This window comes from Phreatobacter aquaticus (genome assembly GCF_005160265.1).
In the GTDB taxonomy this organism is placed as follows: Bacteria; Pseudomonadota; Alphaproteobacteria; order Rhizobiales; family Phreatobacteraceae; genus Phreatobacter; species Phreatobacter aquaticus.
In genome coordinates, this window is the sequence record NZ_CP039865.1 from 2,433,499 (window position 1) to 2,547,300 (window position 113,802).

Below are 113,802 nucleotides of genomic sequence, written 5' to 3' on the forward strand. Positions count from 1 at the left end.
CCAAGATGGCGGCCCGTGCCAAGGGCGACATGGCGGAATTGGCGCGTCTCGAAGCCGAGCCGCTCGGCGAACTGCCCGAGGTCTATCGGCAGGTGCCGATCTATTACATCACCAATCGGTTCACCGTCGGCGCGCCCGGCTCGACGGTCAAATGGCCGAAATACAGCAAGGTGATGGACTACGAGCTGGAACTGGCCTGCATCACCAAGGGCCGGGGCGCCAACATCTCGGCTGCCAAGGCCAAGGATCACATTTTCGGCTTCACGATCTTCAACGACTTCTCGGCCCGCGACGCCCAGCGGATCGAGATGGCCGGCCGCCTCGGGCCCGCCAAGGGCAAGAGCTTCGACAATGGCAATGTGCTCGGCCCCTGGATCGTCACTCCCGACGAGATCGTCGATCCCTACAATCTGCGCATGCAGGCCCGCGTCAACGGCGAGACGCGTTGCGATTCCACCAGCTCCGGCATGCTCTATTCGTTCGAGGAGATCATCGCCCACATGTCGCAGGACGAGACGATTATGCCGGGCGAATTTATCGGCTCGGGAACGGTCGGCAACGGCTGCGGGCTGGAGATTGGTGTGTTCCTCAAAAGCGGCGACCGCATCGAGCTCGAAATCGAGAAGATCGGCATTCTCGCCAACACGGTGGTGAGCCAAGCCTGACAGGTTCGGCGGCTCCGCCGGTCAATCAAGAAAACACGAGGAAACATCCCATGGCGCGCAAGCTGATCGACATTTCGGTACCCCTGCAGAACGATGTCCCCGCCGATCCCCCGGGCGGGCATCCGACCATCGAATATGTCGACCACCAGGCCGGCATGAAGCGGATGCTGCCGCATTTTCCCGGTCTGAAGCCGGAGGATCTGCCGGACGGCCAGGCCTGGGCGGTCGAGCGCGTGACGCTCTCGACCCACAACGGCACCCATCTCGACGCGCCCTGGCACTTCCATCCCACCATGAACCGCGGAGAGCGGTCCTGGACCATCGACGAGGTTCCGCTGGAATGGTGCCTGCAGCCGGGCGTCAAGCTCGACTTCCGCCATTTCCCCGACGGTTACGTCGCAACCGCCGCCGATGTCGAAGCCGAGCTGAAGCGCATCGGCCACACGCTGCAGCCGCTTAACATCGTTGTCGTCAACACCAGCGCGGGCCTCAAATATGGCCAGCAGGACTATGTCACCTCGGGCTGCGGCATGGGCCACGAGGCAACCATGTATCTCCTGGAGCGCGGCGTCCGCGTCACCGGCATCGACGGCTGGAGCTGGGACGCGCCGTTCGTCCACACGGCCAAGAAGTACGCCGAGACCGGCGACGCGAGCCTCATCTGGGAGGGCCACAAGGCCGGCCGTCACATCGGCTATTCGCACATCGAGAAGCTGTACAATCTGGAGCTCTTGCCCTCCACCGGCTTCACGGTCTCCTGCTTCCCGGTGAAGATCGAGCGCGCCTCGGCAGGCTGGACCCGCGCCATCGCCATCATCGACTGAGCAGAACGCCGTTCAGTCGGTCCGCCGCGCGCGCCTGGGGCGGGCGGAGCGCCCGGCCGCTCCGCTGCCAGCCGGCATGTGACGGCTGATTTCGGTGTCGATCTGGCCGGCAATCGCAATGATTTCGGCGCGCAACACCGTCTCGCCGATCTCGGCGACCCGCCTTTCGGGCACGGCGAAGACGATGCTGCCAAGGATGCGCCGGTCCGGATCGAAGACCGGCGCACCGATCCCGACCAGTCCCTCCACCACTTCGCCGCGGGTGACGCAGCTGCCGTCCTTGCGGATCCGCGCCATGGCCTGGCGGAAAGCCTCCCAATCGTCGCCAAGGCCGGCCGCGCGGATCTCGTCAGCGTGCCAGAGCATCATGTTGCGCAGCTGATAGGCCGTCAGATGGGCGAGGATCAGCTTGGCCATGGCGCCGCGGAACATCGGCATCGTGCGGCCGCGCTCGTAGGCCGGCCGGACGCTGCGATCGGGCCAGACGATCTCCGCGCACATGACCTTGTCGCCATAGTAGCTGCACAGCAGCATGTTGAGCCCGAGCCGGGCGCTCACCGCCTCCATGATCGGCCGCGCGCTGGTCGAAAGCGGGTCGGTTCGCCGAACGAGACGGTCGAGCTCGATGATCTTCGACCCCAGCACGAAACTGCCGCCGGTGGCCGGCGCGATCAGTCCCGAGGCCGAGAGCGCCTGGAGATATCTGTAGACAGTTGCCCGCGAGGCGCCGGTTGCCGCGACCGCGTCATCCAGCTCGAAACTCGACCTATCGTCCTCGAAAAGCTCGAGAATCTTGAGCATCTTGGCGAGGCTGGTCATGGGCTTTCGGCTGGAGGCGTCGTGGAACAGGAGCGAGGCCTCTCTCTGTGGCAGAAAGCCGCCTGGAAGTCATGTTATGATTTTTCTTGCATTGTGAGAATTCTCAATCATCCTGAGCAAAATTTCGACTGATGCCTGACGAGGGTGGTGCCGGGACACGTCCCCGACCCCGACCCGAGCAAGGTGCGGCCGAGCCCGGTGCCGATGTCCTCGAGCGCCGGGAAAAAACCCCAGGGAGAGAAGCTGATGTCATCGGTCACGAGAAGGGTCTTCACTGCAGGCGCCGCCATGGCGATGACGGCCGGCCGCGCCGCCGCCGCCGAGAAAGTCAAATTCGGTGTGCTGGCTGACATGGCCGGGCCGTTCGCCGACATTTCCGGCAAGGGCTCCGTCGAGGCGGCCCGGCTCGCCATCGAGGATTTCGGCGGCGCCGTGCTCGGCTCGCCGATCGAGGTTGTCTTCGCCGATCATCAGCACAAGCCGGATATCGGGCTCAATCTGGCACGCCAGTGGTACGATCTCGATGGCGTGGACGTCATCCTCGACGTGCCCAATTCCGCGATCGCTCTCGCCGTCAACAATCTGACCAAGGAAAAGAAGAAGCTCGCCATCTACGCCAATGCGGCAACCGATCGCCTCACAGAGGATTCGTGCAGCCCCTACGGTCTGCACTGGACGTTCGATACCTATTCGCAGACCCGCGGCGCCACCGGCGCCCTGATCGGCCAGGGCTATGACTCATGGTTCCTGCTGGTCGCCGACTACGCCTATGGCCACAGCATGGAGCAGGCCATGCGCGAAGCGGTGATTGCCAATGGCGGCAAGATCGCCGGCAGCGTGCGTCATCCCCTCCAGACGCTCGATTTCTCGTCCTACCTGCTGCAGGCGCAAGGCTCCGGCGCCAAGATCGTCGCGCTCGCCTCGGGCGGCGACATCACCGTCAATCTGATCAAGCAGGGCCGCGAGTTTGGCCTGCACCAGACCGGTCAGAAGCTGGCGAGCCTGCTGACCTTCATCACCGATGTGCACTCGCTCGGCCTCGCCACGATGCAGGGCCTGCAATTCGTCGTGCCCTTCTATTGGGACATGGACGAGAAGACGCGCGCCTTCGCCACGCGCTTCCACGCCCGGCTCGGCAAGATGCCATCCGAATCCCAGGCCGGCGTCTATTCCGGCGTGCTCCACTATCTCAAGGCGGTCCAGGCGCTGGGCACCAAGGATACCGACAAGGTGGTGGCAAAGATGCGCGCCACGCCGGTGGAGGACATGTTCTCGCGCAACGGCAAGCTGATGCCGAACGGCCGCATGATCCACGACATGTATCTGGTTGAGGTGAAGAGCCCGGGCGAGTCGAAGAAGCCTTGGGACTATTACAAGATGATCACCACAATCCCGGCCGAAAAGGCCTTCCGGCCCCTGGCCGAAAGCGTCTGTCCGCTGGCCAAGACATGACGCTGCTGAAGGGGTGCCGGGCGATCGTCACCGGCGGCGGCCATCCCGCCGGGATCGGCCAGGCAACCGCCCGGCTGTTCGTTGACCAGGGCGCCGAGGTCGTGGTGTTCGATCGTGCCTTTCCGATCGGCACGCTCGGCCCCGGCCAGACCGCCCGCGTGCTCGATGTCAGCGACGCCGCCGCCTGCAGGCTGGCGGTCGACGAGGCCGCGCGCACGCTCGGTGGCATCGACATCGTCGTCAACAATGCGGGCATCGTCGCCCCCACCCGCATTCCCGACATGACGGCGGAGGACTTCGCGCGGATGCTGGAGGTGAACGTCGTGGGGACCTTCAATGTGACCCAGGCGGCCCTGCCGCATCTGAAGCAAAGCCGCTCCGGGCCGGCGATCGTCAATCTTGGATCGATCGCCGCCCAGCGCGGCGGCGGCCTGCTCGGCGGGTCGCATTATGCGGCGTCCAAGGGTGGTGTGATCAGCTTCACCAAGGCGACCGCGCGCGAATGCGGGCCGTTCGGCATCCGCGCCAATGCGGTGGCGCCTGGCATCATCGATACCGGCATGACCGAGGGCAAATATGACGACGACCGCCGTCGCGCCATCAGCGAGACGATCCCGCTCGGCCGGTTCGGCACGGCCGAGGACGTGGCGCGCGTGATCCTGTTCCTGGCGAGTCCGCTCGCCGGCTACCTCACCGGCACGGTCATCGACGTCAACGGCGGTTACCACATCCACTGACGGTCCTGCGCAAGGCAGCCGCGCAGGGTGGCAACGGCGATTGACACATGTTCGCGCGCAATCAATTATCTCGCATAATAAGAATTATACTCGAGGAAACACCGTGGCGGCTTCTGCAGCAGCGCTCTCGTCGCGCCCCTATGACCTCACCGGCAAGCGGATCCTGCTGACCGGGGCTGCCGGCGGCATCGGCCGGGCGACCGCGTCGCTGCTCGCCGACCTTGGCGCCGAACTCGTGCTGACCGACCGCGTTGCCGCGCCGGACCTGCTCGCCGGTCTTGCTGGCAATGGGCGCAGCCATCGGTTCATCGCCTGCGACGTGACCTTGCCCTCACAGATCGCTTCGCTCTGCGCTGATGCAGGCGCGATCGACGCCCTCGTTCTGAATGCCGGCATCTTCCCGACCAGCCAGTGGACCGATGACGCCTGGGACGACGATTTCGAGGCCGCCATGACGATCAATGTCCGGGCGCCCGCCCATTTCGCCCGGGCGCTGCTACCGGCGATGAAGGCGCGTGGCTCGGGCCGCATCGTGCTGCTGGGTTCGGTCGCCGCCCATACCGGCGGTACCTATGCACATTCGCCGCTGCACTACGCGGCTTCGAAGGGCGCGGTGCACACGATGGTGCGCTGGATGGCCCGCCGCGCCGCGCCGGAAGTGCTGGTCAACGGCATCGCGCCGGGCTCGACCGATACCGCCATGGTCGCGACCGCCGATCCCTCCGCGCTGAAAGCGATGCCGGTTCCCCGCTTCGGCCGCCCCGAAGAGATTGCCTGGCCGATCGCCTTCCTCTGCTCGCCCGGCGCGAGCTTCATCTGCGGCACCACCATCGACGTCAATGGCGGCGCCTACATGCGCTGACCGGCGCCGGGGACTGGGGAACGACATGGCCAGACTGAAGGACAAGATTGCCCTCATCACCGGTGCCGGCAGCGGCATCGGCCGCGCGTCGGCGGACCTGTTCGCCCGCGAGGGCGCAAGCGTGGTGATCGCCGAATTCGACCCCAGGACCGGCGCGGACGCCGCTGCGGCGATCAATGCGGCCGGCGGCAGGGCACTGTTCGTGCAGACTGATGTGACCGACGAGGCGAGCGTCAGCGCGGCTGTCGCCACCACCGTCGCCCATTTCGGCGGTCTCCACATCCTCTACAACAATGCCGGTGGCTCGACGCTGCAGGACGGTCCGCTGACCGAGGCGCCGATCGACGAATTCTGGCGCGCGATCAAGCTCGATCTGCTCGGCACCTGGCTGATGAGCCGACACGCCATTCCGGAGATCGTCCGCTCCGGCGGCGGTTCCGTGATCAATGCCTCCTCCATCGTCGCCCTGATGGGCTGGCCCGGCAAGGATGCCTACACGGCGTCGAAGGGCGCTATCTCCGCGCTCACCCGCTCGATGGCGGTGGAATTCGCGGCCGACAAGGTCAGGGTCAATGCGGTCGCGCCCTGCGTCACCCGCACGGCGCGCGTGATGGCCCAGTTCGCCGAGAACGAGACCACCCGGACAATCGCCGAGCGTCATCTGGTCGGCCTCGCCGAGCCCGACGATGTCGCGCAGGCCGCCCTGTTCCTCGCCTCCGACGAATCCGCCCGCACGACCGGCCATATCCTGGCGGTCGATAGCGGCCTGACCATCTCCTGACAGCGCCGGGACCAGAGCCGATGAGCACCGCCAGAACCCACGCCGATACCTTCTCGCTCGCCGGCCGCGTCGCGCTGGTCACCGGCTCCGCCCGCGGCATCGGCTGGGGCATAGCCTGCGGCCTGGCGGAAGCGGGTGCCCATGTCGTGCTGAACGATCTCGATCCGGCGGCGCTCGAGCCAAAGCTTGCGGAACTGAAGGCCGCGGGCCTCAAGGGCTCGGCCTGCGCCTTCGACGTGACCGACGAGCAGGCGGTGGCCGCCGGCATCAATGCCATCGCCGCCGATCAGGGCCGGCTCGACATCCTCATCAACAATGCCGGCATCCAGCGGCGCAAGCGCTTCGTCGATTTTAGCTATGACGAGTGGCGCGCGGTCATCGACACCCATCTCCACGGCGCCTTCCTGTGCACCCGCGCGGCGATCCCGCACATGGAGAAGGGCGGCTATGGCCGGGTCATCATGCTCGGCTCCATCGCCGTGCAGTCGCCCAAGGCACAGATCTCAGCCTATGCCGCCGCCAAGGGCGGTGTCACCTCGATGGTGAGGGCGCTGGCGATCGAGCTCGGCCCGCTTGGCATCACCTGCAACGCCATTGCGCCTGGCTATACCGCCACCGAGTTCACCAAGGTACTGCACACCGATCCGGTGTTCACCGCCAAGTTGATGGAGCGGGTGCCGAACGGCCGCTGGGGCCAGCCCGACGACATCGCGCCGGCCGCCGTCTATCTCGCCTCTCCCGGTGCAGCCTTCGTCAACGGAACCGTCCTCACCGTCGATGGCGGCTATCTCGCCTTCGGCTGATCCAGAAAGAGCGCCCCATGCTGCCCACGACCCCAAGTTTCCGCCTCGACGGCAGGCTGGCGCTGGTGACCGGAGCCGGCCGAGGCATTGGTGTCGCTCTGGCGGCTGCCCTCGCCCAGGCGGGCGCCATGGTGACGCTCGCCGCGCGGACCGGCTCCGAGATCGAGGCGGCCGCGGACGAGATCCGCAAGGCGGGCGGCAAGGCCGATACGCTGGTGATCGACGTCACCGACACCGCCGCCTTCCGGGCCGCGATGGATGCGCGGGCGGCCTTCGACATCTTCGTCAACAATGCCGGCACCAACCGGCCGAGCCCGTTCCTGGAGGTCACCGAGCCCGATTTCGACGCGGTGATCGATCTCAATGTGCGTGCCGCCTTCTTCGCGGCCCAGGCGGTGGCCCGCCGCATGGCGACGGCCGGCGTGAAGGGCTCGATCATCAACATCTCGTCGCAGGCCGGCCATATCGCGCTCGCGGCCCGCTCGACCTATTCGACCAGCAAGTTCGCCGTCGAAGGCATGACCAAATCGATGGCCACCGATCTCGCCGGCCTCGGCATCCGGGTCAACAGCCTGTGCCCGACCTTCATCGAGACGGCGATGACCCGGCCGGCGCTGAGCGATCCGGCGTTCCGCGCCTTCGTCACCACCAAGATCAAGCTCGGTCGCGTCGGTGCGGTCGAGGACCTGATGGGCGCTGTCGTGTTCCTGGCCTCCGACGCATCCGCGCTGATGACCGGCTCGGCGCTGATCGTCGATGGCGGCTGGACCACCGGCTGACCCCATTTCCCGAAGGACCCACGCCATGTTCCACCACATCGTCCTGATGAGCTTCACGCCCGGAACCGGGCCGGACTTCTTCGCCAAGGCGCAGCATTACGTCGAACGGGTGAAGGCCGAATGCGCCGATGTCATCGGCTATTTCCTGGCGGACAACATCGCCGCGCGCAGCGACGGCCTGACCCACGGCATCGTCGGCGTGTTCACCTCATCGGCCGCCCACGATGCCTACCAGGTCTCGCCCGTCCATCAGGAGATGAAGGCCTTCATGGCGACGCGGATGGACCGCATCGTCGTCCTCGATACCGATCAGGGAGCCTGAGCGATGACAGCCCCACCCTTCCAGCTGCAGCGCTTCATGGATCGCCACGGTTTCGCATCCTATGAGGACCTGATCGCGCGCGCGGACCGCGATCCCGAATGGTTCTGGCCGGCCGTCATGGATTTCCACGGCCTGACCTTCTTCAAGCCGTTCGACAAGGTGCTCGACACCTCCAAGGGCGTGCAATGGCCGGAATGGTGCATCGGCGGCACCACCAACATCGCTTACAACTGCATGGAGCGGACGCTCGCCCGCGGCCATGGCGGCAAGGCCGCGATCTTCTGGGAAGGCGAGGACGGCGAGAACAGGGTCTGGTCCTATTCGGAGCTTGCAGCCGAGGCGGAGCGCGCCGCAGCGGGCCTGAAGCGGCTCGGTCTCGGCAAGGGCGACGTGGTCGGCATCTACATGCCGTTCCTGCCGGAGACGATCGCGGCCTTCCTCGCCATCACCCGGATCGGCGCCATCGCGCTGCCGATGTTCTCGGGCTTCGGGCCGCAGGCGGTGATCGAGCGGCTCGCCGATGCCGAGGCGAAGGCCGTGGTGACCGTCGATGTCACCTACCGGCGCGGCAATCCGATCGCCATGGCCGACATCATCGACCAGGTCCGGCCGGACCTGCCGGCGCTGGCCCATGTGGTGGTCGTCGCGCGCCATGCCGACCGTCCCCAGGGCAATAACCGGCTCTGGTGGCATGACCTCACCAAGGGCGAGGCCTCGTGCCCGGCCGAGCCGATGCCGGCCGATGCCCCCTGCATGATCGTCTACACCTCCGGCACGACGGGCAAGCCGAAGGGCACGGTGCACAGCCATTGCGGCTTCATGACCAAGGTGGCGCTCGATTTCGGCATCATCCTCGACCTGACGCCCGAGGATCGCCTGCTCTGGATGAGCGACATGGGCTGGCTGACCGGCCCGATCCTTGCCGTCGCCGTGCCGCTGATCGGCGCCAGCATGGTGCTGGCCGAGGGCACGCCGGACTTCCCCGACCAAGGCCGGCTCTGGCGCCTCGCCCAGGACCACGACGTCACCTTCCTCGGCGTCGCGCCCACCATGGTGCGCAACTTCATCCAGCAGCCGCCGGAGGTCATCGCCAGCTTCGACTTCCCGAAGCTCAGGATCACCGCATCGACCGGCGAACCCTGGACGCCCGAGGCCTGGACCTGGTTCCTGAAGCATGTGTGCAAGGGCCGCGCACCGATCCTCAACTATTCCGGTGGCACCGAGATCGGCGGCGGCATCGTCTCCGGCACCATGCTGCATCAGAACCTGCCGCCTGGCGCCTTCGCAGGTCCGATCCCGGGCATGGGGGCCGCCGTCGTCGACGATGCGGGCAAGCCGCTGCCGCGCGGCCAGGTCGGCGAACTCGCACTGACAATCCCCTCGATCGGCCTGACGCGCGGCCTCTGGCGCTCGCCGGAGCGCTTCATCGAGGCCTATTGGGCCAAGGTGCCGGACATGTGGATCCACGGCGACTTTGCCTCCGTCGACCTCGACGGCAACTGGTTCGTCCATGGCCGGTCCGACGACACGATCAAGATTGCCGGCAAGCGCACCGGCCCCTCGGAGGTCGAGGCGCTGCTGCTCGGCACCGGCAAGGTCGGCGAGGCCGCGGTGATCGGCATTCCCGACCCACTCAAGGGCTCGGCGGTGATCTGCGTCTGCGTGCCCGCGCGCGGCGTTACCGGGACACCGGAACTCGCCGACGAACTGAAAAAGGCCGTGGTGGCCGGTCTTGGCGCCTCGTTCCGGCCGAAGGCGGTAACCTTCGTCGACGCGATCCCCAAGACACGCAGCATGAAGATCATGCGGCGCGTCGTGCGCTCGATCTGGCTCGGCGAGCCGGTCGGCGACCTGTCGGGCCTGGTCAATCCGGAGGCGGTGGACGGGCTGAAGGCGGTGGTGGCGAAGGCGTGAGCCTTTTGGAGGCCGGGTCTGTTACCGGCAGCCACAAGCGCATGACGTCGGAACTCTCTCGACGTCATCCCCGGCGACCGAGGCGAAGCCGAGGGAGGGAAGGGGATCCAGGGGCCACGAGGGTCACACTCGCGCTCACAGGCGAGCGCTTGCTGTGAGACCAGGACGAACAGCTCCTGGACCCCCTTTCCCTCGCCCTTCGGGCTCGCCGGGGGTGACGGATGCGCGGCTTGGCTGGTGGCACGGCCCGAACACTCAGAACCTCAGGCTCACTCTCACCACGTCATGCCCGCCCCTGAGGCGGGCATCCATGTCTTCGATCCGTCGCCCAGACGAACCCAAGGCGTGGATGGCCGGGACAAGCCCGGCCATGACGCATGGAAAGGCCTGGAAGGAGGAAGAAGCGGCAGGCTCGCACCTGCCTGTCCTCACCCGCCTGCCCAGCCGGTCCGCCGCGCGGCCTCGTCCAGCATGGGAAAGGCGCGCGATGCTGACGGCTCCCTGAGCCCCGGATCGATCGGCACCGGCAGGGCGGCCATCGCGCCGCCCACGCCCGAGACCTCACGCGCGAACAGGCCGCGCCCGACGAAGGCACGATCGTTGGCCGCTTCCTCCAGCGTCGCGACCACCGAGACGCAGACATCGGCATCTCCGAACGCCTCCTGCCATGCGGCAGCGCTGCGTCCGGCGATCAGGCCTGCAACCTTGGCGCGGGTCGCCTGCGGATCGGGACGGTCGTCGCGGTCTTCCGGGCCAAGTCCGATCCTGTCGCAGAACACCTGCCAGAACCGCTCCTCCAGCGGCGCTGCCGCGAGGAACCGGTCATCGGCGGTGCGATAGATCTGATAGCGGGGCGAGCCTCCGGTGATCAGCTCGCCGCCAGGCCTTGGCCAGGCGCCGGCATGGCCTGCAGCCAGTCCCCAATAGGCGAAGGTGAAGAGATTGTCGGCCATGGCGACATCGATCGAGCAACCCCGGCCGCTTAGCGCCCGCTGCTGCAGCGCCAGCAGGATGTTCAGCACCGCCGGATAGGCGCCCCCGCCGATATCGGCGGCCAGAACCTGCGGCAGGACCGGCGCGCCATCGGTGCCGCGCGTCAGGCCGAGCAGGCCGGCCTCGGCGAGATAGTTGAGATCGTGACCGGCCTTGGCGACCCGCTCACCCGACTGGCCGTAGCCGGAGATGGAACAATAGATCAGCCGCGGATTGTCCGTGGCGAGTGTTTCGTAACCGAGCCCCAGCCGCGCCATCACGCCCGGCCGGAACTGCTCGATCAGCACATCGGCCTCGGCGGCGAGCGCCTTGATGTGGGCGAGGTCGCCGGCATCCTTCAGATCCGCGACCAGGCTCGCCTTGCCGCGGTTGAGCAGGGCGAAATTGCCGCTCGCGCCGGCAAAGGGCGGTGCATAGGAGCGCATCTCGTCGCCGGTGCCGGGCCGCTCGACCTTGATCACCTCCGCACCCGCCTCTGCCAGAATCAGGCTCGCCAGCGGTCCGGGCAGGAGGTTGGAGAAGTCGAGGACCTTCAGGCCGCTGAGCGGCGGCAGCGGCGCGGCCATGGCTGTCCCCCGCTCAGGCGGCGTTGCGCTTCTGCATCTCACGCAGGATGACGAGGTGCTGGATGTCGTTGGTGCCCTCGTAGATGCGGGTGACGCGGGCATCGCGATAATGGCGCTCGACCGGGAAGTCGGCGAGATACCCGTAGCCGCCCATGGTCTGGATCGCTTCCGAACAGACCCATTCGGCCGCGTCGGACGCGACGAGCTTGGCCATGCAGGCCTCCATCAGGCAAGGCTGGCCGGCATCGGAGAGTGCGGCCGCATGCAGCACCATCTGACGGGCGCTCTCGATCCGCGTCGCCATGGCGGCAAGGCGGAAGCCGACCACCTGATGCTCGATGATCGGCTTGCCGAACACCACGCGGTCGCGGGCATAGTCGAGCGCCGCCTCATAGGCCGCGCGGCCGATGCCGACGGCCTGGGCGGCAATGCCGATGCGTCCGCCCTGCAGGTTGGAGAGTGCGATCCGGTAACCCTCGCCCTCGGCGCCGAGGCGGTTCGCCACCGGCACGCGCAGGTTCTCAAACGCGATCTGGCAGGTGTCGGAGGAGTGCTGGCCGAGTTTCTCCTCCTTGCGCACCACCACATAGCCCGGCGCCGGCAGCGGCACGATGAAGGCGGAAATGCCCTTGGTGCCGTCCTGTGGGCCGGTGCGGGCGAAGATCAGCGCGACATCGGCATTGCTGCCCGTGGTGATGAACTGCTTGGTGCCGTTCAGCACATAATGATCGCCGTCGCGCACCGCGCGGGTGGCCAGCGCGCCGGCATCCGAGCCTCCATGGGCTTCCGTCAGCAGGAAGGCGGAGATCATGCGCCCCTCGGCCATGGGCTTCAGGAACCGCTCCTTCTGCTCGTCGGTGCCGAACGTGACGAGCGGCATGCAGCCGACCGAATTGTGCCCGCTCATCACGGTGGATGTGCCGGCATCGCCGGCGGCGATCTCCTCCAGCGCCAGCGCGGTCGACACATAATCCGCACCAACACCGCCCCATTCCGCCGGCACATTCATGCCCATCAGGCCGAGGCTGCCCATTTCCCGGATTTCCGCCATCGGGAAATGGCTTTCGCGATCCCACCGGGCAGCGTTCGGTGCCAGCTTCTCGCGCGCGAACTGGCGCGCCATGTCGCGGATCATCGTCTGCTGCTCGGTGAGGATCATGGCGTTCGTCCCGGATGGTCTGTTCTAGTTCTGGAATTTGGCGAGATGGGCGCGGGCAATGACGATCTTCTGGACCTCGGTCGCGCCCTCGTAGATCCGCAGCGCGCGGATATCGCGATAGAGCTCCTCGACCTTCTCGCCCTTCTTCACGCCGAGGCCGCCGAAGATCTGGATCGCGCGGTCGATCACCTTCTGGGCGTTCTCGGTCGCCACCATCTTGGCGATCGCCGCCTCCTTGGTGATGCGCTCGCGGCCCTGATCCTTCTCCCAGGCTGCGCGGAAGATCAGCAGGGCGGAAGCTTCGAGCTCCGCGACGCTGTCGGCAAGCGAGGCCTGCGTGAGCTGGAGGTCGGCGAGCGGCGCGCCGAACATCTTGCGGCTGACCGCTCGCCGGCTCGCCTCATGCAGGGCGCGATTGCCCATGCCGAGAGCGGCCGCCGCAACGGTTGAGCGGAACACGTCGAGCGTCGCCATGGCGATGGCAAAGCCCTGGCCGGGGCGGCCCAGCAGGGCGTCCTCCGGCACGACACAATTGTCGAAGCCGAGGGTCGCCAGCGGATGCGGCGCGATGACCTCGATCCGCTCGATGACCGAGAGACCTGGCGTGTCGGCCGGCACGATGAAGGCCGAGATGCCGCGGGCGCCCGCGGCCTCGCCGGTGCGCGCGAACACCACGTAGCGGTCGGCAATGCCGCCATTGGAGATCCAGGTCTTGGTGCCATCCAGCCGCCAGCCACCGGCAACCTTCGTGGCCGTGGTGGAGAGGGCCGCGACATCCGACCCGGCATCGGGCTCGGACAGCGCGAAGCCTGAGATCGCCTTGCCGTCGCGCACCGAGGGGCAGGCGGCGGCCTTCTGCGCAGGTGTTCCGAACAGCGAGATCGGACCGGTGCCCAGCCCCTGCATGGCGAAGGCAAAGTCGGCGAGACCGTCGACATAGCCAAGCGTCGCGCGGGCGATGCAGAGCGTGCGCACGTCGAGGGCGGCGCGAAGGCCACCCTGATCGCCGGGCACGCAGGCCTTGAGGAAGCCAGCCTCGCCGAGCGCCGTCACCAGCCGGCGGCACGAGCCATCGACATCGTGATGGTCGACGAGGCCGGGGACCGTCGCCTCCGCCCATGTGCCAAGGCGGTCGGCGAAGGCGCGGTGGGCGTCATCGAAGAACGGCAGCGCAAGGAAATCAGCGGCAAGCATGGACGCTCTCCGCTGTTCGATGAGACGGGGCACGCATGATCAATTGCCCTCGAAGACCGGCTTCTGCTTGGCAACGAAGGCGTTGTAGGCGCGCCCGTAATCCTTGGTCTGCATGCAGATCGCCTGCGCCTGGGCCTCCGCCTCGATGGCGCTGTCGATGTCCATCGACCATTCCTGGTGGAGGCAAGTCTTGGTGATGCCGTGGGCGAAAGTCGGGCCGTCGGCCAGTTCCTTGGCGAGCGTCTGGGCCTCGGCCAGCACGTCGTCAGGCGAGACGACCTTGTTGAAGAAGCCCCACTTGTCGGCTTCCTCCGCCGACATCGAGCGTCCCGTGTAGAGCAGCTCGGAGGCCCGGCCCTGGCCGATGATGCGCGGCAGGATCGCGCAGGCGCCCATGTCGGCGCCGGCAAGGCCGACCCGCACGAACAGGAAGGCGGTCTTGGCGCGCGGCGTGCCGATGCGGAGATCAGAGGCCATGGCGACGATGGCGCCAGCGCCGGCGCAGATGCCGTCGACCGCCGCGATGATCGGCTGCGGGCAATGGCGCATCGCCTTGACGAGATCGCCGGTCATGCGGGTGAAGGCGAGCAGGCCCGGCATGTCGCCGGCTTCCTGCATGCGGACCAGCGGGCCGATGATCTCGTGGACGTCGCCGCCAGAGCAGAAATTGCCGCCAGCGCCGGTGACGACCACCGTCTTCACATCGGTCGCATAGACCAGCTTGAGGAACAGGTCGCGCAGTTCGGCATAGCTTTCGAAGGTCAGCGGATTCTTCCGCTCGGGCCGGTTCAGCGTGACGGTCCCGACCTTGCCGGCAACCTCCCACTTGAAATGGGTCGCCTTGTAATCAGCGGCTTTGAACGTCTGCACGGGGAAATCCTCTTGAACGATGATCGGGTCAGGCCATGGTCAGGCCGCCGGAGACGCTGAGCGTCTGTCCGGTGATGTAATCGGATTTATCGCTGGCGAAAAACAGGATCGCATTGGCGATATCCTCAGGTTTGCCGAAACGGCGGAACGGAATCGCACGTTTGAAGGCTTCGAGGTGGTTTTCCGGCAGCGCCATCAGCATCGGCGTTTCGGTCGGGCCGGGGCAGATGCAGTTCACATTGATCGAATAGCGCGCCATTTCGCGGGCAAGACCCTTCGAAAAGCTGATCAAACCGCCCTTGGCGCCGGAATAGACGGTCTCGCCGGACGAGCCGACGCGGCCGGCATCGCTGGCGACATTGACGATCTTGCCCGAGCGGCGGGCGATCATGGGATCGAGCAGGGCGCGGATCAGCTTGACCGGCCCCATCAGATTGACGTCGACGACCCGGTCCCAGAAGGCGCTGTCATTCTCGACGAAGGGCTGGCCCTTGCCGTAACCGGCGCCGTTGACCAGCACGTGAACCTCACCGCGGCCAAGCACGGCGGCGGCGAAAGCCGCAATCGACTCGTCGGAGGCGACGTCGAGGTGGAGGAAGGTCGCCTTCAGCCCTTCGGCGCGCATCTTGGCCGCCTGGGCCTCGCCCTTGTCGGCCGAGAGGTCGGCCAGCACAACGGCCGCGCCGGCACGCGCCAGAACTTCCGCGGTCGCGAGACCAATGCCCGATGCCGCTCCGGTGACGACGACGGTCTTGCCTTCGAGCCTCATGGGATCAGTCCTCTATCGGTCGAGAAATGCGGCGACCCGCCTGCGGGTGTCGCCGGTGTTGAGAAGCTTGTGGGTTTCGAGAAGCTCGATCTGCAGGCCTGAACCGAGTTCGGCATCGGCGGCCGAGAAGCAGCGCTTGCAGGCGGAAAGCGCCTTGGGCGACATGGTGGCCACTCGCTCGGCGAGCGCGAGCGTGAAGGCGGCGAGCTCTTCCGCCGGCACCGCCCACTGGACAAGGCCGAGACCGAGCGCCTCAGCGCCGGTGATCACCTCGGCGGTCAGGATCATCCGCCGCGCCACGCCCGGGCCGCAGAGCCTGGACATGCGCTGCGTGCCGCCGGCTCCCGGCAGCAGGCCGAGGCGGGTCTCGGGCAGGCCGAGCGGCGCGGTCTTCGCCGCCACCCGGAGATCGCAGGCGAGCGCCAGTTCGAAACCGCCGCCATGGGCCGCGCCGCCGATCTCGGCGATCACCACCTGGGATGCGCTTTCGATCCGGTCATAGAGCCGCTGGATGCGGCGGACAGTCTCGACCATCGCGTCGGGGCCATCGTCGGTCGCGAAGCACTCCCGCATCAGCTTGAGGTCGGCGCCGGCCGAGAAGGTGCGCTGCGACGAGCGCACCAGCAGCACGGTGATGTCCGGGCGCTGGTCGAGCTCGTCGAGCACGGCGTCGAAGCCGTCGATCCAGGCACGGTTGATGGCATTGACCGGCGCGCGCTCCATCGTGAGCACGAACACCGATCCCCTGGTCTCTGTTCTGAACATGGGTTCACCGAATGAATGATCATTCATTCTTCTGGAATATGGGACGCTGGTGCCTGCGTCAAGCGGCCGAATGGCGCATGGGTTGTCGTGGTCAGTGGCGGCGGGACGGGATGCCGCGCGCCCTGTGGCGAAGCGACGGGCGTGGCGGCCTCAGTGGCGGCGAGACGACCGGTTTGGGGCTCAGCGACCGGCGAGGTTGCGGCGCTGCCAGGCGGGGGCAGGGTGACGGGCGCTCTTGATCAGAGGGGCCAGCGACCAGGCTCATGGCAAGCGGACTGCCCAGCCTCGGCGAGCGGCCGATCCAGGTCTCAGTCCCGGGCCTTGGCCGGCGCTTTCGTCTTGCTGGCTCCCGCCTTGCCGGCCCTGGCCGCCGTCGCCCGGTGGGCGGCGAGGAACTGGCCGTACTGGATCAGGCCCTTCGGGGTCGCCATGGCATGGACGAAGAAATCGAAGCCCTGCTCGATATAGCCTTCGATCGTGGTGATCTGGCTGAGCCGCCAGTGCTTCAGCGCCCAGGTATGGGCATAGAGCACCAGCTGGTAGGTGACGAGATCGACATTGACCTCACGAAACACGCCGGCCGCCACGCAGTCGCGCAGGCGCTGCGCGATGAATTCGTTGGTCTCGAGCTCCAGCTGCTTGATCAGCTCGCGCTGCTCGCGCGGCAGCGATTTCGTCGAGCGATAGGCGAGAACGGCCGCGCTCCTGCGGTGATCGATGACCCGGCAGAAGGTTGCGAGCGACGACCACAAGGCTTCCAGCGGATCGCTGATCGTGGTGACCGAGAGCGGGATTTCCTGCTTGTACGATTCCAGCACGCTCATCAGCGAGAGCAGCAGGACGTCTTCCTTGGTCTGCGCATATTGGTAGATCAGGCCGATGCTAACGCCGGCCTTGCGCGCGATGTCCTGGATGGTCGTGCGATAATAGCCCTGATCGGAAAACAGCTCGACCGCCGCCGCGACGATCTGCTCACGCCTGCGCATGACCAGCTTCTCGTCGGTCACCTGGCTCTTGACGATCGTCTGATCAAAAGCCCTAGGGGGGGGTGTCAGAGGCTTCTTCATCGTCTTCCGATCTAGTTCGGCTCGATTGTCCCGTCGCCGGGACAGGCATCAACCTGTTGGATAAACCGGACGCAACCGTTTCCAAAGCCCGGTTGCGGTCAGAAGCAACCTTTTTCCGCAGCGCAATTCGCCCTGGACGAAAACGACCGAGCGCGTCACCCGCGTCACCGCGGCCGAGCACTCGATCAGATCGCCCGGCCTGGCGCCGTCGACGAAATCGCAAGTGAGGCTGATGGTGACCGCCATGCCACCGTCGATCGCCTCCATGACAGTCAGCCCCAGCGTCTGGTCCGCAAGGGCGGTGAGCACGCCGCCATGGATCGCGCCGCGGATATTGCTGTGCGCCTCGCCAGTCCTGAAGGCGAAGCCGGGGCCATTGGATCGCCTGTAGAGCGGCCCCAGGACCCGATCGAAATTGCCATCCAGCGCCGGTGTCGGCTCATAGCCTTCGGGAATGCCGGGTGGGACTGCGCTGGTCATCGGATCATGACGAAGGCTCGCGCCCACGCGCCGTGACCAGCACCACCTTGCCCAGCGCCTTGCGCGTGACGATCAGCTCCATGGCGTCTGCGATCTCCTCGATCGGCACCACCGCGCAGAGCGGCGGGTCGATACGGCCATCCGCCGCCATGGCGAACAGGTCCGCCTGCACCTCGCGCACCCGGTCCGGCATCCGCTCGAGATAGTCGCTCCAGTGAATACCGGTCACCGCGATATGCTTGACCAGAATGTAGTTCGCCCGCGCGCTCGGGATCTCGCCGCCCGCAAAGCCGACCACCACGAGCCGCCCATCCCAGGCAAGCGCCCTGAGGCAGGCCTCGAATCCGGGGCCGCCGACATTTTCGATCACCACGTCGGCGCCATGCCCGTCAGTTGCCGCCTGAACCTGCGCGCGCACGTTGTCGCGCAGGTTTGCGCCGCTCATGTCGATCACGGCATCGGCGCCCTGCGCCAGCACGAAGTCGCGCTTGTCGGGGCTGCCGATGCCGGCCAGCACCCGGCATCCCGCGGCCTTGGCGAGTTGCATGGCCGAGACGCCGATACCACCGCCGGCACCGGTTACCAGCACGGTCTCGCCGGGCTTCAGCCGGCCGCGATCAAAGAGTGCAAACCAGGACGTCTGATAGGTCAGTCCCAGGGCGGCGGCCCTGGTCATCGAAAGGCCGGCGGGCATCGGATAGCAATGCTCGGCGGACACCCGGACGGTCTCGGCGAAGGCACCGTTCTCCAGCTGGCCGACGACGCGGTCCCCCGCCTTGAAGCGCGTGACGCCTTCGCCAACGGCCGCGACGATCCCGGCGAATTCCTTGCCCGGTACGAAGGGAAGAGGCGGCAGGGTCTGATACTTGCCGGCGGCGACCAGCACGTCGGGGAAATTGAGGCCGACAGCATGGACGTCGACCGTCACCTCGCCCGGTGACGGCTCCGGCCTCGGCCAGTCGCGGAACACCAGGGCCTCCGGCGGGCCGAACCGCTCGACCACCACTGCTTTCACGGCGTGCTCCTTCCGGCTGCCGCCCTGCTCACTCGCCGGGCTTCATCGTCTTGGCCATCTCGCGCAGGCGGAATTTCTGGATCTTGCCGCTGGCGGTGCGCGGCAGCTCGCTCAGCACTTCCAGCCGTTCAGGCAGATAGTTCTTGGTGATGTGCTGGCTCGACAGGAAGGCCGTCACGTCGCCGAGCGTCACCTTTGTGCCGGGCCGGGTGGTGACAAAGGCGCAGGCGCGCTCGCCGAGGCGATCATCCGGCATGGCGACGATGGCGACATCGTTGATATCGGGGTGCTTGTAGACCAGGCCCTCGATCTCGACGACCGGGATGTTCTCGCCGCCGCGAATGATGATGTCCTTGGCCCGGCCGGTGATGCGGACATAGCCTTCGGCGTCGATGCGCGCGAGATCGCCCGTGTCGAACCAGCCTTCGGCATCCACCGCATTGAGATCCGGCCGCTTCAGATAGCCGACGAAATTGCTGCAGCCCTTGACCTGCAGGCGGCCCTCCTCGCCGGCGGCCAGCGGCTTGTCGGCTGGGTCGACGACGCGCACCGCCATGCCCGGCAGCGGGCAGCCATCGGTCTCGAAGGCCTTTTCCGGTGGATCTTCCGGTTTGGTGACGGTCACCGCGCCGTTCTCCGTCATGCCCCAACCGGACGCGATGGTGGCGCCCATATGGTCGGTGGCGCGCCGCACGAGCACGCGCGGGATCGGCGCGCCGGCCGCCAGGAACACCCGGAGCGAGCGGAAGGCCTCGGGCCTCGCCTCCGCCTCGTCGGTGAGGTCGGCGAGGAATGGCGTCGAGGCCATGGTGAAGGTCGGCCGCTCGGCTGCGAACAGGTCGGCGGCCACCTTGCGGTTCCAGATATCCTGCAGCACCACGTGGCAGCCGAGCACGATCGGCATCATCAGCCCGTACATGAAGCCGGTCTGGTGGGCGAGCGGGGAGGCCATGAACACGATGTCCTGGCCCGACAGGTGCAGCCGCTCGATATAGGGGCCGAGATTGCTGATCTGGGTGTTGGACGTGTGCATCACGCCCTTGGGCTCACCGGTCGTGCCGGAGGTGTAGAGCACCTGGATGATGTCGTCCGGCTTCGGCCGGCGCGCGGCGAACAGCGCTGTGGCCGCCGTCTGGTCGACCGGCTTGTCGTGGAGGCGCTCGAACGCTGCATCACCCTCGCCGCCGATCACCAGGGCATGAGCGAGATGGGGCAGCACATCGCGCATGCCGGCGATCATCGCGCCATGGTCGAAGTCGCGGAAGACCTGCGGCGTCACCACCACCTTGGAGCGGGCGTGGTTGAGCATGAATTCCAACTCGCGGCGCCGCAGGATCGGCATGATCGGATTGGTGATCGCGCCGATGCGCAGGCAGGCGAGATGCAGCGCGACGAACTGCCACCAGTTGGGCAACTGGTAGGAGACGACATCGCCGACCTCGACCCCAAGACCCGCGAGGTTGACCGCGATGCGCGTCACCCGCTCGTCGAGTTCGCCATAGGTGAGGCGCGTCTGGCTCGCCTGGGTCACGTCATGGGCGACGATCGCCAGGGCGCCCGGCTGCTCCTTCACCCGATGGTCGAAATCGTCGAGCAGGGTCCGGTTCTTCCAGAATCCAGCCTTCACCATGGCGTCGCGGCGCGCGGCAAACCCATCCATATGCATGGTCCACTCCCTCGGGCGGTCGTTTCCGGGCGACGCCCTTGAGGCGCCGCGCATTTTGATGTCCGGCGGTCGTGTCGCCGCCGGTTGTCAGGTCACGTCAGAGCGGTGAGCTTTCCGGGAACACCGGCTTGCGCTTCTCGACATGGGAGGCGAGGCCCTCCTTCACGTCGGGGCCGGTGAAGCCCATGAATTCCAGCGCCAGCGAGGCGTCGAAGGTCGGGCCCATCTGGCGCAGCCAGTTGTTCAGCGCATATTTGGTCCAGCGGATGGCGTTCGGCGCGCCCTCGGCGAGACGGGTCGCGATCTCGATCGACTTGGCGTCGAGGTCGGCATCGTCAACCGCCAGCGAGACCAGACCGATGCGCTCGGCCTCGGCGCCCGAGACCGGGTCGCACAGCAGCAGGTAATATTTGGCCTTGGCCATGCCGCAGAGCAGCGGCCAGATGATCGCCGCATGGTCGCCGGCTGCAACGCCGAGCCGGGTATGGCCGTCGATCAGCCGGGCGTCCTTGGTGACGATGGAGATGTCGGCAAGCAGGCCGCAGACGAGGCCTGCGCCGACCGCCGGTCCGCGAATGGCGCTGATGATCGGCTTGGAGCAATTGATCACGTTGTAGACGATGTCGCGCGCTTCCTTCCAGTTGCGGGCGCGCGTCTCGAAATCGTTGATGATCTTCTCGATCATCTTGAAGTCGCCGCCGGCCGAGAAGGCCTTGCCGTGACCGGTCAGGATCGCCGCCGAGACGGTCGGATCCTTGTCGATGTCCTGCCAGATAGTGGCGAGTTCGCCATGCATGATCTCGTCGGCGGAGTTCAGCCGTTCCGGATTGTACATGGTCACGCGCAGCACACGCGGGTGCGGCCGGTCGAACTTCAGGCGCTGGTACTTGGCATAGGGATCGGCAGGAGCTTGGGACATGGCTGGGCTTCCTCTCATTCCATTGGCATCGCCGCCGGATCAGACGGCGACGTGTTTCTTCAGGCTTTCCCTGGACAGGCCCTCGAGCCGGCCTTCCTCGACCACGGCGCCCTTGGACATGACGTAGTATCGCTCGGCCACACGGTGAACGAGGCTGAAGTTCTGCTCGATCAGCAGGATCGAGGTCTCGCCGGCGGCAAGGCCGACCAGCGTTTCGCCGAGCTCGTCGACGATGACCGGCGCCAGTCCCTCGCTCGGTTCGTCGAGCACCAGGAGATCGGGATTGGCCATCAGCGCCCGGCCGATGGCCAGCATCTGCTGCTGGCCGCCGCTCATCGCGGTGCCCGGCGTGTCGGCCCGCTCGCGCAGGATCGGGAAGAGCTCGCAGACCGTCTCGAACGACCAGCGCCCGCTGCGGCCGACAGCCGCGCCGAGCAGCAGGTTCTCGCGCACCGTCAGGCCCGGCACGATCCGCCGGCCCTGCGGCACGACCGCGATGCCGGCGCGCGCGGCGGTGAAATGGCGGATCGCCGACGCCGTTTGACCGGCAAAGGCAATGGTGCCCTTGCGCAGCCGGGCGATCCCGAGGCAGGCATTGACCACGGTGGTCTTGCCGACGCCGTTGCGGCCGAGGATCGCGACCCGCTCGCCGCGTGCGACGCTGATCGAGATATCGTGGAGCACCTGGGCCTCGCCGTAGGAGGCATGGACGCCGTCGAGCCGGAGCAGGGTCATGTGATGCTGGTCCCGAGATAGGCGCGCACCACCTCCTGGTTGGCGCGGATTTCCTCGCCCGGACCGTCGGCCAGGATCTTGCCGAGATGCAGCACGGTGATGCGATCCGAGATCGAGAAGATGACGTCCATGTCGTGCTCGACGATCAGCACGGTGACGCCCCAGCTGGTGGCGAGTTCACGCAGGAGCCGGGCCAACACCAGGGACTCGCTGATCGACAGGCCGGCGGCGGGCTCGTCGAGGAGCAGCACCGAGGGCTTGCCGACGAGGGCAAGGGCCAGGTCGAGACGGCGCTGGTCGCCATAGGAAATGTCGGCGGCGCGCCGGTCGGCGAGGGCTGACAGCCCAAGCGCCTTGATCACCTCCTCGGTATTGTCGGTCTCCGCCGCGCTGGCGGCGAGGCTGATCTGCTCGCGCACTTCGAGGTCGGCAAAGATATTGGTCTTCTGGAACGAGCGGGCGAGGCCGACACGGCGCCGTGCCCGGGCGGACAAGCCACTGATATCGCGCCCCTGGAAGCGCACGGTGCCGACCGTCGTGCCGCCGCCGCGACCGCAGAGCGCGTCCATCAGCGTCGACTTGCCGGCGCCATTGGGGCCGATCAGTCCGCGGATCTCGCCGGGGACCAGCGCGATGGAGACCTTGTCGACCGCGACAAAGCCGCCATAGCGGCGCGTCATGTCGATGCCTTCGAGAGCAAAGCCGCTCATCGGGCCTTCCCCTTCAGTTTGGCGACCATGCTGGACAGGAGGCCGCTGACGCCATGGGGCAGCAGGACCGTGACGACGATCAGCGTCACGCCGATGATCGCCGGCCAGTGCTCGGTGAGGTCGCCGGCCGCATCCTTGAACATGAAGAAGATCACCGAGCCGAGGGCAGGGCCCCAGATGGCCCGCGCGCCGCCGATCACCGCCATGACCAGCGCCTCGCCCGACAGCGACCAGTGCAGGACACCCGGCGTGACGAAGGCGTTGTAGAGCACGAACAACACGCCGCCGATGGCGCCGACGGCGGCCGACACGCCATAGATGATGGCGCGCGGCACCACGGTCTCGAAGCCGATATAGCGGGCCCGCTCCTCGTTCTCGCGAATGGCGATGGTCAGCAGCCCGAAGCGCGAGCGCGCGATCAGCCAGAGGCCGCCGATGATCAGCACCAGCACGATCCAGCAGACGACGAACATGGTGGCGGGCTGCTGGAACACGGCGATGTCCATCCCGAACAGCGTGGATGGCAGGCGCACCGCCATGCCGTCGTCGCCATTGGCGAGGTCGCGCCAGCGCAGGAAGATCTCGTGGAACGACTGGGCGACGGCCAGCGTCAGCATGGAGAAGGCGAGGGGCGGCAGCCGGACGATGCCGAGGCCGGCGACGAAGGCGAGGATCGACGGCAGGACGATCGCGAGGATGATGGCGAGTTCGGTCGGCATCAGGCCGAACTTGCCGTTGAGCGCGACCCCATAGGCCGCCAGTCCATAGAAGGCGGCATGGCCGAAGCTGGTCAGGCCGTTCTGGCGGATCATGAAACCGATGCCCGTGGCCAGCACCGCGCTGATCACCGCCTGGGTCATCAGGGTGAGCGCCAGCTGCGACGACACCAGGACCGGCACGAGCAGCCCGAGCCCGAGGGCGCAGGCGATGACAACGGCCGCCAGTGGCAGCGGTGACCGCGATGCCGGACGAGGCGAAGCCGCGTTGGTTTCGACGGAGGGCATGGTCATTTTCCGGCTCCGGCAAGGCCTTGCGGACGCAGGGTCAGCACGAGCGCCATGATGGCCAGCGGCAGCATCGAGGCGAGTTCGGGGACGAAGACGATGCCGAGATTGTGCACCTGGCCGATCAGCAGGGCTGCGATGAACACGCCGGTGAAGCTGGTGAGGCCTCCGGTGACCACGACCACGAAACAGTCGATGATGATGTAGCCGCCCATGGACGACGACAGCGCGAGCAGCGGCCCGGCGATCGTGCCGGAGAGGCCGGCAAGGCCAGTGCCGATGGCGACCACCAGAGCGCTGAGCCGGTCCGTATCGACGCCCTGCATGCCCGTGGTGACCGGATCGACGCTGGAGGCGCGGACATAGAGGCCGACCCGGCTGGAGCGCAGCCAGATCGCAAGGCCGGCGGCGACGGCCAGGGCGACAGCGATCACGAACAGCCGATAGACCGGGAAGGTCGCGCCGAACATCGGCACGACACCGGAGAGGATCTGCGGCGGCGCGACGGTGAGGAAGTCCTTGCCCCAGATGGTGCGAACGAGATCCTCGACGACGAACAACAGGCCGAATGTCACCAGAAGCGTGACGATCGCGTCCTCATGGGCCAATGGCCGGAACACGAAGCGGTCGAGCAGCACGCCAAGGGCTGCCAGCGCGACCACCGAGACGACCATGCCGGTCCAGAAGCCGAGATAGGCGGCGACCGCGTAGGAAATGTAGGCGCCCAGCATGAACAGGCCGCCATGGGCGAAATTGGTCACGCGGCGCAGGCCGAAGATCAGCACCAGTCCGACGGACAGCAGGTAGAGAAAGCTGCCATAGACCAAGCCATTGATGATCTGGATCATGCCAGTCGCATCCGGGTCAACGGGGCGCGGGGAGCGAACGTCGCGCCGTAGGCGATCTCGGTGCGGGCCGGGCCGCTCAATCCTGCCATGACGTCCTTCCCTTCTGCATGACGCGTTGCGATCGCGTCGTTGCTGAATGAATATTCATTCAGTTTGCGTCTGTCAATGACCGGGCCTCGTTCGCGGGTAGGGGAGCGAAGGGTAGGTCCAAGCCGCGCGGCGGGACAATCCGCCGATTGGGAGTGTTGCGGGATGCGGGGGCAACCGTGTGCCTTGCTCTCGCCAGACGGGTCCGGCCGCGCCCGAAGCGCGACCGGACAGCATGGTCGGGATCAGAGGCGGCAGGTGCCGTCGGGCTTCGGCGTGGCGACGTCCGCCGGAACGGTCATGTTGATGACCGGGCGGAGCGCCCCATTGGCCATCGCGACCTGGCCGAAATAGTTCGGCCCGATCAGCTGATGGTCTTCCTTGCGCATCATCTGCGAGCCGAGGATCGTGTCGAAGCTGGCGCCTTCCATGGCCTTGGCGATGTCGGCCGGCTTGACGCTGTTGGCCTTCTTCACTGCCTGGAAGATCACCTGCATGCCGATATAGGTCTCGCCTTCGAAATTGGTCGGCAAGCTGCCCGGATATTTGACCGCCCAGTCGGCGACGAACTTCTTGTTCGACGGCGTATCCAGCGTCGCGCTGTAGTTGATGATGGTGTGGATGCCCTTCACCGTCTCGCCCAGCACCTTCACCGTGCCGTCCGTGGTGAAGCTGGTGCCGCCGGTGACGACCTTCTCGAACAGGCCGAACTGCTTGGCCTGCGTGGCGAAATTGATGGCATCGCGGCCAGCGAGCGCCACCCAAAGGGCCTGGGCACCGGAATCGGCGACTTTCTGGATATGGGCGGCGTAGTCATTGCTGCCGAAGGCCGGATAGTTTTCCGAGACGATGGTCTTGCCGGTGGCTTCCGAGGCCTTCTTGAAGCTCGCGCCGGAATTGCGGCCCCAGGCGATATCGGCCGCGACGACGGCCCATTTGGTTTCCGGTCGCGTGGCAAGCCAGGGCTGCACCACGGCGGCATCGGAATAATCGGGGCGGTTCACGCGGAACATGCGGCCCTGGCACTGCTTGCCGGTGATGTCGTCCGCCTTGTTGATGGTCGCGACATAGATCGCGTTCCAGCGCGCCAGCATCGGGCCCATGGCAAGAGCCTCGCCGGACGCGATGGAGCCGGTCAGCACGTTGAAGCCGGCCAGCGCCAGCTTCTCGCCCTGCTGGCGGGCAAGCTCGGGCTTGGCCTCGGTATCGAGGAAGCGGACCTCGACCTTGTGGCCGTTGACGCCGCCGGCGGCATTGGCCTCGGCGACGGCGAATTCGATGGCGCGCTTGGCCTCGTCGCCGAGCTGGGCATAGGTGCCGGTCAGTGCCGTGGGCACGCCGATCTTCAGCGGCTCCTTGGTCTGGGCATGGGCCGTACCAGCTCCGGCGAGCACAACGCTCGACGCGCCGATCAGAAGCGTCCTTCTTGTCGTCTGCATGGGTCGTTCCTCCATTGGTCTTTTTAAGAATGAATGTTCATTCATTCATCCATCGGGTGACCGGCAATTGTCAAGCGAGCGAAGGATGGAGGGGACGGTTAAGATGGCCGGCCGGCGCGGCGAGCATCCGCCGGGAACGAACAGGTGTCGCGAGGACAGGTCCGCCCGCCCCCTGGCTTCGCTGGATTGTTGACAATCGACAATCTGCGCTTTTGACTGTCCGACGACAGAGCTTCAGCCGAGGCCGGACGGAGGGTCCCATGAGCATCGATCGACGGATATTTGCCGCATCCCTTGTTGTCTCGGCGGGAGCCACACTCGTCGCCCCAGCTATCGCGCAAGGCGCGGGCACCCTGGACGAGGTCAAGCGCCGCGGCTCGCTCAGGGTCGGCGTGACCCAGGCGCCCCCCTGGTATTCCAAGGATCCCCGCACCGGCGAATGGTCGTCCGGTGTCGGCGTCTCGGTCGGCAAGGCCATGGCAACAGCGCTCGGCGTCCGCTTCGAACCGGTCGAGGTCACCTGGGGCACGGCGATCGCGGCCCTCCAGGCCAACCGCATCGACATCATGTATGTGCTCGACGCGACGCCTGAACGCGCCCAGGCGGTCGACTTCCCGGCATCGCCTCTGCTCTACTATTCCCTCGCGGTGCTGGCCAAGGATGAGCTCGCCGTGCGCAACTGGGAGGACCTGAACAAGCCGGAGGTCCGGATCGCCGTGCCGCAGGCGACCAGCATGGACGCCTTCCTCACCGCCAATGTCGCGAAGGCCACCATCCAGCGCTTTCCCGGCAATACCGAGGCCATCGCCGCTTTCCAGTCGGGCCGGGTCGAAGCGGTCTGCCTGTTCCATCCCCCGCTGATCGCAGCCCGCCAGCGCCTCGGCGCAGGCAAGATCGTCGTGCCTCAGCCGACCCGGTCCAACCCGTCCAGCGCGGCCGTCCGCAAGGGCGACACCGCCTTCGTTGCCTGGGTGGACGAGCAGATCAGTGGCTATTACCGCAGCCGCCAGATCCAGACCTGGTACGAGGAATTCCTCACCAGCTTCGGCCTCGACCCCAAGGCGGCCCCACCGATCATCAAGGAAATGCTCGGCTGACGCGGCTCCCGTGTACCGCTGGGACTTCACGCCGATCTGGGCGCATGGTGACCTGCTGCTGGCAGGCCTTGGCAATACGCTTGTCCTGACAGGCGTGGCGCTGGCCGGCGGTCTGCCGGTCGGCCTCGCGCTGGCGCTGGCGCGCCTGTCCGGCAATCGCCTCATGGCGGCCCCGGCCGGGCTCGTCATCGAGGTGTTCCGCACGACGCCTCCGCTCGTCCAGCTGTTCTGGTTCTATTTCGGGCTGCCGATCATCCTGAAGGTCGAGATGACGCCCTATCTCGCCGCGGCTCTCACCTTCACGATCCAGTCCGGGGCCTTCTTCGCCGAAATTTTTCGCGCCGGCATCGTCTCGGTCGACAAGGGGCAGAGTGAGGCGGCCCGCGCCATCGGCATGAGCAAGGCGCAGGCGATGCGGCGCATCATCCTGCCCCAGGCGGTGAAGCGCATGTTCCCCGCCATGATGGAGCGCTCGATCGAGCTGATGAAGACGACCACTCTCGTCGCCACCGTCTCCTATGCCGACCTCCTCTATCAGGCGAACGAACTGGCCCAGAAGACCTTCCGTCCCCTCGAGGTCTTCACCGCGGCGGCGCTCCTCTATTTCGTCACCATCACGCTGGTGAGCGCACTGGGCGCGCTGGTCGAGCGGCGCATGGCGCAAAGCGGCGAGATGGCGCGATGACCTATCGCTGGGACTTCACGCCGCTCATCGACAATTGGCAGGCGCTGGCCATGGGCGCCATCGGCACTCTGCGGCTTTTCGCCATCTGCCTGGTGATCGGCCTCGGTTTCGGCCTGGTCGTGGCGCTGGCGCGGCGGTCCCGCTGGCGGATGGCGCGATGGGTGTCCATCGGCTTCATCGAGTTCTTCCGGAACACGCCGGTCCTCGTGCAGATCCTGTGGTTCTATTTCGCCCTGCCAATGCTGGTTCCGGTCGAGATCACGCCCTTCGCGGCGGCCATTCTTGGCATTTCGCTGAACTCGGCCGCCTATTCGGCAGAAATCTACCGCGCCGGCATCCAGTCGATCGAGCCGGGCCAATGGGAGGCGGCGCGCGCCATCGGCATGTCCGGCCTGCAGACGCTCCGGCGGATCGTCCTGCCGCAGGCGCTGAGGCGGGTGCTGCCGGCCCTGACCAACCGCGGCATCGAGATCTTCAAGATGACGACGCTGGCCTCGGTGGTCGCCTATATCGAGCTCCTGCACCAGGGCAAACTCATCGCCTCGCTGAACTTCAATCCGCTGGAGGTCTACACCGTCATCGGCGCCCTCTTCTTCCTCTTCCTCTACCCGCTGGTGCGCGCGACCTATGCGCTCGAGCGGCGGCTCGCACGGAGCGACTGAGCCATGGACACGCCTCTCCTCCGGCTCGCGGGCCTCGACAAGCGTTTCGGCGACAAGGCCGTCTTCTCCGGCGTCGATCTCGACGTGAAGCGTGGCGACCGCATCGCCCTCATCGGCGCATCGGGGTCGGGCAAGTCCACGCTGCTGCGTTGCATCAACTTTCTCGAACGACCCGACGCCGGCCGCGTGATCCTGAACGGCGAGCCGGTCGGTACGGAGCGCCAGCGCTCCGGCGGCACCGAGATCCGCTACGACGAGGCAAGCCTCAACCGGCTGCGTCAGCGCGTCGGCATGGTGTTCCAGCAATTCAACCTGTTCCCCCACATGACGGCGCTCGGCAATGTCATGGAAGGGCTCGTCACGGTGAAGCGCATGGCGAGCGGGCCGGCCGCCGAGCGCGCCCTCGCCGAACTCGCCCGCGTCGGTCTCGCCGACAAGGCCGAGGCCTATCCGGCGCATCTGTCCGGCGGGCAGAAGCAGCGCGTCGCGATTGCGCGGGCTCTGGCCATGGAGCCGGAGATCCTCTTGTTCGACGAGCCGACGTCTGCGCTCGACCCGGCGCTCGTCGGCGAGGTTCTGGACACGATCCAGGCGCTTGCCGCCGAAGGGCGCACCATGATCCTCGTCACCCACGAGATCGGCTTCGCCTATCACATGGCGACCCGCGTCCTCTTCCTCGCCGAGGGCGGCATCTACGAACAGGGAACGCCGGACGAGGTGCTGAAGGCGCCGCGCCGGCCTCTGACCCAGGACTTCATCGCCGGCCATCGCCGGTTCAGCTTCTGACGGAACAGTGCCATGACCAGCGCAGCGACTTCCACCGCGGGCAGTGCCCAGGGCTATCTCGACGATCCGCGCAACGAGGCGGTTCTCGTCTATGTCGACGGCGCCTTCGTTCCGCGCCATGAAGCCCGTGTCTCGGTCTTCGACAGCGGCTTCGTGCTGGGCGACGGCGTCTGGGAGGGCCTCCGGCTCAAGAACGGCCGGCTGATCCAGCTCGACGCCCATCTCGACCGGCTCTTCGAGGGCGCCAATTCCATCGCCCTCGACATCGGCCTCGACCGTGACGGGGTTGCCGCCGCGGTGAACGAGACCCTGGCGCGCAATGGCATGACCGATGGCGCCCATGTGCGTCTCATGGTGAGCCGTGGCATCAAGAAGACGGTCAACCAGGACCCGCGCTTCGTCATCGGCAAGGCGACCATCGTCATCGTCGCCGAATACAAGACGCCGCGCCCGGAATCGAAGGCCCGCGGCCTGTCCCTCTTCACCTCCGCCTTCCGGACAAGCACGCCGGATGTCTTCGACCTGCGCCTCAACTCGCACAGCCGCCTCAACCTGATCCAGGCGCTGATCCAGGCCATCAATGCTGGCGCCGACGAAGCCCTGATGCTCGACCCGCAGGGCTTCGTCGCCAGCTGCAACTCCACCAACTTCTTCATCGTGCGCCGCGGCACGCTGTGGACCTCCACCGGCGCCTTCTGCTTCAAGGGCCTCACCCGCCAGGCCGTGCTGGATGCATGGCGCGCCGCGGGACTGCCCGCCGAGGAACGTCCCTTCACGCTCGCCGAGGTCTATGCCGCGGACGAGGCCTTCATTACCGGAACGCTCGGCGGCGTCACGCCGGTGACGAAAATTGACGGACGGGTGATTGGCACCGGCACGCCCGGAGCGATGACCAAGCTCGCCTCCGAGCACTACCAGGCCTGGGTCGCCCGATGAGCCGCGCGGCGGGCCTCGCCATGGAAACGGGCGTCGCGCCGCTCCGGCGCGCGACCTTCCGCGACCTGGTCGCCGAGCGCTTGCGCCAGGCCATTATCGACGGCTCCATCGCGCCGGGCAGCACGGTGACGGAACAGCAGCTCGCGGCCGAGTTCGGGGTCAGCCGCGGCCCCTTGCGTGAGGCAATGGGCCAACTCGTCGAGGAGGGTCTCCTCGTCTCGGTGCCCTATACCGCCACCCGCGTCATGTCGCTGTCGCGCCACGACGTCGGTGAGATCTATTCCTTGCGCACCGCGATGGAGCGCCTTGCCTTCGCGCAGATCTGGGACCATCGGACCGAGGCCTTTGCCGCGACCCTCAGGGCACGGCACGAAGCCCTGCTGGCGGCGCTGCCCAGCGGCGACGGCTTCGCCACGTCGCAGGCCGAGGTGCGGCTCCACGCAACCGTCTACGAATTCTGCGGTCACAAGCTGCTTCTGGAGGCCTGGAACCGGATTGCGCCCCGTCTCCATCTCTACCTCGCGGTCCATCAGAAAGCCCATGGCCGCTCCGGTCCGCTCGACGATGCCCACCGCGCCTATGTCGATCTCGCGACCGGCGACCGGCTCGACCTGATGCTGGCGGAACTCGACCATCACATGCAGCGCGGCCTCGACCATCTGCAGGACTATGTGGCGCGCATCGTCGCCGCCGGAGACTGAACGGCATCGGCAGGTCGGACCCTGCCTGAGCATCGCCACCCGGGACGTCGGGTGCGCCCTCAGCTAACCCACGGACATGTCGCGACAAAACAAAAGCCCGGCTGAACGGCCGGGCTTTGTCAAGACGGGCTGGTGGAGCTGAGCGGAATCGAACCGCTGGCCTCTGCAGTGCGATTGCAGCGCTCTCCCATCTGAGCTACAGCCCCCGCCCGGAGCGGCCTTTTAGGGTCTGGGCCTCCGGCGTGTCAAGCGTGGCGGCAGCTGATCCACCGCGCAACCGGCGTGCCACCATGCGGTCACGTCGCGTGGTTCCTCAGGCGTTTGAGGCGACATGCGGGGCGCGGCGTCCGCCCCGCAAACCCTCACATGTTCTGCCCGTGGCAATGCTTGAACTTCTTGCCAGAGCCACAGGGGCAGAGTTCGTTGCGGCCGACCTTGCCCCAGGTGCGCGGATCGTTCGGATCGCGCTCCGGATTGGGTTCGGCAGCAGTCGCTGAAAAGCCCGGCGAGGCCGCGCCGAGAGCGGCGAATTCGTCCATCCCGGTCAGCGGGTCCACATGATGGGCGCTCATCGGCGGCAGGTCCGGCATCGGCGGCGGCTCCTGCAGTTCGACCAGGGCCAGCTGCTGGGTCGTCATCTCGCGCAGCCGGTCCATCAGGCTCTCGAACAGCTGGAACGCTTCCGACTTGAACTCGTTCAGCGGATCGCGCTGGGCATAGCCGCGCAGGCCCACCACCTGCCGGAGATGGTCGAGCTGCACGATATGTTCGCGCCACAGGTGGTCGAGCACCTGCATCACGATCGCCTTCTCGATCTGGCGCATGATGTCCGGGCCGAAGCGAGCGGCCTTCGAGGCCATCATCTCATTGGCCGCCCTGGAGACGCGCTCGATCACTTCCTCGTCGGCAATGCCCTCTTCCTTCGCCCACTCGGTCACCGGCAGGTCGAGGTTGAGGACGCGGTAAATCTCGTCCTTGAGCGTCTGGGTGTCCCACTGCTCGGCATAGGCATCCGGCGGGATATGGGCGTGCACCAGGGTCTCGACGACGCCATGGCGCATGTCGCCGACCATCTCGGAGAGGTCGGCCTGGCTCATCAGGTCGATGCGCTGCTCGAAGATCACCTTGCGCTGGTCATTGGCGACGTCGTCATATTTGAGGACGTTCTTGCGCATGTCGAAATTGCGCGCCTCGACCTTCTGCTGCGCCTTTTCCAGCGCCCGGTTGATCCAGGGATGGACGATCGCCTCGCCCTCCTTGAGGCCGAGCTTGGTCAGCATGCCCTCCATCCGGTCCGACCCGAAGATGCGCATCAGGTCGTCCTGCAGGGACAGGTAGAACTTGGATCGGCCAGGATCGCCCTGGCGGCCGGAACGGCCGCGCAGCTGGTTGTCGATGCGGCGGCTCTCGTGGCGTTCGGTGCCGATGATGTAGAGGCCGCCTGCGGCAAGCGCGCGCTGCTTCAGCTCGCCCACCTGCACGCGGATGGCCTCGGCCTTGGCCTCCTTCTCGGGGCCGTCCTCCATGTCGGCGAGCTCGACCGAGATGCGCATGTCGGCATTGCCGCCAAGCTGGATGTCGGTGCCGCGCCCCGCCATGTTGGTGGCAATCGTGATCGCGCCGGGAACGCCGGCCTGGGAGACGATGAACGCTTCCTGCTCGTGATAGCGGGCGTTCAGCACGGCGAAGACCTGCACGGCCTTGGCCTGGTCGGCGTCATAGAGCGGCGCGAAGGCTGCCGGGTCCTCCAGGTCGACCTGGATGAAGCCGTGGGCCTTGAGCATCTCGGCCAGCGTCTCGGACTTCTCGATTGAGGTCGTGCCGACCAGCACGGGCTGGCCCTTGGCGCGGGCGGCCTCAACCTCGGCGATGATCGCCTGATACTTGTCGGGAACCGACTTGTAGACCTCGTCGTCCTCGTCCAGACGCGCGATGCCGCGGTTGGTCGGGATCTCGACGACTTCGAGCTTGTAGATGTCCATGAACTCGTCGGCCTCGGTATTGGCCGTGCCGGTCATGCCGGCAAGCTTGCCGTACATGCGGAAATAGTTCTGGAACGTGATCGAGGCGAGCGTCTGGTTCTCCGGCTGGACCTGGACGCGCTCCTTGGCCTCCAGCGCCTGATGCAGGCCTTCCGAATAGCGGCGGCCCGGCATCATGCGGCCGGTGAACTCGTCGATGATGACGACCTCGCCGTTGCGGACGATATAGTCCTTGTCGCGCTGGAACAGCTTGTGGGCCTTCAGCGCCTGGTTGACGTGGTGGACGGTCGAGACGTTCTCCACGTCATAGAGCTCGCCCTTCAGGATGCCGGCTTCGCCCAGCACCTTCTCGAGCTTCTCGTTGCCGCTCTCGGTCAGCGAGCTTGTGCGCTGCTTCTCGTCGATCTCGTAATCTTCCTTGGCGAGCATCGGGATGAACCGGTCGATGGTCGCGTAGAAGTCGGAACGATCGTCGAGCGGGCCGGAAATGATCAGCGGCGTGCGCGCCTCGTCGATCAGGATGGAGTCCACCTCGTCGACGATGGCGTAGGCGTGCCCGCGCTGAACCATCTCCTCGACGGAGTACTTCATGTTGTCGCGCAGGTAGTCGAAGCCGTACTCGTTGTTGGTGCCGTAGGTGATGTCGCAGGCATAGGCCGCGTGCCGCTGGGCATCGTCCATGCCGTGCACGATCGTGCCGGTGGTCATGCCGAGGAAGCCGAAGACGCGGCCCATCCACTCGGCGTCGCGCTTGGCGAGATAGTCGTTGACGGTGACGACGTGGACGCCCTTGCCGGGCAATGCGTTGAGATAGCACGCAAGGGTTGCAACTAGCGTCTTGCCCTCGCCGGTCTTCATCTCGGCGATCGCGCCCTCGTGCAGCACGATGCCGCCGATCAGCTGGACGTCGTAATGGCGCTGCTTCAGCACGCGGCGGGCGGCCTCGCGCACGGTTGCGAAGGCCGGCACCAGCAGGTCGTCGACGGTCTTGCCGGCGGCGAGCTCGGCACGGAATGTATCGGTGCGGGCGCGCAACGCCTCGTCGGACAGCTTCTCCATGTCCGGCTCAAGCGCATTGATGGCGTCAATCCGGGGCCGGTAGCCCTTGATCCGGCGGTCATTGCCGTTGCCGAAGAGTTTGCGGGCGAGCGCACCGAGCATGATCGTTCCTTCGCTTGAGGCCGCGCCTGACAGGGGACCGGTTGAGCAGATGGGTCGCACCCAACTGCCGATCGGTTCATGTCACCGGCCTCACAAGGCAGGTTGAGGGGCCACCCAGGGCGGTCCCGTCTTCATTCCCGAGCAGGGAATCCCGGACGAGGGGCGATCCCACCCATTCACCAAGACGTGCGGTAGATATGGACGGTGGAAAGGGTTGTCAATTCAGCGCGAACCGGGCATTCCTGCCCCACCCGGCGCAGTGAACCCAAAGGCTGTCCCAGACGTTCTGCCGCATGGTCTGTTCATTCGTGCATTGCCCGACCAGCGGCACCGCGTAGCCGACCCTCGCCAACCGTGACAAAGGCCCGCTTCCGATGACCGTTCGCCTTCCTTTTGCCCTCGCAGCCCTTGTTCTCGGCCTGAGCGGCCCCCTGATGGCGCAGACGCCCCCTGCGGCCCCCGCCGCACCCGCGCCTGCCGCCCGGCTGGCGCCGGACGCCGTTCTTGCCAAGGTCTTCGGCGTCGAGATCCGCCAGGCCGATCTCGACGCGGCTGAAGAGGATATCGGCGGCCAGGCGACCGCCCAGATGAACCCCGACCAGAAGCGCGACTATCTCCTCGGCTTCGTCATCGACCTGACGATCGCCGCCCGCGCGGCGGAGGCTCGCAACATCCAGAACGGCCCGGATTTCGCCCGCAAGCTCTCCTATTACCGCAACAAGCTGCTGGTCGAGAGCCTGTTGAACGCGGAGACGGCCTCCCGGGTGACCGAAGCCGAGATGCGCAAGGTCTATGACGAGCAGCGCTCGCGGATCACGCCCGAGGAGGAAGTGCGCGCCAGCCACATCCTCGTCGAGACCGAGGAAGAGGCGAAGGCGATCATCGCCCAGCTGCGCGGCGGTGCCGATTTCGCGACCCTCGCCAAGGAAAAGTCGAAGGATCCGGGCGGTGCCAATGGCGGCGACCTCGGCTTCTTCTCCAAGGCCCAGATGGTGCCGGAATTCGCGACCGCCGCTTTCGCCATGCAGCCGGGCGCGCTGTCCGAGACGCCGGTCAAGACCCAGTTCGGCTGGCATGTGATCAAGGTTGTCGAGAAGCGCGAGCGCCCGATCCCGACCTTCGAGCAGGTTCGTGGCCAGATCGAGGACTTCCTGACCCGTCGCGCCCAGGCCGAGCTGGTGCAGAAGCTGCGCTCCGAGGCCCAGGTCGAGCGGCTGCTGCCGCCGGCCGCTCCGGCTCCTGCGCCGGGTGCCGCCCCGGCGACCCCGGCCCCTGCCAGGCCCTGACCAACAGCCCTGCCTTTCGAACCGTTTCTTAAGGCAGGGCAGGCTATTGAGGGCATCTTGGATCGGGCTCCGTCGCAGGACGGGGCCGGCCCGCCGGGGAAGCCGCTCGTGTCTGTCATGGGTTCCGACGAAGCCGAGATGGGGCGGGGCGCCAAGACGCTCCTGTCGCCATCGGCCGTCATTGACCGCCTGCGCTCGGTCCTGACCGGCAGCGGCGATCATTCCATCGCCCAGCGCATGGCGGGCGCGGCCTTCATCATTCGCGTCATGAGCGCGGCCATCGCCTATGTCAGCCAGGTGCTGATGGCCCGCTGGATGGGCGGCTCCGAATTCGGCATCTATGTCTCGGTCTGGGTCTGGGTTCTGCTGCTCGGACATTTTTCCAATCTGGGCCTGGCCTCCGCCGCCCAGCGCTTCATTCCCGAATATGCCGGCCGCGGCGACGAGGACGGCCTGCGCGGCTTCCTGAAGGGCGCGCGGCTGATCGGCATGGCCTCCGGCACCGTCATCGCGGCCCTTGGCCTCACCGGCCTCTGGCTCGCAGGCCCCTCGATCGGCACCGGCCTCGGCGTGCCTCTGGCGCTCGCGGCCATCTGTCTGCCGCTCTATGTGCTGACCGACATCCAGGATGGCATTGCCCGGTCGCAGAACTGGACCGACCTGGCGCTGGGCCCACCTTATCTGATCCGACCGGTCATCCTGCTCGCCGGCATGGCGGCGGGCCACATGCTCGGCCTTGCGGCCAATGCCACCACCGCCATGGCGGCCGCGGTCATCGCCACCTGGGCTGCTGGCATGATCCAGTTCTGGCTGCTCGGGCGCCGCCTGAAGGGCCGCGTTGCTGCCGGCCCGCGCCGCTATGAGGGCCGCTTCTGGCTCGCCACCTCGGTGCCGATCTTCCTGGTCGAGGCGTTCTATCTCGCCCTGACCTATACCGACATCATCCTCCTGAAGCAGTTCCGCCCAGCGGAAGAGGTCGCGATCTACTGGGCCGCGGTGAAGACGCTGGCGCTGGTCGCCTTCATCTATTTCTCGGTCGCCGCCGCGGCTGCCCACCGTTTCAGCGAATATCACACCGCCGGCGACCGCCAGAAGCTGTCGGAATTCCTGTCGGCCTCGATCCGCTGGACCTTCTATCCCTCGCTCGCAGCCACGATCGTGGTGCTGGCGCTGGGCAAGCCCTTCCTCATGCTGTTCGGCCCGGATTTCGTCGCGGGCTATCCCGCCATGTTCGTCGTCTCGATCGGCCTTCTCGCCCGCGCGGCGGTTGGCCCGGTCGAGCGGCTGCTCTCCATGTCCGGCCAGCAGCGACTCTGTGCGCTGATCTATGCCACCGCCTTCGCCACCGCCGTGATCCTCTGCGTCTTGCTCATCCCGCCCTTCGGCATGATGGGAGCCGCCAGCGCCACCGCCATTGCCCTGACCCTGGAATCGGTCCTGCTGTTCTGGGTGACCCGCACCAGGCTTGGCCTGACCGTCTCGCCCTTCGCGCGCCGTAGTCCGGCAGCCGCCGAATGAGCACCGATCTCACCCAAAGACCGCACCTGGCTCCCCTCGATCCGGTGGATGATCGGCTGGATCGCATGGCGTCGCCGCCGCTCCAGCCCTATGGCACCGCCGACCGGGATGCAGGCGCTCTGACCACACGCTGGGTCGAGGCTGAAGATTGGGCGCAGCTCGAGGCGGCCTGGCGCGCCCTTGCCGCCTGCGCCGAGCCCAATGTCTTCCTGTGCCCGGCCTTCGCGCTGGCCGCGAGGGCGATCGATCAGGAGCCCGACCTCGGCGCCGTGGTGATCGAGCGCGACGGCTTTCTCGTCGGCTTCGCGGCGGGACGCTTCCGCCGCCGCGGTCTGGTCTTTTCGCTCTGGACACACCCCTATGCGCCCTATGGCCTGCCGCTGATGGAGCGGGGCAGGGAGGCCGATATTCTCGACGCCCTGTTCCGGCATCTGGCCGATGCCGGCGTTGCGGCGCTCGATTGGCCCTTGGCTGACGAGGGGCCGGCGTCGCAGGCGCTCGAAGGGCTCATTTCAGCTGGCCATCGCCGGGTCGATCTTTTCGACCATCATCGGCGCGCGGTGATGACGGCTGCGCCGCCGAAACCGTCCAAGGAGATGCGGCGCCTCTCCCGCCGCCTCGGCGAGACCGGCGATCTGCGTCACTGCACGACGGCCCGCGACCTGCCGATGGACATTGCCGCCAATGCGTTCCTGAAGCTTGAGGCCGACGGCTGGAAAGGCCGGAAGGGCACCGCCTTGGCAGGCTCCGGCGAGACGCTCGCCTTCTTCCACGAGGTTGCCCTGGGCCTTGCCGAGGCAGGCGATGCCCGTATCGACCTGCTCACACTGGACGGCCGCCCGATCGCCGCTGGCGTCGTCCTCGCGGCGGGCAACCGCGCCTGGTACTGGAAGACGGCCTATGACGAGACCCTCGCGCGCTACTCCCCTGGCATCCTGCTGACCCAGGCGCTGGCAGCCGATCTCGCCGAGGACGGCCGCTTTGCTCTCGTGGATTCCTGCGCCATTCCCGGCCATTCGATGATCGACCGCATCTGGCCGGAACGCATGGCCATAGCCAGCCGCTATATCGCGGTGCCTCCGGGCCGGCCCAGCGTCGATTACCGGATCGTCGCCGGCACGGAGCGGCTGCGTCTCGGAGCGCGGCGCGCCGCCAAGGCCCTGCTCGCGCGGCTCAAGGGCGGTCGCGCAAAAGCCGGCGGATGACCTTGCCGGTCGTGGTCATCGGCAATTCGTCGATGAACTCCATCTCGCGCGGATAGGAATGGGTCGACATGCGCGTCTTCACGAAGTCGCGGATGTCCTCCTCCAGTTCCTTTGACGGCTCGACGCCGCGCTTCAGCACGACGAAAGCCTTGACGATCTCGGTGCGCAGCGGGTCCGGCTTGCCGACGGCCGCCGCGAGCGACACTGCAGGATGCTTGATCAGGCAGTCCTCGACCTCGCCGGGGCCGATGCGGTAGCCGGCCGAGGTGATGACATCGTCGTCGCGGCCGAAGAAATGCACATAGCCGTCGTAATCCACGATGCCCTGGTCGCCGGTGGTCATCCAGTCGCCGATGAACTTGGCCTCCGTCGCCTCCGGCTTGTTCCAGTAGCCGAGGAACATGACGGGGTCGGGCCGTTGCACCGCGATCTGCCCGCGCTCGCCGGGGTCGCACAGCGAGCCGTCATCGCGGATGACGCCGACCGTATGACCCGGCACCGGCTTGCCAATGGCGCCGGCACGGCTGACGCCAAGTGCGGCCGACGACGACAGCACGAGATTGCATTCGGTCTGGCCGTAGAATTCGTTGATGGTCAGCCCCAGCGCCTCGCGGCCCCAGTCATACGTCTGGGCGCCCAGCGCCTCACCGCCTGAGGCGAGCGTGCGGAGCACCAGCTTGTGGCGCGAGCGCGGGTCCTCCACCGAGCGCAGCATGCGCAGCGCGGTCGGCGGCACGAAGGAGTTCCTGACCTCCATCTCCGCCATCAGCGCAAAGGCCTCGTCGGCATCGAATTTCTCGAACTTCTTGGCCACCACCGGCACGCCGAAATGCAGCGACGGCAGCAGCACGTTGAGGAGGCCGCCCGCCCAGGCCCAGTCGGCCGGCGTCCACATCCGGTCGCCCGGCTGGGGGAAGAATTCGTGGGGCATCTCCACGCCCGGCAGATGGCCGAGCAGCACGCGATGGCCGTGCAGCGCGCCCTTGGGCTGGCCGGTGGTGCCGGACGTGTAGATCATCATGGCGGGATCGTCGGCGGCGGTGTCAACCGCCTCGAAGCGCGACGAAGCCTCTTCCAGGCTGTCGTAGAAGTCGGCCACGCCATGGTCGCCGGCGCCATCGACCGACAGGACGACAGAGAGCTCTCCCAACTGGTCGCGGATCTGGTCGAGCTTGGCGAGGCCCTCGCCATTGGTGATCAGCGCGCGCGCGCCGGAATCCGACAACCGGAAGGCCAAAGCATCGGTGCCGAACAACGCCGCCAGCGGCACGGCGATGGCGCCCATCTTGTAGATCGCGACATGGGCTATGGCCGCGGCCGCCCCTTGTGCCAGCACCAGCGCGACACGGTCGCCGCGCTTCACACCCTTGGCCACCAGCACATTGGCCAGCCGGTTGGAGGCTTCCTCCAGCCGCCCGTAGGTCACCGGCTCGATCGTGCCGTCGGGCTTCTTCCACAGGATCGCCGCGCGGTCCGGCACCAGCTTCGCCCAGCGCGTGCAGACATCGACGCCAATGTTGTAGCGCTCTGGGATCTGCCAGCGGAAGGCACGGACGAGAGCGTCATAGTCGCGAAGGGGAGGGAGCATGGCCGGAACTCACAGGGGCCGAGACCGGTACTCCAACGCGGCCATGCGGTCCAGTCGCTAGCCCGTTGCTACCATCAGGACGCTGCTGCCACCGGCGACCAGCCGCTCCTCTCCATCGGCGACCGCGAAGATCTCGGCATTGGCAAAGATCTGTCGTTTGCCGGCCTTCACGACATGGCCCCGGGCGATCATGAGCTGGCCAACCGCCGGCGCGTAGAATCCGACTTGATAGTGCGAGGCGAGCACACGCCCCGCAACGGTTGCAGCGGTAAAGCCGCAAACCGTGTCGATCAGCGCACCCGTGACGCCAGCGTGCAGAAAGCCGGAATATTGCGTGAGCTCATCGCGCATCGCGAGGCGGATCTCCGCACGGCCCTCGCCGGCCGCGGTGACGTCGAACCCCGCCCAGCGATTGAACGGCGCCGAGGCGTTGATGGCCCTGATCTGTTCCAGGATGGGGAGTGTCATGACAACGCCTCCCGGCTGGGTGATGCCGCCTCAGGTGCCAGCCGCCAAAAGAGCAGCGCGGCAAGGCCTAACCAGACGATATAGGCGGCGTGACGAAGCAGGATCGGGCCAGGCCCTGTCTGGCTGATGATCAGGCCCATATCGAAGAACGGCAGGAATGCGCCGATGGCGAGCATCCAGGCCAGGGCGCGCACATTGCGCAGCGACAGCAGCACCAGGGCGATCGCGCCGAGCAGCATGGTGCGGCTGCCATAGATGGGCCCCTGAACATTAAAGGGGCACAGATATACGTTAGGCGAGATCAAAGGGCATGCAACACTGGAATCGGCGCCCTTCCAACGGACTGACCGACCCTTTTGAAAGCCAAAGAAGATCGCCCACACATTCCACGACGCCATCTGTGATGACAATTCCATCTCCGTCCGGGCAGGCGATGATGGGTCTGGAATTGTGCGTGCTGTAGGTAATCAAGTCTGGCAGGTAGCTTTGCTTTTCATGAAGATGGGGGAAAAACTCAAATGGCACCAGATTGAGCGCCGCACCCTCTTCCACGTCTTCGGGGCGTCTCGCGCTGAACAGAGCATCCACCGCAATAGTCGGGGTCATCAAAATTGCACCGGCACTTGTTCCGATTAACAGACCTCCATTGTTGGCCCAGTCCTGCAATTTCTTGAGCATGCCGCTGCGGCGTACACGAGAAAGAAAAGCAGCGGTGTTGCCGCCCGACAGATGGATAGCATCGCATGCCAACAAGATATTTGTTTCGGCATTGCTGTGTTCTCGATCAAGGTCGTAAAAGACGTCGAGGTTTAGGTGTAGACGTCCATAATAGCTTTGTCTCTCTTTGTAGAACCTGAAGTCGGGCTCTGGACTAGAAGGGACATAACCAATCCGAGAACCGCGCCCTTTCATCAATTCCAATAGGCGAAGGTCAACTTTCTCGTTCGCTGGAATGATCTGATCGCTGTAGAGGACGGCATTAATCATGATTTGCTCCTGGAGCGACGGGTGAGCAATTTTTCACCATCGGCTCGCAACGCTCCCTGAGCGGGCTCACGCCGCCTGCTTGGCGCCTTCGCCGACGATCCTGACGATATCCGCCATGATGGCGTTGAGCTGGAAATCCTTCGGCGTATAGACCGCCGCGACGCCTGCCTTCTTCAGCACGGCCTCGTCCTCCGGCGGGATGATGCCGCCGACCACCACTGGCACATCCTCCAGCCCTTCCTCGCGCATCCGCTCCATCACCTCGGTGACGAGGGGAATATGGCTGCCGGACAGGATCGACAGGCCGACCACATGGACGCCCTCTTCCAGCGCCGCATTGACGATCTCGGCAGGCGTCAGGCGGATGCCCTCATAGACCACCTCCATGCCGCAATCGCGCGCGCGCACCGCGATCTGCTCGGCGCCGTTCGAATGGCCATCAAGGCCGGGCTTGCCGACCAGGAATTTGATGCGCCGGCCAAGTGCCCGCGACACCTGCTCCACCTCAAGGCGGATCGGCCCCAGATCGCCGGTCTCGGCGCGCGCAGCACGCCCGACACCCGTCGGTGCCCGATATTCGCCGAACACCTCGCGCAGCACCTGGCCCCATTCGCCGGTGGTGACACCGGCCTTCGCAGCCGCAATCGAGGGCTCCATGATGTTGCGCCCTTCGGTTGCGGCGGCGCGCAGATCGGCCAGCGCCTTGGTCGCGGCCCCGGCATCGCGCGCTTCGCGCCAGGCCTTGAGATTGGCGACCTGGGCCGCCTCGACGGCGGGATCCACCACCATGATGGAACCTTCGCCGGTGGTCAGCGGCGAGGGCTCGGTCTCGGTGAAGCGGTTGACGCCCACCACCACCTGTTCGCCGGCCTCGATCGCCTCGAGACGCTTGCTGTTGCTCTCGACAAGCTTGGACTTCATGTAGGAGACGGCGGCGATCGCCCCGCCCATCTCCTCGATCAGCTTCATCTCGGCCTGCGCCTCGGCCTTGAGGCTTTCGACCTTGGCTTCCACCACCGGATTGCCGTCGAACAGGTCGCCGAATTCCAGGAGGTCGGTCTCGAAGGCGAGGATCTGCTGCAGGCGCAGCGACCATTGCTGGTCCCAGGCGCGCGGCAGGCCGAGTGCCTCGTTCCACGCCGGTAGCTGCAGCGCGCGGCAGCGCGCCTTCTTGGAGATCGTCACCGCCAGGGCCTCGATGAGGATCCGGTAGACATTGTTCTCCGGCTGCTGCTCGGTCAGGCCCAGCGAGTTCACCTGAACGCCATAGCGGAACAGCTTCTGCTTGGGATCGGTGACGCCGTAGCGGGTCTCGACGAGCTCCTCCCAGAGGTCGACGAAGGCGCGCATCTTGCACATCTCGGTGACGAACCGCATGCCGGCATTGACGAAGAACGAGATGTGGCCGACGACCTCGCCGAAGCCGCCCGCCGGGACTTCGCCGGACGCCTTCACCGTGTCGAGAATGGCGATGGCATTGGCCAGCGCGAAGGCCAGTTCCTGCACCGGCGTCGCGCCGGCCTCCTGCAGGTGGTAGGAGCAGACATTCATCGGGTTCCACTTCGGCATCTCGGCCGTCGTGAACAGGATCGTGTCCTTGGTGAGCCGCAGCGACGGCTCGGGCGGGAACACATAGGTTCCACGCGACAGATATTCCTTCAGGATGTCGTTCTGGGTCGTGCCGGCAAGCGACGAGCGCGGCACGCCCTGCTCGTCGGCCACCGCCACATAGAGCGCCAGCATCCAGCCCGCGCAGGCATTGATCGTCATCGACGTGTTCATGGCATCCAGCGGAATGCCGTCGAACAGGGTGCGCATGTCGCCGAGATGGGAGACGGGCACGCCGACCTTGCCCACCTCGCCACGGGCGAGAACATGGTCGGCGTCGTAGCCGGTCTGGGTCGGCAGGTCGAAGGCGACCGACAGGCCGGTCTGGCCCTTGCCGAGATTGGCGCGATAGAGCGCGTTCGACTTCGCCGCGGTCGAATGGCCCGCATAGGTGCGGATCAACCAGGGTTTGTCGCGCGTGTCTTTGCTGCGCATCTTCGCCTCCCGAGCGGTTCTTTGAGCGACATTCTGTGCTCTGCCCGGGCATATTGCAATGCAGCGAAAGACGGACCGCGCCGCAGCGATGCGGCGCGGCGCCACCGGACTCGTGTCAGGCGCGCCGGACGATGCTCAGCAGGAACAGCAGGATCACCGCGCCAATGGTCGCGCTGAAGATTGCGGATGTGATGCCGCCACCAAGCCGCACGCCGAGCTTCGGCAACAGGAAGGTGGCAATCAGCGCGCCGACAATGCCCACGACGATATTGCCAATGAGGCCGAAGCCATAGCCCTTGACGATGACGCCAGCGAGCCAGCCAGCCACCGCGCCCACGATCAGCAGCACGAACAGACTTTCGATAGGCATGGTCAGGTCTCCCTTTGGCCGGAGCGGTCTGCCCGCCTGCCGGCAATTTCGCTGCACAGGCTGAATACCTGCGCGAATGCGGAACAAGTAACGCGCGAGGGCGCTCGTAGTTCCAGCGGGCCAGACATGTGCGGCAAAACGGCCCTTCACCTGTCGGCGGAGGACAATGCGCGCAATAAGACGAAAGATGGAGGGACTATCGCGACATATCCTGTCGGGAAACGGAATTTCGCACTTGCACATCCATGTTGCGGTGCACATAATTTCAGGATCAGGACCCGGTTCACAGAAGGTCCGCACTCCCATCGAGGTAACACCATGGCAGAGCCAGCCACCGCCCCCGCGGCCAAGCCGCTCAAGGATCTCTACGAATTCGGCGAGGTCCCGCCGCTCGGCCATGTGCCGGCCAACATGTATGCTTGGGCCATCCGCAGGGACCGCCACGGGCCGCCGGAACAGTCGTTCAAGGTCGAGGTCGTGCCCACCTGGACGCTCGGCGAAGAGGAAGTGCTGATCTACGTGATGGCCGGCGGCGTCAATTATAATGGCGTCTGGGCCGGCCTCGGACAGCCGATCTCGCCCTTCGACGTGCACAAGGCGCCGTTCCACGTCGCCGGCTCCGATGCCTCGGGCATCGTCTGGGCCGTCGGGTCCAAGGTGAAGCGCTGGAAGGTCGGCGACGAGGTCATCGTCCATTGCAACCAGGACGACGGCGACGACGAGGAGTGCAACGGCGGCGACCCGATGTTCTCTTCCTCCCAGCGGATCTGGGGCTATGAGACGCCGGACGGCTCCTTCGCGCAGTTCTGCCGGGTTCAGTCGCGCCAGCTGATGGTGAAGCCGAAGCACCTGCCATGGGAGGAGGCGGCCTGCTACACGCTGACGCTCGCCACCGCCTATCGCATGCTGTTCGGCCATCCGCCCCACACGCTGAAGCCCGGCGACAATGTGCTGGTCTGGGGCGCATCCGGCGGTCTCGGCGTGTTCGCCGTGCAGCTTGTCGCGGCCGCCGGCGCCAATGCCATCGGCGTCATCTCGGATGAGACCAAGCGCGACTATGTCATGCAGCTCGGCGCCAAGGGCGTCATCAACCGCAAGGACTTCAACTGCTGGGGCCAGATGCCCACGGTGAATTCCGACGAGTACACGGCCTGGACCAAGGAAGCCCGCAAGTTCGGCAAGGCGATCTGGGACATCACCGGCAAGAAGGATGTCGATATCGTCTTCGAACATCCGGGCGAAGCGACCTTCCCGGTCTCCTGCCTTGTCGCCAAGCGCGGCGGCATGATCGTCTTCTGCGCGGGAACCTCGGGCTTCAACATCACCTTCGACGCCCGCTATGTCTGGATGCGCCAGAAGCGCGTGCAGGGCTCGCATTTCGCCCATTTGAAACAGGCCGCCGCCGCCAACCAGTTCGTGCTCGACCGGCGTGTCGACCCCTGCATGAGCGAGCTGTTCCCCTGGGACAAGATCCCGGCGGCCCATGCGCTGATGCTCGCCAACAAGCATGCGCCGGGCAACATGGCCGTGCTGGTCAATTCGCCGAAGCCGGGTCTCAGGACGCTCGACGACGTGATCGAGGCGACAGGCGGCTGATAACGGCTGGCCTCTCGGCTTTCAGCACATCCTATCCAAAGTCATGCCCGGCCTTGTGCCGGGCATTTACGTTTTTGGGCCACGCCAGGGCACCCACGAGAAGTACCTCATTCTTCGAGGCTCGGCTTCGCCGCGCACCTCTGGATGAGGTGAGGAGAGGGCGCGCCAAGTGAAATTGCCGTCCGAACTGCTTGTCTCGCGCAGTCTCACGCTCAGTCCGTCACCCCCGGCGAGCCCGAAGGGCGAGGGAAGGGGGTCCAGGAATCGTTGTGGAGGGTCCAGCTAAAGAAATCTGGATCCCCTTCCCTCGGCTTCGCCTCGCCGGGGATGACGTCGGTGCTTGAAACGGCACATGATTGCAAAGGGCATGAACCGGGCGCTTGGCCCGGAACCCCCTGTGCCTGCCATCACCCCCGGAGCGTCGCCCCGGTCTTCTTCGCCACTTCCGCGACAACCTTGGCCGCCACAGCCTCGATCTCGACATCGGTCAGCGTCTTGTCGCGCGGCTGCAGCACCACGCTGAGAGCGACCGACTTCTTCGTCTCGTCGATGCCCTTGCCCTCGTAGATGTCGAACACCGAGACGCCGGTGATCAGCTGCTTGTCGACGCCCTGCGCCGCCTTGACGATATCACCGGCCTTGACCGCGCGATCGACCAGGAAGGCGAAGTCGCGTTCCACCGGCTGGAAGGCCGAAAGCGCCAGCTGCGGCTTGGCGCGCGAGGTCTTCGGCTTGGGGGCCGGGATCTTGTCGAGGATCAGCTCGAAGGCGACGATCGGCCCCTTGACGTCGAGCGCCTCCAGCACCGTCGGATGCAGTTCGCCGAACCAGCCGAACACGTTCTGCGGACCCATCTGGAACGTGCCGGAGCGGCCCGGGTGGAACCAGGCGGGACCGCCCGCCACCACCTGGATGCCGGCCATCGGCGCGCCTGCTGCCGCCAGCACGGCCAGCGCATCGGCCTTGGCATCGAACACGTCGGCTGCACCCGCACCCTGCCAGTGACGACCGGTGCCGGCCGGCCGGGCAAGCCCGCGCCGCACGCCCGAGGCCGCGATCTGCTGGTCTTCTGGACGGTCGCCGCGGAAGATCTGGCCGACCTCGAACAGGGCGACGTCGCCAAAGCCGCGATCGGCATTGCGCTGCGCGCTAGTGATCAGCCCTGCGAGCAGGGTCGGGCGCATGTCCGAGAGATCGGCGGCGATCGGATTGGCGAGCGCAAGCTCCGGCTGGCCACCGCCGAAGGCTTCGGCATTGGCCTTCGACACGAAGCTCCAGGTGACGGCTTCCACCATGCCGCGGGCGGCAAGCGTCCGCTTGGCAAGCCGCGTGCGCTTCTGCATCGGCGTCAGCACCGGCTTCGGGACCGTGCCGCCGCGATCGAGCGGGGTCGAGGGCACGCGGTCGACGCCGGCAATGCGCATGACCTCTTCGGCGAGATCGGCCTTGCCCTGCACGTCCGGGCGCCAGGAGGGCGGGGCCACTTTCACGCTGGGCCCGTTGCCCGACACCATGAAGCCGAGGCTTTCCAGGATGCGCCGCGATTCCCGGTCGGACACGTCGAGGCCGGTCAGCCGCTTCGTCTCGTGGAACGGGAAATGGATGATCAGGTTCTGCTCGGGGATCTCGCCGGTGAGCGACAGCTCCGAGGCCTCGCCGCCGCAGAACTCCATGACCATGCGGGTCGCGAGATCGCAGCCTTCCACCGTGTAGATCGGGTCGACGCCGCGCTCGAACCGGTAGCGCGCATCGGTGATGATGCCGAGATTGCGGCCGGTGCGGGCGATATCCATCGGATCCCACAGCGCCGATTCGATCAGCACGTCGGTCGTCGTCTCGTCGCAGCCGGAAGCTTCGCCGCCCATCACGCCGGCAATCGATTCCACGCCATTGTCGTCGGCGATCACCGTCTCTTGGCCGGTGAAGCCGTAGATGCGGCCGTCGAGACCCAGCACGGTCTCGCCCTTGGCGGAGCGGCGCACCACCAGCGTGCCATGCACCTTCTTGGCGTCGAACACGTGCAGCGGCCGGCCACGGTCGAAGGTAATGTAGTTGGTGATATCGACCAGCGCATTGATCGGACGGAGGCCGATGGCAGTGAGGCGGCGCTGCAGCCATTCCGGCGAGGGGCCGTTCTTGACGCCGCGCACCAGGCGCAGCGCGAAGGCCGGGCAGAACTTCTTGTCCGCGCCATCGAAGCGCAGCTCGACCTTCTGCGGGCAGGGGAACTTGGCCTCGATATGCGGCGCACGCTCGTGCTTCAGCTTGCCGAGACCGGCGGCCGCCAGATCGCGGGCAATGCCATGGATCGAGGTGCAGTCCGGGCGATTCGGCGTGAGATTGATCTCGATGACGGGATCGCCGAGCTTCGCCCAGTCAGCATAGCGCTCGCCCACCGGCGCATCCGCCGGCAGATCGATGATGCCGTCATGGTCTTCGGAGATCTCGAGCTCGGCGGCCGAGCACAGCATGCCTCGGCTCTCGACGCCGCGGATCGTGCCGACGCCCAGCGTGATCTTCTTGCCGGGAATGAACGTGCCGGGGGGCGAGAACACCGACTTCATGCCGGTGCGCGCATTCGGCGCGCCGCAGACCACCTGAACCGGATCGCCCGAGCCGGTGTCGACCATGCAGACCCGGAGCCGGTCGGCATTCGGATGCTGCTCGGCCGAGATCACATAGGCGATCGTGAAGTCCTTCAGCCGGGCGCCGGCATCGTCGACATGCTCGACCTCCAGGCCGATGCGGGTCAGCGCCTCGACGATGGAATCGAGCGTTTCGTCGGTCTCAAGGTGGTCCTTGAGCCAGGAGAGCGTGAACTTCATCGGACGGGTTCCGGTCTTTCGAAAATGTCGCGCAATGCAAAGCGCTCGCAAACAACGAGCATGTCGGCGTCAAAGGTACCCTGACGCCGGAAGTAGGCCTGATGTGCGTCGCGCCAAAAGGCCAACGAGCCGTCCCCTTCGCCTTCTTCCGCGGCAAAAGCCGCGTCGACGGCGTCGAACCGCATGATATCCACGGCTGTTGTCTCGATGCTGCAGGCCGGCTGGCCGGCGCCGTCGAGCACGATATTGATTTCGCCGAGCTTCGGCATCAGTCCGCGCGCCTTGGCATCGGCGAGCGAGTTGCAGGTCGCGCGCTTCTGTCCCGCCAGCACGAGCGCCAGCAGCTCGTCCGCCAGCTCCGGGCTGTCGCCAAAGGGCCAACGCGGTGCGTCCGGATACTGGGCGGGATCGAAGCGCATCGCAGCGTCAGCTCGACAGACCGCCCGCCAGCGACGGCGCGTCCAGCGGCTTGAAGCCGTAATGCGACAGCCAGCGGACATCCGCCTCGAAGAACTGGCGGAGGTCGCTGATGCCATATTTCAGCATGGCGATGCGATCGATGCCCATGCCCCAGGCGAAGCCCTGGTAGATGTCGGGGTCGAGCCCGCAATTGCGGATGACGTTCGGATGCACCATGCCGCAGCCGAGGATCTCTAGCCAGTCCGTGCCCTCGCCGAAGCGGATCTCGCCGCCCTGGCGGTTGCACTGGATGTCGACTTCCATCGACGGCTCGGTGAACGGGAAGAACGACGGTCGGAACCGCATCTTCACGCCGTCGACCTCGAAGAACGCCTTGCAGAATTCCTCCAGGATCCACTTCAGGTGGCCGATATGGCTGCCCTGGTCGATCACCAGCCCTTCCACCTGATGGAACATCGGCGTGTGGGTCTGGTCGGAATCGTTGCGATAGGTGCGGCCCGGGCAGATCACCCGGATCGGCGGCTTCTGGCCCAGCATGGTGCGCACCTGCACCGGCGAGGTATGGGTGCGCAGCAGCAGGCGCGAGCCGTCCGGCTTCGGATTGAAGAAGAACGTGTCGTGCATCTCGCGGGCCGGATGGCCCTCGGGGAAGTTCAGCTTGGTGAAGTTGAGATCGTCGGTCTCGATATCCGGACCCTCGGCAATCGCAAAGCCCATGTCGCCGAAGATGGCGGTGAGCTCGTCATAGACCTGGCTCAGCGGATGGATGCGGCCGGTCTCGGTCGGGCTCTCGCGGACGGGCAGCGTCACGTCGATCGTCTCGGAGGCAAGCCGCGCGGCGAGCGCGCCCTGCTTCAACGTTTCGCGACGGCTTCCCAGCGCCTCGGTCACCTTGTCCTTGACCGCATTGATGGCAGCGCCGGCCGCCTTGCGGTCGTCGGGAGCCATCTGGCCAAGGGTTGCCAGCAGCGCCGAGATCGAGCCCTTCTTGCCAAGGGCGCCCACGCGCACCGCTTCCAGCGCGGCCTCGTCGGAGGCCGCTGCCACGGCGGAGAGGAGTTCAGTTTCGAGCTGGACGAGATCGGTCATCGGGTCGCCTGGAATTCGGGAAGCTTCGTTTGGCGCGGGGTAGCGTGGCGGTCAAGCCGTCGGATCAGCTCCGCCAGCGCAAGGTCATCGGCTGGATCGGGTTTTCGAAGGGCTTGCCGTCGGCCTGCGCCTTCACGAACGTGTCCTTCACCCGCATCCACCAGCGGGCCTGCGTGTCGGCATCGTTGATCAGCATCAGGTTCGGCTTGTGGATCAGCCCCTCGCGCTGCTGGATCACCACCACGCGGTCCTGGTCAAGGAAGGTCCGCATGAGGTGCTCGAAGATCGGCTTGAACGCCGACATCCAGCCGGCCGAGACCCAGAAGAACTGGTGCACTTCGGTCTCGCCCTCGTTCACCGGCGTGATCGCGGTGAGACCGGTCGCCTGATATTTCGAGCCGCGGATATTCTCGATCCGAAGGCCCGGCAGCATGTAGCTGATCTCGGTGGTCACCGGCGTGCCGAGGATCTTGTAGGCGATGTTCTGCGGCGGCAGTTCATGGCGCACCATCGACCAGCCGAGCTCCGACGGCGCGAAATGCTTCTCCTTCGGACGCAGCTTCTTCGCGCCCTTCTTGAACCACCAGGACGTGTGCACATAGGCCGCGTGCGTCGGGTCCATCAGGCCGAAGGCCGCATGGTCCATCGAGCAGTGGAACGGCAGCATGATGTGGAAGCGCGGGCCGGTGGCGACGTCGAAGTCCGGCATCAGCGGCGGCTCGGGATAGCCGGCTTCCGCCGGTGTCTCGCCGGCGCGCGGGAAGAAGATCCAGATCATCCCCTGGCGCTCGACGCAGGGGTAGGAGCCGCAGCGGATCTTGCCGAGATCCATCTGCTGGCCCTCGCGCAGCGACGGGATCTCGACGCAGGTGCCGGTCTGGTCAAAGCGCCAGCCGTGATAGCAGCATTGCACCGTCTCTCCGTCGAACTGGCCGTAGCGCAGCGGGATGCCGCGATGCGGACAGACGTCGCGGATCGCGAAGACCTCGCCGGTCTTGGAGCGGCCCATCAGGACGGGTTCGCCGACCAGCGTCTTCGCCAGCGTCTTGCCGGGCTTCAGGTCGCGGCCGGGTGCTGCCACGTACCACAGGCCCTTGATCAGTTCGGCGGTCAGACCCTGCATGATGGCTCCGTGATCTCCTGGCAGCTTCTCGCGGCCGATCATGAAAGCAAAAAGCCCGCGCCACCCCGGTGAGGGTCGCGCGGGCCGAATGTGAAAGACCTCAGATCAGATGAGGTCAGGCAGCTGCCGGCAGCGATCCCTTGGCCTTTTCGACCAGGGCCGCAAAACCTTCAGGCGACGTGATCGCGAGGTCGGAGAGAACCTTGCGGTCCACTTCGATGCCGCAATTGATCAGGCCGGCGATGAAGCGCGAATAGGTCAGGCCCTGCTCACGGACAGCGGCGTTGATGCGCTGGATCCAGAGGGCGCGGAAATTGCGCTTCTTGATGCGACGATCGCGGGTCGCGTACTGCATCGACTTGTCGACGGCAGCCTTTGCGGCGCGGATGGTGTTCTTGCGGCGACCACGAAAACCGGTGGCGGCCTTGAGGGTCTTCTTGTGCTTGGCGTGGGCGGTAACGCCCCTTTTGACGCGAGCCATGGCTGATATCCTTCAATCGTACTTGGGTTTCTTGCGGAACGGATGCGATCAGCCGTTGGGCAGGAAGTACCGCTTGACGTTGTAGCCGTCGGTTTCGAACATGGCCGTGGTGCCGCGATGGTCACGGATCTGCTTGTTCGTCCGCTTGATCATGCCGTGGCGCTTGCCGGACTGGGCGTACATCACCTTGCCGGTCGCGGAGATCTTGAAGCGCTTTTTGGCGCCCGATTTGGTCTTCATCTTGGGCATTTGGCTCTCTCATTCGTTGGCGGGACCACCATCTATTCGCAGGCTTGCGCCCGGAACGGGTCGTCCCTGAGTTGCTCGGATGAGCATTCGGGATCGCCACGGCAGCCCTAATCAGCCGGTCGATCCGAAGGGGTGGGCCTATACAGGACAATCAGCTGAAGGACAAGCGCCCGCGCGAGGCTGGTCTGATCCTCAGCGGCGGCCGGCCTTGGCCTCGGCCGGCTGTAGCACCGGAACCGGTCCGACAAGCAGGGCCAGCAGCGACGTCACCCTGCTACGATTGCCGCCATTGCCGCCGTCGCCATCGGCCGGAAGGAGCATTATCGCCGCGCCCATCTGGACGCTGGCGAAGGTCAGCCCGAGGAAGAAGGCAAGGACCGGAAAGGCGACGAGGCCGGAATTGCTCTGGGCCGCCAGTGTGCGAAGGCCGGCAAAATCGAACCAGACCATGGCGCCCACCATGGCAATGGCGAGCGCGAAGCCGATCAGCGCATTGCGCAGCAGAAACCGGACATGGGCGGGCATCAGGGCCTCCTGAACTGTCTCTCGCCGCATAGGGACGAGAACGAGCGGGGGTGACCCCTTGTGCCGCTCTGGAGAGGCGAGATCAAGCGGCCCGGCGCAGGGCAGGTGCGGGGTGGCCGCGCGGCGGGGTGGCTTGCCCGAAGCGGGCCGGCCGATCCAGAGTGCCGCCGCCACAAGGGAGGACTTCATGGCCAAGGGCTACTGGATCGCACGCGTCGATGTGAACGACACCGAATCCTACAAGAATTACGTCGCCAAGAACGGCATCGCCTTCGCCAAGTTCGGCGGCCGCTTCGTCGTGCGCGGCGGCAAGTTCGAGACGCTGGCCGGCACCAGCCGCTCGCGCAACGTCGTCATCGAGTTCCCGAGCTATGAGCAGGCACTCGCCTGCTGGCACTCGCCCGAATACCAGGCCGCCAAGGCCGAGCAGAAGGGCGGCGCCATCATGGATGCGATCTGCATCGAGGGCTACGAGGGCGTCCAGCCGGGGGCGTGAGACGCGAGCCCTCGCCGGGATCATGGGTCCCGGCGGGTGGCAGGCCGCCGCCTGGTCAGGCCGCTGACAGGCGCACCTTGAGGAAGCGCATGCTACGCTGGGCCACGGCGACGTCGATGGCGTCGAACTCGTCCTGCAAGAGCGCTGTCATGGCATCCGCGCCATGGGCGGTCGGTGCGGACTTCTTCTTGCGCAGCGCGACAGCCGCGACGTAGCAGCCGTAGCTGATATCGAGCGCCCTGAACATGACCGCGATGCGGTCGGAAGCCCCCGTCGCCAGCGTATGGAACACGAAGTTGCGGCTGAGCCCGAGCAGGGGCGCCATCAAGCTCGCGACTTCCAGCAGCCGCTTCTTCTCCAGCACCGTGTGGACAGCGCGATCGACCGTGAGCGTGCCAGCCTCGATGGCGGCGAGCAGGCGCTCGGCGCCTTTGACGTCTTCGCGACGCTGCCGCATTTCCTCGCGAAAACGACCCGTTGCGGATCTCAGGGCCTTCGCCGCAACGCCGCCGTCGACATCGATGCCGCGCTCGGTGAGGCGCCGGGCAAAGTCGTCCGAGATGACGCCCTTGAGCATGACGATGGAATCCGGCTGCAGATCGCCGCGCTTGAACAGGGCTTCGAGAATGTCGATGTCGTTGCTTCCGCGCGTGGCAAGCCGCATCATGCCGCCGTTGGAAATCTCGGCGCCCTGATTGCCGGCGACCGTCTTCAGCACCTGAGCGCTGCCGCGTTCGATCAGCACGTCGGTGACCGCTGCCGGGATGACCCGGCGCAGCGCGACGGCCTGCAGGCGCGCATCGCTCCCCTGGGCGGCAAGCGACAGCAGATCCTGTACCGCCAGCACCGGCGAACGCGCGATGATCGGGTTTGAGACCGCCTCATTGTCGTCCCAGGCGAGCCGTTGGGCAATCGCATGCGGTGTCCGGACGCTGTCGGCGAGCTGGTCCGCCAGCGCGGCCCGCGCTTGCGGTGGACCGCTGTCGAGAACGCGCTCAAGAATGTCGACGAACAGCTCTTCCTCGATCTCGGACGGACCCTCGGGGTGCGAGAGGTACATGTCCGCGACACTTCTCAGAAGTTCCAGCCGGCGTTCGGATGTCGGACCCGATGATATCTCTTTGAGAAGAGCAAGTGGCATGAGGCGATCGACCGGATTTCGAGACTACTCAGGACTGTGGGTGCGAGCCACGGCAAGGGGCGAAGAAATTGTGATCGAACTCTAGGACACCACCCGATAAGGATCAGTGAATCGGACGGCGGAGGAGCGAGCGGGCATGGCTACTCTCTCTTCACCCGTCCCCGGCCGGGGGCTGACACAATGCAGGGTTGGACTTGAAAAACGGCCGTCAGGCCCGAGATTTCGTTGAAAATGCGCACTTGCGACCAGTCCCCGCTTGCCTTTTTGTCGCACAAGCGGTTCGAGGACGTTTGATCCGGAAAGTTAATAATGCTGCACTCGCTGCTTAGGCCCGCCGGCACCCAGGGTGCCACCCCGATATACCTCGTCTCCCAGGCCGGCCTCGGCGAATTCCTGGCCCTGCCCGAACACGCGCCGCACGAGGCTTTCCTCAGGGCGGCCCAGTTCGAAGCCAAGCCAGGACGCGCCGTCTATATTCCCGGCGGCGATGGCACGATCGAAGCGGTCTATTTCGGTACCGAGGATCCGGCCGCCCGTCACCACGATCCCCTGTTCCTCGGCAAGCTGCCAGCGCAGCTGCCCTCCGGCACCTATCGTCTGGCCAATCCGCCGGATGATGCCATGCGTGCGGCGCTGGCCTTCGTCACCGCGCAGTACCGCTTTGCCCGCTACAAGAAGGTCACGCCGAAGGACGCCTCCCTCGTCGTGCCGGATGGCGTTGACGGCGAAGCGCTGAGTCAGCAGATCCACGCGATTGTCCTGGCGCGCGACCTCGTCAACACGCCGGCCAACGATCTCGGCCCGGTCGAACTCGAGGCGGCTGTGTCCGATCTCGCCCGCAACCACGGCGCCGTCATGACGACGATCGTCGGTGACGACCTGCTGCTCCGCAATTTCCCCATGATCCACGCTGTCGGCATGGGATCGCCGCGCCTGCCGCGCCTCATCGACCTCACCTGGGGCAATCCAAGCCACCCGAAGGTGACGGTTGTCGGCAAGGGCGTCTGTTTCGACACCGGAGGCCTCAACCTGAAGCCTGACGCCTCCATGCTCCTGATGAAGAAGGACATGGGAGGCGCCGCCGCCGCCATTGGCCTTGCCCACATGATCATGGCATCGAAACTGCCCGTGCGGCTCCGCCTGCTGATCGCTGCGGTTGAGAATTCGGTATCCGGCCGCGCCTTCCGTCCGGGCGATGTCTATCCCACCCGCAAGGGCATCACCGTCGAGATCGGCAATACCGACGCCGAGGGCCGGCTCGTCCTCTGCGATGCGCTGACGCTCGCCGATGACGAGGCGCCGGACCTCATGGTCGATTTCGCGACCCTGACCGGCGCTGCGCGCGTGGCGCTCGGGGCCGATCTTGCGCCGATCTATACCCACGACGATGCCCTGGCTGCCGATCTCGTCCGGCAGGGTATCCGGGTTGCCGATCCGGTCTGGCGGCTGCCGCTGTGGGCGCCCTATGTCGCGGCCCTCGACAGCCGGGTTGCCGATTTCAACAATGTCGGCACCGGCGGCTTTGCGGGCTCGATCACGGCCGCCCTGTTCCTCGACCGCTTTGTCGAGAAGGCCAAGGCCTGGGTCCATGCCGACATCTACGCCTGGGTGCCGAACGAGAAGCCCGGCCGTCCGGTCGGCGGCGAGATGCACGGCGCGCGGGCAGTCTTCGAGGTCGTCAAGGAGCGGTTCGGCGGCTGACTTGCCGCCAGCCCTGATCGTGAGCGGCTGAGGCTGCGGGAAATTTCCGCAGTCTCTCTGTCTGATGTCCCGTTGCCGCGCTCGCAACCGGCCCCTATGGTCCTGTCCCTTCGAGGAACGCACCAAGAAAAGCTCATGTCGACAGACAAAGATCCCATTCGCCGCATTCGCATGACCATCACCGACCAGGAGGCGCTCGCCTTCCACCAGGTTGGCAAGCCCGGCAAGCTGGAGGTCGTTCCAACCAAGCCCATGGCGACGCAGCGCGACCTGTCGCTGGCCTATTCGCCGGGCGTGGCGGTTCCCGTCCTCGCCATCGCCGAGGATCCGAACAAGGCGTTCGATTACACGACGCGCGGCAACATGGTGGCGGTGATCACCAATGGCACGGCGATCCTCGGCCTCGGCAATCTTGGCGCGCTCGCCTCCAAGCCGGTCATGGAAGGCAAGGCGGTGCTGTTCAAGCGCTTCGCCGACGTCGATTCCATCGATCTTGAGGTCGATACCGAGGATGCCGACAAGTTCATCGACGCGGTGCGCTATCTCGGCCCCTCTTTCGGCGGCATCAATCTCGAGGACATCAAGGCGCCCGAGTGCTTCATCATCGAGCAGCGCCTGCAGGAGCTCATGGACATTCCGGTGTTCCATGACGACCAGCATGGCACCGCGATCATCGCGGCCGCCGGCCTGATCAACGCGCTCGACATCACCGGCCGCGACATCAAGACCACCCGTCTCGTGGTCAATGGCGCCGGCGCCGCCGGCATTGCCTGCGTCGAACTTTTGAAAGCCATGGGCTTCACGCCCGACAATGTCGTGCTCTGCGATACCAAGGGCGCGATCTATCGCGGCCGCACCGAAGGCATGAACCAGTGGAAGTCGGGCCATGCGGTGGCAACCGACGCCCGCTCGCTCGCCGACGCGGTGAAGGGTGCCGACGCCTTCTTCGGCCTGTCGGTGAAGGGCGCGCTGACCAAGGAAATGGTCATGTCGATGGCGCCGAAGCCGATCATCTTCGCCATGGCCAATCCGGATCCGGAAATCACGCCTGAGGAAGTCCATGCGGTGCGCAGCGACGCGATCGTCGCCACCGGGCGTTCTGACTATCCCAACCAGGTCAACAACGTCCTCGGCTTCCCCTTCCTGTTCCGTGGCGCACTCGACGTGCGCGCCACCCAGATCAACATGGACATGAAGATCGCGGCCGCCCGCGCGCTCGCCGAACTCGCCCGCGAGGATGTGCCGGACGATGTCGCGGCTGCCTATGGCGGTGGCCGGCCGAAATATGGCCCGGAATACATCATTCCCGTGCCGTTCGATCCGCGCCTCATCTATGCCGTGCCGGCTGCGGTCGCCAAGGCGGCCATGGAGACCGGCGTTGCCCGCCGGCCGATCGTCGATCTCGAAGGCTACAAGGCCGATCTGCGCGCCCGGCTCAATCCGGTCGCCGGCGTGCTCGCCCGCATCTTTGAGCGCGCCCGCCGCTCGCCCAAGCGCATCGTCTTCGCCGAGGGCGAGGAGGAGCAGGTGATCCGCGCCGCCCAGAGCTTCGTCAACCAGGGCCTCGGCACGGCCATCCTGGTTGGCCGCGAGGACCGCGTGCGGGCGACAGCATCGGCTGCCGGCATCGAGCTAAAGGACGGCATCGAGATCGCCAATGCGCGGCTGTCCAACCGCAATGCCGACTATGCCAACCAGCTCTACGAGCGCCTGCAGCGGCAGGGCTATCTGTTCCGCGACTGCCAGCGGCTGGTCAATCTCGACCGCAACGTCTTCGCCGCCGCCATGGTGGCGGCCGGCGATGCCGATGGCATGGTCACCGGCGTCACCCGCAACTATTCGTCGGCGCTCGACGATGTGCGTCGTGTCATCGATCCCAAGCCCGGCCATCGGCTGATCGGCGCCTCCATCGTGCTGTCGCGCGGCCGCACCGTGCTGGTTGCCGATACCGCCATCACCGAGATGCCCTCGGCCCAGGAACTGGCCGAGATCGCCATCGAAGCAGCCCATGTGGCCCGCCGGCTCGGCACCGAGCCGCGGGTTGCGCTGCTGGCGTATTCAACCTTCGGCCATCCGAAGGGCGAGCGGTCCGACAAGGTGATCGAGGCCGTCCGCATCCTCGACAGCAAGCGCGTCGATTTCGAGTATGACGGCGAAATGGCCGCCGATGTCGCGCTCAACCGCGACCTGATGCAGGCCTATCCGTTCTGCCGCCTGTCGGGTCCGGCCAATGTCCTGGTCATGCCGGCGTTCCACTCGGCCTCGATCTCGACCAAGATGATGCAGGAACTGGCGGGCGCGACCGTGATTGGCCCGTTGCTGGTCGGCCTCGACAAGCCGGTGCAGATCGTGCCGCTCGGCGCCAAGGATTCCGACATCGTCAACATGGCGGCACTGGCCGCCTACAACGTCGGCGGCTGATCTTAGACGCCGATCGGGGCGGCGGCGAAGGCCGCCTCGTCGTCAGGGGCAAGGCTCGGCGAGATGGTCTGGAACCGGCGCTCGATGGCGTCGGCAATCAGAGGCGCCGTCTCCGGCGGCACCGGCCGGGAGAACACGTAGCCCTGGACGCAGTCGCAGTCGAGGTCGGCCAGGACGTCGACCTCGGCCTGCAGTTCGGCGCCTTCCGCCACGACCGACATGCCGAGACCGCGCGACAAGGCGATGATGCCGCCGAGCAGCTTGCGCTTTTCCGGCCGCGTCGAGATGCCGTCGACGAAGGAGCGATCGACCTTCAGCCGGTCGAAGGGCAGGCGGGTCAGATAGCCGAGCGAGGAATAGCCGGAACCGAAATCGTCGAGGGCGAGGCGGACCCCCAGTGCTGACAGCGCGGTGAGCGTCCGGCTGATGCGGTGTTCGGTATGATCGACGAACAGGCTCTCGGTCAGTTCAAGGCAGAGCAGGTGCGGCGGCAGGCCGGTCTCGGCCAGAACCGCCGATACCGCCGTTTCGAAATCCATGTTCCAGAACTGCGCAGGCGACACATTCACCGCGACCGAGCGCGGCTTGAAACCCTGATCGATCCAGGCGCGGGCCTGGGTGCAGGCCTCGCGCAGGATCCACAGGCCGAGATCGACGATCAGGCCGGAACTCTCGGCGATCGGGATGAATTCGTTTGGCGGGATCGGTCCGCGCTCCGGGTGGTTCCAACGCAGCAGGGCCTCGAAGCCGGTGACCTTGTGCGAAGACAGGTCCACTTGCGGTTGATAATGGGCGTGCAGCGTTCCGGCTTCCACCGCATGGCGCAGGTGGCGGGCAAGATCGAGCCGCTGTTCGACGGCCTGCGCATAGGCCGGTTCGAACACCATGGCGCGGCCTCGGCCAGCTTCCTTGGCCATGTAGAGCGCGAGGTCGGCATTGCGCATCGCCTCATCGACGGTTGTGCCGTCGATCGGCAGATGGGCGATGCCGATGGTTGCGCCGATGAAGGCCTCGCCCTCGGAGAGCTGGATCGGGCCGCACAATCGGTCGACGATGCGGGCGGCCAGCATTTCGACATCGTCTGCGCCGGTCGTCGGATCGGGCAGCACAGCGAATTCGTCGCCGCCAAGCCGGGCGATGAAAGCGTTGCGCCCAAGCTCTGCCCGCAGCAGCACACCGACCTTGGACAAGAGTTCATCGCCTGCTGCGTGGCCGAGCGAGTCATTGACCTCCTTGAACCGGTCGAGGTCCAGCAACAGCAGGGCGCCAGACGTGCCTTTGCGAAAACAGGCGTCGAGCACGGTCGCCAGTTCGCGCTTGAACAGCGCGCGGTTGGCAAGTCCGGTGAGAGGGTCGTGATAGGCGAGCTTCTCGAGTTGGCGCTGGGCCTCCTTGCGCTCGGTGATGTCCTGGACCGTGCCGATGATCCCGATGGCCTCGCCGGCAGCATCCAGCTCCGGCTCGCAGGTGAGGGCAAGATCCGCCGAGCTGCCATCAGGCCGGACGACCTGGACGTCGATGGCCTGGGTTGTCCGCGACCGGATGGCCTCGCGCTGGAGCTTGATCACTTGTTCGGCTGCCGATGCGCCGAAACAGGCCAGCACATTGGCGTGGGTCGGGTCGAACGTCGCGGCCTCGAGCCCGAACAGGGTGATGCATTCGTCAGCCAGCGTCACACGCTCGGATCCGAGGCGATAGCTCCAGGTTCCGATCTTGCCCATGCGATGGGCTTCGCGCAGTGCCGCGGTGCGCTGGTTCAGAAGCTCCTCGGCCTGGCGCAACTGGGTGATGTCGCTGGCGGTGCCGCGATAGCCGAGAAAGGCGCCATTGGCATCGAAGATGGGCTTGCCGCTGGATCGAACCGAGACGCGGCCGCCTTCCTTGGATGGGTCGAGATAGGAATAGACGAAGTCCTTGAACGGGCGGCGGGCCTCCAGGTCCTGGAAATGCTCGTCCATCTTGGCCCGGTCCTCCGGGATGATGGGCATGTCGCGCCGCGTCCTGCTCGAGAAGTTGCGGCGACCCGGGCTCCGCGTCCAATGTTCCTTGAGCGACAGGTCGACGAAACGATGCTCGGTATCGGTCTCCCAGCACCAGTCGGACGCGGTGTCGACGAAATCGGTCAGACTGGCCTGGCTTGCGGCGAGCCGTGTCAGGGCGCGTCGCTCATCGGTCACGTCCTTGACGATGCCGGAGACGCCGGTGATCACGCCGGCCGCATCGCGTTCCGCCTCCCCATAGACCGCGAAGGTGAGCACACGGTCCTCGGCGCCGCGATAATCGCCCTCGACCACATAGGGCTCGCCGGTATCCCAGCAATGGTAGTAGGCGGCCTTCAGCCGGTCCGGGGCGTCGCCCAGATAGCGGCTGCGGATTCTGGTCATCGCGACATGCGCCGAGCCTGGCTCGAGGTCATAGATCGCCACCAGTTCGGGCGACAGCCAGAGGTCGGGAGAGGTGCGCTCGATCGAGCGCCAATAGCCCATGCGGGCAATCATCAGGGCCCGGTGCAGCATATCGGCGTCGCCCGGTCCGCGCGCGACCAGGGTCTGATTAGCCTGGCGTTTGCTCCGGGTCTTTGTCATTGCCCCAATTCACCGTTCCCGAACGCACTTTGTCGGCTGGCGATTATCAACTCGTTACATTCTTGAATTATTGGCTTTCTTTCCCGAAAGGAATTGCGCGGAATGACCATGATGACACCGACCAAGCCGACAGCTGTCTTCGATATCGGACAAGTCTTGCTGCGCTGGGACCCCGTGAACAGCTTTACCCGGCTGCTCGGCGACCCTGAGCGTGCAAGGGCCGTGATGGACGAGATCGACTTCCACGGCTGGCACGCGCACCAGGATGCCGGCCGGCTGGTGGCCGACGCCGTGGCCGATCATGTCAGTCGCTTTCCCCACCATGGCGAGGTCATCAGCGCCTATTACGACAATTGGCTGGACAGCGTGCCAGGCGAGGTCCCCGGCACCCGCGCGCTGTTCGAGACATTGGCGGATCAGGGGCCGGTCTTCGGCATTTCCAACTTCTCGCGGGAAATGTTCGACCGGACCGTGCCGGCCTATCCGTTCCTCAAGCGCTTCACGGACCTGGTGCTCTCGGCCGATGTCCGCATCAACAAGCCCGATCCCCGGATCTATCGGATCCTGGCGGAGCGCAACGGCCTGACGCCGTCCAGCCTGATCTTCATCGACGACAACCCCGCCAATGTCGCGGCCGCTCAGGCCGAGGGCTGGGACGGCATCGTGTTCACCGACGCCCCTTCGCTTTCCGCCGCACTGCGCGCACGGGGGCTTGAGGTCTGAAGCCGGCATAGCCGGCGAGTGTCTCGGCCAGCCTGTCGGCATCGAGGGGTTTTGTCAGAAACCCGTCCATGCCGGCGGCAACCGCAGCCGCCCGGTCCTCGGCGAAGGCATTGGCGGTCAGCGCAATGATCGGCAGGCGCTGGCCCTCTGGCTCCCCGGCGCGGATCATCTTGGCCGCCGACAGCCCGTCGCATTCGGGCATCTGCATGTCCATCAGCACGAGATCGATCCGCTCCGCAGGGTCGAGCGCGGCTGCTGCCGCCGCGCGGCCATCGGCCTTCCAGATTGGCTCATGGCCAAGCTTCTCGATCAGCCGGCGCGCCAGCAGCGCATTGATCTCGTTGTCCTCGGCAATCAGGATCCGCCGACGCTGGTCGCCAGTCGCCGGCACCCTTGCCTCGCGCCTGGCCGGCTCTGCATCGGTGAGCGGATCGGATGTGGCGATACCGGCCTCCGTCGGGCGCATCTGCATGACGAGGGAGGCTTCCCGCACCGGCGAGACGAGCCAGCCGGAAATGCCTTGGTCTCGCCAGCGGGCGACATCGCCGCGTGCCGAGGGCGTCACCACCAGCACGATGCGGCCGGCCCGCGCCTTGAGGGCGGCGACCGTTTCGCCGATGGCTGTCTCGCCGAGCCGGTGGTCGACCAGCACGGTGTCGAAGCGGGCATCGGTGGCAATCTCGGACGGGTCCTCGAACCGGGTGACTTCGGCGCCGCGCGCCGCCAGCCTGCGCGCCAGCACGGCCTTTTCCACGCCTCGGCCGGAGACGATCGCCACCGACAGGCCATCCAGCCGCTCGGGCGTCGCCACCGCGCTGCCGGCAGCCTTCAGCGGCAGGCGGATGCGAAAGGTCGAGCCCTTGCCGAGCACGGTGTCGACCGAGAGCTCGCCGCCCATATGGCTGATGATGCGCCGCGAAATGGCAAGACCGAGACCTGTTCCGGCATGGCGGCGGGCGAATGTCGTCTCGCCCTGCTCGAATTCACTGAAGATGCGCTCGACATCATCCGGGGCGATGCCCGGGCCGGTGTCGCGGACCGCCACCATCAGGCTGTCGGCGGAGCGGTCGACGGTCAGCGCCGCGCCGCCGGCCTCGGTGAATTTCACCGCATTGCCGGCGAGGTTGAGGATCACCTGCCGGAGCCGGGTTGCATCGCCGACGAGGCGGGCCGGCACGTCCGGCGCGATCGCGGTGGCGAGATCCAGCCCCTTGCCATGGGCGCGCGGCCCCAGAAGTTCGGCAACGCCCTCGATCAGCGGCACCAGCTCGAACGGCGCTTCCTCCAGGTCCAGGCGGCCGGCCTCGATCTTGGTGAAGTCGAGGATCTCCTCGATCAGGTTGAGCAGCGCCTCGCCGGAGGTCTTCACCGCGCTGGCATAGGTCTTCTGTTCCGGCGTCAGCCTGGTGTCGATCAACAGATCGGCCATGCCCATGATGCCGTTGAGCGGCGTGCGGATCTCGTGGCTGACGGTGGCCAGAAACCGCGACTTGGCGGAGCTTGCCGCCTCGGCGCGGGCGCGCGACAGCGCCAGCTCGGCCTCCGACCCCTTGCGGTCGGTAATGTCGCGGCCGACCGACTGGATCTCGTCGAGCCGGCCGTCGGCGCCGCGCACCGCATGGTGGCGCCAGGCGATCCACCGCTCTCCCGTTGGCGTGACGACCCGTTCGTCGGCGCCATGGGAGCCGTCGGCGTCATGACGCTCCGGCGTGGTCTCCGCAACCGTATGCATCAGTTCAGTGCCAACCAGCTTGCCGGGCTGAAGCCCCAGAAGATCGGCATAGGCCTGGTTGGCATAGGTGACGAAGCCGACGCGGTCGCGCCGGACCACCAGATCGCCCAGCGAGTCGATCAGCCCGCGATGGCGCTCCTCGCTCTCGGCGAGCTCGAACACCCGGTCGGTCAGCGTCTCGACCGTTTCCTCGAGCGCTGCTGTCTTGCGGGACAGGGCGCGCCGGACCAGGGCGAGGCGGAACAGGGCAGCGAGGCCGGCGACGGCGAAGGCGGTCGCAATGCCGGCGATCAGGGCAAACGGATCCACGAGACGGCCTCTCCACGCACAGGCAACGGCGCGGCCAGCGTAAACAGACAGGGTTGATGGCTGGTTACCGGCGGCTCTCGATCAGGCGGCGGCGCGGGCCCTGTCGGTGGCGCCGCGATAGCTCAGCGCCTCGGCAAGATGCAGCCGGCCGATGGTGCTGGCGCCATCAAGATCGGCGAGCGTGCGGGCGACCTTCAGCACCCGGTGATAGCCCCGTGCGGTGAGCCGCATCGTGTCGGCGGCGTCGTGCAGCAGCGCCAGGCCGCCCTTGTCCGGCGTTGCCACCGTGTCGAGCACCGAGGGCGGCGCATGGGCGTTCAACATGGCCTTCAGCCCGAGCCCGCGATAGCGCTCGGCCTGCAGCGCGCGCGCCATGGCCACGCGCTCGCCAACCTCCCGGCTGCCCTCGGCTGGCGGCGGCAGGATCAGATCGGCTGCCGAGACCGCCGGCACCTCGATGACCAGATCCATCCGGTCGATCAGCGGGCCGGAAATCTTGGCCTGGTAATCGGCCATGCAGCGCTCGTTCGGCATGCGCTTGCAGGCATAGCCCGGTTCGGTCGCATGACCGCAGCGGCAGGGGTTCATTGCCGCGACCAGCTGGAACCGCGCGGGGAAACTGACGCGCTGGTTCGCCCTGGCAATCACCGCCTCGCCGGTCTCGATTGGCTGGCGCAGGCCGTCCAGCACCTGCGGCTGGAACTCCGGCAATTCGTCGAGGAACAGCACGCCGTGGTGGGCCAGCGACACCTCGCCGGGTCTCACCCTCAGCCCGCCGCCGATCAGGGCTGCCATCGAGGCGGAGTGATGCGGATTGCGGAAGGGCCGGCGGGTCGTCAGCTCGCCGCCCTGCAATTCGCCGGCGACCGAATGGATCATCGAGACTTCCAGCAGTTCGGCCGGCGACAAGGGCGGCAGGATCGATGGCATGCGGCTCGCCAGCATCGACTTGCCCGAGCCCGGCGGCCCGTTCATCAACAGCGCATGGCCACCGGCGGCCGCGATCTCCAGCGCCCGTTTGGCGCTTTCCTGGCCCTTGATGTCGCGGAGATCGGCAAGTGGCGCTTCCACCGTCCGGATGCCCGGCTTGGGGCGCGATAGCACCTGCGTGCCTTTGAAATGATTGGCGAGCTGGACCAGGTTGTCGGGCGCGAGCACCTCGACATCCTCGCCGGCCCATGCCGCTTCCGGGCCGCAGGCAGCCGGACAGATGATGCCGAGCCCCATCCCGTTGGCGGCCATCGCGGCGGGCAGCACACCGGCGACCGGCGTGATGCGGCCATCGAGCGCCAGTTCGCCCAGCACCATGAACCCGCCCAGCGCATCCGCCGGAATGGCGCCGATCGCCGCCATCAGGCCAAGCGCGATCGGCAAGTCGAAATGCGAGCCTTCCTTGGGCAGATCGGCGGGCGCCAGATTGACGGTGATCCGCTTGCCCGGCAGCGCCAAGCCGGACGCCACCAGCGCCGAGCGCACCCGCTCGCGCGCTTCGCTCACCGCCTTGTCCGGCAGGCCGACAATATTGAACACGACCTGGCCGGTGAGCACGTGCACCTGCACGTCGACCGGCTTGGCCTCGATGCCCTCGAATGCGACCGTCGCGACCCGCTGCACCATGGCCAACCCCCACCCGCAGGAGGGGATAGTACATGCCATGAACATGAGAACAAGTAGGGAACGAAAAGAATCTGGCGGAGCGGCGAGGGTCGCCGGCGGCGCGCGCCGCCCGCGACCCTGGATGCGCCTTAAGCCCGCTTCGCCTCGATCGCGTCCCAGACGGTGACCGCGAGATCTGGCCCGCCCAGTCGCTTGATGGCGCGGATGCCGGTCGGTGCGGTGACGTTGATCTCGGTGAGATTGCCGCCGATCACGTCGATGCCGGTGAGCAGCAGGCCGCGCTTCTTGAGTTCCGGTCCGATCGTATCGCAGATTTCCCGCTCGCGCTCGGAGAGCTGGGTCGTCTCGGCGGCACCGCCGCGCACCATGTTGGACCGGAGATCGTCGGCGGCCGGCACCCGGTTGACCGCACCGGCGAACTTGCCGTCGACCAGGATGATCCGCTTGTCGCCGTCGCGCACCGCCGGCAGATAGCGCTGGATCACCCAGGGCTCGCGGCTGGTGGCGGAGAACATGTCGAGGAACGAGCCGAAATTCTCGTCCTCGGCGCGGATGCGGAACACGCCGGCGCCGCCATGGCCGTAGAGCGGCTTCATGACGATGTCGCCCATTTCCTTCCGGAACGCGCGAATGTCGTCCGCGTCGCGGCTGATCAGTGTCGTCGGCATCAACTGCGGGAACAGCGTGACGAAGATCTTTTCCGGCGCGTTGCGGACGTGGAAGGGGTCGTTGACCACCAGGGTCTTCGGCGTCACGCGCTCCAGGAAATGGGTGGCAGTGATATAGTGCAGGTCGAAGGGCGGGTCCTGGCGCATCAGCACCACATCGAACTCGTCCACCCGCACGCGGCTGCCCGCGCCCTTGGTGAAATGATCGCCCTCGACGTCGCGCACCTGCAGAGGTGAGGCGAAGGCCGTCACCACGCCGTCGCGCATCGACAATTGGTCGGGATGATAGACCGCGACCTCGTGGCCTCGGCTCTGTGCTTCGAGCAGCAGGGCAAAGCCGCTGTCACCCTTGATCTTGATGGTCTCGATGTGGTCCATCTGGACGGCGACCTTGAGCCGCATGGGGGCATACCTTTCAGAAGTTCGCGTCGAACGCGCCCTGGATATGGCGAGGCCAGGTGCCTTTCGAAACCAGGATCAGATCATAGCGCCTATCGCCCGTCGCATGGCGAGGGTTCCTGGCGCAATAGAGATCGGCGGCCTGCGTGATGCGCCGGACCTGCGCCGGACCCAGCGCGATCTCGGCTGCGTCGGCATTCGCACGGGCTTTGACCTCGACAAATACCAGAACATTGCCGCGCGACGCGATGATGTCGATCTCGGCGCCCGGTGCACGCCAGCGCTGCGCCAGGATCCGATAGCCCTTCAGCCGCAGCATCAGGACGGCGACCGTCTCGGCGATCCGGCCGCGTCCCCAGGCGCCGGAGCGCTTCGGGTCGGCCTCCCGCGCCATCAGCCGCGGGCCTTGGCCTGAAGGTCGAGGGCGCGCTGGTAGAGGTCGCGGCGGGCAAGCCCCGTCGCCTCCGCCACCAGGCCGGCGGCATCCTTCACCGAATGGCTACCAAGCGCCTGCACCAGCATGGCATCGACATCGGCGGCTTCAGGCGGCGGCGCCTCGCCCGGCGGGCCGATGACCAGCACGATCTCGCCCTTGGGATCGGCGGCGCCTGCATAATGGGCGGCGAGTTCGCCAAGCGTGCCGCGCCGCACCTCCTCGTGGCTCTTGGTCAGTTCCCGGCAGACGGCGGCCTGACGCTCGCCAAGCTCGGCGGCGAGATCGGCCAGCGATGCGGCGAGCCTCGGGCCGCTCTCGAAGAACACCAGCGAGCCCGGCACGGTTGACAAGGTCTTCGCCCGGCTGCGACGACCAGCGGTCTTTGGCGGCAGGAACCCGTCGAAGAAGAAGGCATCGGTCGGCAGTCCCGCCGCGACCAGAGCCGCCAGCACGGCGGAGGGGCCGGGCACCGGCACCACGGGAAGGCCTGCTGCGCGCACGGCTTCCACCAGCTTGAAGCCCGGATCGGAGACCAGCGGCGTGCCGGCATCGGAGATCAGGGCCACCGCCTGTCCCGCGGCAAGCCGGGCCATCAGCTTCGGGCGCATCTCGGCTGCATTGTGCTCGTGATAGGGCACCAGCGACACGGTCATGCCGAAATGATCGACCAGTCTGCGGGAAACACGGGTGTCCTCGCAGGCCACCACATCGGCGGCGGCCATCGTCTCGATGGCGCGGATCGTCATGTCGCGCAGATTGCCGATCGGGGTCGCCACGACATGGAGGCCGGGCTCCAGCACGCGCGCCGTGAACACGGTTCCGCCGATCTGGTAGCGGCGCGAGGCAGGGGCTGCGGCAGGCGTTTCGGCAGGGGGATCGGCAAACTTGGACATGGTGGCAAACGGCTCCGGAACGGCCTTCATACACCAGCGACGCTGCGCGTGGGCGGCTGTTTCAAGAGGATCGGTCGGCGGGTGCCGACCGGCCAGGTGTTGCGCTGGCGCAACGCCGTTAACCAACCGGCGGTTTGACCTTGGCCATCCGACACGGTTAATGCGACATTGGGTACGGGCGTTCGAGGCAGTTGGAGGCCTTTCGTGAAAATCAAATTGTCCGATGGGCAACGTTTCGGTCTGATGCGGCGGACCGTCCGGAGCTGGCCTTTCGCGGGCCTTGCGGCGACTTCCCTTGCGCTGGCGCTGGCCGGCTGTTCCGGGGCCAATGTCGGTGGACCGCCGACGCCGGTTCCCGTCGGCACCGCGCCCACAGCGCAGGCCGCGCCCGGTTCAGGCACCACAATTGGCACCGGATCGGTGAAAGTGGCGCTGATCCTGCCGCTGACGGCTGGCGGTGCCGCCGGCAACACCGCGACCGTTCTGCGCAATGCCGCCGAAATGGCGGTCGCCGAATTCCAGAACCCCGACATCACCATCCTGGTCAAGGATGATGGCGGCACTGCCGCGGGCGCCCAGGCGGCCGCCCAGGCAGCCCTGCAGGAAGGCGCCGAACTGATTCTCGGGCCCCTGCTCGCCGAATCGGTGCGCGGCGCGGCTGCGGTGGCGCGCCCGGCCGGCAAGCCGATCATGGCCTATTCGACCGATACCAGCGTCGCCACCCGCGGCGTCTATCTGATGAGCTTCACGCCGCAGAACACCGTCGACCGGATCGTTCAGCACGCCGCCCAGATGGGCAAGCGCTCCTATGCGGCCTTCGTGCCCGACTCGGCCTTCGGCCAGGTCGTGCAGGGGGCTTTCCAGGAGGCGGTGAGCCGCTCGGGCGGGCGTGTCGTCGCCATCGAGAAATTCCCGCTCGATCCCGCAGGTGTCACCGCTGCCGCCGCGCGCCTGAGCGGCATTGCCGGCCAGATCGACGCGATCTTCGTGCCCGATCCCTATGATGGCGCGGCGCTGCGTGCGCTGTCGGCGGCCAATGTCGACATTCGCCGCGTGCAGGTGCTGGGCGTCGGCCCGTGGGTCGGCAATCGCGCAGCTGCCCAGGCGGCGCCGTCGGCGCTCTATGCCGCGCCTGATGAGGCCGGCTTCCAGAACTTCGCTGGCCGCTATCGCGCCCGCTTCGGCCAGGATCCGGCCCGCATCGCGTCGCTGACCTATGATTCCGTGTCGCTGGTGGCGGCACTGGTGCGCACGCAGGGCACGCAGCGCTTCTCGGAGACTGTCCTGACCAATTCGTCGGGCTTCAACGGCGTCGATGGCCTGTTCCGGTTCCGTGCCGACGGCTCGCCGCAGCGCGGCCTGGCCGTCATCCAGGCCGGTGGCCGGGTCGTCAGTCCGGCGCCGCGGACCTTTGGCGGCGGGTCCTGATCTCGCGACGATCGGCACCCTCTGGGGTTCCGCAGTCTATCGGTGTGCGGGCGTGCGAGATCACCTCTGATCTCCCACGCCCGCATCGTCTGCATGATCGCTTGTGTGGCGAGAGCCACCCAGGCCTGGATGAGGCCGCCCAAGGTCCCTCGAAGCACCAACGGTGCTCCGCTCTGGTGCGACATCGGGTGCTGCTAGGCCCGCGAACTTCGCTCCTTGGCGACTGCCGATAGCCCGATCTTTTCCACCAGAGCGGGAAACAGGCGACCCAATCGCCACGCCAGCCGGGCGCGACCGGGAAGCACGATCACCGACTTGTTTTTGTCCAGGGCGGCAAGGATGTCGTCCGCGCACTTCTCGACCGGATAGGGTGGCCCTGCCATGGCGGTGAGGAAGCGTCTGGCATCGGGGGCCCAGCCAATGCCGAGGTCACCGGGGTTCTCTGCATCGAGCAACGGTGTTTCCACAGCCGCGGGGCACACCACGCTCACCCGCACACCACGTGAGGCCGCCTCGATGCGCAAACTGGTGCTCAAGCCCACGACCGCGTGCTTGGTCAAAGCATAGGGCGTGAACAGCGGGGCCGGCCCCAGTCCTGCCAGTGAAGCTGTGTTGACGATGTGCCCGAATCCTTGCTCGAGCATGATGGGGTAGGCCGCCAGGACGCCATGGAGGACACCATAAACATTGATGTCAACGATGCGGTGCCAGCCTGAAAGAGGGATGTCATCCACCTCTCCGGCAATGCCGATGCCGGCATTGTTGAACATGTAATCGAGGCGACCGTTCTGGGTGGCAAATTCTTCGATGCTTCTTTTCATCGCGGCGGCATCGCGAACATCAAGTGAAAGGCTGCTGGCGTCGTCGCCACATTCCTTGGCCACCGCTTCCGCTGCGGCCACGTTCGTGTCTGCGACACACACTGTCGTGCCGCGCGCAGCCAATGCTTTGGCCAAGGCACGTCCGATCCCAGAACCGCCGCCCGTGACGAATGCTGTGGGCCTTGTCGTTGTCGCCATAGACGATCTCCAGATTGTCGCGCCGGGGAACTGAGGGCGTCCAGAAAGTGTGGGGCGGTTCAAGGCACTCTGCAGGATGGGGTACAGTAGACTTCAACTTCTCCTAAAGTCTGCTCCATCGTCCGCGTCGTCGACACCAGCCCGCCATTGGTTGATTTTCAGATTCGCGGACGGCCCCGTCAATGCGCCAGTCCTTCGCAGGTCCTTGCGACTTAGCCGAGCGTCAGCTTCACCGCTACGCCCGCCACCGCCATGATGCCGACCAGCGCGATCATGCCGACCTTGAAACGGAAGGCGAGGACGAAGGCCGCGACCGACAGCACCGCCGCCCATATGTCGAAGCGCTTGAAATCGACGGTCGGCAGGTGGAACGGCCCGAAGCTCGCTTCGCCGACCTGACCAAACAGCACGTGCAGGCCGAACCAGACGGCGAGATAGGCGATGACGCCGATCACCGCCGCCGTGATGCCCTGCAGCGCGCCGGCGAGCCGCCGGTTCGAGCGCAGATCCTCGACATAGGGCGCGCCGGCGAAGATCCACAGGAAGGACGGCGCGAAGGTGACCCAGGTGGTCATCAGCGCGCCGAGAATGCCGGCGAGCATCGGGCTGAACGGCTGGGGCAGCCGATAGGCCGCGAGAAAGCCGACGAACTGGGTGACGAGAATGGTCGGCCCCGGTGTTGTCTCGGCTAGCCCCAGGCCATCGGCCATTTCGGGAGCGGTCAGCCAGTGCTTCTGCTCGACCGCCGCCTGGGCCAGCCAGACCAGCAGCGCATAGGCACCCCCGAAGGTGACCACCGCCAGCTTCGAGAAGAACAGGCCGATCTCGGTCAGCACGTGGCCTTGGCCGAGCGCCAGGGCGGCGATCACCACCGGCGCCCACCAGACCAGCGTCCAGACCGCGATGGTGACGAGCGTGCGGCCGAGCCACCCCGACGCCGCAGCCGGCGCGGTGAAGCTCTCTGTGGCCGGATGGACGAACAGCGCGCCCGCCAGCGCCGCACCGGCGACGATGGCGGGGTAGGGGAGCTTGAGCACCAGGATCGCCAGGAACGAGGCGACCATCAGTCCGTAGAGCAGGGGCGTATGGCCGACGCGCTTGGCCATCTTCAGGAGCGCCTGCACGACGATCACCAGCACCGCCGCCTTGATGCCGAAGAAGATGCCCTCGACCAGCGGCACGCCCTTGGCAGCCACATAGAGCATGGTGAGGCCGAGGACGACGAGCGCGCCGGGCACCACGAACAAGAGGCCCGCCACCAGCCCGCCGCGCACCCCGTGCAAGAGCCAGCCGATATAGGTCGCCAGCTGCTGCGCCTCCGGCCCCGGCAGCAGGGTGCAATAGTTCAGCGCGTGCAGGAACCGCTTCTCGTCGAGCCATTTCTTCTCGTCGACGATGATCGTGTGCAGCATGGCGATCTGGCCTGCCGCGCCGCCGAATGAAAACAGGCCGACCTTGATCCAGACCGCAAGGGCCTCGGAGAACGGGACCGCTGGAAAAGGAGTGGCGGTTTCGGAGGTGACGGTGGTCATGCGGGGGTGATCCTGCGCCGGCGCTCGTCGTGAGGCCGACCAAGGCCATAAAGCCCATCCCCATGCACAAATCCATGACGGGCGTGATCGCCATTGCCGGGCGAAGGCCGCATGCCAATGACAGCCCCGATCTCGGAAAGAGCCCTCAGCCCATAAGCCCAAGAGATAGCTGCCTCGCGCATGGGTTGCCGCCGCACGGCTCCCATGTCGAGGGCTCCCGCCGCTCACCGATCAAATCGGTTAGAATGCCGTCATGTCGCCCTCCGGACATCAACCTTGACCAGTCCCAGCCCATCCGCTCCCGCGCAGCCATCGGCGGAGGTGGCGCAGCGCATGCGCCTCAAGGGCATCGGGCTGATGTGCATCGCGCTCGCCTGCTTCGCCTGCCTCGACACGCTGGGCAAATGGCTCGGCACGTCCATGAACCCGATGCAGGTGGTCTGGACCCGCTACACTGCGGCTCTGGTCTTCGTGCTGATCATCTTCAACCCGCTGCGCGACCCGAAGGTGCTGGTCACCAAGCGGCCCTGGCTGCAGGCTGTGCGTTCGGCGCTGCTGTTCCTGTCGACGGCGCTGAATTTCTTCGCGCTTCAATATCTCCAGCTCGACCAGACCGTCTCGATCATGTTCGCCAATCCGTTCATCGTGGCGATCATATCCGGCCCGCTGCTCGGCGAATGGATTGGCCCGCGCCGCTGGATGGCGGTTGTCGTCGGCTTCATCGGCGTGCTGGTGGTCACCCAGCCCTGGAGCGGCAACATGCACTGGGCCATGGGCCTGACCCTTCTCGGCACCACCTGCTACGCGGTCTACAACATCCTCACCCGCATGCTCGCCGGTCACGATTCCGCCGGCACCACGTCCATCTATTCGGTCGCCTTCGGCGCCATCGTCGCAACCGCTCTCGTGCCCGGCTACTGGACCACGCCGGACAGCTGGTCCGTGGTGGCCGCCATGGTGGCGATCGGCGCGCTCGGCGCCTTCGGCCATTGGGTGCTGATCATCGCGCACGGCTATGCGCCGGCCGGCATTCTCGCGCCCTTCATCTATGGCCAGATCATCTGGATGATCGGTCTGGGCTGGGCGGTCTTCGGCCAGGTTCCTGCCGTCAACACGCTGGTCGGCGCCGGCATTGTCATCGCCTCCGGCCTCTATCTCCTGTTCCGCGAACGGACCATCCGCGGCGGCTGAGCCGGCCAGATTGTCGCATCCGTAAAGTGCCGCATGAACGCCCTTGACGCTGGGGCCCGCTATCCTCCAGCTTGTCGCAAGCTTGAGTTCATCCAGCGGGAGTACCTGTCATGCGGGCGGAACCGGGCCAGGGGGCCGATCTCTACCTCGTTGATGACGATCCATCCGTTCGTGACGCGCTGGGGCTTGTGTTCGAACAGGCCGGTTTCCGCGTCTCCGGCTTTGCTGACGGGCCGGGCCTGCTCCAGGCCCTGCAGCACCGTTCCGCAGACATCCTGCTGGTCGATGTCCAATTGCCGGGCCCGAGTGGCCTCGACGTGCTGCGCCATCTCCATGCCCGCAAGTTTCCGGGGCCCATCATCCTCATGTCCGGCCATGCCGACATCCCCATGGCTGTGGAGGCGATCAAGGCCGGAGCCACCGACATCATCGAGAAGCCGTTCAATCTCGACCGGCTGGTCGCCCAGATCACCAATGCGCTGGCCAATCATTCGCGCCGCCGCGCCGAGCGTGCCGACCCCGTGGCAGCCCTCGGGCCGGAAGGCGCGAGCCTGCTGACCCCGCGCGAGCGCGACGTGCTGCAGGAACTGGTGCGCGGCGCCTCCAACAAGGAGGCTGGCCGCAGCCTCGGCATCAGCCCACGCACCATCGAGGTCCACCGCGCCCGCATCATGGAAAAACTCGGCGCGCGCAATGCCGCCGATCTGGTGCGCGTCATCTACGACGAACAGCGCACCGGCTTCAGCTGAACGGCGCTGGGGAAAGGTCCGGTCCGTCCGGCCTTTCGGCTTGATAGACCGGCAGTCCCGGATCATCCTCAAGCATATGAACGAGCCAGCCGGATATCGGGTCCGCTCGTGGGCAAGGCATGCGCATTCCCGCGAACCGGAGGCTGGTCATGCCGGACGAACCGCAGCTCTATGCCCGCTATCGCGGCCATATTCTTGAGATCGTCACCGACCGCCTGACCTTGCGCCTGGATACCGGCGATCTCGTTGCCATCGAGGACTACCTGAAGGTCTTGCTTGCCGATGCGCGCGAACTCCGCATCATGACGCTGGATGAAGCGCCGTTCGTCCTGCAACGCTATCGGATCGCCCCGCCGCTCGCCTGCGCCGCCTGAGCGGAACGTTTGGCGCTCACCGGCCGTTCATCCTTGCCATGGCATGTCCTGTCGCGCCCGGCGATGCTATACCGCATCGCACCCTTATCCTTGTCGTCGCAAAGGTCAGAGTTCCTGATGTTCCCGAAACCTTCCGCCGAACTGACGCCGAACACCGCAGCCTATGAACTGCTGCCCATGGTGAAGCCCACCGGCTTTCGCGAATATGACGCGCGCTGGTTCTTCGGCAAGGAACTGAACCTGATGGGCGTCCAGGCCGTCGGCATGGGCCTCGGCACGCTGATCGGCCGCATGGGCGTCAAGCGCGAGATCGTCGTCGGCCACGACTACCGGTCCTATTCTCAGTCGATCAAGCTCGCCCTGATCACCGGCCTGATGGCCGCCGGCTGCAAGGTGCGCGACATCGGGCTCTGCATGTCGCCCATGGCCTATTTCGCCCAGTTCGAACTCGACGTGCCCTGCGTCGCCATGGTCACCGCCAGCCATAACGACAATGGCTGGACCGGCGTGAAGATGGGCGCCCAGCGTCCGGTTACCTTCGGCCCCGACGAGATGACCGCGCTGAAGAAGATCGTGCTGGAGGCCGATTTCGACCTCATCGGCGACGGCTCCTATCTCTACATTGAGGACTTCGCCGCCCGTTACATCCGCGATCTCACCGACAGGCCGAAGATCACCCGCAAGCTCAAGGTCATCGCGGCCTGCGGCAACGGCACGGCGGGCGCGTTTGCGCCGCAGATCCTGGAAAAGCTCGGCTGCGAAGTCATCCCGATGGATGTCGAGCTCGACTACACGTTCCCGCGCTACAATCCGAACCCCGAGGACATGAAGATGCTTCATGCCATGGCGGATGCGGTGAAGCATCACGGCGCCGATGTGGCGCTCGGCTTCGATGGCGACGGCGACCGTTGCGGCGTGGTCGACAATCACGGCGAGGAGATCTTCGCCGACAAGATCGGCGTGATGCTCGCCCGTGACCTCACCAAGGTCCACGGCCCCTCGCAATTCGTCGTCGATGTGAAGTCGACCGGCCTGTTCCACTCCGATCCGGAGCTGCAGCGCCTCGGCGCCAAGACCGACTATTGGAAGACCGGCCATTCCTACATCAAGCGGCGGGTGCGCGACCTGAACGCGCTGGCGGGTTTCGAGAAGTCGGGCCACTTCTTCTTCAACGCGCCCGTCGGCCGCGGCTATGACGACGGTGTCGTCACCGCCATCGCCGTCATCGACATGCTCGACCGCAATCCGGACAAGTCGATGGCCGATCTCTACGCGGCTGTGCCGAAGACCTGGGGCTCGCCCACCATGGCGCCGAAATGCGCCGACGAGATCAAGTACGAGGTGGTCGATCGCGTCATCAAGCGGTTCGAGGACATGAAGGCGAAGGGCGAGACCGTCGCCGGTCAGCCGATCGTCGATCTCGTCACCGTCAACGGCGTGCGCATCACCGCGCCTGACGGCACCTGGGGCCTGGTGCGCGCCTCCTCCAACAAGCCGGAACTGGTCGTCGTGGTGGAGAGCCCGGTGGCGGAAGCCCGCATGCGGGAGATGTTCCACGCGGTCGACGCGGTGATCCGCGAGAACCCGGAAGTCGGCGCCTACAACCAGACGATCTGACGTCGAGTCGGCAGGCGAGGCGTGGCCTCGCCTGCCGACCTCACCTTCCGTAAGATTTAGTCCCGTGCCGGTCCTCTAAATTTACCTGCCGTTAACCATGGCGATGCGAGCGTTGTCTCAATCGCCAACAGGGGGCAGGCGCCATGACCGACACGACATCCGACGACATGCCGAGGAAGGGTGTCCTCAAGGCTGCCGAACTCGAGACCCTGCGCACCATCACATCGGGCATCGCCTCGTTCGGCGCCGCCGTGCGCAACAGCACCCTCTCGAACGAAGAGAAGTCGCGGGTTCTCGCCCGCCTCGCCGAAGCCTCCGGCTCGATGATGGACGCCACCACCACCTATCTCGCCGGTGCGCGCGCCAGCCGGGTTCCCGAGCCGATGTCGCTCTCCATGGCCCATTGAGGCTGGTGGCCGCGTCGCCTTGGCGCGGCGCCTCCGTCACCGTTCCGTTGCATCATCGTCATTGCCGTGTCCGATCCGTGTAAGACCACGGTCGTCATGGACGGGGTCTGCCGAATCGGCAGCCCGGCACGGCGGAGAGAGCGACGATGAATGCGCCCCAGGCTCGAGGCGGCAACGCCTTCATCAAGCAATGGAACCCTGCCGCCTGGGCCGATCACGGCCGCAGGATCATCCCGATCGTGCGCGCCTATGGCGGCATCCGCCCGCGCGCCGCGCGGGTCGCCGAACCCCGCTCGCTTGGCCGCATCGGCTCGCTGGAAGTCCGCCTTGCCGCCAATGCAACGGAAGTCCGCCGCGCCCAGCGCTTGCGCTTCCACGTCTTCTACGAAGAGATGCGGGCGATCGCCGACGGCCCCTCCAGGCTTGCCCGCCGCGACATCGACGCCTTTGACGCGATCTGCGACCATCTCGTGGTCGTCGACCACGACCTGATCGAGCGGCCGCGCTTCGGTCCGCCGCGCCCGGCCATTGTCGGCACCTACCGCCTGCTGCGCCAGGAGATCGCCGATCGCCATGGCGGCTTCTACACCGCCTCCGAATTCGACATTTCCGGCCTGCTCGCCCGCCACAAGGGCCGCCGTTTCCTGGAGCTCGGGCGCTCCTGCGTGCTGCCGGCCTATCGCACCAAGCGCACCGTGGAACTGCTGTGGCAGGGCATCTGGAGCTATGTGCTCACCCACCGCATCGACGTGATGTTCGGCTGCGCCAGCCTGGAGGGCACCGATCCGAAGGCGCTCTCGATGGAACTGTCCTTCCTCAGCCACTGTGCCAAGGCGCCGGCCGAATGGGCCGCCGGTCCGCTGCCGGCCCGGCATGTGCCGATGGACCGCCTGTCAAAGGACGCCATCGACATGAAGCGGACGCTTCATGTCCTGCCGCCGCTGATCAAGGGCTATCTGCGCCTCGGCGCCTATATCGGCAACGGCGCGGTGGTCGACCACCAGTTCGGCACCACCGACGTGCTGGTGGTGCTGCCGGTCGAGGCGATCCACCCGCGCTATGTCGAGCATTTCGGCGGCGGCGCCGAACGCCAGGCGGCGTGAGGGGGTAGGGGCTCGCGCCTGTCACCCCACCCCAACCCTCCCCGCAAGCGGGGAGGGGGTTATGTGCCGCCTCTTGCAGAGTTCGCGCGCAATCGTGTCGGTGGCGCGATCTTCTCCCTCCCCTCGTGAGGGGAGATTTGGGGTGGGGTGCCGGGGACAGATGCGCCCGACCGCCCCTCACCCCTCCAGCATCTCCGTATCCTTGATCTCGATGCCGAAGCCGTTGAGCCCGACATAGTGCCGGCTCTTGGACGCGAGCAGCGTGATCTGGCTGACGCCGAGATCCCGGAGGATCTGTGCGCCGAGGCCGATCTCGCGCCACTGCTCGTCGCGCATCTTGGCCGAGCCATGGCTCTCGTGGATATCGGGGGCGGGCGCGCTGGCCGCCAGCGACTGCGCCGGCACGCCGGCCGAACCGTCGCGCAGATAGATCATGATGCCGCCGCGCTTCGACAATTGCGCCATGGCGCGCTCGGCGACGCGGTTCTTGCCGAACACGTCGCGCAGCACCGTCTCGCGATGCAGGCGCACCAGCGCCGGCTGGCCGGCCTCGATATCGCCGAACACCACGGCGAGATGCTCCACCTTGTCATAGGGCGTGCGATAGGCGATGCCGCGGGCCGGTCCGAACGGGGTGTCGACGGTGAACTCGCCAGCCCGCTCCACCAGACGGTCGCGCGCCTGGCGGTACTTGATGAGATCGGCAACCGAGACCAGCACGAGGCCATGCTTGGCGGCAAAATCGCGCACCTGCTGGCCGCGGGTCACCGTGCCATCGTCATTGACCAGTTCGCAGATGACGCCGATCGGCGGGAGCCCTGCGAGCTTGCAGAGATCGACGGCAGCCTCCGTATGGCCCGAGCGCATCAGCACGCCGCCATCCTTGGCGATCAGCGGGAAGATGTGGCCGGGCCGGACGAAATCGACGGCGCCAGCATTGGGATTGGCGAGGCCGCGCACGGTGGCGGTGCGGTCATCGGCCGAAATGCCGGTGGTTGTGCCGTGGCGATAGTCGACCGAGACGGTGAAGGCGGTGCCATGGGGTGAGTCATTCGACGACACCATGGGATCGAGGCGCAGGCGCCGTGCCTCGTCCAGCGTCAGCGGCGTGCAGACGATGCCCGACGTGTGGCGCACGATGAAGGCCATCTGCTCGGGCGTGCAGAGCGAGGCGGCGACGATCAGGTCGCCCTCGTTCTCGCGGTCATCGTCATCGGTCACGACCACGATCTGTCCCTTGGCGAAGGCGTCGAGGGCGGCCTTCACGCGTTCGGTTGATTCCAGCATGGCAAGCTCCAGATCCTGCGGCCCCTTCAGGCCGATGAAGTCGTTGGGGGTGACGGCGCCGCCGGTGATCTCGGCGATGCGGGCGGCCGTCTCGCGCGACATCCACGGCGCCTCGCCATTGCACAAAGCCGTCACGGTCGCCGGCGAGACGCCGAGCGTCTTCGCGAAGGCGAACCGGGTCAGGCCGGCACGGGTGAGCCAGATGTCGAGCTTCATGGGGAGAAGATGGGGCGAGTGAGAATTTCAGTCAAACTGAAATTGTGCAGATACAGCCGTGCATTTCAGCAAGGGTGAATGAAATCGGTCGAATGCCCCACCCCAACCCTCCTCGCAAGTGGGGAGGGCACACTTGCCGAACCGACCCTTCCAATTCGTCATGCCCGCCCTTGTGGCGGGCATCCACGTCTTGAGTCTAGGGCGCCGAGAAGACGTGGATGGCCGGGACAAGTCCGGCCATGACGTGGAGGGACTGACGCGTCAGTTGCAGGTGCCCCAAGACCAATCCTACCCGTTCTGCGCGCGGTTCCTCAGATAATGATCCGCGATCACACACGCCACCATGGCCTCGCCCACCGGCACGGCACGAATGCCGACGCAGGGGTCGTGGCGGCCCTTGGTGAGGATGTCGGCCTCGGCACCATGCTTGTCGATGGTGAGGCGCGGAGTGAGGATCGACGAGGTCGGCTTCACGGCAAAACGCGCGACCACCGGCTGGCCCGTCGAAATGCCGCCGAGAATGCCGCCGGCATGGTTGGACAGGAACAACGGCACGCCGTCATTGCCCATGCGCATCTCGTCGGCATTCTCCTCGCCTGACAGCGCCGCCGAGCCGAAGCCGTCGCCGATCTCGACGCCCTTCACCGCATTGATGCCCATGAGGGCCGAAGCGATATCGGCATCGAGCTTGGCATAGATCGGCGCTCCAAGCCCCGCTGGCACGCCTTCCGCCACGATCTCCAGCACGGCGCCGATCGACGAACCAGATTTGCGGATGCCGTCGAGATAGCTCTCATAAAACGTCGCCATCTCGGCATCCGGGCAGAAGAACGGGTTCTGGCCAATCTGGTCCCAGTCCCAGCGCGACCTGTCGATGGCATGCGGGCCCATCTGAACGAGGGCGCCGCGCACATCGAGGCCGGGCACGATCTTGCGCGCAATCGCGCCCGCCGCCACCCGCGAGGCCGTCTCGCGCGCCGAGGAGCGCCCGCCGCCGCGATAGTCGCGGATGCCATATTTCATTTCATAGGTGAAATCGGCATGTCCCGGACGGAACTTGTCCTTGATGTCGGAATAGTCCTTCGAACGCTGATCGGTGTTCTCGATCAGCAGCGCAATGGGCGTCCCCGTCGTCACCTGCACGCCATTGTCGTCCACCATCACGCCCGACAGGATCTTCACCTCGTCGGCCTCGCGGCGCTGGGTGGTGAAGCGCGATGTGCCGGGCTTGCGGCGGTCGAGATCGGCCTGGATGTCTTCGGCGGTCAGCGGAATGCGCGGTGGGCAGCCATCGACCACGCAGCCGATTGCGACCCCGTGGCTCTCGCCGAAGGTGGTGACGCGGAACAGGTGGCCGAAAGTGTTGTGCGACATGGCGTGCGGATTAGGGGGAAGGCGCGGATGGGTCAAGCGGCGGGAGGACGCGGTCTGTCTAATGTCCGCCTGTCACCCCACCCCAACCCTTCCCTCGATGAGGGGAGGGGGCTGGAGCCCGCTTCCGCGACGACCGCCGTGCCAGGGGACGATCGCCATGGTTCCGATGGCGCGATCGGCTCCCGCCCCGCTTGCGGGGAGGGTTGGGGTGGGGTGCCAGGCGGGCGCAAACGGTCCCCAATCGTCCCTCACTCCTCCAGATAGATCCCCGTATCGAACTTGATCCGCTGCAGGTTGAAGCTCGACCGGAAGCGCTTGATGTTGTGCTCGTTGGCCAGAACGCTGCGCACGAAGCTGTTGTAATGGTCCATGTCGCGGACCACCACGACCAGCAGGTAATCCGTCTCGCCGGAGACGAAATAGCATTGCTGCACCTCCGGCTGGTTGGCGATGTGCCGCTCGAACGAGCGCAGCACGTCCTCGCGCTGGCGGTCGAGTTCGACCCCGACAAAGGCCACCAGGGTGCTGCCGACGCGCGCCGGATCGACCAGCGCCACCTCGCGCGTGATGTAGCCGTCCTCCTTCAGCCGCTTCACCCGGCGCGACGTCGGAGCCGTCGATAAACCCACCTCGGCGGCGAGATCCTGGTTGGGCATCGCCGAATTGCGCTGCAGCCGGTTGAGGATCTTCCGGTCGATCCGGTCGAGCGGCTCGGGTTCCGCGACGGTGGGCGACTTCAGATTGCGCGGCGGTGATGGTTTCTTCATGCCGATTGCTCATTGGCTGAGAATTCTCGCAATCATCAGACAATTTCTTGCGCAACTTCGCAACCCGAAATGGGGCCGCCCATGGCAGGATTGTCCCATCAGATTGCCCGCAGGAGATCCGATGCCATCCCTCGCCGGATTGCCTGTCCTCGTGCGGCGAAGCGGAGGCATTGCGATGAAGACCACGACGGCCACCAAGCTCAAGCTCGACCAATATGACCGCCACAAACTGACCTTCGGCCCCTCGCCGCTGGAAAAGCTCGACCGGCTCTCCGCCCATCTCGGCGGCGACGTCGAGCTCTGGGCCAAGCGCGAGGACTGCAACAGCGGGCTCGCCTTCGGTGGCAACAAGCTGCGCAAGCTCGAATATCTGATCCCCGAGGCGATCAAGCAGAACTGCGACACGCTGGTCACCATTGGCGGCGTCCAGTCGAACCACACCCGCCAGGTGGCGGCCACCGCCGCCAAGCTCGGCATGAAGTGCCGCCTCGTCCAGGAGAGCTGGGTCAACTGGAACGACGCCGTCTATGACCGCGTCGGCAATATCCTGATGAGCCGCATCCTCGGCGCCCATGTCGAACTGGTCGACGAGGGCTTCGGCATCGAGTTCAAGCAGAGCTGGGAAAACGCGCTGGAAGACGTCAAGGCCAAGGGCGGCAAGCCCTATGCGATCCCGGCCGGCGCCTCCGACCATCAATATGGCGGCCTCGGCTTCGTCGGCTTTGCCGAGGAAGTGCGCGCGCAGGAAGCCGAGCTCGGCTTCGCCTTCGACTACATCATCGTCTGTTCGGTCACCGGCTCCACCCAGGCCGGCATGGTGGTGGGCTTTGCCGCCGATGGCCGCGCTGATCGCGTCATCGGCATCGACGCCTCGGCCACGCCGAAAGAGACCCGCGCGCAGATCAAGCGGATCGCCGAGCGTACCGCCGATCTCGTCGGCCTCGGCCGGGCCATCACCGATGCCGACATCGTGCTGAACGAGGACTATGCCTATCCCGAATACGGCCTGGCCTCGCCCGAGACCGTCGAGGCGATCCGCCTCTCGGCCCGCACCGAAGGCATGCTCACCGACCCCGTCTACGAGGGCAAGTCGATGCAGGGCATGATCGACCTGGTGAAGAAGGGCTTTTTCCCCAAGGGTTCGAAGGTGCTCTACGCCCATCTCGGCGGCGTGCCGGCGATCAACGGCTACAGCTACCTCTTCCGCAACGGCTGACGGAGATGGCGGTCATCCTGCTCTGCAGCTTTCCGGAAGCGGCCTCCGCAACGCGGGAGGCCCTTCTGGACCGGGTGGCCCTGATTGACGCGCGCGGCGAAGGCCATCTGGTCTTCGCCGGCATCGACAGCGCCGCCGGACTACGCACCGTCGCCGTGCGGGTTCATCGCGACGGCGAGGCGGGCCGGACGGCGGAGTTCCTGTCGCTGCCCGGTCATCCCGTGCCGGTCAGCGTCCGGCGCATCGACCTGGTCGAGGACGGCGCGCTGGCCTCGGCGAGCGCGCTGTTTCCCTGATCAGGCGGTCTGCGACAGCGCCCCACCAACGCGCAGCGGCGTCACCGCTGTCGCAAGTCCATTCGCGCCGATCTCGACGATGATGCCCGACAGCGTGGCGACACCGCTTGCCGGCTCGAACTTGCCGCCCGGCGTCTTCTCGCGCATGCGCCGCATCGGCTCGGCCTTGTCCATGCCGATCACGCCATCATAGTCGCCGCACATGCCGACATCGGTCTGATAGGCCGTGCCGCCCGGCAGCACGCGATGGTCGGCGGTCGGCACATGGGTGTGGGTGCCGACGACGAGCGACACGCGGCCGTCGAGAATGTGGCCCATGACCTGTTTCTCGCTGGTCGCCTCCGCATGGATGTCGACCACGATCGCATCGGCGACTCGGCCGAGCGGGGCTGCCTCGATCTCGCGCTCCACCGCCGCGAAGGGGTCATCCATGGCATCCATGAACACCCGGCCCATGACATTGACCACCAGCACCTGAGCGCCGTTGCGGGTGTGCACGAGGGCTGCGCCGCGCCCCGGCGTACCGCTGGGATAGTTCACCGGCCGCACCAGTCTCGGCGCGCGGTCGATGAACACCATGGCCTCGCGCTGGTCCCAGGAATGGTTGCCGAGCGTCACGCAATCGGCGCCGGCATCGAGCAGTTCCTGGTAGATCGCCTCGGTAATGCCGAAGCCATGGGCGGCATTCTCGCCATTGATCACGACGCAATCGAGCGCGTGGTCGCGCACCAGGCCCGGCAGTCGTTCGGTGACGGCGACCCGGCCGGACTTGCCGACCACATCGCCGAGGAAAAGGAGGCGCATCAGAAGGCCCTGAATCCGGTCTCGGTGAGAAGAAAATCGAGCCTGCGGTCATGGGGCTCCGATGGCACGGCGTCAACCTGCTGGCAGGAAAAGGCGAGGCCGACGGCGATCCGCGGGCTGATCTCATCAAGCCGGGCGATCGCCTGGTCGTAATGGCCCTTGCCATAGCCGATGCGGTTGCCACGAACGTCGAAGGCGGCAAGCGGCGTCAGCAGGATCTCGGGCTGGACCTCCGGCTGCTCCGGTCCCGGCCCATAGGTGCCGAACCCCATGGGGACGAGTTCCGCGCCGCGCTCCAGCATGCGGAAGATCATCGGACCCTTCCGGTCAGGGAAAGCCGGCAGCGCCAGCCGCGCGCCAGCCGCACGCAGGCGATCCATCAGCGGGCGGGCATCGATCTCCGACTGGATTGGCAGAAACCCTGAGACAATGCGTCCGGCGACCGGGATCCGCTCCAGCGGAAAGGCCTCGGCAATCGCCAGCGCCGCCTCGATGCGCAAGCCCGGATCGAGGGCATCGCGGCGGGCCAGGGCTGTGGCGCGGAGTTGGGCTTTGAGGGCAGCGGACATGGGGCCGGTGGAATCGGGAAGGGCGAAAGGAAGTGTAGCAGGGCCGACCGTCCGCCGCTCTCGCCGAACTCTCTCCACGCCTCATCCTGAGGTGCGAGCGTGAGCGAGCCTCGAAGGATCGCTCTCCGCTTGTCCGAATTGGTCCTTCGAGGCTCGGTCGCTGACGCTCCTTCGCACCTCAGGATGAGGTGTGGAGAGGGCCCATCATCAGAAGCGCGATCTCTCCTTCACCCTCCCCTGGAGGGGGAGGGTCGCGCCTTGAGCGAGATGCACCAGCATCTCGCGAGGCGCGGGGTGGGGTGACATTGCGGCTGGGGTTTTCACCCCACCCCGATCTCGCTTCGCTCGGTCGACCCTCCCCCTCCAGGGGAGGGTGAAGGGTACTGCCCGACCTCACCCCTTCAGCGGGCCAAACGTAGCGCCGGGCGGCGGGGGAATGTCGTCCGGCACGAAGAAGTCGGGCGCCAGCGCCTTGGTCGGGTCGGCGCGGTACTGGTCGAAGTCCGTCACGCCCTCGCCGTAGAGGAACGTGTCGTCGATCAGGAAATTGCCGGTGAAGCTCGACGGTTTGGTCAGGATCGCATGGGCCGCATCGGCCAGGATCTGCGGTGTCCGGCTCTGCGCCATCAGCGCCTCGCCGCCGAGAATGTTCTTGATCGCGGCGGTGGCAATGGCGGTGCGCGGCCAGATCGCGTTGACGCCTGCCACCCCCTTCAGCTCGCCGGAAAGGCCCAGCACCACCATGCTCATGCCGAACTTGGCCATGGAATAGCCGGTGCAGCCGGAAAACCAGCGGGTCTTCATGTCGAGCGGCGGCGAGAGCATCAGCACATGCGGATTGCGCCCGGCAGCGGCGCTTAAGCGCAGATGCGGAATGGCATGTTTCGACACCAGGAACGTGCCGCGCGCATTGACCTGATGCATCAGGTCGAAGCGCTTCATGTCGAGCTTTTCCACCGGCGCCAGCATGATGGCGGAAGCATTGTTGACGACGATGTCGATGCCGCCGAACCGCTCGGCGGCCTTCGCCATGGCATCGGCGACACTCTCCTCCTCGCGGACATCGACCACTAAGGGTAGAGCCTGGCCGCCGGCGGCCTCGATCTCGGCGGCCGCCGAATGGATCGTGCCCGGCAGTTTCGGATGCGCCGTGTCGGTCTTGGCGGCCACCACGATATTGGCGCCGTCAGCCGCCGCCTTCAGAGCGATGGCGAGGCCAATGCCACGCGAGGCCCCGGTGATGAACAGCGTCTTGCCCTTGAGGGTCATGTTTCTCTCCTCGTCGCGTGGCGTGGAAGGGTCCTTCGAGGCACCGTCGCTGGCGCTCCGGTGCACCTCAGGATGAGGTGCGGAGGGAGCCCGCCGAGCCGTCAGCACGACAATCCTCACCCTTGTCTCGCCGCCTTCACCCTCTCACCTCATCCTGAGGTGCGAGCCGCAGGCGAGCCTCGAAGGATCATGATGAGACTGGCGGGGTCGAAGGCCCGCCGTCTTGCGCCTACTGGCTTACTTCCGGCTCATGAAGGCCATGAACGCCTGCCGGGCCTCGTCGGTCTTCAGCTGGCTGGCAAACAGCGAGCCTTCCAGCTTGATCCGCTCGCGCAATGCTGCACCATTGCTGCGCAGCAAACGGCGGGTATGGGCCAGCGCCTGCGGCGGCTTGGACGCCAGCTTGAACGCCGCCTCCAGCGCCTTCGCTTCCAGCTCGGCCTCCGGCACGACGGCGTTGATCACGCCCATCTTCTCGGCTTCCGTCGCGCCGAAGGGCTCGGCCAGCATGATGTGCTCGGCCGCCTTCTTGAGGCCTGCCGTCTCGGGCATCAGGATGGAGGAGGCCGCCTCCGGCACCAGGCCGAGATCGACAAAGGGCATGCGGAACATGGCGCGCGGGCTCGCATAGGCGAGGTCCATGTGGAACACCATGGTCGTGCCGATGCCGATGGCGAGCCCATCCACCGCGGCGATCATCGGCACCTCGACGGTGGCGAGCGCCGTGATGAAATCGCCGGCCGGCGAGCCCTTCACGTCGCTGGTCGAGCGGGCCATGAAATCGGCGATGTCATTGCCCGAAGTGAAGCAGCCGGGCCCGCCGGCAAACACCACCACGCGGGTGCCCTCAGGCCCGGCATTCTCGATCACGCCGCGCATCGTGTCGTACATGGCGCCGGTCAGCGCGTTCTTCTTGTCGAGCCGGTTCATCCGGACGAGCACCACGCCCTTGTCGTGGCGGGTGATGGTGACGTGGTCGCTCATGGGGGCGTTTCCTGTGTTCGGCGTCAGCCGGCCAACTGCACGTTGATCTCATTGATTCCGTCGCCACCGCCGGTGACGGCAAGCTCGAGGCCCGAGGCGGCCGGTACGAGGTTCTCGGCAAAGAAGCGCGCCGCGGCGACATGCTGGTGCGGGTCGTCGCCGAGCACCGCGAGACCCTTCTCGGCGAGCGCCGTGCCGCCCAGCGCCAGGCCGAACAGCCGGCCATAGGGCGTGGCGCCCGCCAGTGCATCGGCGGGGTTGGACTTGAGCGCCGCCAGCAGATGGTCGGTCGCGCGCTCCAGGCTGTCGATCGCCGCGACAAGCCGCTCAGAGGTCCGGCCGAAGCCCGGCGCATTGACCTTGGCGACCTCGGCCGCCACCGCGCGCATGCGGGTGATCTCGGCCTTGGCGACCTCGCCGCCTTCCAGCGGCAGCTTGCGGGTGACGAGATCGATCGCCTGGATGCCGTTGGTGCCCTCGTAGATCGCGTAGATGCGGGCGTCGCGCATGTGCTGGGCAGCGCCCGTCTCCTCCACGAAGCCCATGCCGCCATGCACCTGCACGCCAAGCGATGCCACCTCATTGCCGATATCGGTGGAGAAGGCCTTGGCGATCGGGGTGAGCAGCGAAGCCCGGAGATTGCCGGCCTTCTTCTCCGCCTCGGTACGCCCGAGATGGGCGCGGTCGATTTCCGATGCGGTCATGTAGCAGATGGCGCGCGCAGCACTCGTATAGGTGCGCATGGTCATCAGCATGCGCTTGACGTCCGGATGCAGGATGATCGGCCCCATGCCCTCGCCGGTATAGCCCGGCGCGCGGCCCTGCCGGCGGTCGCTCGCATAGGCAAAGGCCTGCTGCGTCGCCCGCTCGGCGATCGACACGCCCTGCAGCGCCACCGCAAGGCGGGCATTGTTCATCATCGTGAACATGGCGGCGAGGCCGCGGTTTTCCTCGCCCACCAGCCAGCCGATGGCGCCGCCCGCATCGCCATAGACCATGGTGCAGGTGGGGGAGCCGTGGACGCCCAGCTTGTGCTCGATCGAATTGCAGCGGACATCGTTGCGCCCACCGATCGAACCGTCGTCGCCTACCAGGAACTTCGGCACGATGAACAGCGAGATGCCCTTGGTACCAGCGGGCGCATCGGGCAGGCGGGCCAGCACCAGGTGGATGATGTTGTCGGTCAGATCATGCTCACCGTAGGTGATGTAGATCTTCGAGCCGGTGATGCGATAGGTGCCGTCGCCCGCACGCTCCGCCTTGGTGCGCATGCCCGCAAGATCGGAACCGGCCGAGGGCTCGGTCAGGTTCATCGTGCCGGTCCATTCGCCTGACACCATCTTCGGCAGATATTTGGCGCGGAGCTCGGGGGCCGCATGGGCCGAGATCGCCTCGATCGCGCCTTGGGTCAGCAGGGGCCCCAGGCCGAAGGCGCCGGAGGCGGCGTTCCACATTTCGAGGCAGGCGGCGTTGATGAGGCAGGGCAGGGCCTGCCCGCCATAGTCGGCTTCCGCCATCAGTCCGTTCCAGCCGGCGGCGGCCCAGTCGGTATAGACCTCTTTCCAGCCCGGCGGCATGGTAACCACGCCGTCCTTGAACGGCGTGCCATGCTTGTCGCCGACCTTGTTCAGCGGCGCGATGCGGTCGCTCGCGAACTTGCCCGCCTCTTCCAGCACGGCGTCCACCACATCCATCGACAGGTCGCCATAGAGCCCGCCGGCAATCGCCTGTTCCAGGCCGACAACCGACTTCATGGTGGCGGCAATGTCGCCGACCGGCGCGCGATAGGTCATGAGAAGGCTCTCCCTTTGGCGTGATCTTTAGGTCGGGGGAGGGGGACGGGCAAGGTTGCCGGTAGGGGGAGTGGCAATTGGTGCTGCGGCAAAAAGGGGCCCTGGGTTCGGGCATGGCCGAGCGGAGCACCCCACCCCAACCCTCCCCGCAAGCGGGGAGGGAGTGCCAGTGCGCCAGCGACCCCATCGCGCTGTCAATGTCCGGGGATTGGCTGCCCATATCCCAGGATCGACAGCATGATCGAGCGCGACCGAACCCCCTCCCCTCGACGAGGGGAGGGTTGGGGTGGGGTGACCATCAGACCCTCACCACGCCCACGCCCTCCCATTCCCGACCCGTCCATGCTAATCGCCGGCCATGCACACCCGCATCACCCGCCACTTGATCGCCGACGCGGACGGCCTGGCCGAGGCCGCAGCGCTCCTGCGCGCTGGCGGGCTCGTGGCCTTCCCCACCGAGACGGTCTATGGCCTCGGCGCGGATGCGACCGACGGGCGCGCGGTTGCGGGCATCTACGAGGCCAAGGGCCGCCCGAGCTTCAACCCGCTGATCGCCCATGTCGCATCACCGGAGGCCGCCTTCGCCCTCGGCCCCTTCGACGCCCATGCCACCGCTCTCGCCAAAGCCTTCTGGCCGGGCCCGCTGACTCTGGTCGTGCCGGTCGGCGACGACAGCCCGGTCTCCGATCTCGCCCGTGCGGGGCTTTCGAGCGTCGGCCTGCGCGTGCCCTCCCATCCGGTCGCCCAGGCGCTGCTGGCGCTGGTCGACCGGCCGGTGGCTGGCCCCTCGGCCAACCGCTCCGGCCATGTCAGCCCGACCGATGCCGCCCATGTGCTCGCCGATCTCGATGGCCGGATCGATGCAGTGCTCGATGCCGGCCCGACCGCGGTCGGTGTCGAATCCACCATCGTCGGTTGCCTCGGCGGCGCGCCGGTGTTGCTTCGTCCGGGCGGCGTCACGCGCGCCGAGATGGAGGCGGTGCTGGGTGTCGCGCTCGGCGAGCCGGTGAGCGAGGCCACCATCGCGCCGGGCATGCTGGCCTCGCACTACGCGCCGAATGCGGCCGTCAGGCTGGATGCGACCGAGGTCCGTCCCGGCGAGGCGCTGCTGGCCTTCGGCCCGGCGCTTCCCTGTGATGGTCCCGTGCTCAATCTCTCTGTCTCAGGCGATCTCAGCGAGGCCGCGGCCAATCTGTTTGGCCATCTGCGCCGGCTCGACGCCGAGGGTGCCACCGCCATCGCGGTCATGCCGATCCCCGCCGAGGGCCTCGGCGAAGCGATCCGCGACCGGTTGAAACGGGCGGCGGCACCGCGGGTTTGACGACTTGCCGCCGAGGCCGACCTTTTCCGTGTCTCCCGGTCGTCATCCCCGGCGAGCGAAGCGAGGGAAGGGGATCCAGGGGCCCCGAAGGTCAGACCACCCGCGTGCTGTGAGAGCCGGGAAAACGACTCCTGGACCCCCTTCCCTCGGCCTCCGGCCTCGCCGGGGGTGACGTCATGAGAGCGGCAGGGTGCGGGATGTCAGATGGTTTCCTTGAACGCCGACCTCTACCGCTTGAACGTCGCCACCAGCTCCACATGCGCCGACCACTGGAACTGGTCGACCGGCGTCACGCTCTCGATCTTCCAGCCGCCCGCGATCAGCAGCGCCGCATCGCGCGCGAACGTGCCGGGATTGCACGACACCGCCACGATCCGCCCGATATCGGCCTTGGCGAGGATCTTGGCCTGCGCCTCCGCGCCGCCACGCGGCGGATCGAACACCACCGCGCCCATGCCCTTGAGGTCCAGCGCCATCATCGGACGGCGATAGAGGTCGCGTGTCTCGGCGATCACCGGCTTCAGGCCCGACACGGTGCGGAGCGCCGCGCCGAGAGCCGCCACCGCGCTCGCATCGGCATCCACCGCATGGACGCGCGCGCTCTCGGCGAGCCTGAGCGCGAAGGGGCCGACGCCGCAGAACAGATCCGCCACCGACTTCACCTTGCCGACGCCCTCGAGCACGAGGCGGGCGAGCACGTTCTCACCCTCTTCCGTCGCCTGCAGGAACGTGCCCGGCGGCAGCGTCACGCGCACGCGGCCGACCATGATCGACGGCGGCTCGCGCTGCATGACCAGTTCGCCATGGTTGGTGAGGCGCGCCAGGCCCTGCTTGTTGGCGGCGGAGATGAGGTCGAGCCGCATCCGCTCGGACAGCTTGCCCGCGCCGCGCACATCCATGTCGAGCCCGGCGATCGTCGCGGTCACCGAGAGGTCGAGTGGCTTGCCGACGCTGTCGAGGATACGGGCAATGCCGCGGGCGGCCTCCAGCGCGCCGTCGAGGCCGGGGGCGAGCAGCGGGCAGGCATTGATCGGGATGATCGCGTGGCTGCGCGCCGCGGCGAAGCCAACCAGCACCTTGGTTCCGGCACCCCGGCGGGCATGGAAGGTCACGCGCCGTCGTCCCGCGCCATGGGCCTCGATGGTCGGCAGCACATCGGCCGATATGCCCTGCTGGGCCAGCGCATGCAGCACCAGGTCGCGCTTCCACGCGAGATAGGGCTGAGGCGCCCAATGCTGCAGGTTGCAGCCGCCGCAGATGCCGAAATGCGGGCAGGGCGGCGTCACGCGGTCGGGGCTCGGCGTGACGATGGCCACCGGCATCAGCCGGTCTTCCGCGCCCTCGGCATCCACCACCTCGCCGGGCAGGGTGAACGGCACGAAACGGCCGTCGGCGACGCCGTCTCCGCGATGGCCGACATGGGAAATGGTGAGCCGCTCGGTCATGCGCAGATCCTTGCGGCTTGGGGGAGGGGGGAAAGAGAAGAGGTCCTTCGAGGCTCGCCTGCGGCTCGCACCTCAGGATGAGGAGTGGAGAGAGTGGCGCTGTGGCGTCTGGCACGGTCCTCTCCCTTCCTCATCCTGAGGTGCGAGGCGAAGCCGAGCCTCGAAGGATCCGGAACGGCCGGGCACGACATGATCCGAAACCTGCCTATCACGCGGGCCTGCTCGCATGGATCAGGAACTCGCGGTTACCGTCGCCGCCCTCGATCGGGCTGTCGATCAGCCCGCCCAAGGTCCAGCCGAGACCCTGCGCCACCGCCTGAACCTCGCTCACCGCGCGCTGCCGCTCGGCCGCATCGGTCACGATGCCGCCTTTGCCGACATGGCCGCGGCCCACCTCGAATTGCGGCTTCACCAGCGCGACGAGGTCGCAGGCGCGAGCCATCAGCGCCGTGACCGCCGGAAGGACCAGGCGCAGCGAGATGAAGCTGACATCGATCACGGCGATATCAGGCGCAAAGGGCAGGTCGGTGGACGTGAGATTGCGGATGTCGGTGCTTTCCAGAAGCGTGATGGCCGGATCGGCCCGAAGGGATGCATGAAACTGCTCGCGGCCAGTATCGACCGCCACGATGGCGCGTGCGCGCCTGCTCAGTAGCACATGGGAGAAGCCGCCGGTGGAAGAGCCGACATCGAGGCAGTTTCGGCCTGTGACATCGATGGCGAAGGCGTCGAGCGCCGCCACAAGCTTGAGGCCACCGCGCGACACCCAGGGATGCGGCGCTTCCGCCGTGATCACGGCATCGACAGCAATGTCCTCGGATGGCTTTTTCACCGGCCGGCCGTCGGCTGTCACCAGCCCCGCGGCAATGGCCGCCTGAGCGCGGGCGCGGCTTTCAAAGAAGCCGCGCTCCACGAGCACGACATCGGCCCGCCGTCTGGTGGTTTCAGAGTCTCGCATGGCCTTCACGCGAACCGGTGCCCACTTCGCTTGGCCATGCTTCGGCGTTCACGCCGTCAGCGCGCCCGGAACCGCCTCGCGCCCCAGCGCCTCGAACACCTTGGTCACGATGCCGCGGGCATCGAGCCCGGCCCTGGCATACATGGCCTCAGGCTTGTCGTGGTCGAGATAGACGTCCGGCAGCACCATGGAGCGCACGCGGCAGCGGCCGTCGAGCAGGCCATTGTCCGACAGGGCATGCAGCACGAACGAGCCGAAGCCGCCGACCGAGCCCTCCTCGATGGTGATCAGCACCTCGTGCTCTCGCACCAGCCGGCCGATCATGTCCATATCCAGCGGCTTGGCGAAGCGGGCATCGGCAACCGTGGTCGAAAGGCCAAGCGTGCCCAGTTCCTCGGCGGCCTTCAGGCATTCGCCAAGGCGCGTGCCGAAGGACATGAGCGCGATCCGCGTACCCTCCTTGACGATCCGGCCCCGGCCGATCTCCAGCGGAACGCCGAATTCCGGCATGTCGACGCCCATGCCCTCGCCGCGCGGATAGCGGAAGGCGATGGGGCCCTCGTCGAAGGCGGCAGCGGTCGCCACCATGTGGACGAGCTCAGCCTCGTCACCAGCCGCCATCACCACCATGCCCGGCAGGCAGCCGAGATAGGCGACGTCGAAGGAGCCGGCATGAGTTGCGCCATCGGCACCGACCAGGCCGGCGCGGTCGATGGGGAAGCGCACGGGCAGCTTCTGCAGTGCCACGTCGTGCACCACCTGGTCGTAGGCGCGCTGGAGGAAGGTGGAATAGATTGCGCAGAACGGCTTGAAGCCCTCGCTCGCGAGCCCCGCCGCAAAGGTCACGGCATGCTGCTCGGCAATGCCGACGTCGAAAGTGCGGGCAGGGTATGCCTTCTCGAACAGGTCGACGCCGGTGCCCGACGGCATGGCCGCAGTGATCGCAACGATACGGTCGTCCTTGGCGGCTTCCTTCACCAGGCTCTCGCCGAACACCTTGGTGTAGCTCGGCGCATTGGCCTTGGCCTTCACCTGGGCGCCGGTGATGACGTCGAATTTCGCCACCGCGTGCAGCTTGTCGGCGGTCTCTTCCGCCGGCGGATAGCCCTTCCCCTTCTGGGTCACGACATGGACCAGGATCGGGCCGAAATCGGCGTCGCGGACGTTCTTCAGAACGGGCAGCAGATGGTCGAGATTGTGCCCGTCGATCGGGCCGACATAGTAGAAGCCAAGCTCCTCGAACAAGGTGCCGCCGGTGACGAAGCCGCGGGCATGCTCCACCGCGCGGGTCACCGTGCGATCGATGGTCTTGCCCAGGCGCTTGGTCAGCTGCTTGCCGATGTCGCGCAGCTTCAGATAGGTGCGGCCGGAACCCAGACGGGCGAGATAGGCCGACATGGCGCCAACCGGCGGCGCGATCGACATGTCATTGTCGTTGAGAATGACGATCAGCCGCTCGTGGCGGGCACCCGCATTGTTCATGGCCTCATAGGCCATGCCCGCCGACATCGCGCCGTCGCCGATCACTGCGATGACATTGTTCTTCTCGCCCTTGAGGTCGCGGGCCACCGCCATGCCGAGGCCGGCCGAGATCGAGGTGGAGGAATGGGCCGCGCCGAACGGGTCGTATTCGCTCTCCGAGCGCTTGGTGAAGCCGGAGAGGCCGCCGGCCTGGCGCAGCGTGCGGATGCGCTCGCGCCGCCCCGTCAGGATCTTGTGCGGATAGGCCTGGTGGCCAACGTCCCAGATGATCCGGTCGCGCGGCGTGTCGAACACATAGTGCAGGGCGGCCGTCAGTTCGACGACGCCGAGGCCGGCGCCCAGATGGCCGCCGGTCACGGAGACCGCCGAAATGGTTTCGGCGCGCAACTCGTCAGCCACCTGGCGGACCTGGTGTTCGGCAAGGCGGCGAAGGTCGGCGGGGCTCCGGAGCGTGTCCAGGAGCGGGGTCACAGGGCGGTCGGTCAAAGATGTCACCGGCGATGAGCGCGGGTGTCGCTCGCGCGTGTAGGGTTAAGTCCGAGGGTTACACCACCGGCGATGGCGGTGCAACGCAGGCTGGCTGGGGCACGCTGTCCGGCAGGGCTTGCGGGAGCGGCAGGCAGTGTATATCTGTATTTGCGCAAATAAGAAGGCAAAGACACCATGACCAAGACCTATCCCGAGATCACCAAGGCGCTGTCCGCTGGCCTGCGCGAACTGCGCAAGGAAGCAGGCGATACGATGGCCGGCTTCTCGACCATGACCCAGGCCGCCATGAAGGATGGCGCGCTGCCGAAGAAGACCAAGGAACTGATCGCGCTGGCTTTGGGCGTGGCTGCGCGCTGTGATGGCTGCCTCGGCTACCACGCCGAAGCGCTGGTCAAGCTTGGTGCCACCCGCCAGGAAGTGGCCGAGGCGCTGGGTGTCGCCATCCAGATGGGCGGCGGACCCTCGCTCATGTATGCGGCCGACGCCTTCACTGCCTTCCAGCAGTTCGAGGAGAAGGCGGCCGAGACCGCCTGACTCACTCGGGCAGCGGAATGAACTCCTCTTCGTCGCCCGGCACGGTGTCGAAGCGCTTCTGCTTCCAGTCGGCCTTGGCCTGCTCGATGCGCTCCAGCGACGAGGAGACGAAGTTCCACCAGATGTGGCGCGGCCCGTCCATGGTCGCGCCGCCGCAGAGAATCAGGCGGGCGGCGGTGACGGCGGTCAGCGTCAGCCGGTCGCCGGGCTTCAGCACCAGCATCTGCCCCTCGCGGAAATGGTCGCCCTGCACGTCGATCTCGCCCATGGCAACATAGATCGCGCGCTCCTCGGCAACCGGATCGAGCGGCAGCTTGGCGCCGGGCTCCAGGATCGCATCGGCATAGAACGTGTCCCAGGGCACCGGCGTCGGCGCCTTCACCCCATACATCTCGCCGATCACCACGCGGATCGTCTTGCCGTCGCCCTTGACGATCGGCAGGTCGTCGGCCGCGATATGGTCGAAGCCGGGCGCCACTTCCTCATGGGTCTTGGGCAGCGCCAGCCAGCTCTGGATGCCGTGCAGCTTGTGCCCGCCGGTCGCCTTCTGGGTCGGATCGGTGCGTTCGGAATGGACGATGCCGCGCCCGGCGGTCATCAGGTTCACCTCGCCCGGCCTCACCGGCAGATAGGTGCCGAGCGAGTCACGGTGCTGGATCTCGCCGTCGAACAGATAGGTGACGGTGGAGAGCCCGATATGGGGGTGGGGGCGGACATCGATGCCCTGGCCGCCCTTGAACACGGCAGGGCCCATCTGGTCGAAGAACACGAAGGGACCGACCATCCGCCGCTTGGCGAAGGGCAGCGCCCGGCGCACCGTGAAGCCGCCGAGATCATGGGTGCGCGGCACGATCACCATCTCGATGGCGTCGCAGGAGAGCGCGTCTCCGGGGGTCGGATCGGGGGTGGGCGAGAACGACATGGCGGGGGCCTCCGTCTGGAGGCTTCAAGATGGGCGCGACCGCTCGCCCTGTCGACCCTCCCGGCGCTTGCGCCGGAAGGATCGGGGATTGCAGGGATGCAATCAGATCGAGCGCGTGGCGCCGCCGTCGACCCGGATCTTCGATCCCGTGATGTAGCTGGCGGCCTCCGAGCAGAGGAAGGCGCCGACGGCACCGAACTCGGCGGCCGTGCCGAGGCGGGCGGCCGGGATCGTCGCGATGGAAGCGGCCTCGACCTCTTCCATCGACTTGCCCGAGCGCTGGGCATTGGCCTGGTCGAGCTCCTTGATCCGGTCGGTCGCGATGCGGCCGGGCAGGATCATGTTGACCGTCACGCCGTCCTTGGCGACCTCGGTCGAGAGCGTCTTCGACCAGCCGACGATCGACGAGCGCAGCGCGTTCGACAGCGCCAGATTCGGGATCGGCTGCTCGACGCCCGAGGAGGCAACGGTGAGCACGCGGCCCCACTTGCGGGCGCGCATGCCCGGCAGAACCTTGGCGGTGATCGCGAAGACGGGCTCCACCATCTGCTTGAAGTACTTCGCCCATTCGTCGGCGCCGACTTCGGTCGCGGGCTTGGCCGGCGGGCCGCCCGTGTTGTTCACGAGAATGTCGATCTGGCCGAGCGTCTTCTCGGCGAGCGCGACGATCTCGTCCACGGCGCCAGGCGCGCCGAGATCGGCGGCCATGCCATAGGCCTTGCCCTTGCCCTTGGCGGTGATCGCCTCGGCATTGGCCTTGATGCGGTCGGCGGTGCGGCCGACCAGCATGACGGTGCAGCCCTCAGCGGCCAGCGCCTCGGCAATGCCGAGGCCGAGGCCGCGGCTGGAGGCGAGCACGAGCGCCTTCTTCGATGACAGTCCGAAATCCATGATGTCCTCCCAAATTCGGGGGCGAAGACAAGCCCGAAGCGCGGCCATGCGCAAGAGGCAATGCGGCGGGGCGTGCCCTGCAGGACCAGCCGACGATTCCGTGAAAAGCCCTGACGCGGACGTGAAATGCGCGCGGGGCCGGCCCCATGCTATCGCCGGACTGGCTTTTCCGAACAGGCAGGAGATGGGACAATGGTGGTGAATGCGGGGATGACGCGCCGTGCGCTGCTCGACATGGCGGGCGCCGCCAGCCTGTCGATGGCCGCGATCGCAGCGGCGAAGGCCGAGGGCGTCGAGACCGGTCCGCGCTCAGGACTGTCTCCCGTGCTGGTCGCCCACCAGACGCCGATGCGCGTCGGCCAGGTATCCCTTGTCGTCCGCGACCTTGACCTCGTCTCCGCCTTCTATCGCGACGCGATCGGCCTTTCGGTGATCGAGACCAGCCCCGGTCGCACCAGTCTCGGTGCCGGCGGCACCGTGCTGCTCGTCCTCGAACAGCGTCCGGCCGCGCCCTTCGAGCGCCAGGGCACGGCGGGCCTGTTCCACACCGCCTTCCTGATGCCGACCCGCAAGGATCTCGCCCGCTGGCTGGTCCATGTGGCGCGCAACCGCGTGCGGCTCACCGGCTTTGCCGACCATGCGGTGAGCGAGGCGGTCTATCTCGACGATCCCGAGGGCAATGGCATCGAGGTCTATTGCGACCGCGCGCCCGAGCTCTGGCGCTGGGACGGGGCGTCCGTCACCATGACCACCGACCAGCTGAACATCGACGACCTCGTCAGCCTCACCAATATCCAGGTCAGCGACTATGCCACCGCGCCCGAGGGGCTGCGCATCGGCCACATGCATCTGCGCGTCGGCGATGTCGCGCGCGGCCAGGCCTTCTACGGCGCGGCGGTGGGGCTCGACACGACGCGCCAGCGCGGCGGCGCAGCGTTCCTCTCCTCGGGCCGCTATCACCATCACCTCGGCATCAATGTCTGGCAGAGCAATGGAGCGGGCCTCCGCGACCCCAATGCCACCGGCATTGCCTGGTTCTCGCTGGAGATGAAGGACCGCGCTGATATCGACGCCCAGCGCGCCAGGCTCGCGGCTGCGGGCGCGGCGGTCACCGAGATGGCTGGCGGATTCCAGACGGCCGACCCCTGGGGCACGACGGTGAGGCTGGTCGGGGTCTGAGAGGAACTCGTTCTTCAAGAGCTGGCGGCAGGCGCCGCGACCTTCCCAGGCCGATCAGGACGTCATCCCCGGCGACCGAGGCAAGGCCGAGGGAGGGAAGGGGATCCAGGAGCCACAAGGTGCGTCGCATTGGCGACCCGCAGGGCGCGGCCAGCGACTCCTGGCCCCCCTTCCCTCGCCCTCATGGGCTCGCCGGGGGGACGTCTGTCTGGATGTGCCGAGGCAGGCGAGCCTTGGCCCGCTGGCTGAACCGCAGTCCTCGCTCGCTCTGCCTGCTCAGTTCCGCTCCCACCGCTCGCGCCACATGCGCTCGCCAATGGTGCAGTCCACCCGCTCGGACTGCGCGGGGATCGCCGATCCCGTCACCGGCGCCTGCCATGCCGGTGCGATGCCGGCCACTTCCAGGATCAGCTTGCGCCGCGTCGCCGGCACGAATTCCTCGGTGGTCTTGATCGGGATGACGAAATGGCCGGGACCGCCCACCACACAGTCCTGATAATAGGCGTCGAGATTGGCGACATCGGCATAGCGCGGATCGCGCTTCAGCATGATCGGCAGGCCATTGATCGTGATGCCCTTGGCCAGCGCCGCATCGCGGGCCACCTCCACCAGCGGGCCATTGTTGTTGGACCCGTCACCCGAGACATCGATCACCCGGCGTTGCGACCGCATGCCGGACGTGTCGAACAGGGCGGTCGAGGCGTTGAGCGCGCCTGAGATCGAGGTGCGGAAGGCCCGCCGGATCGGCTTCGCCTGCAGTTCGGCGGCAAAGGCCCGGGCGCTCTCCATCCCGTCGATGATGCGCCAGCCGACCACCACCTGCTGCTCGAAGGCGCCCGCCCATTCCAGATAGGTCACTGCGATCTTGCCGATCAGCCCGCGCCGGATCGCCTCGATCACGTCCGGCGAGGTGATCGCCTGGATATAGCCGTCGCGCTGGAGCTTCTGTTCCTCCGGGTCCATCGAATAGGAAATGTCGACGGCCAGCACCAGCTGGAGGTCGACTTCCATCGCCGCCGACCGGCCTTGCGGCGTCGATGGCGTCGCCAGTCCCGCCGTCAGCAAGAGTGCGAGAAACAGGCTGCGGATCATCACAAATCCCCCAGGCGTTCAGGCCCCGATGACCGAAGCGTGACACAGGGCCATGGGCTGCGAAACCAAGGGGAGACACCAATTCACCGCCATGCCGCACGCTTCAAGGGATCGTGATCGGCAAGACTTGATCCCGATCATCGCATCCGTCGATCGTTCGGTCCGAGATGGGATGTTCAGGCCCCGCCGCGAGCGCTAAGACTCGTGGCCGGCCGACAGGAAGGACGCCCCTCGTGACCACACTCGTCGTCTCGCATCCGCAGTGCCTGGAACATCTGACGCCCTTCGGCCATCCCGAGCGTCCCGATCGTCTGCGCATGATCACCCACGTGCTGGAGCACGAACGCTTTTCCGACCTCGCCCGTGACGAGGCGCCGCTTGTCTCCATCGACGCGATCGCCCGCGTCCACCCCACCGACTATATCGAGCGGCTGGACAATGCGACGCCGCTGCTCGGTCTCGTTCAGGTCGATGGCGACACCACGCTGTCGCCGGGATCCTTCGAGGCAGCGCGCCGCTCGGCGGGCGGCGGCGTCTTCGCGGTTGACGAGGTAATGACGGGGAAGGTCGCCAATGCCTTCGTGTCGACGAGGCCTCCCGGCCACCACGCCGAGACCTCGACGGCGATGGGCTTCTGCATGTTCAACAATGCGGCCATCGCCGCCCGCCATGCCCGCGCGGTTTACGGTGCCGAGCGCGTGGCGATCATGGATTTCGACGTCCATCATGGCAACGGCACGCAGGACATCTTCTGGTCCGACCCCTCGGTGATGTATCTCTCCACCCACGAGATGCCGCTCTATCCCGGTACGGGGGCGGCCAACGAGACCGGCGCCTATAACCAGATCGTCAACGCGCCGCTGGCCGCCGGCGATGGCGGTTCGGAATTCCGCGAGGCCTTTGACATCGTCATCCTGCCGCGCCTCCGGGCCTGGAAGCCGGACCTCCTGATCATCTCGGCCGGCTTCGATGCCCACCAGCGCGACCCGCTCGCCAATATCAATCTCACCGAAGTCGATTTCGCCTGGGCCACCAAGCGGCTGATGGAGATTGCCGACGAGGCCTGCGGCGGCCGTGTCGTCTCGCTTTTGGAAGGCGGTTACGACCTCGAAGGCCTCGGCCGTTCCGTCGCGGCCCATGTCATGGCATTGATGCGCGGCTGAGTTCGCTGATTCCCGGAGCCTTCGCCATGTCCGTCCCCCATGCCGACGTTGCGGCGCTGCCGTTCGAGAAGGCGCTGGCCGAGCTGGAATCGATCGTCCAGAAGCTGGAAGGCGGCAATGTCGCGCTGGAGGATTCGATTGCGATCTACGAGCGTGGCGAGGCCTTGAAGAAGCGCTGCGAGGCACTGCTCCGCGATGCCGAGGCGCGCGTCCAGAAGATCACGCTCGCGGCCGACGGCAAACCGTCGGGCACGACGCCGCTCGATCCGCAATAGAGGTGGGGCGGGGGACCCGCCTGTGACCTAATTCCAATCCCTGATCGCCACGGCAGACTTGGGGTCTGACGCGTCCGTTCCGTATTGGCGGCTCGATCCACCCCAAAGTTGCATGCCGGATTGCTGACGTCATCTCACAGCACCCGTCGATATCTGCGTGAGTTGGCAACCGGAGAAAAGCCCTCACGATTCGGTGAGTGTGCGAGCATTCCGACGCAAATGTGCTGTCGCTGCGACAACGGGAAATCTCAATCTTTACGAAACATTAACCACAAGAGACACACGTTTGGCGCGAGTTACCAAAGGACATCTCCCCCATGCCCTTCTTGCGCAATATTGGTGTTGGCCCGAAGCTCCTCGCGGCAGTTCTGTTCCTCATCACGACGATGGGCCTTGTCGCGATGGCGGGCCTTTCCTCCGTGTCATTGACGCTCGGCAGCGGCCGCAGTGTCCAGGAGGCAAGCCTGACACTTCAGCAGGCGGGGCGTGGCACCGCCAATCTCCTGTCTTATGCTCGCGCCGTGGAATTCATCCCGCTGGAGCTTCCGGCGGAGGAGCGGCGGCGCTTCCATGAAGCAGCGCTGGACGAGAGCCGCCGCTTCGAGCGCCGTCTCGACCAGATTGCCAAGGAAGACCAGGCCGGTCGCTTCGCCGCGCGGCTCGCAATCATCAGGACGAACCTGGACGCCTATCGCAAACAGCATGAGCTGGTTCTGGCCGCAGCCAATGCGGGCGATCTCCACAAATCCGGGCGGATCGCCTTTGAGGCGGCGCCGCTTGTCGCCACGATGCGGGCGGCCATCCGGGATGTCGAGGACAATGCCCAGAAACAGTTTGGCGACCAGTCCACGGCCATGGAAGCCGCTGGCAGCCGTGCCTTCTGGACCGTTGGCCTGGTTGGCTCGATCGGGGCGGCTTTCGGTCTCGCCTTCGCCGTCTGGCTGATCGTCTGGGGCGTCGTAAGGCCGCTGGTCGCCATGACGCGGGCCATGATGGCTGTGGCGGGCGGCGACCTCGACGCGAAGGTTCCAGCGGTTGGCCAGGGCGATGAGGTCGGCAAGCTCGCCAATGCCCTCGAGGTGTTCAAACAGTCCGGTCGCGACAATCTGGCCCTGCGCGCCGCGCAGGATGCCGAAAAGGCCCAGGCCGAAGCGGCGCAGAAGGCGATGATGCAGCGCGTGGCGAACGAATTCGAGGCCGCCGTCGGCGGGATCGTCGAGGGCGTCTCGACTTCCGCCGAGCGTCTCCGGCTGGCGGCGGAGACCCTGTCTGCCTCCGCCAACGAGGCGTCGGGCCAGACATCGACGATAGCCGCCGCCTCCGAACAGAGTTCAGGCAACATCCAGACGATTGCCGCAGCAACCGAAGAAATGGCCGCGTCGGTCAGCGAGATTGGCGGCCGGGTCGGCCTCTCTGCCACCATGGCCAGCGAAGCCGTTTCCACCGCGGACGGCACTGCCCTCAGCATCGAGGAATTGGCGGGCAAGGTGAAAGCCATCGGCGCCATTGTGGAATTGATCAGTGGCGTCGCGGCGCAGACCAATCTGCTGGCCCTCAACGCCACGATCGAGGCTGCTCGGGCGGGCGAAGCGGGCAAGGGCTTCGCCGTCGTGGCAGCCGAGGTGAAGGGCCTGGCCGATCAGACCGCCAAGGCGACGACCGAGATCGCCCGGCAGATCGGCGCAATCCAGGAGGCGACGACAGGTTCGGTGCGGTCGATTGCGGGCATTGCCGGCAGCATTCGCGAGATCAACAAGGTGGCAACCGACATCGCGGCGGCAGTCGAGCAGCAGACGGCGGCCACGTCCGAGATCGCGCGCAACGTCCAGCAGGCCTCGCTCGGCGCCAATGAGGTGGCCAGCAACATCATCGGGGTTTCGCGCGTGATCACCGCCACCGGTGGATCGGCGGGCGATCTGCTGGCTGCGGCCAACCAGTTGTCGTCCCAGTCGGGCAGGCTTCGGACCGAGGTGGCAGGCTTCCTCACCAATATCCGCGCGGCCTGATCAGGGGCGGCCCCGGCCAGCCGGGCCCACGGCCTGGTCGTTGCTGCGCAGCTGCCCGGTTTGTGGTAATCTTTGCCTGCGGCACATGGTGCAGAGCGTCGATCCGGGTCGCGGCGTGAAAAATATGCCACCCGCTCTCCGGCAAGGCCTTCATCCTGGAGGGCAAAGGCCAGTGTGCAGAGCGGTTTCAGCACCGCCATGCACCCGGACCAGCCGGACGGAGACCTCTCTCCTGTTCCGGGCAATGTCCGGCAAGCCGTTGTGAAACCCGCAACCGAAAGTCGGAAAAAGCGGTGCCTTTCCAAAGGGTAGGGACATCTGCGCGAATTCTGTGCACCCCCCCTTTCGCCAAGCGCAATCTCCTGTCTAATCTAGGCCCTCTCCGGCAGGGTAAAACTACGTAATCCTTCCTTGACCCGCCGCTGAATGCCTCGACAGAGGGGAGCCTCCATGAACGTCAAGTTATCGCTTCTTGCAGCCGGCCTTGCGCTGGCGCTGGGCGCACCGCTCGCGCCCGCCCATGCCCAGGCGCCGCAGGGTCAGACCCTGCGCTATGCCTTCCAGGGCAACCTCAACACGCTCGATCCCTACGGCATCAACGAGACCACGACGCTGGCCCTCCAGGGCAACGTCTATGAGGGTCTGACCAAGCGCGATCGCGACCTGAAGATCATCCCGGGCCTCGCCGAGCGCTGGGAGATCCTCGACGGTGGCCTGCGCTGGCGCTTCCATCTGCGCCGGGGCGTCAAGTTCCAGGGCGGCGAGGACTTCACCGCCGATGACGTGGTGTTCTCGGCCAGCCGCGTCCGCGCCGACACATCCGACCTGCGCTCGCGCATCGAGGCCAATGTCGAGGTCGTGGCCGTCGATTCCCACACGGTCGACTTCAAGCTGAAGTCACCGAACCCGATCCTGCACTACGAGTGGGACACCTGGTACATCATGTCGAAGAAGTGGGCCGAGGCGAACAACGCCGTCGCCCCCTCGGCCCCCGCCGCCACCACGCCCGGCTATGCCGTGCTGAACGCCAACGGCACCGGCCCCTTCCGCATCGCCGCGCACCAGATCGGCGTGCGCACCGTGTTCGAGAAGAACCCCGCCTGGTGGGGCAAGGTCGAGCATAACCTCCAGCAGGTCATCTTCACGCCGATCACCTCGGCGCCGACCCGCGTGGCGGCCCTGCTCTCGGGCGAGGTCGACGTGATCGATCCCGTGCCGCTGCAGGACATTCCGCGCATCAATGCGAGCCCCAATGCCCGCGTCATGGAGGGCCCGGAACTGCGCACCATCTTCCTGCAGATGGACCAGCGCCGCGACGAGCTGACCGGCTCCTCGGTGAAGGGCAAGAACCCCTTCAAGGACCTGCGCGTCCGCATGGCCTTCTACCAGGCCATCGACATGGAGGCGATCCGCCGCCAGGTCATGCGCGGGGCGGCGACGCCCTCGGCTCTGCTGATCTCGCCGCTGCTGTTCGAGCGTTCGGGCCAGTTCCAGCGCCATCCCTTCAGTCTGGATGCCGCCAACAAGCTGCTGGACGATGCCGGTTATCCGCGCGTCGGCGGCGCCACTGGCACCCGCTTCGAGCTGACCATGGATTGCCCGAACGACCGCTACGTCAATGACGGCGCGATCTGCCAGGCGGTCACCGCAATGCTCGCCCGCATCGGCATCAAGATCAATCTGCAGGCCGTGCCGCGCGCCCAGTTCTTCGCCAAGGTCCTGGCCTCGGGCGGGTTCAACACCTCGTTCTACCTGCTCGGCTGGACCCCCGGTTCGTTCGACTCGTGGAACGTGCTGCAGAACCTGATCCGCTGCCGCGACGACACCGGCTCGGGCGGCCGTGGCGCCACCAATCTGGGCGGCTATTGCAACCCGCGCGTCGACGCCCTCACCGACCAGATCCTGGTCGAGGCGGACGCCGCCAAGCGGTTGGACCTGATCACCCAGGCCTACAAGATCGTCCACGAGGAGATCAGCCACATCCCGCTGCACCAGCAGGCACTCGCCTGGGGCGTGTCGCGCAATGTCGAGCTGGTCCAGCGCGCCGACAACCAGTTCCTGTTCCACTGGGTGAACAAGCGCTGATTGCTTGCCGCGCGGGTATCGCCCCGCCGGTGATCTGACTAGACTGACCAGAGGGCGCGGCTCATGTCGCGCCCTCCCCATTTCGAGAGCCCCATGATTGCCTTCATCCTGCGTCGCATCGCCCAGGCGATCGCCGTCCTGCTGACCGTGTCGCTGATCGCCTTCTCGCTGTTCCGGTTCGTCGGTGATCCCGTCAACCAGATGGTGGGCCAGGACACGACGGTGGAGCAGCGTGCCGCGATCCGTCAGGAACTGGGCCTCAACGATCCGATTGCCCTGCAGTTCGGCCGCTTCGTCTGGAAGGCCGCGCAGTTCGACTTCGGCATCAGCTATCTGAACAAGCAGAAGGTCTCCAAGCTGATTGCCGAGCGATTTCCCGCCACGATGGAACTGGCGCTGGTCTCGGCACTCTTCGCGCTGTTCGCCGGCATCCCGATGGGGGTCTATGCCGGCTTGCGGCCCCATTCCTGGCTGACCAAGCTGTTCCAGACCGTCTCGCTCGTCGGCATCTCGCTGCCGACCTTCCTGATCGGCATCCTGCTGATCTTCATCTTCCCCGTGACCCTGGGCGTCCTGAAGTCGTTCGGCCGCCAGGGCGTGGTCGATCTCGGCTGGTGGTCGACGAGCTTCCTGACGGTTGCCGGCTGGAGCTCGATCATCCTGCCGGCCATCACGCTCGGCCTGTTCCAGATGACGCTGATCATGCGCCTGGTGCGTTCCGAGATGATGGAGGTGCTGCGCACCGACTACATCAAGTTCGCCCGCGCCCGCGGCCTCACCAGCCGCGCCATCAACTTCGGCCATGCCTTGAAGAACACGATGATCCCGGTCATCACCATCACCGGCCTGCAGATCGGTTCGATCATCGCCTTTGCCATCATCACCGAGACGGTGTTCCAGTGGCCGGGCATGGGGCTCATGTTCCTGCAGGCCGTGCAGACCGTCGATATCCCGATCATGTCGGCCTATCTGCTGCTGGTCGCGACCCTCTTCGTGCTGATCAACCTGATCGTCGATCTCCTCTATGTCGCCGTCGATCCGCGTATCCGGATCTCCGGGCGGCCGGCCTGAGGAGACAGACCATGACCTCCGCTCCGAACACATCGCCTCGTCCCGCCTCACGGCTGAAGCGCATCCGAGACAGCGACATCTGGTTCTCGTTCACCCGCTCGTGGATCACCATGATCGCGGCAGTCATCGCGCTGGTGCTGGTGGCATCCGCCATCTTCGCGCCGTGGATCGCGCCGAACGATCCCTTCGATCCCGCAACGCTCAGCCTGCTTGACGGGTCCAAGCCGCCGGTCTGGGCGGCCGAGGGCGAATGGCGCTTTCCGCTCGGCACCGATCAGCAGGGCCGCTGCGTGTTCTCGTCCATCCTGTTCGGCATGCGCATCTCGATCATCGTCGGCTTTGCCGGAGTGCTGCTGGCAGCCACCATCGGCATCACGCTCGGGCTGATCGCCGGCTATCTCGGCGGCGCCGCCGACAGCATCATCATGCGCGTCGCCGATGTGCAGCTGACCTTCCCGGCGATCCTGATCGCGCTGCTGATCGACGGCACGACGCGCGCGCTGTTCGGCAACCAACGCTCGGAGACCACCATCTTCTGGGTGCTGGTCATCTCGATCGGCCTGTCATTCTGGGTGCAGTACGCCCGCACGGTCCGCGGCTCCACGATGGTCGAGCGCAACAAGGAATACGTCCAGGCGGCCCGGCTCATCGGCCTGTCGAAGCCGGTGATCCTGTTCCGCCACGTGCTGCCAAACGTCACCGGCCCGGTCCTGGTCATCGCAACCATTAACCTCGCGCTCGCGGTCATCACCGAAGCGACCCTGTCGTTTCTCGGCGTCGGCCTGCCACCGACACAGCCCTCGCTCGGCACGCTGATCCAGATCGGCAACGAGTTCCTGTTCTCGGGCGAATGGTGGGTGGTAATCTTCCCAGGTATCGCGCTGGCGAGCCTCGTCCTGTCGGTGAACCTGCTCGGCGACTGGCTGCGCGATGCGCTGAACCCGCGGCTGAGATGACCGGCATGTCCAATCGCGCTATAGCGCCGCTCTGCGGAGCCTAGAGATGAGCGATACGACCGACGCCAAACCTCAATCCAAAGCCGTCTTCGTCAAGTCATACGGCTGCCAGATGAATGTCTATGACAGCCAGCGCATGGCCGATGTCATGGGGGCCGAGGGCTATCGCGAGGTGGCGACGCCAGAGGAAGCCGATCTCATCCTCCTCAACACCTGCCACATCAGAGAGCGCGCAGCCGAGAAGGTCTATCACGAGCTCGGCCGCATCCGGGAGCTGAAGCAGACGGCCAAGAGCGAGGGCCGCAAGGTGCTGATCGGTGTCGCCGGCTGCGTTGCCCAGGCCGAGGGCGAAGAGATCGTCAAGCGGGCGAAGTATGTCGACCTGGTGGTAGGCCCGCAGAGCTATCACCGGCTGCCCGATCTTGTTGCCCGCGCCGGCATCCAGCCGGGCGTTGTCGATACCGAGTTCCCGGTCGAGGACAAGTTCGCCAAGCTGCCCAAGCCAGCGGAGGCGAAGGCCCGTTCGCGCGGTATCTCGGCCTTCGTCACGGTGCAGGAAGGCTGCGACAAGTTCTGCACCTTCTGCGTCGTGCCCTATACCCGTGGCGCCGAGGTCTCGCGCCCGGTCACGGCCATCATCGCCGAGGTCGAGGCGCTGGCGGAGGCCGGTGTGCGCGAGGTGTCGCTGCTGGGGCAGAACGTCAACGCTTATCATGGCGAGGGACCGAACGGCGGCGAATGGACTTTGGCCCGCCTGCTGCGCCGCCTGGCCGAGGTGCCGGGCATCCTCCGGCTGCGCTACACGACCAGCCATCCCAGCGAGATGAGTGATGACCTGATCGAGGCGCACCGCGACCTCGGCGCGCTGATGCCCTCGCTGCATCTGCCGGTCCAGTCGGGCTCCAACCGCATTCTCGCGGCGATGAACCGCAAGCACGACCGCGACAGCTACTTCCGCACCATCGATCGTCTGCGCGCCGCGCGGCCCGACATCGCCTTCTCCTCCGACTTCATCATCGGCTTTCCCGGCGAGACCGATGCCGATTTCGAGGACACGATGGAGCTCATCCGGCAGGTCGGGTTCGCTGCCGCCTATTCGTTCAAATACTCGATCCGGCCCGGAACGCCGGGCGCCGAGATGGACGGGCAGATCGACGAGGCGGTGAAGACCGAGCGGCTCTATGCCGTGCAGGCGCTCATCACCAGCCAGCAGCGCGCCTTCCAGCAGAGCCTGGTTGGTCAGACCATCGAAGTGCTGTTCGAGCGGGCAGGGCGCAAATTTGGGCAGCAAGTAGGGCGCTCTCCCTATTTGTCTCCCGTGCAAGTCATGGCACCGTCGTCACTGGCGGGCAGAATCGAAAGGATCCGAATCATCGGAACCGAGACCAACTCGTTGAATGGCGAACTGGTCGATCCCATATCGGCTCGTGCAGTGCAGGCGGCGGAGTGATCCTCATTTCAGGAAGGGCGAAAGTTTGACAAAGCAAGGTACGGACGGCTTCGGGCCCGACAGCGGGCGCAACATTCCCTGGCTCACAACAACTGATGCCGCCGATGAAGCTGAACTGACCCTGTCTTTCGATGACAACCGTCTCGCCAGTCGCCTCTTCGGCCAATACGACCAGAATCTCGCCTTCATCGAGAAGCGCCTGCGCATCCAGGCGGCAGCGCGCGGCAATCTGGTGACACTGATCGGCGCGCCGGAACTCTGCGAGCAGGCCAAGTCGGTCCTCGAGAATCTCTACGGCCGCCTGAAGACCGGTCACGACATCTCGCTTGGCGATGTCGACGGCGCCATCCGCATGACCACGTCGCAAGGCTCACTGTTCGAGCCGGACGGCGAGCCGCGCCTTGGTCACGAGGAGATCGTCACCCGCAAGCGCCGCGTTCGCGCCCGCACGCCGGCTCAGGACTCCTATATCCGCGCGCTGAAGCGCAACGAATTGGTCTTCGGCATCGGTCCGGCCGGTACCGGCAAGACCTGGCTGGCCGTTGCCCAGGCGGTCGCCCTGCTCGACAAGGGGCTTGTCGACCGGATGATCCTCACCCGCCCCGCCGTCGAGGCCGGCGAGCGTCTCGGCTTCCTGCCGGGCGACATGAAGGAGAAGGTCGATCCCTATCTCCGCCCGATCTATGACGCGCTCTACGACCTGATGGATGCGCCGCGCGTCGAGCGAGGGCTGCAATCCACCATGATCGAGATCGCGCCGCTCGCCTTCATGCGCGGCCGCACCCTGACCAATGCGGTGGTCATTCTCGACGAGGCGCAGAACACGACATCCATGCAGATGAAGATGTTCCTGACCCGCCTTGGCGAGAACTCCCGGATGATCATCACCGGCGACCCGACCCAGGTCGATCTGCCGCCGGGTATGAAGTCTGGCCTCTCGGAAGCGCTCGATCTGCTGGACGGCGTGCCCGGCATTGCCCAGTCCTATTTCTCCGAGGACGATGTCGTCAGGCATGAACTGGTCGGACGGATCGTGAAGGCGTATGAAGCGGCGACCCGGAGCGGCGAGCACGCCGCGCCGCACAAGCCGCGCCGCATGCGAACGGAATGACCGAAGAAACCGCCATTGAGACCCATATTGCCGTCCTCTCGGATCTCTGGGAGGGCTTGCCCGAGGCCGAGCATGTCGTACGCCGGGCGGTCGTGGCCGTCGGCCGGACGCCTGGAATCACATTGCCGCCGGATGCGGAACTCTCCTTCGCGCTGGCCGACGACGAGCAGGTGCGGGTGCTGAACCGCGACTACCGGGCGATCGACAAGCCGACCAATGTCCTGTCCTTTCCCGCGGCCCACGGCACGCTGCTCGGCGATGTGATCGTCGCCTATGAGACGCTGGAAAAGGAAGCGGTCGAGGAAGGCATCAGCTCTGCTGATCATCTCGCCCACCTGGCGACCCATGGCCTCTTGCATCTCTTGGGCTATGATCACGACACCGAGGCCGAGGCCCTTGCGATGGAGCAGCTGGAAACGGCCATCCTGGCGGGGCTCGGTATCAAGGATCCACACGCGTCCGGGCGCATGATGCCCGGTGAGAGCCATGCCTGACCCTAGCGACAGTCGATACCGAACCGCCGCGGCAGAGGCCGCATCCCCCGAAACGCCCGCCGCCCCGCCAGAAGCGGAGAAGGCGGCCGAACGGCACGAGCGCTGGCTTGATCGCCTGCGAGCACGCCTCGGCTTGAAGTCCGGTCCGTCGATCCGCCAGAACCTCGAGGAGGTCCTGGAGGACAATGCTCCCGCCTCTGCCGGCTTCACGCCGGAAGAGCGGTCGATGCTGAAGAACATTCTGGAGCTGAGGGAAAGCCGGGTCGGCGATCTCGCCCAGCCGCGCGCCGACATCATGGCGGTCCAGAAGGACATCTCGCTGGACGCCTTGATGCAGGCCTTCGAGGATGCCGGTCATACCCGCCTCGTCGTCTATGACGACACGCTCGATGATCCGATCGGCATGGTCCACATCAAGGACCTCGTGACCTACCTGTTCAACGAGGCGAAGCGCGCCGCCAAGACCAAGCGCCAGAGCCGCGCCAAGGCGCAGGCCAAGGCCGAGGCGAGGGGCGAACCCAAGGCGGAAACGAAGGCCGAGGCCCGTGCCATCCCTGGTCTCGATCTCGGCGCCGTCGATCTCGGCGTGGCGCTGGCTCAGACCAAGCTTGTCCGGCCGATCCTGTTCGCGCCGCCCTCCATGCCGGCGATCGACCTGCTGGCGCGGATGCAGGCGACACGCATCCAGCTGGCGCTCGTCGTGGACGAGTATGGCGGCACGGACGGCCTGATCGCGATGGAGAACATCGTCGAAGCGATCGTCGGCGACATCGAGGACGAGCACGATACCGACAACGGCCGGATGATGTCGCAGATTGCCGACGGCGCCTATATCGCCGATGCGCGCGCGGGCCTGGACCATGTCCAGGATGTGCTCGGACCGGATTTCGATCCCGGGGACGAGGTGCGCGCCGAAGTCGATACGCTCGGCGGCTATCTCACCATGGTCGCGGGCCATGTGCCGATCCGCGGCGAGCTGGTGGCGGGTCCCGGCGATTTCGAGTTCGAGGTGGTCGATGCCGATCCGCGTCGGGCCAAGCGGGTCAAGATCACCCGCGGCCGCGGCCTGATCGCCCGGCCGTCTCGTTCCGGCAAGCGCCGCGACGAGGAATTGGCGTCCGCTGTCGCTGCCGCTGCGTCGCAGCCGGCCAAACTGCCCGCGGCGATCGAGCCCTTGCCGGCTCCGGCGGTTCAGCAGGCAAAGGGCTAGGCCGCCGAGGCCGCTTGACCGGGGCGTCTGGCTGTTCGACACCGGGCCATGATCTTGGCCAACCGTCGCGAATCGCCGTGCTCCCGGAGGACCATGCCGTGACGGTTGTCGATCTCGCGCGCTCGATCATCCTGTCATGGGGCTGGAAGCGGACGGGCCTGGCCTTCGGCGCGGGTGCCATCGGTGCGCTCGCCATGCCGCCCTTCGGGTTTTTTCCCGCCCTTGCCATCAGTTTCCCGGTGCTGGTCTGGCTGCTGGACGGGGCCTCGGCTGCCGGCGGCGGCTGGCGCACGATCTGGGCCGCGGCCAAGACCGGGTGGTGGTTCGCCTTCGGCTATCACCTGGCCGGCCTCTGGTGGATCGGCGCCGCATTTCTGGTGGAGGCCGACCGTTTCGCCTGGGCACTGCCCATCGCCGTCGTGGCGCTGCCGGCAGGGCTCGCGCTGTTCACGGCACTTGGCACTGCGGTCGCGCGCCTCCTGTGGCGGCCGGGGGCAGGGCGTATCCTTGCGCTGGCGCTCGGCCTGGGCCTTGCGGAATATGGCCGCGGAACCGTCCTGACCGGCTTTCCCTGGAACCTCTATGGCTATGCGCTGACCCAATATCTCTGGCTGGCCCAGGCGGCATCCCTGGTCGGCGTCTACGGACTGACCCTCGTTGCCATTCTGGTCTTTGCGAGCCCCAGTGTGCTCGGCGACGATCCCGATGACGCCGCAGGGCGGGCTTTTGTACCGGCTGGCGCCATCCTGGTGTTGATGTGCCTTGGTCTCTACGGCGGTTGGCGGGTCTCGACGACCCCGGTGGGAATGGTCGAGGGCGTACGCCTGCGCATCGTCCAGCCGGACATTCCGCAGGATGCCCGCTTCCGGCCCGAAGAGCGCGATACCATCCTGGCGCGCTACCTCGAACTCTCCGACAAGGCCTCGTCACCCGAGCGGATGGGGGTGCGCGACGTCACCCATCTGATCTGGCCGGAATCGGCATTTCCCTTTTTCCTCATCCGGGATCGTGCGGCACTCGCCCAGATTGCGAATCTCCTGCCCCCGGGTACGACCCTGCTGACCGGCGCAGCGCGGCCTGAGGCGCCGGCTCCGGGCCGCAGCGATATCCGCGTTTATAACTCAGTCTATATGATTGATGACGCGGGCCAGATCACCGAGACCTATGACAAGGTGCACTTGGTCCCGTTTGGCGAATACCTGCCATTCCAGGATCGCTTGGAGTCGATGGGATTGGAAGCCGTGACCAGGGTGCGCGGAGGCTTCTCGGCGGGGGATCGGCGCCGGACGCTGACGGTGCCAGGCGCGCCACCGGTCGGTATCCTGATATGCTACGAGATCATTTTTCCGGGCGAAGCGACCTCGGGCGACCGCCGGCCCGGCTGGCTCCTCAATGTCACCAACGACGCCTGGTTCGGCTTCACGCCCGGCCCCTACCAGCATATGCATCAGGCACAGGTGCGGGCTGTCGAAGAGGGTTTGCCGATCGTCCGCGCTGCGAATAACGGAATTTCCGCGGTTATTGATCCGTTGGGACGGGTGCTTCGGATGCTGCCCTTGGGGGCCCGCGATTCCCTTGATGCCGACCTGCCCACCGCGCTTGCGCCGACCCCATTTGCGCGCGCTGGTCATGTTCCACTCGCTGTAGTCTTCTTTGGATTGTTTCTAATCTTGGCGCGCCCGGCCCGTCGCCGCTCGCTGGGTTGATCACCGAGAGACTCGGCTGATCATTTGCTTCCTGTTGTAACAACACCATAAAACCTGCCCGGGCCGATTGCGCGCGGGGCCTCGGTTGTGGTTGGTTGCGGCCCACGCGAGTGCTAGTGTTACATCACACTTCAATCGCACGGCGCCCGTTTGCAATCTCTGCGCGAACTGTGGTGCTGCAAAGTGCAATCGGTTGCCCCGGAGTTTACGTATGGTCAAAAAGGTTCCCAACCCGATCGACAAGCACGTCGGCAGCCGTGTGCGCATGCGACGCATGATGCTCGGTATGAGTCAGGAGAAGCTGGGCGAGCGCCTCAGCCTGACGTTCCAGCAGGTGCAGAAGTATGAGAAGGGCACCAATCGTATCGGTGCCAGCCGGCTCCAGCAGATCTCCGCGATCCTGTCGGTGCCCGTGTCGTTCTTCTTCGAGGGGGCTCCGTCCACCGAACTCACGCCCGAGGGCGGCTTCTCGGATGTCGGCGGTGCGTCCTATGTCGCCGATTTCCTCTCCACCAGCGAGGGACTGGCGCTGAACCGCGCCTTCATCCGCATCAAGGACGCCAAGGTCCGCCGCAAGCTGGTCGAACTGGTCAATGCCGTGGCCGGCGAGGACGACGTCGTACTCTGAGGAGTCCGGCTTTCACCCAGCCGTCTCAAACCTGCTTCTGAACCCTGGAAGGCCGGTTCGTTCTTTTTTGCGAACGAAACGGCCTTTTTGCCGTTTTCGGGCTTGACCGCCGGGTAGCCTGTTGCCAGAAACTCGCCGCTCGGAAGCAAAGCGCTCGCGTTTTCCTCCAGTAGTGCGGCCGTGCGGGCTCTATCTCGCGTGGACGTTCAAATCCGGTTCATGGCGCCACCGATAACACGGCGCCTCTTCCCGCGACTGGCGCGGGATTTTGCCTCTGGAGGACGTTTTCGTGTCCCGCAGTTCTTATTTCTTCACGTCTGAATCCGTGTCTGAAGGCCATCCGGACAAGGTGTGCGACCGCATCTCGGACGAGATCGTCGACCTGTTCTTCAAGGAAGCGGCCAAGGGCGGCCTGCCGGCTGCTCAGGTTCGCGTCGCCGCCGAGACGCTTGCCACCACCAACCGCGTCGTCATCGCTGGCGAAGTGCGCACCAACCTCACCGAGAAGCAGATCAAGTCGAAGGTGAAGTCGGCCGCTCGCAAGGCGATCAAGAACATCGGCTACGAGCAGGCCGGTTTCCACTGGAAGACCGCCAAGATCGACGTCCTGCTGCATCCGCAGTCGGTCGACATCGCCCAGGGCGTTGACGAAGCCGGCAACAAGGACGTGGGCGCCGGCGACCAGGGCATCATGTTCGGTTATGCCTGCCGCGAGACCCCGGACCTCATGCCGGCCCCGCTCTACTACGCCCACAAGATCCTCGAGACTCTGACCAAGTACCGCAAAGCCAACGAGCGCAATTGCGGCAAGCTCGGCCCGGACGCTAAGAGCCAGATCACCATCCGCTACGAGAACGGCAAGCCTGCCGCTGTCACGCAGATCGTGCTGTCGACCCAGCATGTCGACGAGAAGCTGACCTCGAAGGACGTCCAGAAGATCGTCGAGCCGATCATTCGCGAGACGCTGGAAGGCATCGAGATCGCCAAGGACTGCAAGTGGTGGATCAACCCCACCGGCAAGTTCGTCATCGGCGGTCCGGACGGCGATTCGGGTCTGACCGGCCGCAAGATCATCGTCGACACCTATGGTGGCGCAGCCCCCCATGGCGGCGGTGCCTTCTCCGGCAAGGATCCGACCAAGGTCGACCGTTCGGCTGCCTATGCCGCGCGCTACCTCGCCAAGAACGTGGTTGCCGCCAAGCTCGCCGACCGCTGCACCATTCAGCTGTCCTACGCGATTGGCGTTGCCCAGCCGCTGTCGATCTATGTCGACCTGCACGGCACCGGCAAGGTTGACGAGGCCAAGCTTGAAGTCGCGCTCGCCAAGGTCATGGACCTGTCGCCGCGCGGCATCCGCGAGCACCTCAACCTCAACAAGGCGATCTACGCCAAGACCTCGGCTTACGGCCATTTCGGCCGCAAGCCCGGCCGCGACGGTTCCTTCTCCTGGGAGAAGACCGATCTGGCCGCCAAGCTCAAGGAAGCGCTCGCCTGAGTGGGCGATCGTTCCCGTACCTGATCGGAAAAGGGGGCCTTGTGCCCCCTTTTTCATGGGACACTCCCGGCCCGTTCCGCCTCCAGCGGCTTGATCTCCGCTCCGATATCGTGGATGTCGGCCGCCGCAGGATAAGAACGGGCTTTGCATGACCGACGAGAAGCGACTGGCGGGGCAGGGGGCCTTCTTTGGCCGGCGCAAGGGCAAGACCTTGCGCGCGCACCAGACCGACCTGATCGAAACCCTGCTCCCGCGTCTGTCGGTTGATCTCCAATCGCCCTGTGACCTTGCGACACTTCACGCCAAGCCGGTCCAGGGCCATGTGCTGGAGATCGGATTCGGTGGCGGCGAGCACCTCGTGCGCGAGGCGCTGGCCCATCCCCACCTCGGCTTCGTCGGCGTCGAACCCTTCGTCAACGGCATGGCCAAGATGCTGGCCGAGATCGAGCGCAAGGCGATCGCCAATGTCCGGCTGCACCCGGGCGACGGCGCCGACGTGCTGGCCTGGCTGCCGGAAGCCTCGCACGACATCGTCTATCTGCTCTATCCCGACCCCTGGCCGAAGAGCCGTCATCACAAGCGGCGCTTCGTCTCCGACCGGACGGTCGAGGCGCTAGCCCGCGTGCTGAAGCCAGGTGGAGAGTTCCGCTTCGCCAGCGATATCGACCATTATTCGGAATGGACGCTCGCCCACCT

General features: G+C 66.3%; 104 protein-coding genes and 1 tRNA gene (2 of these 105 cut by a window edge). 50 read left to right on the forward strand and 55 right to left on the reverse strand.

From position 1 onward, the window contains the following. On the forward strand, positions 1-665 hold the 3' portion of the coding sequence (locus E8L99_RS11370) for a fumarylacetoacetate hydrolase family protein (RefSeq protein ID WP_137102084.1). Its footprint begins 322 nt before the window's first position; only the last 665 of its 987 coding nucleotides appear in the window; its start codon lies beyond the left edge, outside the window; the stop codon is at positions 663-665. A 50-nt stretch (positions 666-715) separates the two neighbouring features. Then, complete coding sequence (locus E8L99_RS11375) at positions 716-1,489, forward strand: cyclase family protein (protein WP_137099640.1); 774 nt, start codon at positions 716-718, stop codon at positions 1,487-1,489. Between the two features lie 12 nt (positions 1,490-1,501). On the opposite strand, the gene E8L99_RS11380 is transcribed toward E8L99_RS11375, so the two are convergent. Further along, a complete protein-coding gene (locus E8L99_RS11380; protein ID WP_137099641.1) occupies positions 1,502-2,308 on the reverse strand; it encodes an IclR family transcriptional regulator in 807 nt (268 codons plus the stop codon). Positions 2,309-2,554: 246 nt separating this feature from the next. Here E8L99_RS11380 and E8L99_RS11385 point away from each other — a divergent pair, with 246 nt between their 5' ends. From E8L99_RS11385 to E8L99_RS11420, 8 genes are all read left to right on the forward strand, one after another. Then, positions 2,555-3,760 (forward strand): ABC transporter substrate-binding protein, encoded by a 1,206-nt coding sequence (locus E8L99_RS11385; protein WP_137099642.1) that lies wholly within the window; start codon positions 2,555-2,557, stop codon positions 3,758-3,760. Continuing rightward, positions 3,757-4,497 carry an SDR family NAD(P)-dependent oxidoreductase gene (locus E8L99_RS11390; protein ID WP_137099643.1) on the forward strand — a complete coding sequence of 247 codons (741 nt, stop codon included), beginning with the start codon at positions 3,757-3,759 and terminating at the stop codon, positions 4,495-4,497. The genes E8L99_RS11385 and E8L99_RS11390 overlap by 4 nt, the downstream gene beginning before the upstream one ends. Positions 4,498-4,600: 103 nt before the next feature. Continuing rightward, on the forward strand, positions 4,601-5,359 hold the full coding sequence (locus E8L99_RS11395; protein WP_137099644.1) for an SDR family NAD(P)-dependent oxidoreductase: 759 nt from the start codon (positions 4,601-4,603) through the stop codon (positions 5,357-5,359). Positions 5,360-5,384: 25 nt separating this feature from the next. Then, a complete protein-coding gene (locus E8L99_RS11400) occupies positions 5,385-6,140 on the forward strand; it encodes an SDR family NAD(P)-dependent oxidoreductase (protein ID WP_137099645.1) in 756 nt (251 codons plus the stop codon). Between the two features lie 20 nt (positions 6,141-6,160). Beyond that, positions 6,161-6,943 carry an SDR family NAD(P)-dependent oxidoreductase gene (locus tag E8L99_RS11405; RefSeq protein ID WP_137099646.1) on the forward strand — a complete coding sequence of 261 codons (783 nt, stop codon included), beginning with the start codon at positions 6,161-6,163 and terminating at the stop codon, positions 6,941-6,943. 17 nt (positions 6,944-6,960) lie between these two features. Beyond that, entirely contained in the window at positions 6,961-7,722 is a 762-nt protein-coding gene (locus E8L99_RS11410; protein WP_137099647.1) for an SDR family NAD(P)-dependent oxidoreductase, read from the forward strand. Between the two features lie 25 nt (positions 7,723-7,747). Further along, complete coding sequence (locus E8L99_RS11415) at positions 7,748-8,044, forward strand: Dabb family protein (protein ID WP_137099648.1); 297 nt, start codon at positions 7,748-7,750, stop codon at positions 8,042-8,044. A 3-nt stretch (positions 8,045-8,047) separates the two neighbouring features. Further along, the gene (locus E8L99_RS11420; protein WP_137099649.1) at positions 8,048-9,958 is read left to right on the forward strand and encodes an AMP-binding protein; all 1,911 of its coding nucleotides are present in this window, start codon (positions 8,048-8,050) and stop codon (positions 9,956-9,958) included. Positions 9,959-10,386: 428 nt separating this feature from the next. Here the strand turns inward: E8L99_RS11420 and E8L99_RS11425 are convergent, their stop codons facing one another. The 16 genes from E8L99_RS11425 to E8L99_RS11500 form a co-directional block, all read right to left on the reverse strand. Further along, positions 10,387-11,517 (reverse strand): CaiB/BaiF CoA transferase family protein, encoded by a 1,131-nt coding sequence (locus E8L99_RS11425; RefSeq protein ID WP_137099650.1) that lies wholly within the window; start codon positions 11,515-11,517, stop codon positions 10,387-10,389. A 13-nt stretch (positions 11,518-11,530) separates the two neighbouring features. After that, on the reverse strand, positions 11,531-12,676 hold the full coding sequence (locus E8L99_RS11430) for an acyl-CoA dehydrogenase family protein (protein ID WP_137099651.1): 1,146 nt from the start codon (positions 12,674-12,676) through the stop codon (positions 11,531-11,533). A 24-nt stretch (positions 12,677-12,700) separates the two neighbouring features. Next, on the reverse strand, positions 12,701-13,870 hold the full coding sequence (locus E8L99_RS11435) for an acyl-CoA dehydrogenase family protein (RefSeq protein WP_137099652.1): 1,170 nt from the start codon (positions 13,868-13,870) through the stop codon (positions 12,701-12,703). Between the two features lie 39 nt (positions 13,871-13,909). After that, positions 13,910-14,740, reverse strand: coding sequence for an enoyl-CoA hydratase family protein (locus E8L99_RS11440; RefSeq protein ID WP_252511344.1), 831 nt, complete (start codon positions 14,738-14,740; stop codon positions 13,910-13,912). Between the two features lie 28 nt (positions 14,741-14,768). Continuing rightward, the gene (locus tag E8L99_RS11445; RefSeq protein ID WP_137099654.1) at positions 14,769-15,509 is read right to left on the reverse strand and encodes an SDR family NAD(P)-dependent oxidoreductase; all 741 of its coding nucleotides are present in this window, start codon (positions 15,507-15,509) and stop codon (positions 14,769-14,771) included. A gap of 12 nt (positions 15,510-15,521) precedes the next feature. Further along, the gene (locus E8L99_RS11450; protein WP_137099655.1) at positions 15,522-16,274 is read right to left on the reverse strand and encodes an enoyl-CoA hydratase/isomerase family protein; all 753 of its coding nucleotides are present in this window, start codon (positions 16,272-16,274) and stop codon (positions 15,522-15,524) included. 308 nt (positions 16,275-16,582) lie between these two features. Then, on the reverse strand, positions 16,583-17,281 hold the full coding sequence (locus tag E8L99_RS11455) for a TetR/AcrR family transcriptional regulator (protein WP_215907074.1): 699 nt from the start codon (positions 17,279-17,281) through the stop codon (positions 16,583-16,585). Between the two features lie 108 nt (positions 17,282-17,389). Then, positions 17,390-17,821, reverse strand: a complete 432-nt coding sequence (locus E8L99_RS11460; protein WP_137099657.1) for a PaaI family thioesterase — start codon at positions 17,819-17,821, stop codon at positions 17,390-17,392. 4 nt (positions 17,822-17,825) lie between these two features. Then, positions 17,826-18,836, reverse strand: a complete 1,011-nt coding sequence (locus tag E8L99_RS11465; RefSeq protein ID WP_137099658.1) for an NADPH:quinone oxidoreductase family protein — start codon at positions 18,834-18,836, stop codon at positions 17,826-17,828. A 28-nt stretch (positions 18,837-18,864) separates the two neighbouring features. After that, on the reverse strand, positions 18,865-20,502 hold the full coding sequence (locus E8L99_RS11470; RefSeq protein WP_137099659.1) for an AMP-binding protein: 1,638 nt from the start codon (positions 20,500-20,502) through the stop codon (positions 18,865-18,867). Between the two features lie 97 nt (positions 20,503-20,599). Further along, positions 20,600-21,421: an enoyl-CoA hydratase/isomerase family protein gene (locus tag E8L99_RS11475; RefSeq protein ID WP_137099660.1), complete on the reverse strand. Its 822-nt coding sequence runs from the start codon at positions 21,419-21,421 to the stop codon at positions 20,600-20,602. A gap of 39 nt (positions 21,422-21,460) precedes the next feature. Next, complete coding sequence (locus E8L99_RS11480; RefSeq protein WP_137099661.1) at positions 21,461-22,156, reverse strand: ABC transporter ATP-binding protein; 696 nt, start codon at positions 22,154-22,156, stop codon at positions 21,461-21,463. Further along, complete coding sequence (locus E8L99_RS11485) at positions 22,153-22,866, reverse strand: ABC transporter ATP-binding protein (RefSeq protein WP_137099662.1); 714 nt, start codon at positions 22,864-22,866, stop codon at positions 22,153-22,155. The genes E8L99_RS11480 and E8L99_RS11485 overlap by 4 nt, the downstream gene beginning before the upstream one ends. Next, positions 22,863-23,876, reverse strand: coding sequence for a branched-chain amino acid ABC transporter permease (locus E8L99_RS11490; RefSeq protein ID WP_137099663.1), 1,014 nt, complete (start codon positions 23,874-23,876; stop codon positions 22,863-22,865). The genes E8L99_RS11485 and E8L99_RS11490 overlap by 4 nt, the downstream gene beginning before the upstream one ends. Beyond that, positions 23,873-24,718: a branched-chain amino acid ABC transporter permease gene (locus tag E8L99_RS11495; RefSeq protein ID WP_137099664.1), complete on the reverse strand. Its 846-nt coding sequence runs from the start codon at positions 24,716-24,718 to the stop codon at positions 23,873-23,875. Before E8L99_RS11495 ends, E8L99_RS11490 begins: the two co-directional genes overlap by 4 nt. 332 nt (positions 24,719-25,050) lie before the next feature. Continuing rightward, entirely contained in the window at positions 25,051-26,244 is a 1,194-nt protein-coding gene (locus E8L99_RS11500; protein ID WP_168201652.1) for an ABC transporter substrate-binding protein, read from the reverse strand. A 260-nt stretch (positions 26,245-26,504) separates the two neighbouring features. Between E8L99_RS11500 and E8L99_RS11505 the strand changes: the two genes are divergently transcribed. Genes E8L99_RS11505 through E8L99_RS11530 form a run of 6 tightly spaced genes read left to right on the forward strand, consistent with a single transcriptional unit; the run spans position 26,505 to position 31,111 of the window. Further along, on the forward strand, positions 26,505-27,341 hold the full coding sequence (locus tag E8L99_RS11505; RefSeq protein ID WP_137099666.1) for a transporter substrate-binding domain-containing protein: 837 nt from the start codon (positions 26,505-26,507) through the stop codon (positions 27,339-27,341). 10 nt (positions 27,342-27,351) lie between these two features. Next, the gene (locus E8L99_RS11510) at positions 27,352-28,026 is read left to right on the forward strand and encodes an amino acid ABC transporter permease (RefSeq protein WP_137099667.1); all 675 of its coding nucleotides are present in this window, start codon (positions 27,352-27,354) and stop codon (positions 28,024-28,026) included. After that, the gene (locus E8L99_RS11515; protein WP_137099668.1) at positions 28,023-28,688 is read left to right on the forward strand and encodes an amino acid ABC transporter permease; all 666 of its coding nucleotides are present in this window, start codon (positions 28,023-28,025) and stop codon (positions 28,686-28,688) included. The genes E8L99_RS11510 and E8L99_RS11515 overlap by 4 nt, the downstream gene beginning before the upstream one ends. A gap of 3 nt (positions 28,689-28,691) precedes the next feature. Continuing rightward, positions 28,692-29,474: an amino acid ABC transporter ATP-binding protein gene (locus E8L99_RS11520; protein WP_137099669.1), complete on the forward strand. Its 783-nt coding sequence runs from the start codon at positions 28,692-28,694 to the stop codon at positions 29,472-29,474. 12 nt (positions 29,475-29,486) lie between these two features. After that, complete coding sequence (locus E8L99_RS11525; RefSeq protein WP_137099670.1) at positions 29,487-30,410, forward strand: aminotransferase class IV; 924 nt, start codon at positions 29,487-29,489, stop codon at positions 30,408-30,410. Then, the gene (locus E8L99_RS11530; RefSeq protein WP_215907075.1) at positions 30,407-31,111 is read left to right on the forward strand and encodes a GntR family transcriptional regulator; all 705 of its coding nucleotides are present in this window, start codon (positions 30,407-30,409) and stop codon (positions 31,109-31,111) included. Before E8L99_RS11525 ends, E8L99_RS11530 begins: the two co-directional genes overlap by 4 nt. 130 nt (positions 31,112-31,241) lie before the next feature. On the opposite strand, the gene E8L99_RS11535 is transcribed toward E8L99_RS11530, so the two are convergent. Further along, positions 31,242-31,317 (reverse strand) — tRNA-Ala (locus E8L99_RS11535). A 156-nt stretch (positions 31,318-31,473) separates the two neighbouring features. Beyond that, on the reverse strand, positions 31,474-34,254 hold the full coding sequence (gene secA / locus E8L99_RS11540; protein WP_137099671.1) for a preprotein translocase subunit SecA: 2,781 nt from the start codon (positions 34,252-34,254) through the stop codon (positions 31,474-31,476). Positions 34,255-34,628: 374 nt separating this feature from the next. On the opposite strand from secA, the gene E8L99_RS11545 reads away from it, so the two are divergent. From E8L99_RS11545 to E8L99_RS11555, 3 genes are all read left to right on the forward strand, one after another. Next, a complete protein-coding gene (locus E8L99_RS11545) occupies positions 34,629-35,540 on the forward strand; it encodes a peptidylprolyl isomerase (protein ID WP_137099672.1) in 912 nt (303 codons plus the stop codon). Between the two features lie 117 nt (positions 35,541-35,657). Further along, positions 35,658-37,058, forward strand: coding sequence for a lipopolysaccharide biosynthesis protein (locus E8L99_RS11550; protein WP_252511369.1), 1,401 nt, complete (start codon positions 35,658-35,660; stop codon positions 37,056-37,058). Further along, on the forward strand, positions 37,055-38,263 hold the full coding sequence (locus tag E8L99_RS11555) for a GNAT family N-acetyltransferase (protein ID WP_137099673.1): 1,209 nt from the start codon (positions 37,055-37,057) through the stop codon (positions 38,261-38,263). Before E8L99_RS11550 ends, E8L99_RS11555 begins: the two co-directional genes overlap by 4 nt. Here the strand turns inward: E8L99_RS11555 and E8L99_RS11560 are convergent. The 6 genes from E8L99_RS11560 to E8L99_RS11585 form a co-directional block, all read right to left on the reverse strand. Continuing rightward, positions 38,232-39,851 (reverse strand): AMP-binding protein, encoded by a 1,620-nt coding sequence (locus E8L99_RS11560; RefSeq protein WP_137099674.1) that lies wholly within the window; start codon positions 39,849-39,851, stop codon positions 38,232-38,234. The genes E8L99_RS11555 and E8L99_RS11560 overlap by 32 nt on opposite strands. A gap of 57 nt (positions 39,852-39,908) precedes the next feature. Then, complete coding sequence (locus tag E8L99_RS11565; RefSeq protein ID WP_210421804.1) at positions 39,909-40,319, reverse strand: PaaI family thioesterase; 411 nt, start codon at positions 40,317-40,319, stop codon at positions 39,909-39,911. Beyond that, positions 40,316-40,717 (reverse strand): DUF4267 domain-containing protein, encoded by a 402-nt coding sequence (locus E8L99_RS24040; RefSeq protein ID WP_256371388.1) that lies wholly within the window; start codon positions 40,715-40,717, stop codon positions 40,316-40,318. Before E8L99_RS24040 ends, E8L99_RS11565 begins: the two co-directional genes overlap by 4 nt. Then, positions 40,611-41,306: a Type 1 glutamine amidotransferase-like domain-containing protein gene (locus E8L99_RS11575; RefSeq protein ID WP_137099676.1), complete on the reverse strand. Its 696-nt coding sequence runs from the start codon at positions 41,304-41,306 to the stop codon at positions 40,611-40,613. Before E8L99_RS11575 ends, E8L99_RS24040 begins: the two co-directional genes overlap by 107 nt. Positions 41,307-41,372: 66 nt before the next feature. Further along, positions 41,373-43,349, reverse strand: a complete 1,977-nt coding sequence (locus E8L99_RS11580) for a protein meaA (protein ID WP_137099677.1) — start codon at positions 43,347-43,349, stop codon at positions 41,373-41,375. A gap of 115 nt (positions 43,350-43,464) precedes the next feature. Next, entirely contained in the window at positions 43,465-43,719 is a 255-nt protein-coding gene (locus tag E8L99_RS11585) for a GlsB/YeaQ/YmgE family stress response membrane protein (RefSeq protein ID WP_137099678.1), read from the reverse strand. A gap of 318 nt (positions 43,720-44,037) precedes the next feature. Between E8L99_RS11585 and ccrA the strand changes: the two genes are divergently transcribed. Further along, positions 44,038-45,315: a crotonyl-CoA carboxylase/reductase gene (gene ccrA / locus E8L99_RS11590; protein WP_137099679.1), complete on the forward strand. Its 1,278-nt coding sequence runs from the start codon at positions 44,038-44,040 to the stop codon at positions 45,313-45,315. A gap of 407 nt (positions 45,316-45,722) precedes the next feature. Here ccrA and pheT read toward each other — a convergent pair whose 3' ends face one another. The 7 genes from pheT to E8L99_RS11625 form a co-directional block, all read right to left on the reverse strand. Beyond that, on the reverse strand, positions 45,723-48,140 hold the full coding sequence (gene pheT, locus E8L99_RS11595; protein ID WP_137099680.1) for a phenylalanine--tRNA ligase subunit beta: 2,418 nt from the start codon (positions 48,138-48,140) through the stop codon (positions 45,723-45,725). Further along, the gene (locus E8L99_RS11600; protein ID WP_137099681.1) at positions 48,137-48,559 is read right to left on the reverse strand and encodes an ASCH domain-containing protein; all 423 of its coding nucleotides are present in this window, start codon (positions 48,557-48,559) and stop codon (positions 48,137-48,139) included. Before E8L99_RS11600 ends, pheT begins: the two co-directional genes overlap by 4 nt. Positions 48,560-48,566: 7 nt before the next feature. Continuing rightward, a complete protein-coding gene (gene pheS / locus E8L99_RS11605) occupies positions 48,567-49,649 on the reverse strand; it encodes a phenylalanine--tRNA ligase subunit alpha (RefSeq protein ID WP_137099682.1) in 1,083 nt (360 codons plus the stop codon). A 64-nt stretch (positions 49,650-49,713) separates the two neighbouring features. Beyond that, complete coding sequence (locus E8L99_RS11610; protein WP_137099683.1) at positions 49,714-50,772, reverse strand: aromatic ring-hydroxylating oxygenase subunit alpha; 1,059 nt, start codon at positions 50,770-50,772, stop codon at positions 49,714-49,716. Positions 50,773-50,887: 115 nt separating this feature from the next. Continuing rightward, on the reverse strand, positions 50,888-51,253 hold the full coding sequence (gene rplT, locus E8L99_RS11615) for a 50S ribosomal protein L20 (protein WP_137099684.1): 366 nt from the start codon (positions 51,251-51,253) through the stop codon (positions 50,888-50,890). 48 nt (positions 51,254-51,301) lie between these two features. Then, complete coding sequence (gene rpmI, locus E8L99_RS11620) at positions 51,302-51,502, reverse strand: 50S ribosomal protein L35 (protein WP_137099685.1); 201 nt, start codon at positions 51,500-51,502, stop codon at positions 51,302-51,304. A gap of 192 nt (positions 51,503-51,694) precedes the next feature. Next, entirely contained in the window at positions 51,695-52,027 is a 333-nt protein-coding gene (locus E8L99_RS11625; protein WP_137099686.1) for a hypothetical protein, read from the reverse strand. Positions 52,028-52,214: 187 nt separating this feature from the next. Between E8L99_RS11625 and E8L99_RS11630 the strand changes: the two genes are divergently transcribed. Beyond that, positions 52,215-52,523, forward strand: coding sequence for a DUF1330 domain-containing protein (locus E8L99_RS11630; RefSeq protein WP_137099687.1), 309 nt, complete (start codon positions 52,215-52,217; stop codon positions 52,521-52,523). 55 nt (positions 52,524-52,578) lie between these two features. On the opposite strand, the gene E8L99_RS11635 is transcribed toward E8L99_RS11630, so the two are convergent. Beyond that, positions 52,579-53,583, reverse strand: coding sequence for a DUF2336 domain-containing protein (locus tag E8L99_RS11635; RefSeq protein WP_168201654.1), 1,005 nt, complete (start codon positions 53,581-53,583; stop codon positions 52,579-52,581). Between the two features lie 393 nt (positions 53,584-53,976). Between E8L99_RS11635 and E8L99_RS11640 the strand changes: the two genes are divergently transcribed. Then, positions 53,977-55,365 (forward strand): leucyl aminopeptidase family protein, encoded by a 1,389-nt coding sequence (locus tag E8L99_RS11640; RefSeq protein WP_391527490.1) that lies wholly within the window; start codon positions 53,977-53,979, stop codon positions 55,363-55,365. Between the two features lie 135 nt (positions 55,366-55,500). Beyond that, the gene (locus tag E8L99_RS11645; protein ID WP_137099690.1) at positions 55,501-57,786 is read left to right on the forward strand and encodes an NADP-dependent malic enzyme; all 2,286 of its coding nucleotides are present in this window, start codon (positions 55,501-55,503) and stop codon (positions 57,784-57,786) included. A 2-nt stretch (positions 57,787-57,788) separates the two neighbouring features. Here the strand turns inward: E8L99_RS11645 and E8L99_RS11650 are convergent, their stop codons facing one another. Beyond that, positions 57,789-60,371, reverse strand: a complete 2,583-nt coding sequence (locus tag E8L99_RS11650) for a putative bifunctional diguanylate cyclase/phosphodiesterase (protein ID WP_252511089.1) — start codon at positions 60,369-60,371, stop codon at positions 57,789-57,791. 102 nt (positions 60,372-60,473) lie between these two features. Between E8L99_RS11650 and E8L99_RS11655 the strand changes: the two genes are divergently transcribed. Then, positions 60,474-61,094, forward strand: a complete 621-nt coding sequence (locus E8L99_RS11655; protein ID WP_137099691.1) for an HAD family hydrolase — start codon at positions 60,474-60,476, stop codon at positions 61,092-61,094. On the opposite strand, the gene E8L99_RS11660 is transcribed toward E8L99_RS11655, so the two are convergent. From E8L99_RS11660 to rsmI, 5 genes are all read right to left on the reverse strand, one after another. Continuing rightward, positions 61,039-63,135: an ATP-binding protein gene (locus tag E8L99_RS11660; RefSeq protein ID WP_137099692.1), complete on the reverse strand. Its 2,097-nt coding sequence runs from the start codon at positions 63,133-63,135 to the stop codon at positions 61,039-61,041. The two genes, E8L99_RS11655 and E8L99_RS11660, sit on opposite strands and share 56 nt — an antisense overlap. Before the next feature lie 81 nt (positions 63,136-63,216). Beyond that, a complete protein-coding gene (locus E8L99_RS11665; protein WP_137099693.1) occupies positions 63,217-64,752 on the reverse strand; it encodes a YifB family Mg chelatase-like AAA ATPase in 1,536 nt (511 codons plus the stop codon). Positions 64,753-64,880: 128 nt separating this feature from the next. After that, positions 64,881-65,822 (reverse strand): glutathione synthase, encoded by a 942-nt coding sequence (gene gshB, locus E8L99_RS11670; RefSeq protein ID WP_137099694.1) that lies wholly within the window; start codon positions 65,820-65,822, stop codon positions 64,881-64,883. A 13-nt stretch (positions 65,823-65,835) separates the two neighbouring features. Then, complete coding sequence (locus E8L99_RS11675; RefSeq protein WP_137099695.1) at positions 65,836-66,213, reverse strand: YraN family protein; 378 nt, start codon at positions 66,211-66,213, stop codon at positions 65,836-65,838. Then, a complete protein-coding gene (gene rsmI, locus E8L99_RS11680) occupies positions 66,213-67,148 on the reverse strand; it encodes a 16S rRNA (cytidine(1402)-2'-O)-methyltransferase (protein ID WP_137099696.1) in 936 nt (311 codons plus the stop codon). The genes E8L99_RS11675 and rsmI overlap by 1 nt, the downstream gene beginning before the upstream one ends. A gap of 204 nt (positions 67,149-67,352) precedes the next feature. Here rsmI and E8L99_RS11685 point away from each other — a divergent pair, with 204 nt between their 5' ends. Continuing rightward, on the forward strand, positions 67,353-68,576 hold the full coding sequence (locus E8L99_RS11685) for a penicillin-binding protein activator (protein ID WP_252511090.1): 1,224 nt from the start codon (positions 67,353-67,355) through the stop codon (positions 68,574-68,576). Between the two features lie 194 nt (positions 68,577-68,770). Here the strand turns inward: E8L99_RS11685 and E8L99_RS11690 are convergent, their stop codons facing one another. Continuing rightward, positions 68,771-69,595, reverse strand: coding sequence for an SDR family NAD(P)-dependent oxidoreductase (locus tag E8L99_RS11690; RefSeq protein ID WP_137099697.1), 825 nt, complete (start codon positions 69,593-69,595; stop codon positions 68,771-68,773). A gap of 212 nt (positions 69,596-69,807) precedes the next feature. After that, positions 69,808-71,127, reverse strand: a complete 1,320-nt coding sequence (chrA, locus tag E8L99_RS11695) for a chromate efflux transporter (protein WP_137099698.1) — start codon at positions 71,125-71,127, stop codon at positions 69,808-69,810. A gap of 276 nt (positions 71,128-71,403) precedes the next feature. Between chrA and E8L99_RS11700 the strand changes: the two genes are divergently transcribed. The 6 genes from E8L99_RS11700 (at position 71,404) to E8L99_RS11725 (ending at position 76,568) form a co-directional block, all read left to right on the forward strand. After that, the gene (locus tag E8L99_RS11700) at positions 71,404-72,318 is read left to right on the forward strand and encodes a DMT family transporter (RefSeq protein WP_252511091.1); all 915 of its coding nucleotides are present in this window, start codon (positions 71,404-71,406) and stop codon (positions 72,316-72,318) included. Positions 72,319-72,428: 110 nt separating this feature from the next. Further along, positions 72,429-73,067, forward strand: coding sequence for a response regulator transcription factor (locus E8L99_RS11705; protein WP_137099700.1), 639 nt, complete (start codon positions 72,429-72,431; stop codon positions 73,065-73,067). Between the two features lie 149 nt (positions 73,068-73,216). After that, a complete protein-coding gene (locus tag E8L99_RS11710) occupies positions 73,217-73,441 on the forward strand; it encodes a hypothetical protein (RefSeq protein ID WP_137099701.1) in 225 nt (74 codons plus the stop codon). A gap of 117 nt (positions 73,442-73,558) precedes the next feature. Continuing rightward, positions 73,559-75,058 (forward strand): phosphomannomutase/phosphoglucomutase, encoded by a 1,500-nt coding sequence (locus E8L99_RS11715; protein WP_137099702.1) that lies wholly within the window; start codon positions 73,559-73,561, stop codon positions 75,056-75,058. 143 nt (positions 75,059-75,201) lie between these two features. Then, positions 75,202-75,465, forward strand: coding sequence for a hypothetical protein (locus tag E8L99_RS11720; protein WP_137099703.1), 264 nt, complete (start codon positions 75,202-75,204; stop codon positions 75,463-75,465). Positions 75,466-75,611: 146 nt separating this feature from the next. Next, on the forward strand, positions 75,612-76,568 hold the full coding sequence (locus E8L99_RS11725; RefSeq protein WP_137099704.1) for a GNAT family N-acetyltransferase: 957 nt from the start codon (positions 75,612-75,614) through the stop codon (positions 76,566-76,568). Between the two features lie 177 nt (positions 76,569-76,745). Here E8L99_RS11725 and ribB read toward each other — a convergent pair whose 3' ends face one another. The 3 genes from ribB to E8L99_RS11745 all read right to left on the reverse strand — a co-directional run bounded on the left by ribB (position 76,746) and on the right by E8L99_RS11745 (position 80,212). Continuing rightward, positions 76,746-78,071, reverse strand: coding sequence for a 3,4-dihydroxy-2-butanone-4-phosphate synthase (ribB, locus tag E8L99_RS11730; protein ID WP_137099705.1), 1,326 nt, complete (start codon positions 78,069-78,071; stop codon positions 76,746-76,748). Between the two features lie 288 nt (positions 78,072-78,359). After that, positions 78,360-79,445, reverse strand: coding sequence for a chorismate synthase (gene aroC, locus E8L99_RS11740; RefSeq protein WP_137099707.1), 1,086 nt, complete (start codon positions 79,443-79,445; stop codon positions 78,360-78,362). A 248-nt stretch (positions 79,446-79,693) separates the two neighbouring features. Continuing rightward, positions 79,694-80,212: an Lrp/AsnC family transcriptional regulator gene (locus tag E8L99_RS11745; RefSeq protein WP_137099708.1), complete on the reverse strand. Its 519-nt coding sequence runs from the start codon at positions 80,210-80,212 to the stop codon at positions 79,694-79,696. Between the two features lie 175 nt (positions 80,213-80,387). Between E8L99_RS11745 and E8L99_RS11750 the strand changes: the two genes are divergently transcribed. Further along, on the forward strand, positions 80,388-81,428 hold the full coding sequence (locus tag E8L99_RS11750; protein WP_137099709.1) for a 1-aminocyclopropane-1-carboxylate deaminase: 1,041 nt from the start codon (positions 80,388-80,390) through the stop codon (positions 81,426-81,428). 5 nt (positions 81,429-81,433) lie between these two features. Continuing rightward, a complete protein-coding gene (locus E8L99_RS11755) occupies positions 81,434-81,724 on the forward strand; it encodes a hypothetical protein (RefSeq protein WP_137099710.1) in 291 nt (96 codons plus the stop codon). Here the strand turns inward: E8L99_RS11755 and E8L99_RS11760 are convergent, their stop codons facing one another. The 5 genes from E8L99_RS11760 to E8L99_RS11780 all read right to left on the reverse strand — a co-directional run bounded on the left by E8L99_RS11760 (position 81,725) and on the right by E8L99_RS11780 (position 87,143). Continuing rightward, the gene (locus E8L99_RS11760; protein WP_137099711.1) at positions 81,725-82,528 is read right to left on the reverse strand and encodes a TIGR00282 family metallophosphoesterase; all 804 of its coding nucleotides are present in this window, start codon (positions 82,526-82,528) and stop codon (positions 81,725-81,727) included. After that, positions 82,528-83,097 (reverse strand): 5-formyltetrahydrofolate cyclo-ligase, encoded by a 570-nt coding sequence (locus tag E8L99_RS11765; RefSeq protein WP_137099712.1) that lies wholly within the window; start codon positions 83,095-83,097, stop codon positions 82,528-82,530. The genes E8L99_RS11760 and E8L99_RS11765 overlap by 1 nt, the downstream gene beginning before the upstream one ends. Before the next feature lie 393 nt (positions 83,098-83,490). Further along, positions 83,491-84,366, reverse strand: coding sequence for an SDR family oxidoreductase (locus E8L99_RS11770; protein WP_137099713.1), 876 nt, complete (start codon positions 84,364-84,366; stop codon positions 83,491-83,493). Between the two features lie 237 nt (positions 84,367-84,603). Then, entirely contained in the window at positions 84,604-85,350 is a 747-nt protein-coding gene (locus E8L99_RS11775) for an enoyl-CoA hydratase-related protein (RefSeq protein ID WP_137099714.1), read from the reverse strand. A gap of 23 nt (positions 85,351-85,373) precedes the next feature. Beyond that, positions 85,374-87,143, reverse strand: coding sequence for an acyl-CoA dehydrogenase (locus E8L99_RS11780; protein ID WP_137099715.1), 1,770 nt, complete (start codon positions 87,141-87,143; stop codon positions 85,374-85,376). 358 nt (positions 87,144-87,501) lie between these two features. On the opposite strand from E8L99_RS11780, the gene E8L99_RS11785 reads away from it, so the two are divergent. After that, on the forward strand, positions 87,502-88,464 hold the full coding sequence (locus E8L99_RS11785; protein WP_137099716.1) for an L-threonylcarbamoyladenylate synthase: 963 nt from the start codon (positions 87,502-87,504) through the stop codon (positions 88,462-88,464). A 227-nt stretch (positions 88,465-88,691) separates the two neighbouring features. On the opposite strand, the gene E8L99_RS11790 is transcribed toward E8L99_RS11785, so the two are convergent. The 3 genes from E8L99_RS11790 to dxs form a co-directional block, all read right to left on the reverse strand. Continuing rightward, positions 88,692-89,909, reverse strand: a complete 1,218-nt coding sequence (locus tag E8L99_RS11790; RefSeq protein WP_137099717.1) for a class I SAM-dependent RNA methyltransferase — start codon at positions 89,907-89,909, stop codon at positions 88,692-88,694. 208 nt (positions 89,910-90,117) lie between these two features. After that, positions 90,118-90,867: a TlyA family RNA methyltransferase gene (locus E8L99_RS11795; protein WP_137099718.1), complete on the reverse strand. Its 750-nt coding sequence runs from the start codon at positions 90,865-90,867 to the stop codon at positions 90,118-90,120. Positions 90,868-90,915: 48 nt separating this feature from the next. Next, positions 90,916-92,820, reverse strand: coding sequence for a 1-deoxy-D-xylulose-5-phosphate synthase (dxs, locus tag E8L99_RS11800; protein ID WP_391527444.1), 1,905 nt, complete (start codon positions 92,818-92,820; stop codon positions 90,916-90,918). Between the two features lie 192 nt (positions 92,821-93,012). Between dxs and E8L99_RS11805 the strand changes: the two genes are divergently transcribed. Continuing rightward, the gene (locus tag E8L99_RS11805) at positions 93,013-93,372 is read left to right on the forward strand and encodes a carboxymuconolactone decarboxylase family protein (RefSeq protein WP_137099720.1); all 360 of its coding nucleotides are present in this window, start codon (positions 93,013-93,015) and stop codon (positions 93,370-93,372) included. Between the two features lies 1 nt (position 93,373). On the opposite strand, the gene E8L99_RS11810 is transcribed toward E8L99_RS11805, so the two are convergent. Together E8L99_RS11810 and E8L99_RS11815 are read right to left on the reverse strand one after the other, a co-directional pair. Next, positions 93,374-94,294 carry a pirin family protein gene (locus E8L99_RS11810; RefSeq protein ID WP_137099721.1) on the reverse strand — a complete coding sequence of 307 codons (921 nt, stop codon included), beginning with the start codon at positions 94,292-94,294 and terminating at the stop codon, positions 93,374-93,376. Between the two features lie 102 nt (positions 94,295-94,396). Continuing rightward, a complete protein-coding gene (locus E8L99_RS11815; RefSeq protein ID WP_137099722.1) occupies positions 94,397-95,185 on the reverse strand; it encodes an SDR family oxidoreductase in 789 nt (262 codons plus the stop codon). A 198-nt stretch (positions 95,186-95,383) separates the two neighbouring features. Here E8L99_RS11815 and E8L99_RS11820 point away from each other — a divergent pair, with 198 nt between their 5' ends. Next, entirely contained in the window at positions 95,384-96,364 is a 981-nt protein-coding gene (locus E8L99_RS11820) for a VOC family protein (protein ID WP_137102090.1), read from the forward strand. 276 nt (positions 96,365-96,640) lie between these two features. Here E8L99_RS11820 and E8L99_RS11825 read toward each other — a convergent pair whose 3' ends face one another. Then, positions 96,641-97,456 (reverse strand): DUF1194 domain-containing protein, encoded by an 816-nt coding sequence (locus E8L99_RS11825; protein WP_137099723.1) that lies wholly within the window; start codon positions 97,454-97,456, stop codon positions 96,641-96,643. 233 nt (positions 97,457-97,689) lie between these two features. Between E8L99_RS11825 and E8L99_RS11830 the strand changes: the two genes are divergently transcribed. The 14 genes from E8L99_RS11830 to trmB all read left to right on the forward strand — a co-directional run. After that, positions 97,690-98,619, forward strand: coding sequence for a histone deacetylase family protein (locus tag E8L99_RS11830; protein WP_210421760.1), 930 nt, complete (start codon positions 97,690-97,692; stop codon positions 98,617-98,619). 26 nt (positions 98,620-98,645) lie between these two features. Continuing rightward, the gene (locus E8L99_RS11835) at positions 98,646-98,894 is read left to right on the forward strand and encodes an exodeoxyribonuclease VII small subunit (RefSeq protein WP_137099725.1); all 249 of its coding nucleotides are present in this window, start codon (positions 98,646-98,648) and stop codon (positions 98,892-98,894) included. A gap of 317 nt (positions 98,895-99,211) precedes the next feature. After that, positions 99,212-100,900, forward strand: a complete 1,689-nt coding sequence (locus E8L99_RS11840; protein ID WP_137099726.1) for a methyl-accepting chemotaxis protein — start codon at positions 99,212-99,214, stop codon at positions 100,898-100,900. Positions 100,901-101,350: 450 nt separating this feature from the next. Further along, positions 101,351-102,985, forward strand: a complete 1,635-nt coding sequence (locus E8L99_RS11845) for an ABC transporter substrate-binding protein (protein ID WP_137099727.1) — start codon at positions 101,351-101,353, stop codon at positions 102,983-102,985. 93 nt (positions 102,986-103,078) lie between these two features. Further along, positions 103,079-104,056 (forward strand): ABC transporter permease, encoded by a 978-nt coding sequence (locus tag E8L99_RS11850; protein ID WP_137102091.1) that lies wholly within the window; start codon positions 103,079-103,081, stop codon positions 104,054-104,056. 11 nt (positions 104,057-104,067) lie between these two features. Then, the gene (locus E8L99_RS11855) at positions 104,068-105,012 is read left to right on the forward strand and encodes an ABC transporter permease (protein WP_137099728.1); all 945 of its coding nucleotides are present in this window, start codon (positions 104,068-104,070) and stop codon (positions 105,010-105,012) included. A gap of 46 nt (positions 105,013-105,058) precedes the next feature. Further along, complete coding sequence (miaB, locus tag E8L99_RS11860; protein WP_137099729.1) at positions 105,059-106,462, forward strand: tRNA (N6-isopentenyl adenosine(37)-C2)-methylthiotransferase MiaB; 1,404 nt, start codon at positions 105,059-105,061, stop codon at positions 106,460-106,462. 25 nt (positions 106,463-106,487) lie between these two features. Continuing rightward, a complete protein-coding gene (locus E8L99_RS11865) occupies positions 106,488-107,573 on the forward strand; it encodes a PhoH family protein (protein ID WP_391527445.1) in 1,086 nt (361 codons plus the stop codon). Then, positions 107,570-108,067, forward strand: coding sequence for an rRNA maturation RNase YbeY (gene ybeY, locus E8L99_RS11870; RefSeq protein WP_137099731.1), 498 nt, complete (start codon positions 107,570-107,572; stop codon positions 108,065-108,067). The genes E8L99_RS11865 and ybeY overlap by 4 nt, the downstream gene beginning before the upstream one ends. Next, entirely contained in the window at positions 108,060-109,277 is a 1,218-nt protein-coding gene (locus tag E8L99_RS11875; protein ID WP_137099732.1) for a hemolysin family protein, read from the forward strand. Before ybeY ends, E8L99_RS11875 begins: the two co-directional genes overlap by 8 nt. Before the next feature lie 98 nt (positions 109,278-109,375). Continuing rightward, a complete protein-coding gene (gene lnt, locus E8L99_RS11880; RefSeq protein WP_252511092.1) occupies positions 109,376-110,983 on the forward strand; it encodes an apolipoprotein N-acyltransferase in 1,608 nt (535 codons plus the stop codon). Between the two features lie 211 nt (positions 110,984-111,194). Further along, positions 111,195-111,611, forward strand: a complete 417-nt coding sequence (locus E8L99_RS11885; RefSeq protein ID WP_137099733.1) for a helix-turn-helix domain-containing protein — start codon at positions 111,195-111,197, stop codon at positions 111,609-111,611. A 289-nt stretch (positions 111,612-111,900) separates the two neighbouring features. After that, complete coding sequence (metK, locus tag E8L99_RS11890; RefSeq protein ID WP_137099734.1) at positions 111,901-113,106, forward strand: methionine adenosyltransferase; 1,206 nt, start codon at positions 111,901-111,903, stop codon at positions 113,104-113,106. A 148-nt stretch (positions 113,107-113,254) separates the two neighbouring features. Further along, on the forward strand, positions 113,255-113,802 hold the 5' portion of the coding sequence (gene trmB / locus E8L99_RS11895) for a tRNA (guanosine(46)-N7)-methyltransferase TrmB (protein WP_137099735.1). Its footprint extends 145 nt past the window's final position; only the first 548 of its 693 coding nucleotides appear in the window; the start codon lies at positions 113,255-113,257; the stop codon falls past the right edge of the window.

What these genes read in the sequence shown, in the direction of transcription:
- E8L99_RS11375 (WP_137099640.1), top strand. Translation starts at nt 716, where the DNA reads ATGGCGCGCAAGCTGATCGACATTTCGGTACCCCTGCAGAACGATGTC.
- E8L99_RS11380 (WP_137099641.1), bottom strand. Translation starts at nt 2,308, where the DNA reads ATGACCAGCCTCGCCAAGATGCTCAAGATTCTCGAGCTTTTCGAGGAC.
- E8L99_RS11385 (WP_137099642.1), top strand. Translation starts at nt 2,555, where the DNA reads ATGTCATCGGTCACGAGAAGGGTCTTCACTGCAGGCGCCGCCATGGCG.
- E8L99_RS11390 (WP_137099643.1), top strand. Translation starts at nt 3,757, where the DNA reads ATGACGCTGCTGAAGGGGTGCCGGGCGATCGTCACCGGCGGCGGCCAT.
- E8L99_RS11400 (WP_137099645.1), top strand. Translation starts at nt 5,385, where the DNA reads ATGGCCAGACTGAAGGACAAGATTGCCCTCATCACCGGTGCCGGCAGC.
- E8L99_RS11405 (WP_137099646.1), top strand. Translation starts at nt 6,161, where the DNA reads ATGAGCACCGCCAGAACCCACGCCGATACCTTCTCGCTCGCCGGCCGC.
- E8L99_RS11410 (WP_137099647.1), top strand. Translation starts at nt 6,961, where the DNA reads ATGCTGCCCACGACCCCAAGTTTCCGCCTCGACGGCAGGCTGGCGCTG.
- E8L99_RS11415 (WP_137099648.1), top strand. Translation starts at nt 7,748, where the DNA reads ATGTTCCACCACATCGTCCTGATGAGCTTCACGCCCGGAACCGGGCCG.
- E8L99_RS11420 (WP_137099649.1), top strand. Translation starts at nt 8,048, where the DNA reads ATGACAGCCCCACCCTTCCAGCTGCAGCGCTTCATGGATCGCCACGGT.
- E8L99_RS11425 (WP_137099650.1), bottom strand. Translation starts at nt 11,517, where the DNA reads ATGGCCGCGCCGCTGCCGCCGCTCAGCGGCCTGAAGGTCCTCGACTTC.
- E8L99_RS11430 (WP_137099651.1), bottom strand. Translation starts at nt 12,676, where the DNA reads ATGATCCTCACCGAGCAGCAGACGATGATCCGCGACATGGCGCGCCAG.
- E8L99_RS11435 (WP_137099652.1), bottom strand. Translation starts at nt 13,870, where the DNA reads ATGCTTGCCGCTGATTTCCTTGCGCTGCCGTTCTTCGATGACGCCCAC.
- E8L99_RS11445 (WP_137099654.1), bottom strand. Translation starts at nt 15,509, where the DNA reads ATGAGGCTCGAAGGCAAGACCGTCGTCGTCACCGGAGCGGCATCGGGC.
- E8L99_RS11450 (WP_137099655.1), bottom strand. Translation starts at nt 16,274, where the DNA reads ATGTTCAGAACAGAGACCAGGGGATCGGTGTTCGTGCTCACGATGGAG.
- E8L99_RS11460 (WP_137099657.1), bottom strand. Translation starts at nt 17,821, where the DNA reads ATGACCAGCGCAGTCCCACCCGGCATTCCCGAAGGCTATGAGCCGACA.
- E8L99_RS11470 (WP_137099659.1), bottom strand. Translation starts at nt 20,502, where the DNA reads ATGCATATGGATGGGTTTGCCGCGCGCCGCGACGCCATGGTGAAGGCT.
- E8L99_RS11475 (WP_137099660.1), bottom strand. Translation starts at nt 21,421, where the DNA reads ATGTCCCAAGCTCCTGCCGATCCCTATGCCAAGTACCAGCGCCTGAAG.
- E8L99_RS11480 (WP_137099661.1), bottom strand. Translation starts at nt 22,156, where the DNA reads ATGACCCTGCTCCGGCTCGACGGCGTCCATGCCTCCTACGGCGAGGCC.
- E8L99_RS11485 (WP_137099662.1), bottom strand. Translation starts at nt 22,866, where the DNA reads ATGAGCGGCTTTGCTCTCGAAGGCATCGACATGACGCGCCGCTATGGC.
- E8L99_RS11490 (WP_137099663.1), bottom strand. Translation starts at nt 23,876, where the DNA reads ATGACCATGCCCTCCGTCGAAACCAACGCGGCTTCGCCTCGTCCGGCA.
- E8L99_RS11495 (WP_137099664.1), bottom strand. Translation starts at nt 24,718, where the DNA reads ATGATCCAGATCATCAATGGCTTGGTCTATGGCAGCTTTCTCTACCTG.
- E8L99_RS11500 (WP_168201652.1), bottom strand. Translation starts at nt 26,244, where the DNA reads ATGCAGACGACAAGAAGGACGCTTCTGATCGGCGCGTCGAGCGTTGTG.
- E8L99_RS11505 (WP_137099666.1), top strand. Translation starts at nt 26,505, where the DNA reads ATGAGCATCGATCGACGGATATTTGCCGCATCCCTTGTTGTCTCGGCG.
- E8L99_RS11515 (WP_137099668.1), top strand. Translation starts at nt 28,023, where the DNA reads ATGACCTATCGCTGGGACTTCACGCCGCTCATCGACAATTGGCAGGCG.
- E8L99_RS11520 (WP_137099669.1), top strand. Translation starts at nt 28,692, where the DNA reads ATGGACACGCCTCTCCTCCGGCTCGCGGGCCTCGACAAGCGTTTCGGC.
- E8L99_RS11525 (WP_137099670.1), top strand. Translation starts at nt 29,487, where the DNA reads ATGACCAGCGCAGCGACTTCCACCGCGGGCAGTGCCCAGGGCTATCTC.
- E8L99_RS11530 (WP_215907075.1), top strand. Translation starts at nt 30,407, where the DNA reads ATGAGCCGCGCGGCGGGCCTCGCCATGGAAACGGGCGTCGCGCCGCTC.
- secA (WP_137099671.1), bottom strand. Translation starts at nt 34,254, where the DNA reads ATGCTCGGTGCGCTCGCCCGCAAACTCTTCGGCAACGGCAATGACCGC.
- E8L99_RS11545 (WP_137099672.1), top strand. Translation starts at nt 34,629, where the DNA reads ATGACCGTTCGCCTTCCTTTTGCCCTCGCAGCCCTTGTTCTCGGCCTG.
- E8L99_RS11550 (WP_252511369.1), top strand. Translation starts at nt 35,658, where the DNA reads ATGGGTTCCGACGAAGCCGAGATGGGGCGGGGCGCCAAGACGCTCCTG.
- E8L99_RS11555 (WP_137099673.1), top strand. Translation starts at nt 37,055, where the DNA reads ATGAGCACCGATCTCACCCAAAGACCGCACCTGGCTCCCCTCGATCCG.
- E8L99_RS11560 (WP_137099674.1), bottom strand. Translation starts at nt 39,851, where the DNA reads ATGCTCCCTCCCCTTCGCGACTATGACGCTCTCGTCCGTGCCTTCCGC.
- E8L99_RS11565 (WP_210421804.1), bottom strand. Translation starts at nt 40,319, where the DNA reads ATGACACTCCCCATCCTGGAACAGATCAGGGCCATCAACGCCTCGGCG.
- E8L99_RS24040 (WP_256371388.1), bottom strand. Translation starts at nt 40,717, where the DNA reads ATGGCGTCGTGGAATGTGTGGGCGATCTTCTTTGGCTTTCAAAAGGGT.
- E8L99_RS11575 (WP_137099676.1), bottom strand. Translation starts at nt 41,306, where the DNA reads ATGATTAATGCCGTCCTCTACAGCGATCAGATCATTCCAGCGAACGAG.
- E8L99_RS11580 (WP_137099677.1), bottom strand. Translation starts at nt 43,349, where the DNA reads ATGCGCAGCAAAGACACGCGCGACAAACCCTGGTTGATCCGCACCTAT.
- E8L99_RS11585 (WP_137099678.1), bottom strand. Translation starts at nt 43,719, where the DNA reads ATGCCTATCGAAAGTCTGTTCGTGCTGCTGATCGTGGGCGCGGTGGCT.
- ccrA (WP_137099679.1), top strand. Translation starts at nt 44,038, where the DNA reads ATGGCAGAGCCAGCCACCGCCCCCGCGGCCAAGCCGCTCAAGGATCTC.
- pheT (WP_137099680.1), bottom strand. Translation starts at nt 48,140, where the DNA reads ATGAAGTTCACGCTCTCCTGGCTCAAGGACCACCTTGAGACCGACGAA.
- E8L99_RS11600 (WP_137099681.1), bottom strand. Translation starts at nt 48,559, where the DNA reads ATGCGCTTCGATCCCGCCCAGTATCCGGACGCACCGCGTTGGCCCTTT.
- pheS (WP_137099682.1), bottom strand. Translation starts at nt 49,649, where the DNA reads ATGACCGATCTCGTCCAGCTCGAAACTGAACTCCTCTCCGCCGTGGCA.
- E8L99_RS11610 (WP_137099683.1), bottom strand. Translation starts at nt 50,772, where the DNA reads ATGCAGGGTCTGACCGCCGAACTGATCAAGGGCCTGTGGTACGTGGCA.
- rplT (WP_137099684.1), bottom strand. Translation starts at nt 51,253, where the DNA reads ATGGCTCGCGTCAAAAGGGGCGTTACCGCCCACGCCAAGCACAAGAAG.
- rpmI (WP_137099685.1), bottom strand. Translation starts at nt 51,502, where the DNA reads ATGCCCAAGATGAAGACCAAATCGGGCGCCAAAAAGCGCTTCAAGATC.
- E8L99_RS11625 (WP_137099686.1), bottom strand. Translation starts at nt 52,027, where the DNA reads ATGCCCGCCCATGTCCGGTTTCTGCTGCGCAATGCGCTGATCGGCTTC.
- E8L99_RS11630 (WP_137099687.1), top strand. Translation starts at nt 52,215, where the DNA reads ATGGCCAAGGGCTACTGGATCGCACGCGTCGATGTGAACGACACCGAA.
- E8L99_RS11635 (WP_168201654.1), bottom strand. Translation starts at nt 53,583, where the DNA reads ATGTACCTCTCGCACCCCGAGGGTCCGTCCGAGATCGAGGAAGAGCTG.
- E8L99_RS11645 (WP_137099690.1), top strand. Translation starts at nt 55,501, where the DNA reads ATGTCGACAGACAAAGATCCCATTCGCCGCATTCGCATGACCATCACC.
- E8L99_RS11650 (WP_252511089.1), bottom strand. Translation starts at nt 60,371, where the DNA reads ATGACAAAGACCCGGAGCAAACGCCAGGCTAATCAGACCCTGGTCGCG.
- E8L99_RS11655 (WP_137099691.1), top strand. Translation starts at nt 60,474, where the DNA reads ATGACCATGATGACACCGACCAAGCCGACAGCTGTCTTCGATATCGGA.
- E8L99_RS11665 (WP_137099693.1), bottom strand. Translation starts at nt 64,752, where the DNA reads ATGGTGCAGCGGGTCGCGACGGTCGCATTCGAGGGCATCGAGGCCAAG.
- gshB (WP_137099694.1), bottom strand. Translation starts at nt 65,822, where the DNA reads ATGCGGCTCAAGGTCGCCGTCCAGATGGACCACATCGAGACCATCAAG.
- E8L99_RS11675 (WP_137099695.1), bottom strand. Translation starts at nt 66,213, where the DNA reads ATGGCGCGGGAGGCCGACCCGAAGCGCTCCGGCGCCTGGGGACGCGGC.
- rsmI (WP_137099696.1), bottom strand. Translation starts at nt 67,148, where the DNA reads ATGTCCAAGTTTGCCGATCCCCCTGCCGAAACGCCTGCCGCAGCCCCT.
- E8L99_RS11690 (WP_137099697.1), bottom strand. Translation starts at nt 69,595, where the DNA reads ATGGCGACAACGACAAGGCCCACAGCATTCGTCACGGGCGGCGGTTCT.
- chrA (WP_137099698.1), bottom strand. Translation starts at nt 71,127, where the DNA reads ATGACCACCGTCACCTCCGAAACCGCCACTCCTTTTCCAGCGGTCCCG.
- E8L99_RS11705 (WP_137099700.1), top strand. Translation starts at nt 72,429, where the DNA reads ATGCGGGCGGAACCGGGCCAGGGGGCCGATCTCTACCTCGTTGATGAC.
- E8L99_RS11710 (WP_137099701.1), top strand. Translation starts at nt 73,217, where the DNA reads ATGCCGGACGAACCGCAGCTCTATGCCCGCTATCGCGGCCATATTCTT.
- E8L99_RS11715 (WP_137099702.1), top strand. Translation starts at nt 73,559, where the DNA reads ATGTTCCCGAAACCTTCCGCCGAACTGACGCCGAACACCGCAGCCTAT.
- E8L99_RS11720 (WP_137099703.1), top strand. Translation starts at nt 75,202, where the DNA reads ATGACCGACACGACATCCGACGACATGCCGAGGAAGGGTGTCCTCAAG.
- E8L99_RS11725 (WP_137099704.1), top strand. Translation starts at nt 75,612, where the DNA reads ATGAATGCGCCCCAGGCTCGAGGCGGCAACGCCTTCATCAAGCAATGG.
- ribB (WP_137099705.1), bottom strand. Translation starts at nt 78,071, where the DNA reads ATGAAGCTCGACATCTGGCTCACCCGTGCCGGCCTGACCCGGTTCGCC.
- aroC (WP_137099707.1), bottom strand. Translation starts at nt 79,445, where the DNA reads ATGTCGCACAACACTTTCGGCCACCTGTTCCGCGTCACCACCTTCGGC.
- E8L99_RS11745 (WP_137099708.1), bottom strand. Translation starts at nt 80,212, where the DNA reads ATGAAGAAACCATCACCGCCGCGCAATCTGAAGTCGCCCACCGTCGCG.
- E8L99_RS11750 (WP_137099709.1), top strand. Translation starts at nt 80,388, where the DNA reads ATGAAGACCACGACGGCCACCAAGCTCAAGCTCGACCAATATGACCGC.
- E8L99_RS11755 (WP_137099710.1), top strand. Translation starts at nt 81,434, where the DNA reads ATGGCGGTCATCCTGCTCTGCAGCTTTCCGGAAGCGGCCTCCGCAACG.
- E8L99_RS11760 (WP_137099711.1), bottom strand. Translation starts at nt 82,528, where the DNA reads ATGCGCCTCCTTTTCCTCGGCGATGTGGTCGGCAAGTCCGGCCGGGTC.
- E8L99_RS11765 (WP_137099712.1), bottom strand. Translation starts at nt 83,097, where the DNA reads ATGTCCGCTGCCCTCAAAGCCCAACTCCGCGCCACAGCCCTGGCCCGC.
- E8L99_RS11770 (WP_137099713.1), bottom strand. Translation starts at nt 84,366, where the DNA reads ATGACCCTCAAGGGCAAGACGCTGTTCATCACCGGGGCCTCGCGTGGC.
- E8L99_RS11775 (WP_137099714.1), bottom strand. Translation starts at nt 85,350, where the DNA reads ATGAGCGACCACGTCACCATCACCCGCCACGACAAGGGCGTGGTGCTC.
- E8L99_RS11780 (WP_137099715.1), bottom strand. Translation starts at nt 87,143, where the DNA reads ATGACCTATCGCGCGCCGGTCGGCGACATTGCCGCCACCATGAAGTCG.
- E8L99_RS11785 (WP_137099716.1), top strand. Translation starts at nt 87,502, where the DNA reads ATGCACACCCGCATCACCCGCCACTTGATCGCCGACGCGGACGGCCTG.
- E8L99_RS11790 (WP_137099717.1), bottom strand. Translation starts at nt 89,909, where the DNA reads ATGACCGAGCGGCTCACCATTTCCCATGTCGGCCATCGCGGAGACGGC.
- E8L99_RS11795 (WP_137099718.1), bottom strand. Translation starts at nt 90,867, where the DNA reads ATGCGAGACTCTGAAACCACCAGACGGCGGGCCGATGTCGTGCTCGTG.
- E8L99_RS11805 (WP_137099720.1), top strand. Translation starts at nt 93,013, where the DNA reads ATGACCAAGACCTATCCCGAGATCACCAAGGCGCTGTCCGCTGGCCTG.
- E8L99_RS11810 (WP_137099721.1), bottom strand. Translation starts at nt 94,294, where the DNA reads ATGTCGTTCTCGCCCACCCCCGATCCGACCCCCGGAGACGCGCTCTCC.
- E8L99_RS11815 (WP_137099722.1), bottom strand. Translation starts at nt 95,185, where the DNA reads ATGGATTTCGGACTGTCATCGAAGAAGGCGCTCGTGCTCGCCTCCAGC.
- E8L99_RS11825 (WP_137099723.1), bottom strand. Translation starts at nt 97,456, where the DNA reads ATGATCCGCAGCCTGTTTCTCGCACTCTTGCTGACGGCGGGACTGGCG.
- E8L99_RS11835 (WP_137099725.1), top strand. Translation starts at nt 98,646, where the DNA reads ATGTCCGTCCCCCATGCCGACGTTGCGGCGCTGCCGTTCGAGAAGGCG.
- E8L99_RS11840 (WP_137099726.1), top strand. Translation starts at nt 99,212, where the DNA reads ATGCCCTTCTTGCGCAATATTGGTGTTGGCCCGAAGCTCCTCGCGGCA.
- E8L99_RS11845 (WP_137099727.1), top strand. Translation starts at nt 101,351, where the DNA reads ATGAACGTCAAGTTATCGCTTCTTGCAGCCGGCCTTGCGCTGGCGCTG.
- E8L99_RS11850 (WP_137102091.1), top strand. Translation starts at nt 103,079, where the DNA reads ATGATTGCCTTCATCCTGCGTCGCATCGCCCAGGCGATCGCCGTCCTG.
- E8L99_RS11855 (WP_137099728.1), top strand. Translation starts at nt 104,068, where the DNA reads ATGACCTCCGCTCCGAACACATCGCCTCGTCCCGCCTCACGGCTGAAG.
- miaB (WP_137099729.1), top strand. Translation starts at nt 105,059, where the DNA reads ATGAGCGATACGACCGACGCCAAACCTCAATCCAAAGCCGTCTTCGTC.
- ybeY (WP_137099731.1), top strand. Translation starts at nt 107,570, where the DNA reads ATGACCGAAGAAACCGCCATTGAGACCCATATTGCCGTCCTCTCGGAT.
- E8L99_RS11875 (WP_137099732.1), top strand. Translation starts at nt 108,060, where the DNA reads ATGCCTGACCCTAGCGACAGTCGATACCGAACCGCCGCGGCAGAGGCC.
- E8L99_RS11885 (WP_137099733.1), top strand. Translation starts at nt 111,195, where the DNA reads ATGGTCAAAAAGGTTCCCAACCCGATCGACAAGCACGTCGGCAGCCGT.